Here is a 115,343-nt window from a genome sequence, read left to right as displayed (position 1 = left end):
CAGTTTCCAAGCTGACTCAAACATGAGCTATGGAGCAGCCGAAGAAATTACTTTAGTGAAATCAGCACAAACGACCGTACAAAAAGGCTTCCGCTTTTTTAAAGTACAAAATGACCCAAGTAATCAAAGCCAAAAACCACCTCGTCAGGCTGTGGTTTATCCAGCTGCACCGAGTTTTTATCCGTATGGTTATGGGCGTCGTTATCCGGGTTTCTGGCATGATCCGTTCTATGATTTCCCACAAGTGGTCAATATCGACCCTGTTCAAGTGTCGTATACTATTGAATGTTATCGGGATCAAAAGCAGGCCCCTCAAGACGCTTTTGATGCAACGTTAATTCTCAAATCCATCGGACAAAAATATGGCTTAAGTCCGACAGGAGAGTTGTTGCCACCGCCTGAACCGCCAGTAAAACAAAAATGAATAGGATGACTGTATGAATATGGCAGAAGAAGTACACCATGCACCCAATCTGAAGCGCAGCAAATATTTCGCTACTATGGCGCTTGTTATTGTAGTAGTGCTGTGGATTGGGTTATTGATTGCCAATCGCTTTCTGCCTGAGTATACAAACTTAATTCATATTTTGATGTTAGGTGCGGAAGCTGGCGTAGTGGGTGGACTAGCAGATTGGTATGCGATTACCGTTTTGTTTCGAAACCCATTTGGTAAGCTTCCTATCCCTAAATTTTTGCGGGATCATACCGAAATTATTCCGCGCAATAAGGCCCGTATTGCAGAGTCAATGGGCCGCTTTGTGCAGGAAAACTTTCTGTCACCTCAAGTGGTAGAGCGAAGCTTAGAAAAAACTGACCTAAGCCTCGCCATTGGACAATGGCTAGCCAGTCCACAAAACAATACGCAAGTGGTACAGCTTATTCAGCAAACTGTACCTAAAGTTTTTGAATTTGTGAGCCAAGAACAAATTGCCAATTTCGTGCAAAACAACAGCGTGCAATGGGTGCGTAACACTCAAGTCAATAAACTTGCGAGTGAAATGCTGCGTGCAGTCTTGGAAAATGATTTCCATCAAGATGTATTGCAGCGTGGTCTCGATATCGCGCATGAGTGGGTGGTACAAAACCCAGATAAAACTCGTGAATTAACCCGAAAAATGTTTAAAGCACTGGGTGTCTGGTCACTTGCAAAAGGTGCAAGCTGGATTGGTATTGATGTTCAGCAACGTACTATTGACTCACTGGTTGAAAAAGTAGAATCCATGCTGGCCGACCACGAGCACCCATGGCGACAGGAAATTGAAACTGTTGCTCACTCGCTTATGCTGGAGCTAGCAAATCCTGACAGTGTTGCCAGTCAACGTTTAAATAGCGGTAAAGATGCGCTACTAGATAGCCCTCAAGTTCTAAATTTCATTAGTGGTGCTGTCACTATTTTGTGTGATGCCATTAAAGAAGATTTAATGAAAGAAGACTCGGGTATTGCAATGAACCTCAGAGCTGCCATTCAGCAGTTGGGTGAAAACCTTGTCCAAAATGTAAAAGTTCGTGAAGTTCTCAACAAAGAAATGACAGGACTTGCCATGAACTTTACGGACCAATATAGCCATAAAATCATACGCTATGTGAGTGAGCGCATTCATGAATGGGACTCACGTGAAATGATTGGAAAAATTGAAAACGAAGTCGGTGGTGACTTACACATGATTCGTGTCAATGGTGTTGTGGTTGGTGCATTTATCGGTTTAACTCTAGGTGTAATTCGCGCAGCGATTGAATCGATTTTATAACGTTAATAATTATCTTAAGAGAATAACATGCTACAGCTTCAGTCAAAATTGCCCGCACAAGGGGTAACTATTTTTAGTACCATGACGGCAATGGCACAGCGCTTGGGTGCACTTAACCTTTCACAAGGTTTCCCGGACTTTCCTGCACCGCCTGCTTTGCTCGAAGCTCTAGCTCAGGCAACTTTGGCTGGACATAATCAGTACCCACCTGGTGATGGCATTCTCACGCTACGTGAACAGCTCGCTTTACAGTTTCAGCAGCGTGATCAAATTCAACTTGACCCTATCACAGAAATCACAATTACCCCTGGCGCGACCATAGCAATTTTCTGTGCCATACAAGCCTGCATCAATGCAGGTGATGAAGTCATTATTTTTGATCCGAGTTATGACAGCTATGGACCTTCTGTCGAGTTAGCAGGCGGTAAAGCTGTTCGTATTGCTCTACAAGCACCTGACTTTAAAGTGAACTGGCAACAAGTTAAAGATTTGATTAACGATAAAACCCGTATGATTGTGGTGAATACACCCCACAATCCAACTGGTACCATCTGGGAAAAACAGGACTGGTTAGAACTCATTGAACTGATTCAAGATAAAAATATTTTGGTTTTATCCGACGAAGTCTATGAGCACTTAGTTTTTGATGGTCAACAGCACTTTAGCGCATTGCATTTTCCAGAGCTTAGAGAACGTAGTTTTGTGATTGGCTCTTTTGGAAAAACCTTTCATGTGACAGGCTGGAAAACTGGTTACTGTGTTGCTGCACCTGAATTAATGCGTCTATTCCGGCAAATTTATCAATATGCAAATTTCTGTGGTACGACCCCTTGTCAGATTGCGCTTGCGCAATATATGCAGCAACATCCAGAACATATTCAGGAACTTTCACAGTTTTATCAGACTAAACGAGATCGTTTTAATCAGGCAATTCACAATAGTCGTTTTTTATTTAAACCATCTCAAGGGACTTATTTCCAAAACCTTGATTACAGTCAGATTAGACCCGACTTAAACGATGTTGAAATGTGCCAGTTTCTTGCTGAGCAACATAAAATTGTGGCTATTCCTGTTTCAGTGTTTTACCAACAAGCACCTGAGTCTTTACGCCTGATTCGTTTCTGCTTTGCTAAAAATGATGAAACATTGCAAAAAGCAGGAGAAATCTTGAATGAATGTTAATAAATTTAGAAACTTAGCATAGTAAAACACTACAAGAAATTTCAACTAAATATGCTAAGTTGAATGTCCGCCCCGCTCATCAAAGAGATGGGCGATGGAGAACACATGCCACCAAGACAGTCTTTAATACATCAGCAAAATCTATGGAAAACATTTTTTGTTTTCTTATTGCCGCTCATTGCTACCAATATCTTGCAAAATTTATCTGGCACCATTAATACCATCTTCGTTGGACAAATGATGGGTGTCGATGCAATTGCCGCAGTCTCTGTTTTTTTCCCTATTTTATTCTTGCTGCTCGCTTTTATTATCGGAATTTCGACAGGTACCACCGTGTTAGTAGGGCAAGCATGGGGTGCTCAAAATATTGAAAAAGTTCAAAGTGTGGTGGGTTCTACTCTTTTTATGACCATCATTGGTGGAATCATTACAGCGATTATTGGTGTATTTTTTGCCCATGATATTTTAGAGCTTTTAGGCACTGATCCAAAGGTAATGCATCTGTCTTTACCTTATGTGCAATGGATGCTCGCAGGTAGCCCACTTCTATTTGTTTATATTATCTATACCTCAATTTTACGTGGTGTAGGTGACAGCACTACCCCTTTACTGGCGCTGGCTTTAACCAGTGTAATTGGTTTAGTGATTACACCGATCTTACTTAAAGGTTATTTTGGTTTACCCGCTCTAGGGATTATTGCTCCAGCAATCGCAACAATTACGGGTTATGTAGCTATCTTAATTTTTCTTGCGATTTATCTAAATAAGAAAAAGCACCCACTTCGACCGAACCGCCAACTTTTGCAGCATATCCGCCACAACCCAGAATTGAGCAAAATTATTTTACGTCTGGGTGTGCCAACTGGTATTCAAATGATTACCACCTCTATGGCGGGACTCGTGATTGTAGGTTTAGTTAACCGCTTTGGCGCTCATGCCACAGCTGCCTACGGTGCCGTCAACCAAGTACTCAATTATATTCAGTTCCCTGCTTTGTCTATCTCAATTGCAGCTTCAATTTTTGCAGCTCAAGCAATTGGTGCGGGTAAGTCAGACTTACTCGCACGTGTCACCCGCACAGCTTTAGGCATGAACTTTTTATTCACAGGTGTGTTAATTGCACTTGGCTATCTATTTTCAAAATATTTGATGGCCTTATTCATTACCGACCCAACTGTGGTGGTATTAGGACAGCAGCTCTTATTTATTGTACTTTGGGCAATTTTATTTTTTGGTGCAGGTGCTATTTTTGCATCAATCATGCGGGCCAGCGGTACAGTTACCGTCCCAATGCTGTTAAATATCTCGGCTATTTTGTTAATTGAAATCCCATGCGCTTACTGGTTTAGCTCAATGTGGGGGCTTAAAGGAATCTGGATTGCTTATGCCTTGGCATTTGTGAGCCTTTGTATCGTTCAAGGCTTGTATTACCAGTTTATCTGGAAGAAAAAGAAGATCAAAGTTCTTATTTAAAACAGCTTAAGCCTTATAAAAAAGCCATCAATTGATGGCTTTTTTAATTTAAATCTTATTTCATCCATTTGGTTACAACGGTTGAAGCACGTTGATATCCAGTTGGGAACAAACGCTGAAGTGCATCAAGAAATTTTGCATCACTACCAATCAATAAACGGCGTTTATTTTTCAAAACGGCATCTAGAATTTGACGAGCTGCTTCTTCTGGTGGAGTACGTAGGAATTTATCAAAGTTTTGAATAGATTTAGCTGGGTCCATACCCAAACTACTCAAACTGTCATTCATTTTTGCAGCTTTAGCAATATTGGTGCGAATGCCGCCAGGATGTACACATAGCGAACTTACGCCACATTTTTCAATGTCTAACTCTTGGCGTAACGATTCGGTAAATCCACGCACCGCAAATTTGGTTGCATTATAGCCAGACTGAGTTGGCTGAGCTGTTAAACCAAATAAGCTCGAAATGTTAATAATGTGCCCATCTTGAGTTTGCTTAATGAACGGTAAAAATTCTTTGGTACCGTAAACCACGCCCCAAAAATTAATTCCAACAATCCACTCTAAATCTTCGTAGCTTGCGCCTTCTACAGTTGAACCTAAAGCTACACCAGCATTGTTAAAAATTAGATTAACAGAGCCATGATCTTGAACGGTTTCCTGTGCCCACTGCTTTACCGCTTCACGATCAGAAACATCCAACTTTTTAGTCGTTACAGTAATATTACTGTACGGTTTTAATAGCTCAACAGTTTTCTCTAAACCCTTTTCATTAATATCACTTAATGAAAGATGGCAGCCTTGTTTCGCCAACAGAATTGCTAATTGTTGCCCAATGCCAGAACCTGCACCTGTGATTGCAGCGACTTTGTTTTTAAAATTTTTCATTGTCCATCCTTTGTTTTTCGATTTGCACAACCGGTTCATTGCATGTGCACTTTAGACTCTTTTAATATAATTTTGACAATATTCATTGTCAATATAGTACACTGTAATTTCAGATAGATTGGCACAATTCTGCTGACGGCTTTATCATAAGCCTCATACTTACTGAAAAACCGATAAATCAGGAAACCATTTATTTATGGCGACAAACGACTCAACCAATAAAAAGAAAACAAAAACTGCGGGTAAAGAACGCCAGTTCAAAGGATTATCTCTTTCTGAGCGTAAAGAGGCACGCCGCGAAAAACTCATTGAAGCCGGTATTGCGACTTATGGAACCCTTGGCTTTTTTTCAGTGACGGTAAAAGATGTCTGCCAAGAAGCAAAACTCACTGAACGTTATTTTTATGAATCATTTAAAAAGAGTGAGGATTTATTCCAAACTATCTTTTTAAAAATGATTGAAGAATTACAGCAAAACTTAATGCAAGCTGTGATTAAGGCTGCACCCGATCCAGAAAAAATGGTCGATGCAGGGTTAAGAGCGCTACTGACGACCTTAAAAGATGACCCTCGTTTAGCTCGTATTGTCTATGTGGATGCCGTTTTGGTTCAGGAATTACATAATCAGGCAACGATTCAAGAAACCCTTGCCCAGTTTGACCGTATGATTCAAGCGTTCGTTATGCTGACCATGCCACAAATACAGCACAAGGAAAATGAACTCTCTTTAATTGCAACGGGCTTAAACGGATATGTGACTCAAATCGCAATTCGATGGGTCATGGGTGGCTTTGAGCAGTCTCTTGAACAAGTTTTAACAGCCTGCCGTATTGTTTTCTTGTCTTTGTTGGCACAAGTTTCAAAATAATATTAAAGTTTTTTGACACTGCTTTAAGGCTAAAAACCTAGCTGGAAGCAAACTGTTAACATATTGAATGGCTTTAAGAAAATTTATGCATCCCTGTCATCATTCGGTCATGTGCTTGCCGTATTTTTGTCACAAATTATTGCTAAATTCGATTTTATAGACTTTTCTGCAATGAAATTGTCATAATTAATCTTTGTAATAAGCCTGTCATAACTACAAAACGGTTCACCGTTAAAATCTACAAGGTATTACGCTGTGAAAGATGACTATATTTTAATTGTCGATGATGAGCTTCCTATTCGTGAAATGATCCATACTTCTTTAGATATGGCAGGCTTTCAATGTTTACAGGCTGAAGATGCCAAACAGGCCCATCAAATTATCGTCGACCAACGTCCAGCACTTATCTTGCTTGATTGGATGTTACCTGGAGGCGTAAGTGGTGTGGATTTATGCCGCCGCTTAAAACGCGATGAAAACCTAGCAGAAATTCCAGTCATTATGCTGACTGCACGCGGTGAGGAAGACCATAAGGTACAAGGTCTAGATGCCGGTGCAGACGATTATATGACTAAGCCATTTTCAACACGTGAACTGGTTTCTCGTATTAAAGCTGTTTTACGCCGTGCGAATGCGCTAAGCGGTGAAAAAACAATTGATGCCAATGGTTTAATTCTTGATCCTGTAAGCCAACGCGTAAGCTTTGGTAACAGCATTTTAGATATGGGACCAACAGAATATCGCTTGCTTGCATTTTTTATGACCCATCCAGAACGTGCATATACACGTGCCCAGTTGCTCGATCAGGTGTGGGGCGGTAATGTATACATCGAAGACCGTACCATCGATGTACATATCCGTCGTTTGCGTAAAGTGTTAGAACCTTTTGGTGTTGACCGATTTGTTCAAACCGTACGTGGTACAGGTTATCGTTTCTCTACACGTGCAGATTTAGCCGCAGGTTAACCAAAATTTATGTATGAACCCTACCCCGTCCCTGAACAGGTACGTGAACAAAAGCTTTCCCGTTACAGTAGTTTGTGGACGTTTGCTAAACAAGATTTACGACTTTTATTATTTTTCCTGATTATTGCAGGGTTAGTCGGTTTAGGGGTTGGGTATTTCTGGAGCTGTATTTTTATCGCCTTCGTGGTGTTTTTTGCGCTCCAGTTACGTTCTTTATATTTGGTGAATGACTGGATTGCCAACAATCCTTACGATGTTCCTCCCAACCTAAGTGGTATTTGGGGGGCATTATTATTTAATGTGTATCGTGCTCAGCGTCAGGAACGAATTGTCCAGGCCGAAATGGTTGGGCTAATTGACCGTGCCCAATCTTCTTTAGTTGCCCTAGCTGAGGCAGTTGTTTTAATTGATGATCAACATCAAATCGAATGGTGGAACCCAGCCGCAGAGCGTTTACTGGGAATTAGTCCACTTGACCGTGGTCGCAACTTATTAACTATTTTGCGTCAGCCTACTTTTATTGAATATTTTAACAATATTGATCAAGCGCCCGATGGGATTAAACTCCATTCGAATCTTGATGATGACCGTTATGTGCAAGTCAAACTCACACGGTTTGGTGGTGAAAGCCGCTTACTTGTCGCTTATGACGTGACTCGTATGCATAACCTTGAGCAAATGCGTAAAGACTTCGTCGACAATATTTCGCATGAACTACGTACCCCCTTAACTGTACTGAGCGGCTACATCGAAACATTTACCGACCAAGAAGATATTAGCCCACGCTGGAAACGTGCATTTGACCAAATGCAATCACAAACAAAACGTATGAATGCGTTAGTGAATGATTTATTGCTGTTATCAAATTTAGAAAACAACAAAAAAATTGCAAAAAATCAGATTATTGAAATGCCGAGCTTAATGAATCAACTGTTTGATGATGCTCAGGCCTACAATGCCGATTATGGACACACACTCAATTTACATATTGATAGCCACTGTGACCTGATTGGTTCCGACATGGAAATTGCCAGCGCATTTAGTAACTTAATTACCAATGCCATTAAATACACACCCAAAGGTGGAACCATTACCATTGGCTGGCATGATGACGGTGAACATGCTTACTTTAGCGTACAAGATACCGGTATCGGGATTAACCCGAAACATTTACCACGTCTGACCGAACGCTTTTATCGCGTAGATAGTGACCGTAGTCGCCAAACAGGTGGAACGGGTTTAGGCCTTGCGATTGTAAAACATGTACTGATGCAGCACGGTGCTTATTTAGATGTGCAATCTAAAGAAAATGAAGGGTCAACCTTTACCGCAGTTTTTCCAAAAGAAAGACTATATAACATGACTTAAAGTTGCCTTCTCATATATAAAAAGCCGACTCTTGAAAAGTCGGCTTTTTTGTCACATTTCAAACTATTTATTTAAAATTAGAGCAATAAGATTTAGTCTGATTTTTTTCTATAATATTTAAAAAGTTGGTGGCAAAAGTACTACTCTGACGCAGTGCATCGCGATGATCTCCACCATCAATTGTTTGATAAATAGTTGGCTTTTTTGATTTGCATAGCTGTTGGTAATAAGCATATGTCCCTCTCGGGTCAACCAAATGATCTTTAGAACCTTGTACGATCATTAATGGTACGGTAGGCACCATATTTTCAATGGACTGTTGCTTCAGATAAGTCAAAAGAGGGCTTAAATCTGCATTAGCTTTAAATATACTCGAAGGTGATTTCTTCAAGTCAGATTGAAGTTCAGATAAACAGCGGCTACGTGCTTGCGTTAGCACAGTATTCATTTCGGGACTAATTAAATTTTCAGGGACAATGCTTGGTTCTGCTGCTTGTGCTCCCAATAACACAATCGGGAAGAAAGCTGCCACGCTAGGTTCTGGGTTTGGATTAGTTTTTACATACTCTGCAATGCCTTCATATTGATAGCCACCTGGCGCAAGCGCAATCGCTCCTTTTAAATCTAATTCAGGTGCATCTTTTTGCCCATAAGCCGCCACGGCAATAGCAGCAGCTCCGCCTTGGCTATGGCCCATCACTAGCCATTGTTTATTAAAATCTTTTGGCTTAACTGCATGTAACGCTCGTACGGCATCTACCACCGTGTGCAGTTGGCTCTTGGCATTCATATAAGGATGTGCACCTAGCGTACCTAATCCCTGATAATCGGGTGCAACGACCGCATAGCCGCGTGCAAGCCAAGAATCTAAAGCATTGGAAGCAACTTCTTGATAAGAATGAACAGGACCACCTACATAGTCACCAGAAGGTGCACAGGTGTCAGCAACTCCGGTCGTGCCATGCGCCCAAGCCAGTATAGGCCAGCCATTTTTTGGAGGCGTTCCTTTTGGTAATAAAATAAATGCTGAAGCAACGATAGGTTCACCATTCACACCTCGACTACGATAATTGACCAGCAAACGTTGATCTGCATGAGGAAATAAACTCGTCACATCTTGTTGTTCTATGGACAGTATAGAACCCGGTTTTTCACTCACTATTTGCTTACTCAAGTCTGTCATTGGAGTAGCCATAGCAGAACCGGATGCCAAACAAATACTGCTCAATAAAAATTTTAATAAAGAATTACTTTTTCTAATCAAGGGATTACTCCTCTACTTTCTAATCATCATTTCAAATTGAACTTATAAAAAATATGCCCCTATTGCATATAACGAACCCAACAAGAGGCAAATGAAAGAACTCACATACCAAAATAGATCACTATTTCCACTAAATCTAGCCTTTAACCATGGAAATGCCAAACCACGCAAAATAAATGGAATGGCAACTAGAGAAATAATCATTTTTTCAAATGGTAAATTCATAAAACGAGTTGCTGCGCAAAAAGCGTAAAAAGAAAAAATACAAAGAATAAAACCTACAGCTATAGCCATAAAATTCGGGTACCAATGCCCTTTTTCGACCATCTGAACAATACTTTTCCCAGCCCCTAAAAACCGAAAACCATTTGCTCCCCAAAACACACAAATAAAATGAAGTAACGCGGCCACAAAAGTCAAAACCGAAGCAAAATATAGGCTAATGATAGGAGTTGGGGACATTTTATTCTCTTAGTAAGTATTTATAATGAGTTGAAAGTTTATTTACTGATAAACATTATATTTAAAAATAGAGTTAATTATAAAAATGTGAATAAAAAAAGAGAGCAAATGCTCTCTTTTTTAATATTATTTATGGGTTAAATCGTGTGGCCCATACGTTCGCCCATGACAACAACTGACTCGGCTTTAAAACGTTTTTCCCACTCGATTTTATCTTTTTCAAATAAAATAATAGCAGTAGAACCTAAATAAAAACGACCAAGCTCCGCACCTTTCTCTAGCTTCAACTGATGATGTTGTAATTCGATACGACCCGATGGTTTTACTTTACCTGTTGCCACAGTTTCAATACCTGCAACAATCATAGCGCCTACTAAAACAACGGCCATACGACCAAGCTCAGTATCAAACAAGCAAACCATACGCTCATTACGGGCAAATAAACCCGGTACATTTTCAGCAGTCACCTGATTTACTGAAAATAACTCACCCGGTACATATAAAGTTTCAGTTAATGTGCCTGAAAATGGCATATGAACACGGTGATAATCGCGTGGAGACAAATAAACCGTTGCAAACTCGCCTTCTTGAAAAGGTTGAGCAAGTTGTGGGTCACCAATTAATTTTTCTACAGAGAAACTTTGGCCTTTTGCTTGAAATACCTCACCCGCAGTGATTTTACCAATTTGTGAAATAGCGCCATCTGCTGGTGAAACAATACTATCTGGGTTTTCATCAACCAGTCGTACGCCATCTTTCAATGCCCGAGTAAAGAAATCATTAAAAGATTTATATTTGAGTGCATTGCCTTGCTCTGCAATCGACAAGTCAATGCCGTATTTGGTTTTAAATGCATGAATAACCGCAGCTTTTAATACTGGATTTTCACTTCCAGCAACTTTACCCACCACACGGCTTAACTGATGCTGAGGAACAAGATTTTGTGCCTTAATAAATAATTCTTTTTTTAAGCGAGATGTAAAACTCAAGACGGCGATTCTCCAGTAATGATAGGACTATCGAGGCGATTGCCCCATTCACTCCACGCACCATCATAGGCTTTTGCTTCCCAACCTAAAAGTCTAGCCAAAATATAGGCCAAACCAGAACGGTGATGTGACTGGCAGTATACGACTACAGGTTGTTTTAAATCGAACCCAAGTTGTTCAAGACGCTGCCGCGTGCGTTCAAGCGGATGCAATTTTAGATGATTTTGTCGATTAAGTGCAGTACTCCATTCAAAATGGAGTGCATTTGGGATGTGACCACCGCGTCGCGCTGCTAAACGAACACCGCTGTACTCATCAATCGTTCTGCAATCCCACAATTGAATGCTTTCTTGTTCAACCTGTTTACGTAATTCTTCATAGTTCACTCGGAACTGTGCAGCATGTGATAAATCAATCTGGATTAAATCATCAACTCGAGGCAGTTCTTCAACCTCAGCTGTAGTCGGTAAACCTGCCCCAAGCCATGCATGAATACCGCCATTAATTAAACTCGTACGTGTAAATCCTAAGCAATGCAAATTCCAGATTAAACGTCCTGCCCATGCTCCACCTTCATCATCGTAGACCACTACATGGTGATTTGGTGAAATATTCAATTTTTCAATGAGCGCTTGTAAACCTGCTTCATCTGGCAAAATACCAGTGGCTTCTTCATGCTGAGCGACCAACCATTTAGGCTGTAAATGAATTGCATGTGGAATATGGAGCTGCTCATAAACTGATGCACGACTCAAATCTACAATACGGATATATTCATTGCCTAAATAAGGCACTAACTCTTCTGCTTCTATTAATAAATCGAGTTTAAAATCAGGGAGTATCATCGTCATGGTTACTTTTTATACCAGCTTAATTTCATCTTAGCATAAGCTTATATCTATCAAACTCTGATTTTCTGCTACCGTTTAGCAGAAAATCAGATATAAACATTCTCAAGCGTTAAGTAGCTGCCAAACTGTCAGACTACATTGTGATTAAACAGCTTCATCAAGTTCTTCAATTTGGAAAACCTGGCGTAAATAAGCCAAGAACGTATCGTTATCAGTCATGGTTTTGCCAGGGCTATCCGAAATTTTGGCAACCGATTGACCATTACACTCAACCAGTTTCAATACAATATTGAGCGGTGTTTGGCCCATGTCATTGGTCAAATTAGTACCAATACCGAAACTCACCTGAAAACGGTCTTTGAAATATTGATGTAGCTCCCAAGCCTTTGGCAAATTAAGGCCATCACTAAAGGTCAACATTTTGGTTTTAGTGTCAATTTTTAATTTACGGTAGTGCGCATAAGCCTTATCACCCCATTCATATGGGTCACCACTATCATGACGTAAGCCATCAAATAGTTTGGCAAAATACAGGTCAAAATCTCTTAAGAAAGCGTCCATACCAACAACGTCAGTCAAAGCAATTCCCAAGTCTCCACGATATTCTTGAACCCATGTTTCTAAAGCAGCTTTTTGAAAATCACGTAAACGGACATCAAGCGCCTGAAACGCCTGCAAGAATTCATGTGCCATGGTTCCAATTGGCGTGATATTTAATTCTTTAGCCAGCAAAACATTACTTGTTCCACGAAATACATTTGGCACAGTTTTATGAAATGCAGCAACTACATGTTTTTGCCATTCAAAACTATAGCGACGGCGTGTACCAAAATCAGAAACTAAAAATGGAGGGTCATTCGGCTGTTGAGATTTTTCGTACTGCTGAATCAATTCAAGCTTTGCTTGTAAACGTCGTTCGCCTTCCGCCCAAACTTCGTCTGTTTTAATGCGGCTAAAATATAATTCATTTACAATCGCTAGGACAAAAATCTCGAACATCATGGCCTGAACCATTGGCCCTTCAATCCGAATATCTAGTCGACCTTCATTATCAATACTGGCCTGAATAAAACGTCGTTTAAGTTGGAATAATTCTAAATAATCGACAAAGTCGCTTTTAATAAAACGTAATTTTCTTAAATATTGTAGTTCGTCTTCTTTATATTTGAGATTACATAAATGGTCGAGTTGCTCGTTTAAGTCATCCAAAATATCCACTAATGGATAAACAGTATCTTCTAAATTTCTGCAACGAAAATGGTAGACACTATGTGTTTGCGGGAATTTATGCAAAACCACTTGTAGCATCGTAAATTTGTACAAGTCTGTATCAAGTAAAGAATGGATAATTGGAGACATAGTCAATGATTATTCGCTTGCTTCTTAGCATTAAAGCATATTTTTATAGATGAATTATGAGCTTTTATACCATTGTTGCAACTCCATGAAATTTCCTTTTAAAAATCATTTAAATTAATTTCTGCTAAACTGCATCAATTCAAATAATTGTAGAAACTCTCTCTAACAATGCGCGCTTTAATACAACGAGTTCTTGAAGCTAAAGTGGTGGTAGACGGTGAAACGACCGGTGAAATCCAGAATGGCTTATTGGTTTTTTTAGGAATTGGCCGAGACGATACTTTAGCCATAGGTCAGAAGCTTATCGATAAGATTTTGAAATATCGTATTTTTGATGATGAGCAAGGCAAAATGGGCTGGAATGTATCTCAAGCAAATGGCGGAGTCCTGCTTGTATCTCAGTTCACGCTCATGGCACAAACCCAAAAAGGCTTACGTCCAGACTTTGGTCCAGCCATGCCACCGAGCGACGCAAAAGCGCTCTATGAACAGTTGGTTGAATATACCCGTTCACAGTTTGAAAATGTTCAAACAGGTATTTTTGCTGCTGATATGAAAGTACACCTCATTAATGATGGGCCAGTCACTTTCAATTTAGAAGTTGAAGCATAGATATAAAAAAAACTCCCGATCGGGAGTTTTTTATTAGGTCTTAACGACCAGTCTTTTCTTTAATAAAGGCACGTGCCTGACGTACTTTATCTTTTACTGGTTTAGGTAATTTTGGTGGAATCAATTTAGCTGCCTGATTAAACCAAACAAGTAGGCTGAAATCACCTTCCATTTTGATACTACCCTCTTGCATACCCGTCATAAATGCAGTTGGGTCGCCTTTGAGTAAGGTTTTTACACCTTGTTCACTATCTGCAAACTGCAAAATAAAGTCAGCTTTTTCAGGTGAACCAGCGACTGTATCGATATGGCCATGGTTAATAATAATTTGGCGAGCCACACCTAAATCAGTACCAATTTGAATGCGGAATGCGCGGTCATGCACTAGCTCAATAAACTTAGGACTTGTACGTGCCAACTGTTTCATACGCAGTGCCAAACCTGCTACCAATAAATCTAACGGGTCTGTACTGACATCAACAAGTGGTAACTTGACTACAGGTATAGAAGAAAGTTTCATGAACATTCACGCCTATTGTATTTTTATGAAAACCTTGGGGCAAAACTCAGCAAGGGCTCCCCATTGCCTGTTTTGTGCATCGACTGATGATATTCTAATTGGCAACGCAATCTATATATGAAACGTCAACAGACCAGCCTATCGTAGCATAACTGGCTATTTTTTAATAAATGCTTTGTATAATAAAAATCATGTTTTCGTAAATAAAAAAGGCATGCTGTGCATACCTTTTTACCGTTAGATAACAATTTAATTATCGGCTAGAACATTGCTGCTGATCATCTTCATATACTGGCGTATGTTCTATATATTGGCGATTTGCCAAAGCCTTCTGTGCCTGTTTATCCTCACGTAATAAAATAAATGTGACCATTACCATCGCTAGACTTAGTGCAGTTAAATAACTATATGTGACTGGCATTTCAAAAGTGACTTGAACTCCAAAACGGACCACTTCCAATAGCCCCCAAAAAAACATCCCTGCAAGCATAAAACCAAGCCAACGACGGTAAGGAGAAAAGAACACAGCAACAAGCGCGACAGCAATTAAGCTGAGTCCGGCGATAGCGGCAAAATTCGCTGTTACCATAGAAACCTCCGTCTTAATGAAAACGTCTAAAAACATTCGGTCTGAACACCAGACCTCATTCCAAAAACAACTTTAATTCATGATTTGTGTTGAAGCTTAGAAAGCATTATGGATGTTTTTTTTTAGAAAAAAAGACCTGTTATTTGTCGAAGCGACATACTTTGTCGCAACATTCTTTTGTCATTACATTTTTGCAAATTTAAAAAAGTTCTACTTCCTATATGGCGTCAATTCTGGCGTGTCATTACAAAAAACTATGCTGTTTTTTTGCCTCAAAATAAGTTTTTTTCAGTTTTTTTTATTGCCTTTTTTCTGTGCATCATTTTGTCATAACTTGCTTGTTTTTATGACTATTCTGCATAAAAAAAGCGCTACTCTTGAGCAGCGCTTAATGATTGTTCAGTATTATTTAAGCACGGCTTAAATCTTTGTCATGCATACCGAGTAAATACAAGACACCATCTAATCCAACGCTTGAAATCGCCTGATTGGCATTTTGACGAACAAGCGGTTTAGCACGATATGCGACGCCAAGACCCGCAATCGCAAGCATCGGTAAATCATTTGCGCCATCGCCGACAGCCATTGCCTGTTCTAGTGAAATACCAAGTTTGTTGGCAAGCTCACGCAGCAACTCTGCTTTACGCGCACCATCAACAATTACACCTTTTACTTCACCTGTTACAACGCCATCTTGTACATCTAAAACGTTGGCATGAACTTCATCAATACCTAATTTAGCTTGTAAATATTCAGCAAAATACTGGAAACCACCAGATAAAATTGCCGTTTTATATCCAAGTGCTTTTAAAGTCGAAATAAGGCGTTCCGCACCTTCAGTAATGGTCAAACGCTCAGCGATTTTAGGTAAAACAGATGCATCAAGACCTTTTAATAATGCAACACGTGCACGGAAACTTTGTTGGAAGTCCAACTCACCTTGCATTGCTCTTTCAGTAATTTCAGCTACTTGCGCGCCTACCCCTGCTTCAAGCGCCAATTCATCAATCACTTCTTGTTCAATTAAAGTTGAATCCATATCGAAACACACTAAACGGCGATTACGTCGATAAGCGTTGTCTTCTTGAACAGCGACATCAATATTTAATTCGCTTGAAAGAAGTAAACAAGCAGCACGCATCGCTTGTGCATCTAAAGTTGGACCACTACTTAAACCAAACTGAACACAGGCACGACGAGGCAAGGTACTGTCTTTTTCAAGGTCTACACGGCCAGATAAACGGGTGACAGTTTCAATGTTAAAGCCTTGTGTAGACACAATTTGTGTAACTGCTTGTAAATGTGCAGCAGTCAGTTCTGGCGCTAAAGCAGTGACGATATAACGGGTTCGTCCACCTTCGCTTACCCATTGATCGTATTCTGTGCCCGAGATTGGTTTAAAGCGCACTGTTAAGCCAATATCATGTGCTAAAATCAAAATCTCTTTCATTGCCAACGCTGTCGCAGTTTCATTTTCAGAGGCGACCACGATGCCCAATGTCAGTTGATTATGAATAACGGCCTGACCTACATCCAGTATTTGCAATGAATGTACGGATAGTACTTGCATTAATCGGGTAAACTGGTTTGGTTGGTCCGGTCCTAAAAAGGATATAAGAATGATTTCTCGCATGAATTGACTCTAGTCTGAGTGACAACTATTGTAAGAATCATAATCGAATTTCAATATAATTGCCTTGGAAGTTTAACTTGATTGCGCCTAGACAAGGGCTATTTGCTAGCCTACTGATCATTAGTTTTGCATTGCATACCTTTTTATTGGTGATTGCAACGACACACCAGCTCAATGAAAACCGTGCGAGTCAAGGTCAGCTCATGACCAGTCAACTCGTAGCAGACAGCTTATCTGAGCTTGAGCCTGCCAATACGGTATCTTTGGCGCTTATTGCCAATCGCTATGCGACCAATCCAAGTGTGGCATCTATCCGTATTCTTGATGCCAATAAACAAGTTTTGGCAACAAGCGGCATGTCAAAAACTCGCGAAGGTGAAATTTTTGTTCGTGATGCTCTTCAAAACGAGAAGAAAGTCGGTTCTATTGAAATTACGCTTATTCAACCAAGTATTGGGGAAATTCTTCGTACCCAATGGCTTGCGATTTTAGCTTCACTGTTCCTACATATTTTATTATGGCTTGCTTACCGTGCTATCGCTCGTCCAACCCGTAGCGAATACTTGGCCCGTATTAACGAAGAAAATCGTTTAAAACATGAGATTCAAGAGTTAACTCAAGCACTCGCACTAGAAAAGCAAAATACAGTGACCTTGGTCGCACAAGCTCAGCAGCAAGCTAAAGCTAAACCACTGGTTCGTACACAACCAGAAAAAAGCGCTGAGTCTCCAGATCAAGATACCTTAGCACTTAATATTCAGTTTTATGACCCTAAACAGTTGTTAAGTAGCGTTAACCAGTCTGTTTCTGTTCCTTACTTTAAACTTTGTCAGCTCTTTTTAAATAAAAGTATTGAGCTATGCACGAAGCATTATCATTTAAAGTCTACAGATATTGAGGTAGTAGATGAGTTCCATGCCGAAGGCGCAACACTCGCAATCTCAACTTCACATGCACACGCTGTAGAGTGCCTACTTATGGTAGGTACAGTGTTCCAATTACTGTCAGACGTTTTATATAAGCGTTACCGTGAAGATAAACGCTTTGCACTGCAAACCCGTAGTGCCGTGTGTCATGCTGTAGAAGCAATGCAAATTGACGCCAAAGAAGCTGCTCAGCGTTTAGCACAACATCTTCACGCGAAAGAATCTGCACTTTATCTTGATAATGATCAGCTTAAAGCGATTCAAGACAGCTATCAGCTTGTTGCTATGCCAAACCCAAGTAATGTTATGACTCGCCATGCATTTATGATTAACGGCATGAATGCTGAATGTGCAGAGCTTGCGCAAAATATTCGAACTGAAATTTTGATGGGCAAAAAATCAATTCCACAAAATGATAGCCCAAGTAGTGCAGCTTCTTAAAAGTCTTTGTGCGCATTTAAACCTAGCCTTTTGGCTAGGTTTTTTTTATTTAAATTCATGGTATTTAGTTTAAATAATTTTATTCTCTTATGATTTATTCAGATAAATAAATCCAGATCTATTATGTCTCGTTATAAATTTGGATAAATCAGAATCATAGGCAAAATTCTATAAACAGCGTAAACTATGCGAAATTTATTCAATAGAAATTGTCTTACGACAAAAAAAGGTGAAAGCGAATGCCGCTGAGTCGTGTTGAAGATCTTGTCGCCGATATTCGTGCAGGCAAAATGGTTATTTTGATGGATGACGAAGATCGCGAAAATGAAGGTGATCTTGTCATGGCAGCAACGCATGTTCGTCCTGAAGATATTAACTTCATGATTACACATGCACGTGGTCTAGTTTGCCTAACGTTAAGCCGTGAGCGCTGTAAACAGTTAAATCTTCCTTTGATGGTTGATCAGAATGGTGCTCAGCATAGTACAAACTTTACGTTATCGATCGAAGCAGCTGAAGGTATTACAACGGGTATTTCAGCAGCAGAGCGTGCACATACAATTCAAACGGCTGTCGCAGCGCATGCAAAACCAAGCGATATCGTACAACCGGGCCACATTTTCCCACTCATGGCTCAGCCAGGTGGTGTTTTACACCGTGCAGGTCATACCGAAGCAGGCTGTGATTTAACACGTCTAGCGGGCTTTGAACCTGCATCTGTGATTTGTGAAATCATCAATGAAGATGGCACAATGGCACGCCGTGCAGATTTAGAAATTTTTGCCGAGAAGCATGGCCTAAAAATTGGTACAATTGCCGACTTAATTCACTACCGTATGACGAATGAGCAAACTGTAGAACGTCTGGATCAAAAAACGATTCAAACAGAATACGGATCATTTGAGCTCTATCGCTATCGCGAGATCGGTAACCCGGACATTCATTTGGCTTTAGTTAAAGGCGAGCCAAAAGAAGGGGTTACAACGGTACGTGTACACGGTTTCAGCCCAATTCGTGATTTGCTTAAGCTGAATAAGGCTGACGGCGAACCTGCTTGGAATCTTGACCGTGCACTACAGACGATCGCAGCAAGTGACCGCGGCGTTTTAGTCTGGATCGGGCAAGATCATTTGCAAGACTTGGGACCAGCGTTGGATGATTTAAACAAGCCAAAACCGGTGAAATCCAATGCAGCACTTTCACATCAATATCAAACGATTGGTGTAGGTGCTCAAATTTTGCGTGATTTAGGTGTTGAAAAAATGAAGCTTCTTAGCTCACCATTACGTTTCAATGCCTTATCTGGCTTTAATTTAGAAGTAGTGGAATATGTCACTGCTGATCAAATCACAACGAAATAATCGAGGTTGCTATGGCAATTCGCCGTATTGAAGGTTTATTACATCTCGCAAGCGAAGGTCGTTATGCGATTTTAGTGGGTCGTTTCAACAGCTTTGTTGTTGAACACTTATTGGAAGGCGCGATCGACACATTAAAACGTCACGGCGTAAATGAAGATAACATTACTGTTATTCACGCTCCTGGCGCTTGGGAACTCCCGATCGTTGCTAAAAAATTAGCTACATCAAACCAGTTTGACGCCATCATTGCTCTTGGTGCAGTGATTCGCGGTAGCACGCCTCACTTTGACTTTGTTGCTGGTGAATGTGCAAAAGGTTTAGGTGTAGTTGCGTTAGAAAGCAGCTTGCCTGTTATCAATGGTGTATTAACTACTGACAGCATCGAGCAAGCAATCGAACGCTCAGGTACAAAAGCAGGAAACAAAGGTAGCGAAGCTGCTTTAACTGCAATTGAAATGGTTAATTTATTAAAGGCAATTTAAAGCATGTCTCAAACACTGCAAGCCGCTTATGCAGCAAAACGCAAAGCACGTCGTTTTGCTGTACAAGGTATTTATGAATGGCAAATGAGTCACAACCCTGTACACGAAATTGAAGCACGTACCCGTGCTGAAAATGCAATGCACAAGGTCGACTTAAGCTATTATCACGAACTACTTACTCAAGTCATCGCTCAACACGAAGACCTTGATGCGTTACTTATTCCGGTACTTGACCGTGAAATTGACGCACTTGATGGTGTAGAGCTTGCGACTTTACGTTTAGGTGCTTACGAGTTACGTGATCATTTAGAAATTCCATATCGTGTGGTACTTGATGAAGCAATCGAACTCGCTAAACATTTTGGCGGAGCAGACAGTCATAAATACATCAATGGTGTATTAGACCGCCTAAGTTCGACACTGCGTAGCGCAGAAAAACAACAAGCAAACTAATAGGCTTGGTGTTCTATGGCTGAGTTTTCAATTATTGACCAGTACTTTAATCGGCAGTCAAACTCCGATGTCGCGCTTGGTATTGGTGATGACTCAGCCTTAATTACTCCCCCTCCAAATCAACAACTGGTGATCTGTGCAGATACACTTGTTGCTGGACGTCATTTCCCTCTTGAAACCTCACCTCATGCGATTGGCTGGAAAAGTGTTGCTGTAAATCTTTCAGATATTGCCGCAATGGGTGCCAAACCGCACAGTATTTTACTAGCAATCAGCTTGCCTCAAGTTGACCATGAGTGGCTTAAAGGGTTTAGTCAGGGAATCTATGACTGTTGTAATCAATTTGGTGTTGCCTTAATTGGTGGAGATACCACTCAAGGCCCACATCTCACCATTACCGTTACCGCAATGGGCTGGATTGAAACCGGAAAAGCCGTGTTACGTTCAGGCGCAAAAGTTGGTGATTATGTATGTGTGAGCGGACAGGTAGGTGATGCAGCCTACGGTTTACAGCACTTGGGCCATCCTCTACAGCAAAGACTCGACTATCCGACACCACGCTGTCAGCTTGGACAAGAGCTAAAAGGCCTTGCCTCTAGCATGATTGATGTGTCAGATGGCTTAGCGCAAGATTTAGGACATATTTTAAAAGCATCCAAGGTTGGAGCCCGACTCGTCTTGGAAGAATTACCTGTTGACCCTGTATTGCAACAACTAAAAGAACAACAACGTTGGCAATATGCGCTTGCAGGTGGTGATGACTACGAATTATGTTTTACAATAACACCGCAAAATTATGAAAAACTTTTGCAAAAACAACTGGACGTTAAGATTACAATGATCGGACAGATCGTTGAGCAAACAAAACTAACTTTTGAGCATTTGGGTTCAGATTACCCATTGCAAATTCATGGATACCAACACTTTGCATAAACCGCCGATTCATTTTAAGAACATGTCTTGGTTCAACCGCTGCATCGTTTTCTGTGGGGTTGGTTTTGGATCTGGTCTCGCTCCTAAAGCACCCGGTACTTTTGGTTCTGCTTTTGCCTTACTTTTCATTCCTATCTGGTTATCTCTCGGATTTACCTTAAGTTTAATCGCTATTCTCATCATGTCCTTGGTGGGAATTTATATTTGTGGTCAAACGGCAAAAGTCCTTGATGTTCATGATGATGGGCGAATTGTTTGGGATGAATTTGCAGGACAATCAATTACTCTTCTGCCTTTAATATTTTTTAATATAATGTCGTTACAATGGGCACTAATTGGTTTTTGCTTATTCCGCCTGTTTGATGTTTGGAAACCTTGGCCAATCCGTGTTGCCGACCAGAAAGTTGCTGGCGGTTTCGGAATTATGCTGGACGACATCATTGCAGGGCTTTGGGCGGCACTCTGTATCATCATATTTATTACTTTCTGGGGCGTAACGCCATTTAAGTAGGTTTACTCATGTCAACTACCGTCATTATCCTAGCTGCAGGCAAAGGAACGCGAATGCGTTCACAACTACCTAAAGTATTGCAACCTTTAGCTGGTCGCCCACTCCTAGGACATGTTATTAAGACAGCAAAACAACTATTAGCAGAAAATATCATTACCATTTATGGACATGGCGGCGATCACGTAAAACAGACGTTTGCACAAGAAAACATTCAATGGGTTGAACAAGCAGAACAATTAGGTACAGGTCATGCTGTACAAATGACTTTACCGGTACTTCCTAAAGACGGTATTTCATTAATTTTATACGGTGATGTTCCTTTAGTCCGTCAAACAACGCTAGAGCAACTTGTTGAAGTATCAAGTAAAACCGGTATTGGGATGATTACTTTACATGTCGACAACCCAACAGGTTATGGCCGTATTGTTCGCCAAGACGGAAAAATTCAAGCGATTGTTGAACATAAAGATGCAACTGATGCTCAGCGCCAAATTCAAGAAATCAACACAGGTATTTACTGTGTAAGCAATGCAAAACTTCATGAATGGTTACCTAAGCTTTCTAATGAAAACGCACAAGGCGAATACTATTTAACTGATATCGTTGCGATGGCGGTTGCAGATGGCTTAGAAATTGCCTCTATTCAGCCAGAACTTGCTTTTGAAGTTGAAGGGGTTAATGACCGCTTACAACTTGCGGCACTTGAGCGCGATTTTCAGCAACAGCAAGCAAAAGAACTTATGCAACAAGGCGTAACTTTTGCCGACCCTGCTCGTTTCGATTTACGTGGTTCTATAAAAGTTGGACACGATGTCCGTATTGACGTAAATGTCATTATTGAAGGTGACTGTGAACTCGGTGACTTTGTAGAAATCGGTGCTGGTTGTATTTTGAAAAATACAAAAATTGCAGCGGGAACCAAAGTTCAGCCTTATAGTGTTTTTGATGGTGCAATTGTTGGTGAAAACACCCAAATTGGTCCATTTGCACGCTTACGCCCAGGCGCTAAATTGGCAAACGAAGTCCACATTGGTAACTTCGTTGAAGTCAAAAACACAACCATTGGTCTTGGCAGTAAAGCCAATCATTTCACCTACTTAGGTGATGCCGAGATCGGTGCCGATTCAAATATTGGGGCAGGTACAATTACCTGCAATTATGATGGTGCAAATAAACACAAAACCACTATTGGCGATGCAGTCTTTATCGGTTCTAATAGCTCGCTGGTTGCGCCTGTGACTATTGGAAATGGAGCAACAGTCGGTGCGGGTTCTGTGATTACGAAAGATGTGGCTGAACAAAGTCTCTCCTTTGAACGTGCTCAACAAATTTCTAAAGCAAATTATCAACGTCCCCAAAAGGTTAAAAAATAAGAGGATTGAATTATGTGTGGTATCGTCGGAGGCGTTGCAGAACGTTGTGTAACCGAAATTTTAATTGAAGGTTTAAAACGTCTTGAATATCGCGGTTATGATTCAGCAGGCGTTGCTGTACTGAATAATGAAGAAGTTTTACGTGAGCGTCGTGTAGGTAAGGTGATTAATCTTGCCGATGCAGTTGCTGATCAGCAGCTCACTGGGGTAGTTGGTATTGCTCATACACGTTGGGCAACACATGGTAAACCAACTGAAAATAATGCTCACCCTCACATGTCGGGTAAAGTGGCAGTCGTACACAACGGTATTATCGAAAACTATCAAGAGCTTAAAGATAACCTTCAAGCTTTAGGATATGTATTTACCTCTCAAACAGATACAGAAGTTGTCGCTCACTTAGTTGCAGAAGCACTAAAAAGCACTGACAGCTTACTTGAAGCAGTACAATCAGTTGTTCCTCAGCTTAAAGGTGCATATGCACTGGGTATTATTCATAGCGATTACCCAGATGAGTTAATCACTGTACGCGAAGGTTCACCACTTGTGATTGGTGTAGGTATTGGTGAGAACTTTATTAGTTCAGACCAACTTGCGCTTTTACCTGTAACTAACCGTTTTATGTATTTAGAAGAAGGTGATATTGCTCGCCTGACTCGTACTTCAATTGAAGTATTTGCAAACGGTGAACTTGTTGAACGTCCAGTGAAAGAGCTTGACGCAACGGTAAGCAATGCTTCAAAAGGTGAATACAAGCACTACATGCTCAAAGAGATCTATGAGCAACCAGAAGCAATTAAACAAACGATTTCTCAAGCGCTTGATGGCAACAGCTTACGCGAAGACTTCTTGCAAAATGCTGAAGCAGACTTTAGTAAAGTTCAAAGCGTACAGATTATTGCATGTGGTACAAGTTATCACTCAGGCATGATTGCAAAATATTGGTTTGAACAACTGATTGGCGTGCCTTGCCAAGTTGAAATCGCAAGTGAATTCCGCTATCGCACACCTGTGATTGTTGAAAATACGCTCTATATCTGTATTTCTCAATCAGGTGAAACAGCCGATACTTTAGCTGCATTACGTGAAACTCAAAAACGTGCCAAAGCAAACAATATCGATATTCAAACTTTGACTATCTGTAACGTTGCGACGTCTTCAATGGTACGTGAAACTGATCACCACTTATTGACTCTTGCTGGTCCTGAAATTGGTGTTGCATCAACTAAAGCGTTCACGACTCAGCTTGCTGCACTTATGCTACTCGTCTTAAAAATTGGACAAGTAAAACAGCGTATTAGCAATGTCATGATTGAAGAGATTGCTCGCGAATTGTGGCACAGCCCGAAAGTAATTCTTGATACGCTTAAGAATGATGCTGAAATTTTACGTTTATCAGAATTGTTTGTTGAAAAACAACACTGTTTATTCTTAGGCCGCGGCACACATTATCCAATCGCTTTGGAAGGTGCGTTAAAGCTTAAAGAAATTTCATATATTCACGCAGAAGGTTATGCGGCTGGTGAGTTAAAACATGGGCCATTGGCACTTGTTGATACTGAAATGCCAATCGTGATTCTTGCGCCAAATGACGAAATGCTTGATAAGCTTAAGTCGAATATGGAAGAAGTTCAGGCGCGTGGCGGTGAATTATTCGTATTCGCTGATGAAAATAGCGGCGTAGTTGAAAAAGATCGTCAACACGTTGTACAAATTCCGGCAGTAAACGAATGGCTTGCTCCAATCATTTATAGCGTACCAGTTCAGTTATTATCTTATCACGTTGCTGTATTACGTGGTACAGATGTTGACCAGCCACGTAACTTGGCGAAGTCAGTAACTGTAGAGTAATTCAAAAGTATAGTGTTATCAAAGCTGTATGAGAGCAATAAAGTTTAATACTGAATTGCTCAAAAAATCCACATAAGATATGCTCTAGAAAAGTATGGCTGTGTGGATTTTTTAATCCCTGATTCAAAGAATTTATATAAAATAAATTTAAAAATAAAAAATGGAAGATCCTATATAAGGCTCTATTATTGATATGACTACTAGTCTAAAGAGTCGTTATAACATAAGATTACTACCACCTGTTAAGCCCCCACTGAGTCAATGAAACAAGATACTGTCATTCAAAAAATATGGAGTTTATGTAACATACTAAGAGGTGATGGTATTACCTACTATCAGTATGTGTCAGAACTTAGCTACTTATTGTTTCTTAAGATTGCTCAGGAAAATGGCTCAGAAGTACTTATCCCTGAAGGCTATCGATGGGTTGATCTAGAATCCCATGAAGAGGAAGGATTATTGGGATTCTATCAAGAGATGCTTACTCATTTAGGTGCAAATGTTGAAAATGACGTTATAAGAGATATTTATGCATTCCCTACTACAGTTTTTTCCCATTCTGAAAATCTAAAAGCTGTTATAGATGGTATTTCCAAAATTGAATGGCATCAAGTAGGAAAAGATGGATTTGGTGATCTCTACAGTGGTTTAATTGATAAGAGTGCTCAGGATACTCGTTCGGGGGCTGGACAGTACTTCACTCCACGCTCTCTAGTTAATAGTATAATAAGATTAGTACAGCCAAACCTTGGCAACTTAATTCAAGACCCTGCGACCGGAAGTGGTGGTTTCTTAGTTTCTGCTGATAGCTATATTCGAACCAAATATTCACAAGAAGAATATCAAACTACTCCCCCTAAATATCAAGGTGTAGAAATAGAAAAAAATACTCGTCGAATTTGCTTGATGAATACCTTTTTACATAATTTAGATGCAAACATTATTTATGGTGATGCGCTAACTGATGACGTAGCAGAGTTGGATGTACCTGATATAATTTTGGCCAATCCTCCCTTTGGCACTAAGGCGGGTGGACAACGTCCTTTACGTAAGGATATTCCATTCCCTAATACAAATAAGCAATTCGCTTTTTTACAGCATATTTATTTGGGACTTAAACCTGGTGGTCGTGCGGCTGTAGTGTTACCTGATAATGTATTGTTTGAAACAGGTGTCGGGACCGAGATACGCCGCGACTTAATGAATAAATGTAATCTGCATACTATATTACGGCTGCCCACGGGGATCTTTTACGCTCAAGGCGTTAAAACTAACGTTTTATTCTTTACTAAGGGTTCTACTAAAGACAAATATCAACAAGAGAACTGCACTGAAAACGTGTGGGTATATGACCTGCGTACTAATATGCCTAGCTTTGGCAAACGTACACCCTTTGGTAATGCTGATATTGGCTTTCTTCCAGAAGACTTTGGTACAGATCCCCATCTTGGCGCATTTGAGAGGGTATTTGGTGACAACCCTAACGGTAATAGTAAGCGTACTGAAGGTGAATACAGCTTTGATGCATTAGAGGCTGAAGTAGATAAAGAGGCTTTAAAAGAAAATCAGAATATTGATGAACAGCTCAACCATTCTCGCTGGCGTTGCTTTAATCGAGAGTGGATTGCCAATATCAAAGGAGACTCACTGGATATTTCATGGCTAATAGATAAAAATAGAGTTGATGCTGCTGGTTTGCCAGCGCCAGACGTCCTAGCTCAGGAGGCAAAAGAGGAGTTGCGAGCGGCTCTTAATGAACTAGATGGATTATTGGCTGCTTTAGAAGGGGCGAATTGATGGGTGAGAGTAATCTTCCCAAGGGCTGGATAATAACAAAATTGGAATTGCTCACAACAGATATATCTTATGGTTATACCGCTTCTTCTAATGCAAATGAAGTTGGCCCCAAATTGTTACGTATTAGTGATATACAAGACAACTCTGTTGTATGGTCAGAAGTACCTTATTGCGAAATTGAAGAAGAAAAGCTCGAAAAATATCTTCTTAAAAAAAATGATCTTGTTTTTGCCAGAACGGGAGCAACCGTTGGTAAAAGTTTCTTAATTAAAACTGAACCACCGAAAGCGGTTTATGCTTCTTATCTAATCCGAGTAAGAACAGCTTCTGAAGACCTTATTTCGATGTTAAGTTACTTCTTTAATTCACAGCAGTATTGGGAGCAAATCACAGAGTTTAGTTCAGGAATTGGGCAGCCTAATGTAAATGGAACAAAACTTAAAGAGTTGATTATTCCTCTCCCCCCACTAGCCGAACAGAAAGTTATAGCCGATAAACTCGATACCCTACTGGCACAAGTGGAAGCTATCAAAGCCCGTCTCGAACGTATCCCAGAGATCATCAAACTTTTCCGTCAATCCGTACTTAGTGCTGCAGTGAGTGGTAATTTGACAAAGACGTGGCGGAAAGATAAAGAAATTGTATGGCAATCATTGGTCATAGATGATATTGGTGAGGTAAAAGGTGGAAAAAGATTGCCAAAAGGTGACGAACTGGTGGAGATGAATACAGGTTTTCCATATATTAGGGCTGGTCAGCTAAAGCATGGTACAGTTATTAATACGGATGATGCCCGTTCTAAACAACTATTTCTTACTCCAGAAACCCAAAGAAAAATAAGTCGTTACACTGTTAACAGTGGAGACTTGTATATTACTATAGTTGGAGCTTCAATTGGCGATGCTGGAGTTATTCCTGAGCATTATTCTGGAGCCAATTTGACCGAAAATGCAGCAAAAATAACAGAGTTCAAGAAGCCCCTTGAAAGTGAGTTTTTATCGTATTGGCTTCGCTCCCCTGAGCTGCAAGATATAATAAGGCTAGAAATAAAGTCTGGAGCGCAAGGTAAATTGGCTCTTCAACGAATAAAAAAGCTTCCCGTTCCATATACAGATATTAGTGAACAAACTGAAATCATTCGTCGAGTTGAAGAGCTGCTCTCTTTGGCAGACAGCATCGAACAAAAAGCTAATGCTGCTTTAGCGCGGGTCAATAACCTGACTCAATCCGTCTTAGTTAAAGCTTTTACTGGAGAACTCACAGCCGATTGGCGGGCTGCTAACCCTGAGTTAATCAATGGTGATAACAGCGCTGAAGCCTTGCTAAAAAAAATTAAGATAGATCGTGAAGCCATCGAAAGACAACCTAAGCCAAAACGCTCCACTATAAAAGAGAAGACAGATAACTGTATGAGCAAACAGATCATCAAGGTGGCTGAAGCCCTAAAACAAGCTGGAAAGCCTCTAAGCGGTCAGCAATTGTTAGCAGCAGCAGGTTATCCTAGCGACAGTGATACAGAACAACTGGAACAATTTTTCTTGGACATTCGTAATGCTCTTGCTATTGAAAAGTCTATTGTAAAACTTGAGCGTGATTTCGATAGTCAAGATTGGTTTACTTTAGCCAAAGACAGCAAGAATAAATAAGGAATTAAGGGTGCCCTATGAAAGTCGATAAATTGCATATTCGCTCACGCTTTAAAAATCTTGAAAATGTGAAAGTAGACTTTGATGAAAATCATCTAATGACTGTGGTTGTAGGGCGTAATGGCTCAGGTAAATCCAACGTACTTGAAGCCTTAGTAGCTATATTTCGGAATCTTGATTTAGGCGAAGCACCACCATTTTCTTATCAATTGAACTTTCAACTTGGCGAAGAAGGCGGTATTAAGTGGTATGACATAAAAGTGGATGCAGATCCAAGCCGCGGAGCACTATCAAAGCAATATCAAGTTTCTGTCAAAGACAAACACAATAGTGAAGCTGGTTTCACATCTATACCCTTTTCTAAAGTCAAACGTGATAAAAAAACCAAGCAAGCTGAGTACCTTCCTAATTTTCTATTTGCCTACTACTCAGGACCATCAGATAGATTAGAAAAATACTTTCGAAAGCATCGTGATAATTATTACCGAGATCTACTCTACAATAAGGTCGACTTAAAAGCAGATATTCGATCACTATTTTATGCCAAACCGTACTACAGCCAATTTGTACTCATGGCTTTTTTTCTATCAGAAGAAAATAGCCCTCAGCGTAAATTTATCAAGGAGCATTTAGGTATAGAAGGTTTGGATAGCATCCATTTTGTGATGCGCCAACCTGAGTGGGCTACACAGAAAGGTGAACTATTTTGGGGAGCACGAGGCGTAGTTCGTCGCTTTTTGGATGAATTAATACAATATACCCTATCACCTATAAAAGTTACCCGCCAAGAAGATACATCATTAACAGGGAGTAATATTCGTAATGAGTTCTTTCACCTATTCTTACCTGACTTAAAAGCCCTACACGAATTTGCAAAAGATCTAAGCGCCGATGAGCTGTTTAAAATGCTTGAAAGTACTTTACTTTCAGAAATTATCTCGAAAGTTAGTATCAGAGTGAAGGTATCTACTAGCAAAGAACCTCTCACTTTTAGTGAGCTCAGTGAAGGTGAACAACAACTATTAACAGTGTTAGGTCTACTCAAATTTACTGGTGGTAAAGACTCCTTATTTTTGCTTGATGAACCAGATACTCACCTTAACCCATCATGGGCAGTAAAATACCTTAAATTTCTACATGAATTTGTACCTAACCACGAAACGAGTCACTTGCTGATGGTAACACATCATCCTCTGGCTATAGCAGAACTCGAGAAAGAGCAAGTTCAGGTTATGAAACGTGATGATAAAAATCAAATATCCGCCACAATGCCTGATGAAAATCCTCGAGGAATGGGGATCAATTTAATTTTACGCAGTGATATGTTTGGTCTCAAAACAACGCTCGACGATGACACTAATCAAAGACTAATTAAGAGAAATGCACTTGCTGCAAAGGAAACATTATCTAAAGACAAAATAGTTCGCGAACATGGATTTCCGGCTGAAGATGAAGAACAATACTTCGCTAGACTCAATTCTGAGCTTGAAGATTTAGGTTTTAATCTGGCAACGGATGATCCTGATTACCTTGATTTCCTTCGAAATAAATATCACGCTAGACATGAGGAAAATCATTAATGCGTTGGATTTGCAAAGACGAAATCGAGGAATGCTTAACTCAGGTATGGAGAGATCTAGCTGAACAAGCAAAAGCTGAGTTAATGGCTGCTCCAGATGAAGCAGCAAGAAAAGTGATATTAAAAAGAGTCACCTCGTCAAATGTTTGGCGTGATTTTTATGATTTATTACCTGAACCTTTAAAACGAAAATGTTGGTATTGCGAGGCTGAGGAAATCCGCTCAGATATGCCTGTTGACCATTTTAGACCAAAAAACAAAGTCGAAGATGATAAGCAACATGATGGTTACTGGTGGTTAGCATTCGATTGGACAAACTATCGATGTGCTTGCACATTTTGTAATAGCCGTAGAGTTTTTGATGAAACTGAGGGGGGTAAAGCATGTCGTTTTCCACTTGAGAATCCTGACGAAAGAGCCTTTACACCTGCAGATCAAATCAAGCTAGATAATGAGCGACCATACTTTCTAGATCCTTTCAATCCTGATGATGAAAAACTACTTTGGTTTGATCCAGATGGGAAGCCAACATATAACCCTCTAGCAACAACTGAACAGCAAATAAAGGTTCAAAATTCTATTGAAATATTTCATCTTGATCAAATCAAGATAGTTAGAGCTAGAAATAAAATACGCCTAGAGGTGGAAAGACAAGTTAGTAAAATAAAGAATAATGAGGATGTACAAACAGCTAAAGCTAGGTTAAGACGCATGGTAAGAGATACTGAAATGCTATCACGTGCTGCAATAGTTTACTTGCGCATGCACAGAGATATACCAGAGGTAAAAAACATATTAAATTTAGATTAGTTACACAAATTTTTTAAGTAAACAGTAAAGATTAGTATAAGTTAGTTTAGAACTTTATTGTTCAAGGACAGACATAACCTGCTCTAATAACTGATTGATTAAGCCCGATATGTATAACTGCATATCGGGCTTTTTTATTACGTTCATACCAGAACATAAAGAACTCTCCCCTAGGCCCCCATGCCACAACAGACTTTTACTTTTGCGCTGATTTAAAGTTTGAGAGATCATTGCGACACAGAGATAAAGGAGCTAAGCGAACTTAGCCCATTTCAGTTTCGTTGCAGTGTTGAATGCTGCTAAATAAGTTAGGGGCAAAGTCCTGTGGGAGAACAAGACTTTGCAAACTGGTGTGTTTTAAACGTTGCACGGTTTGAGGTGAATACACCTGTGCAAGCTGCTGGCAAACACAATTACAACTGGCTTGCATGTGTTTACCTGACAAACAAATTCTTTTAAATTCCTGCTGAGCATTGGCATCATCATTTGTAATACTGTAAGCACCGAACACAAGGTTTAAAAACAATATAAATTTATGAAGTTTCATATTATTCTCATGATTATTTATATCTTTAAATAAAATAAAAATATTATTCGATTAAATATTAAAATATTTTTTTAAATAAAAGTTAATCCTCCCATAAATACAGGAAAATAAAATAATTAAAATTTTAAAATAGAAATAATTTATAAATTTAAAAAATCAGGTCGCAGAAAACCCAAATTTTAAATAAATAAAATAGTTAACTAAAAGAGAAAACGAGTTTAAATAATGGCATGGCCAACTCCTTAAAAAATGGAGTCCTACCACCAAATCACCGTCAATTGATTAGGGTGGTAGAACGAAAGAGGGTTGACAGACTAGACTTAGCGACCAGCACGCGCGAACGCGTCCCCCTTCCGCCCTACCATAGAGAAAAAGGGGGCACAAAGGTTCCACATGGGAAATACTGAGGAAGTATAACCCATTTGCTAAGTACGGTCTGTCAAAACCGTCTGGCAATGTAGGCCAGCAACGAGATAATAATTGGTGATTTTAATTACGTCAATTTATTTTAATAAAAAAGTTTAAATATAATCATTTTATTTATATTTAAATAATATTATTCTTGTTATTTATTTACAGTTTTTAATTAAATTTAAAATATAAAATTGAGTTATATATATTTAGCTAATGAAATAGATTAATATTTAATTTCAATTTAACAATCTATATAAAAATATAAGATGATAAGCAAACACCTCTTATCATCTTTTCTAGAGTTTAATTTTCTATAGCTTTTACGGGTAATTTTTATCTAAGAAAGCAAAAGACCATCAGTACGTTATATAGATTTAAAAGTATATTGGGCTTTTTAGTGTGCTCATAAAGCTCTAAAACACAGTCTCAGCCATTTATTAAGATATTCTAATAAATACATTTAAATCAATATGTTATATACAAAAACCAACAAAAATGCTTGGATTTATATGTGAAAAATTATGATATAAATCACGCTTCGAAATTTGCCTAATAACTATAAATTTCGACTATTACAAAACTTTCTAATTATAAGGAGCGACTGATCATGGCTAATGGATTTCCAGGTGGAAACTTTAGAATCGTTAACAAAGAAACAGGTGCGTGTATCGCAAGCGCATACGGTGGACAAACCCATGGCTTACAAGATGCTGTAAGTTCACTTGGAGAAACGGGTAAGATAGCTTACTCGCATACAAATGATCGACTATTTACAGTACATGACAAGGTTAAAAACATAGACGAAGAACTTTGGTATTTTGACAGCCGCGACTATCGCAGTGGGCGAGAGAATAAGCTATACAACAAAGTTAAAGATATTCGTTCTAGTTGGGTACTCGGTGCTTATGTTAAGACAGATGCGATTGCATATAAATTATTAGATAAGGACTTAGAGCATTTCCTTACTCTTTTACCAAAGCAAGATGAAGAAACACTCGCCCACTTAAAAACCAGTGATTGTCTTGATATCGTTAGTCTATTAGATACCTTTATTGATAGTAACGGCGAAGAAACGATTAAATCGGAGCTTGTTGGTAAACTTGATGAGACTAAGCTGAATGACTTTTTAGATGCAGTACTCGCTCATGAGTCAATTCGTCGCATCGAACAAAAGTTCCATGAATATGCTTCCTCTCCTTTGCTATTTTTAGATATTCCTGAACTTAAAGATTTGCCTGTGAATCCTTTCGCTCAGCATAATGAACAAATCTATAAGATCATTCTTGCCTCTGTGCAATTAGATGTCTTGGATCAAAAAGATTGGACTACAAGGTCAGAGTTCCGATTGCATTTACGCCATGACAATATCGATGCTCTACTAAAAAATATGAAGAAAGAGAGCATGGCGGAACTTCATGTAAAAGCATATAAAGAATATGAAAATACTCAAGACCTCAAAAAAGAAGCCGTAAAAGTCCTTCTAGAGCTTAGAAAAACTCTAGATTTACATACCAATGAAAAAAATATGGATACGGTCAAAAAGATTTTAAAAGTCAGCTTAAAATCAAATGAATCTTTTGAACAACTGCAAACAGCATTGAACAGTACCAATGGTAAAGAAATAAAACCAGTTAATTGGCATAGTGGCGATGTTTTCTTACAAGGCGCGGGTCGCCAGTACCAAACTAATTGGGCATTTGAAGATGGTTATATCTTTGTAGAAGGCCAACCAGATGCTGTACTGACACATATCTGGGGTTCATCTGTAGGTATTAGTCAACGATCTGATGACCCAAAACAGCGCTGGGAACTTAAAAGTGCTTAATAGGCAGTGACTCCAAAAGCTAAATAGGCTTATTTTCAATCATCCAAAGAATTTAAATCATTCTTTGGATGATTTTGAGTTTTATAGAAGTAAATCTGATTATAAAATTGAAATACTTATAAATTTCTTATACTTTAAATTGTTTAAAATTCATTCAAAAACAGCAACAATAAGATAGGTAAAACATGATTTCTTTAGAGTTATTCATTACATTTTTAATTACTACAATTATTTTTGCTTATATTCCGGGTCCAGCAATGCTGTATACCGCTGCACAGACGCTTTCCCGCGGTAGAAAATCTGGTTTAATGGCTGCATTTGGAATTTTCTTAGGAGGCTGTTTTCATATCATAGCGGCGTCTTTGGGCCTAACCACCATCTTTCAAATTATTCCAAAACTCTATGATATTATTAAAATTTTAGGTGCATTGTATTTAGTTTGGTTAGGCATTAAATTAATTAGATCTGCCTCGTCCCCTACTATTCAGCAAAATGTTGAAAATGGTCAGTTATCTTTGAAGCAGAGCATTCTGGTCGAAGTTTTAAACCCTAAAACCGCTATTTTTTATATCGCATTTTTACCTCAATTTATTAATACCTCATTAGATTTTCCAGTTTGGTCTCAATTCATCATTTTAGGAATGATTGTAAATCTAATCTTCGTTTCTGCTGATGTGGTTTGTGTGTTTTTAGCCAATTACATTAGTCAGAAATTAACTAAATCAAAGAAGCCCCAAAAATCTATGTCAGTGATGGGTGGTCTCATTTTTATGGGGCTAGGCGTTTTTCTTGGTTTTAAAAACCAGTAGTTTCTACGGGTAATCGCGTACCTAACAAAGAAAAAGTAACGTCCGCAACTTCCAACGGGTCTGAACTGGTCCAAATAATATGGTTCCCTTCATTTGGACTTTCAGAACTTAAATGATACTGATTGAGCTGCCGTATTAATTGGGCTGTTACAGCTTCGGAAGGCTCAATAATTTGAATATCACGCCCTACAATTTCCTGAATCGTGTCTGAAACAAACGGATAATGTGTGCATCCTAAAATAATCGTATCGACTTTTTGCTCGACCAACGGTGCCAAAATATTTTTTAAATAATCCTTAACCTCCGCTGTATGTGCTTTGCCCGTTTCAATTTTTTCAGCCAAACCAATACACGGCACCAAAGATACTTTAATATCTTGCGCATACGTTTCAATTAAACTTTTTAAGTTTTTGCCCTTCACCGTGGTTGCCGTTGCCAAAACAGCAATATGCTTGCTCATGGTCATGGCCACAGCAGGTTTTACCGCTGGTTCTATCGCAATAAGTGGGACATTAATTTGCGCTCTAATAGTTTCAACCGCTACAGCTGTCATAGTATTACAAGCAATCACGATCGCTTTGCACTTACCTTGAGCAACTAGGTTTGAAATTAAATGCGTGGTTCGTGAAACAATCCAGTCGCTTTCTCTGTCTCCATAAGGGACATATCTCGAGTCGGCGAAATAGATAATGTCTTCATTCGGAAGAGCCTGCCGAATATGCTTAAAGAGAGACAACCCACCTAAACCAGAGTCAATCATTCCAATCGGGTTGTTATTGTTATTCATGGTTTGTCCTGCATTTCATATATTTAGAAAAATTCTTTCATGGTTGCCAAGTCTGTTAGCACGACTTTGGGCTGAATGGTTTTTAATTTTTCGGCCGATGTATAACCCCAACCTACCGCAGCAAAATCAATACCTGCTTTATGTGCAGCTTCGCCATCGGTGGTTTGGTCGCCGACATAAATGGCATGGTTTTTACTTACATCCAAAATGTTGAGAACACGCGTTATCCGCTTCGCTTTGCCAAATATAGACGAGCCGCCATCAATATGACTAAAAAGCTCACAGAGTTCTTTACCGAGTACATTTTGACAGTTTTCTTTAGAGTTTGAAGTAATAATTGCGAGCGTATATCCACGCTTATGCAGTTCAATTAAGTGGTCCCGCATACCTTCAAACAAATGAATTTCTTCATCTCTTTCTTTCATTAACTGAATAAAATCTTTCGCAATCCAAGGCAGTTTCCACCTAGAAACATTCATCTCTTTCATAATTTCTCTAGGCGTAAGTTGTTTGTAGTACTCGACTTCGTGAAGGCTTACCGATTTAAACTTATACTTTGCGGAAAGTTGATTTAAAACGCTTAGAAAAAAATGAAAGGAGTCGGCTAAAGTGCCATCTAAATCAAAAATAATAGCCTGATATTGTTTTAGGTTTTTTTCCATTTCTAGTTTCGAAAATATATTTTTTATTATTATATTCTGTTTTCTATTGGTTTTTAAATCAGGCCCAACGAGGACCTGACCTAAATTTCAAATTTTATTTTAAGCTGCCGCTTTTTGTTCCTTTATCCAATTTTTAATACGGGCATCGAGTATATTTAAAGGCAATGTTCCTGCATTTAAAACCATGTCATGGAACGCTTTGATATCAAAACGGTCTCCAAGCTCATGTTTGGCGAGTTCCCGTAACTCTAAAATTTTGAGTTGGCCCATCTTGTATGCTAATGCTTGTGCAGGAATAGCAATATAGCGGTCGGCCTCTGCCTGAATATCTGGTTCATCTAAAGCTGAGTGTTCTCGCATAAAATCAATCATTTGCTGACGGGTCCATTTTTTATAATGCACACCAGTGTCAACCACTAAACGACAAGCACGGAACAACTCACTCGATAGTCTTCCATAGTCTGAAAGCGGGTCTTTATAAAAACCAACATCTTTACCCAATTGTTCGGCATAAAGTGCCCATCCTTCTATATAAGCAGTGTGGTTAGGTTGCTTTCGAAACATCGGCAAGTTTGGCAGATTTTGGGCAATATCAATCTGCATATGGTGGCCGGGAATTGCCTCATGGTAAGCAGTTGCTTCCATGGATATTTTGGAACGTTCAGAGAAGTCGCCAGTATTCACATATACCTGTCCGGGCCGTGAACCATCAGGCGTGCCTTGGTGGTACTCCGCACCTGCCGCTTCTTTTTCTCGATATTGCTCTACAGGTAAAACTTCGACTTTATTTTTGGGTAATAAACCAAATAGCTTTGGCAACTCCGGTTGCATTTGGGCAATATACCCGCGATAAATCTCTAAAATTTCTTCACGAGATTTTGGGAAAACCGCAGGATTTGTTTTTAAGGATTGTTGGAAACTTTTTAAGTCATTAAAACCTTGTGTTTTAGCAATTTTCAGCATTTCCGCTTCTATACGAGCAACTTCTTTTAACCCGAGCTGATGAATAGTTTCAGGGCTTTCAGAGGTTGTCGTATTGTTTTCTACATAAAAACGATAAAGCTCATCACCATTTGGCAAGCTCCATATACCCTCATGTTGTCGTCCATGGGGTAAGTAATCTTTCTGAATAAATGTTCCAAGTTTTTGATAAGCAGGCCGAACATTCTGATCTATGGCCTGTAGTATTTCACGGCTTAAACGTTCTTGTTCTGCTTTCGAAATGTTATTTGGAAATTGCTTTAATGGAGAAGCAAATACACTGTCTTTCCCTGCTGGAGCTGCAATACTATCAATCTGCTTTGCCACCTTTTCAATTAAATACTTGGGTGGCATCAAACCATCTTTTTGTCCTTGTTTTGCTAACTGAATACCTTGATCAAGAATAAGAGGAATTTGTTTTAAACGAGCAATATAGTCTTGATATTGCTTAGCATTGTTAAATGGAATCGAACTAATAAATCCCGGAAATTGTAAATGTAGCCCCCACATTTGATTGAAAGGCATCTCATACAATTTCAAATCATAATTTTTAAGTGTCTCTTTCAACTGATAAATCATTAAATCTTTATTTAATTGATCAGTTGCTGAAAACCCTGTGCTATCAATCGCTTCAAAACGTTTTAAAAAATTTTGAGTAGTTTTTTTATCTTTCTCGATCTGATTTTTTGAAAATTCGGTCCATCGATCGTTGTAGCGTAAATCGCCTAAAGTCGTTGCAGTTTCAGGATTATTTTTCAAAGTATATTCCCATTGTTCTTGTAAAAGCTGATTTAAAGCTTTCACCCGAACAGAGACATTAGTGTTTTGCTTAGATTGTGATTTTTCGATGGTATTTGTATTTATTTCGGGGGTTGTAGCATTAGACGAATGAGACATCCAAAATAAAACACTGATACAAGCAAAATGTAAGGTTCTGTTTTTCATTTAATTATCCAAACATATTTAACGAAGTTTAAAATATAGACAAAACAAATTACGTGCCAAGCAGCCTATAAAATAGTGTAAAAATCGAGTATTTTTTTAACTCAATGATTTTATAAATTAATTTTCTTTTTAATTAAATTATTTATAGTTGCTATCTATATTCCCTATTTGACTTTAATTTACCAGAAAGTCAAAAAAAGCGCACATGAGCGATCTCAGTGCACTTTTTCATTTTTTACATTAAAAATTGTTTCTTAAGAAAATAAATATTGATAAACAATATACGCAGCCAGTTTTGCTGTTCGATTGTCCAAATCAAATTTTGGATTGCACTCAGCAATATCTAGAAGTTTGATTTTGCCAGTCTCTTGAATATGCTTAAAAATTGCTTCAAAAGTAGCTAAATCAATTCCTTTTACGGCTGGCGCACTGACCCCCGGTGCAACCGCAGCCGCGAAGACATCTAAATCAATCGTAACGTACAAACAGTCTACTTTTTCAATAAAAGCATCAACCGCTGCAAGCACATTTGGTAGGTTAAAAATATTAACCTCATGATCGCGTAAATATGAACAATTTAGCGCATCAGCAGTATCAAATAAAATTTTAGTATTAGCATGGTTGGCAACCCCAATACATAAATAATTAAATTGTTTTTGATGCTGTTCTGAAAGACGAGCTGCTTGTAAAAAAGGTGTTCCAGAGGTGGCATGCTCTGCTTCACGCAAATCAAAATGGGCATCAAAATTAATAATGCCGATTTTTTTATCTGGCGCGTTGGCTTGTACATATTGGAATAAACCGCTAAAGCTACCAAAAGCAACTTCATGTCCACCGCCCAATACAACAGGTTTTAAGCCGTGTTCTAGGCTATTTGCGACTTGTTCAGCTAATTCGCTTTGTGCTTGCTCTAAATTGCCGTATTCACAAGTCACCGTACCCAAATCGACAATACTGACTGGGCGATGAATCGGTAAGTTAGCAAGTTGCGTGCGGATTGCATCTGGTGCATCGGCAGCACCGACGCGGCCTTTGTTACGTTTCACGCCTTCATCAGAGCTAAAACCAATCAGGGCAAATTCGGCATGTTGGGTGGTGTTCACAATATGGTGAATACGTTGATGTGCTTCACCCTCGCCATCATGTCGGCCTTGCCATTTAAATGTGTGATTCATGTGACACCGTTTAAAAAATAACTTCTTGTCCATGCTGAACAACTCGCTTAGGCAAATCTCCGCCAAGCCAGTAAACAATTTCAGATGGATGCTCAATATCCCAAGCTACAAAGTCAGCGACTTTACCCTGCTCCAAACTGCCGTGTGTTTGCTCTAAACCGAGCGCTTGTGCAGCATGAATGGTGACACCCGCTAAAGCTTGCTCAGGTGTTAAACGGAATAACGTACTGCCCATATTCAGCATTAAACGTACAGAAAGTGCTGGAGATGTACCCGGATTTAAATCACTCGACAGCGCAATACGCACGCCATGCTTAATCAGACTTTCAATTGGTGGGTATTGTGTTTCACGCAATAAATAAAAGGCACCCGGCAATAACACAGCAACCGTACCCGACTCTGCCATTGCTTTGACATCATCTTCGGTCATGTACTCTAAATGGTCAGCCGACAAAGCATGATAACGTGCTGCTAAGCTTGAGCCACCGAGCGATGAAAGCTGTTCAGCATGAAGTTTAACGGGTAGCCCCAATGATTGTGCCGTTTTAAAAACACGTTCAACCTGAGCAGGTGAAAAGGCTAAATGCTCGCAGAATGCGTCTACAGCATCGACTAAACCTTCAGCATGTAGTTTAGGCAACATTTCTGTACAGATATGCTCGATATAAGCATCGCTTTGGTCTTTATACTCTGGCGGTAACGCATGGGCAGCCAAACAGGTACTTTTGACCGTCATCGGTAATTTTTCACCAATTTGACGGATTACACGCAGCATTTTGCGCTCGTTTTCGTAATTGAGTCCGTAGCCAGACTTAATTTCAATGGTGGTGACACCGTCTTGCTGCATACAGCGAATACGTTTCAGTGCTGAGTTTAAGAGTTGTTCTTCACTGGCTTCTCGGGTTGCACGAACAGTACTGGCAATACCACCACCGCTTGCAGCAATTTCAGCATAACTTACGCCTTGTAAGCGCTTTTCAAACTCAACACTACGGTTGCCACCAAATACGCTATGCGTATGACAGTCGATGAACCCTGGAGTTACCCAAGCACCATTTAAGTCAACTGTTTCGGAATAAGTGTCGGCAGGAAGTTGTTGTTGTTTTCCAATCCAGTGGATGAGATGCCCTTCTGTGACAATTGCAGCATCTTCGATATAAGAATATTGCCCATTTTGCATGGTCGCAATATGGCAGTTTTGCCAAAGTTTTTTCATTAGCCTATCCTCGAAACTGCCCAACAGTAAAACTATTGGGCAGTTGATTTGTTAGCTTTCCATTTCTATGTTTTGCTGGACAGGCTCACTTTCCTTTCCCAAGCTTTGCTCTGGTTTTACCCAAATACGATAAGCAATGGTTAAGAGAGCAAGCCAAGTGATTCCTACATAAATTGCAGGGCGCGAGTCTGGGAAGTAACCCATCATGACTAAAATGAACACCATAAAACCGATTGCAAAAGCAGGAGCATATGGCCAGCCGAATACAGGGAAATCTAGTGCCTTAATTTCAGCAGTAGATAATTTACGGCGCATCGCCACTTGCGAAAGCAAGATCATGAGCCATACCCAAACGGTTGCAAACGTTGCAATTGATGCGATGATGACAAATACATTTTCAGGAATCAGGTAGTTCAGCACCACACCAATTAACAGCACGCCAGCCATAACCACAACAGTCATCCAAGGCACGCCATTACGTGAAAGTTTCTTGAACACTTGCGGTGCCTGACCACGATTTGCCATACCGTACAACATACGGCCTGCACCAAATACATCACTATTAATTGCTGAAATTGCTGCTGTCACCACCACAATATTTAAAATATTTGCAGCAGATTTAATGCCTAAGTTTTCAAAAATTTGTACAAAGGGGCTGCCTTGGCTACCAATCTGGTTCCATGGAAAAATCGACATAAGTACAAAAATAGTGAGTACATAGAACAGTAAGATACGGACTGGAACGGCATTAATTGCTTTTGGTAGAGTAGTTTTCGGGTCTTGTGACTCACCTGCGGTTAAACCAATAATTTCGATCCCGCCAAAAGCGAATACCACTACAGATAAACATGCCACTAAACCTGCAATACCATGTGGCATGAAGCCATCATAAATCCATAGGTTTTGAAGCCCCGGTACAACATTGCTGTGGTCAACATGGAAACCGTAGAACATTAAACCCAAGCCACCTAAAATCATGGCAACAATGGCACTGACTTTAACAATAGAAAGCCAAAATTCGAGTTCACCAAAGACTTTTACATGAATAAGGTTAATTGCACCTAAGAACATGATGAGAGACAAAATCCAGATCCACCGCGGTACATCGGGATACCAGAACCCCATATAAATACCAAATGCAGTGACATCGGCAATTGCAACAATCACCATCTCAAAAACATAGGTCCAACCTGTGGTAAAACCCGCCAATGGACCAATGTACTGAGATGCATAGTGGCTGAATGAGCCAGAGACAGGGTTATGGACAGCCATCTCACCCAGTGCGCGCATAACGATATAAATTGCAATCCCTGCAACGATATACGCGAGTAATACTGAAGGCCCTGCCATTTTGATGGCAGTCGCCGAACCATAGAAAAGCCCAGTTCCAATTGCTGAGCCCAATGCCAAGAAACGAATATGGCGGGTGTTTAAACCCCGCTGTAGTGTGGAGTTTTGTGACATTATAATCTCCAATCCTTGAGGAAATTTAGTTGGATTCGGCCACTCCATGTGACCGTTTTATCAATCACACTTCAGATAAACTAGGGAGTAGTTTTGGAATGAGTAACTTGTTTAGGCAACCACTCGCAAGCAATTCACTAGCCTGTTCGATATCCGGAGCAAAGAAACGATCTTCGCTGTAGTAAGGAACTTGATCGCGCAAGATTTTACGAGCTTGTTCAAGTTTAGGCGAGCTTTTTAAACCTTCACGGAAGTCTAAACCCTGACAAGCGCCTAACCATTCAACAGCTAAAATGCCACGAACGTTGTCAGCCATGTACCAAAGACGCTTACCGGCATTCGGAGCCATCGATACGTGGTCTTCCTGATTGGCAGACGTTGGTAAACTATCAACACTTGCAGGATGTGCAAGTGCTTTATTATCGCTCGCAAGTGCAGCAGCTGTCACTTGTGCAATCATAAAGCCTGAGTTAACACCGCCATTTGCAACCAAGAATGGTGGGAGTTGTGACATGTGGCGGTCCATCATCATCGAAATACGACGTTCAGACAGTGAACCAATTTCAGCAATCGCCAATGCTAAATTATCTGCCGCCATTGCAACAGGCTCTGCATGGAAGTTACCACCAGAAATCACGTCACCTTGCTCAGCAAAAACAAGCGGGTTATCTGATACAGCATTTGCTTCAATTTCTAATACTTCAGCAGCCTGACGGATTTGGGTTAAACATGCACCCATGACCTGTGGCTGGCAACGTAAAGAGTATGGGTCTTGAACTTTGCTACAGTCTTCATGTGAATGTGCAATTTCACTTGAGTCAGTTAATAGGTCACGATAAGCCGCAGCTACATCAATTTGACCACGTTGCCCACGTACTTCGTGAATACGAGCATCGAATGGGGCACGTGAACCCAACATCGCTTCAACGCTTAAGCCACCACAAACCGTTGCAGCAGCAAACAAGTCTTCAGCTTCAAACAAGCCACGTAACGCATAAGCAGTTGACACTTGTGTACCGTTTAAAAGTGCCAAACCTTCTTTAGCAGCTAAAGAAATCGGCTCTAAACCTGCAACTTTTAAAGCTTCAACAGCTGGTAACCATTCACCCTTATAACGTGCCTTACCTTCGCCCAGTAAAACTAAAGACATGTGTGCAAGTGGTGCCAAGTCACCTGAAGCACCTACAGAACCTTTCAATGGAATGTGTGGATAAACTTCGGCATTAATTAAAGCCAACAAAGCATCAATTACTTTACGACGGATACCCGAGAAACCACGCGCCAAGCTATTTGCTTTTAACAGAATAATTAAACGAACCATTGCATCATCAAGTGCTTCACCTACACCTGCTGCATGTGACAGAACCAATGAACGTTGTAACTTTTCTAAATCTTCAGGAGCAATTTTGGTTGACGCGAGTAAGCCAAAGCCTGTGTTAATACCGTAAGCTGTACGCCCTTCATTTACAATTTTCTCAACGCAAGCCACACTTGCATCAATTGCAGATGAGGCATTTTCATCCAATTTAACTTTGATCGGGTTGAGGTACGCTTGACGTAAATCGGCTAAGGTCAGTTTTCCCGGTTGGATAAGTAATTCCATGTTGGCTTCCTAATTTTTTGCACTATATTCTGCTGAGACGGTGCTTTTCACAATTGCAAAAAGCACCGCTAGTTCTTCCATGTATTTTTATTGCGTGATCATTGGCAAGTGTAAGCCTTGCTCTTTGGCACAGTTAATCGCAATTTCATAACCTGCATCGGCATGACGCATAACACCTGTTGCAGGGTCATTGGTCAATACGCGAGCAATACGTGCAGCAGCTTCATCTGTACCATCACACACAATCACAACGCCTGAGTGTTGAGAGAAGCCCATACCTACACCACCACCGTGATGTAAAGACACCCAAGTTGCGCCGCCTGCTGTATTGAGCAACGCGTTTAATAAAGGCCAGTCTGATACTGCGTCTGAACCGTCTTGCATTGCTTCAGTTTCACGGTTAGGACTTGCAACCGAACCTGAGTCCAAGTGGTCACGACCAATCACAACTGGTGCAGACAATTCACCGCTACGAACCATTTCGTTAAATGCCAAACCAAGTTTTGCACGTAAGCCCAAACCTACCCAGCAAATACGCGCTGGTAAGCCTTGGAAGCTAATGCGTTCACGAGCCATGTCTAACCAGTGATGTAAATGTTCATCATCAGGAATTAACTCTTTAACTTTGGCATCTGTTTTATAAATGTCTTCTGGGTCACCAGAAAGCGCAGCCCAACGGAATGGACCAATACCACGGCAGAACAATGGACGGATGTAAGCAGGTACGAAGCCTGGGAAATCAAAAGCGTTTGCTACGCCTTCATCTTTCGCCATTTGACGGATGTTGTTGCCATAGTCAAATGTTGGAACACCCATTTTTTGGAAATCAAGCATGGCTTGTACATGCTTCGCCATCGACTGTTTTGCAGCTTTTACAACAGCTTCCGGTTCAGTTTTCGCACGTTCACGGTATTCATCCCAAGTCCAACCTACTGGTAAGTAGCCATTAAGTGGATCGTGTGCACTTGTTTGGTCAGTCACCATGTCTGGACGTACACCACGGCGAACAAGCTCAGGTAAAATTTCAGCAGCGTTACCATGAAGCGCAATTGAAATTGCTTTGCCTTCTTTTGTATAGCGGTCAATACGCGCTAAAGCGTCGTCTAAGTCAGTTGCTTGTTCGTCTACATAACGAGTACGTAAACGGAAATCGATACTTGCTTGTTGGCATTCAATGTTTAAAGAACATGCACCTGCAAGTGTTGCAGCTAGAGGCTGAGCACCACCCATACCACCTAAACCAGCAGTAAGAACCCAACGACCTTTTAAGTCACCGTTGTAGTGTTGGCGGCCTGCCTCAACGAAAGTTTCATATGTACCTTGTACAATGCCTTGGCTACCAATATAGATCCATGAACCTGCTGTCATTTGACCGTACATTGCAAGTGCTTTTGCGTCTAACTCGTTGAAGTGTTCCCAGTTTGCCCAGTGTGGTACAAGGTTTGAGTTTGCAATTAAAACGCGTGGTGCATCTTTATGAGTTTTAAATACACCTACTGGTTTGCCTGATTGAACTAATAAAGTTTCATCAGTTTCAAGATTTTTTAACGTATCTACAATTTTGTCGAAACATTCCCAGTTTCGTGCTGCACGACCAATACCACCGTATACAACTAACTCTTTCGGGTTTTCTGCAACGTCCGGATCAAGGTTATTCATCAACATACGTAATGGGGCTTCAGTTAACCAACTCTTAGCCGTTAATTCAGTGCCGCGTGGTGCACGAATTTCTACATCACGAAATTTTGTTGTCGTTGTTGTCACAGTCGGACTCCTTCCTTTGAGCTTACATCAGCAGAACATCACTTGTCTCTGCATTTGTATAGTAATGTATTAACTTGTATATACATCCATATACTACACAAATATTTTTCGGCGTGAAGAGGGTGACTCATATTTTTTTAATAAAATTGAATAAGCTTATGAATTAAATTAATTTATTTTTATATCTAGCATAAAAAAAGCACATATCCTCTAATAAGACATGTGCTTTTTAAGACGTCAATGATGTCTTTTTATCGTTGAATTAACTCAATGACATAGCAGCTTTTAAGTTGTTTTTTGGGAAAATTGATTGATGTGACACCAGATTTTTTTTCAATTTTTAGTGTCTCATGAGCAGCAATCTGAACGGAATGATCATCCACATTTACTTGTGTTTCACTACCCTGATTAAAAATGAAAATCAGATCTGCCGAACTTATAAATGCCTGCTCCGCTGCATCATTCAACCACTGAAAACGGGCATGAAACTTTGCAGGATTATAAATTAAATTTAAATCTCGAACTGCCCCATTTACAAGTTCACTTTGAACCTGACTCTCACCATGAAAAGCAAAAATATCGCCTTGGTTTAGCGTTTTGGCAGGAAGCTCATCGACATGCAGTACTATGCCCTGTCCATCGAGTACGCTAATAATGCGCTGCTTGTTGGGAAATAACGAAAATGGTCCGGAAGTGGTCACATCTGCCATCGAAATGCGCCAATCGAAATCGGCTTCACCTTGACTTCTGGCAATTTCTAAAGTGAAACCCGCACCGTTTTTCCAAAGCATTTTTGTATATTGATCGGCCCTGATCAATTCAATCATGGATTAAATTTCCCTTCGAGATAATAACGACTACCCGGATAAATCAGACGTGCACTTGAAATGAGCTGTTTGTTTGACCATGTACGGCGACGGATCAGTAAACACGGTTCAGCTTTAGTAATCTTCAACCATTTACACTCTTGAGCAGATGCTAAAACTGCCTCAACAATATGTTCACCTTCCGTCACTGGCGCTTTCGCCATGAGATAAGCATTCGGCGTAATGGTTTTAAAATCTTGTTCTAAATAATCTGGAATCAGCGCTGCATCGACTAAACGATCTTCGACCTGAACAGGTACATCATTTTCATAATGCACAATAATCGAGTGAAATAATCTTTGACCTTCGCGAGTTTGCATTAACACGCTTTGCTCTGCATTTGCATAAATTTGTTCTAAGACTAAAACTTCAGCGTGGTGCTTATGGTTTCGTGCAATAATCTCATCGGCGATATTATTAATTTGAAAAAGTGCAGTTCTGCCTTGCCCTTCAGCAACGAAAGAACCAACGCCCTGAATTCGAACGAGCAAACCCTCAGTCGTTAATTCACGTAGCGCACGGTTTACCGTCATACGGCTACAACCGAGTTGATTAACCAGTTCACTTTCCGAAGGAATTTTTTTATTTACAGCCCAAGTACCTTCATAAATCTTTTGTGAAATCAGCTGTTTTACGCGTTGATATAAAGGAACTGGACTATCAGCTTCAATCGAAAGCTCAGTATGTTCTTGTTTTGATGTTCTGGGCATAACAAATACTCAAAAAGGCAGCAGGCAAAAAGGTATTTTAGTTGACATGCTATGTATATACAACCACATACAACATGTTAATTTATGAATTAAATATATTTTAATAAGTCTAAAAAACAAACATAGTTCGGTAAAAGCTAATTTAAAGTTTTATGTAGAAAAATTCAAATATATAAATGCTTTATAAATATTTATTTAATAATTATTTCTGTTATGCCTTAGCTCAATTCAAAGAAGCAAAAATGTAGTCTTTTTTAGTTTACGAAATGATGCGTAAAATTTTTATTTAAAATAACTGATCAATAGTATTCTGCTGCCACACAGTATATTAATAAAGCTGGAAGCACATCGAATGCGTAATTATAAAATAGATATTCTTCGAGGAATGTCTATCCTTTTGGTTCTTTTACATCATTTTAATATTCCCTATAAACTCAAAGATACATGGTTAGGTTTTGATTTTTTAGGTGAAGCATTTAGCACAGTCATCGCAAGAAATGGAAATTATGGTGTCACCATGTTTTTTGTGATTTCGGGTTTTTTAATTACCCATCACACTTTGAAACGAGACAAACAATTTTCCGCAATTAACCTCAAGCATTTTTATATCCGACGGGCAGCGCGTATCTTGCCGTGTTTGGTATTACTCATTTTAGGGGTAAGCATACTTGGTTCATTTGACTTAAAACCCTTTATGAACCAAGCTCCGAATGGCATTGAGGTTTCCTATTCCTTAACCATATTTGCAGCTTTAACCTTCTGGATGAATATCCTGATTATTAAATTCGGTTGGGTAAACTACGCCTTGGGCGTGTTGTGGTCACTCTCTGTGGAAGAAGTTTTCTATTTTGTTTTTCCATTATTGTGCTTGCTTACGCGTAGTAATAAGGTCTTTGTTGCTGTACTGATTGGGGTAATTATTTACGGGCCTTATTTTAGGTCCCTGCATTTTGGAGAAGAAAGCGGGGCTTATTTATATCATTATTTTTCAAGTTTTGATGGCATAGCGGTGGGCTGTTTAACTGCCATTTTTTCTCATAAATATCAGCCAAATTGGCACTATAAAAAACTTCTTTCATGGCTAATTATTTTAAGTATGGCCGCTCTATATTTATATGCGCCAATTAAAGAAGTGAGTACTTGGGGTATTAGCCTATTTGCTTTTGCCACAGGCTTACTGATTTTGTGTTTTCAACATCCTTCCGAAATGCAAGCGCATAATCTATTGACCAAAGTGATGGTCTGGTTGGGGCAACGAAGTTACGAAACTTATCTGTTCCATCTGGTAGTACTAGGTCTTATGAAAGTTGCTTTTGTTCCGGCTCAAACCGACGCTAGCATCAAAATTATGCTTTTAATTGGCTATCTGATTCTGACCTTTATTATCAGCGCAGCGATTGAAAAATATTATTCGACACCGCTTAACAGCTACATTCGAAAGATTTTCATTAAAGATAAATCATAAAAATAAGCCCCTTTAAAATAGGGGCTTTATTTTATTAAGCAATCAACATGGTTTCATCATCTTGCTTAAAAGGGTTCGACCAGTTCTGCCAAGCTTGTGGTCCTAAAGCCATTTCTTCATCACTTAATAAACAACCATCTAAGCGTTCTATTAAAGCTTGCTCATCCATTTGCATACCAATTAAAACCAATTCCTGACGCGCATCACCTGTGCGAGCGTCCCAGTTTTTCTTAATTTGTTCAATACTGGCGAGGTCACTCGGCCAGTCTTCTTCCGCAACCGCTGCCCACCAATAACCTGCTAAACCGTGTCGAGCCATTGCACCCGCTTGTGACCATGAATAAGCCAAGGTAGGGTCAGCAGCCAACCAGAAAAAGCCTTTTGAACGCACGACTCCCGGCCATTCAGCCTGCACCAAATCATAAAAACGCTCTGGATGGAAAGGTCGACGCGCACGATAAACAAAGCTACTGATTCCGTACTCTTCAGTTTCAGGTGTATGCTCGCCGCGTAACTCTTTTAACCAGCCCGGTGCTTGCGCGGCTTCATCAAAATCAAATAGCTGTGTATTTAAGATTTTATCTAAGGCAATTTTTCCAAATTGAGCAATTTCAATTCGAGCACGCGGGTTTAGAGTTTTTAAAATGGCGATAAGCTGGTCTTGCTGCGCCTGATCAATCAAATCAACTTTATTCAGCACAATCACATCACAAAACTCAATCTGGTCGATAAGAAGGTCAACCACAGTTCTCTCATCTTGCTCGCCTAATGACTCACCACGTTGTTGCAGTGAATCAACTGAACTGTAATCTTTAAGAAAGTTAAAAGCATCGACTACCGTGACCATAGTGTCGAGTCGAGCAAACTCATTGAGAGAGTTTCCATCTTCATCTTCAAAGGTAAAAGTTTCTGCTACTGGTAATGGTTCTGAAATACCCGTTGACTCAATCACCAATTGGTCAAAGCGCCCTTCATCGGCTAAGCGTCTCACCTCAACCAGTAAATCTTCTCGTAGCGTGCAACAGATACAACCGTTACTCATTTCAACCAGTTTTTCATCTGTTCTTGAAAGCTCTGCCCCACCTTCACGTACTAATGCTGCATCAATATTTACCTCAGACATATCATTAACAATCACGGCAATACGGCGGCCTTCACGATTATTTAAAATATGGTTGAGTAATGTGGTCTTTCCTGCACCCAAAAAGCCAGATAAAACGGTAACAGGAAGCTTGGCAAATGAGTTGGCGATTGCAGTGTGCATGGCTTGATCTCTTTGAATAATATTTAAACTGATCATGGCTGGCCAATTAAATATGGCCAGATCACAGGCGTAACCTATTTCTAAACCCTATTAATGTTATGTTATAACATAACAATTGATCAAGTTTTTATTCCAGTTTTATCTAAGCCAATTTACTTAGTCTTTGAAAAAATTGCTTTTATAGTCACTGACAAATCGAGGTTCTATAGTGATGGTCAGGTCCCCATGAACGGAATCCTTGGCTATCAATATGAATTTGTCCCGAGGCATAAACACCAAGACCCATGTTAAGTGCTTGTCCTTTGGTTTCCCAGAACTGACAAAGTTTAGTTTTGGTTTGTTGAATATTGAACTGGTCTAAGTCGCTAGGCTGTTCTGGTCCAATTCGAAAATCAAGCGCTGCATTAAAGACATGTCGGGAAGCATCCGCCCCACCTGCACAGCGGTTTAAAGATAAAGCTCGGTAGGCCGATGTCACTTCAAAATCGTTAATTACACCATCGTCAACCAATGCTTTTAAGATACTGAGCGTTGGTACAATATTGGACCAAATCTCGCGTGGTGGCACGGCATAAGGCTCCACTCCACATTTTTGCCAGTCACGAGCTGAACGCAATAACTCATAATCTGGAACTAAATTGGCAAGCCCTTTTTGCTTAAGAAATTGCTTATAAGCTTGTACAGACTGCGCATGATCTGCGGTTGCAATCCAGGCAATATAATCTTCGGGTTGTTGTTTTATTCTTACTACCGTTTTAGATGGTTGAGGCAAAGAGTGAGGATGTTTAGAAACGGTTGGCTTAGGTGTTTGAGTGGTACACGCAGTCAGAGAAAGTAAGATTAAACCTAAATAGGAATATTTCATAAATATGTTGTTCCTCCCTCAACATCGGGAAGCCTTAGTTATTCATTCAACAGATGTTATAATATAACAATTATAAAGTCCTTTAATTTCTGTTGTAAATTTTAAAAATAAAAAAGGACGTATGCGATACGTCCCTTTTCGTTCCTAATTAAGGTCTAATTACACATCTGCTTCTAAAGCATGTACAGGCTGCTCAGCTTTTAACTTACGGCGTTTAAACTGATAAGCCACCATCAAACACAAAATCCATCCCGGAATCATCATAACCGCCACACGCATATCTGGTGTTAGCGACATGACAACTAAAATTCCAAGCATAAACGCCATGCAAAGGTAGTTGCTAAATGGATACATAAAGCTTGGGAATTTAGTGGTTTGACCTTGGCGCGTCATGAATTTACGGAATTTTAAATGTGTCCATGAAATTACGACCCAGTTAATCACAATCGCTGCTACAACAAGCATCATGAGTAAGCCAAACGCTTTTTCTGGGAAAATGTAATTTAACAATACACATAAAATAGTGACTGCCGCAGAAAGGATCACTGCATTGGTTGGAATACCGCGTTTATTAATACGAGCAAATACTTTTGGTGCATTTCCTTGCTGAGCAAGGCCGAGCAACATACGGCTACTGCAATAACTTGTGCCGTTATAGACCGAAACCGCAGCAGTCAAAATCACGAAGTTGAGTAAAGTTGCAACACCTTGGCTGTCTAAAGAAGCAAACACCATTACAAAAGGACTGCCACCTTGTGCCATTTGATTCCAAGGAAATAATGAGAATAAAACAAGAAGCGTCGCAATATAGAAAATCAAAATACGATAGATAATCTGGTTTACCGCTTTAGGTAAAGTTTTATCTGGGTCTCGTGCTTCTGCCGCAGTAATACCAAAAAGCTCGATACCACCAAAAGCAAAAATAATGACCGCCATTGCCATGACCAAACCTTTAATGCCAAATGGGAAGAAGCCACCCAATGCCCAAAGGTTTGAAATACTGGCCTGTGGCCCTGCTGTACCGGTTGCAAGTAAATACGAGCCGAAACCGATCATGGCTAAAATAGCTAAGATTTTGACAATGGAAAACCAAAACTCCATTTCGCCAAAAAACTTAACATGCAGCAAATTAATACCATTAATGAGAATAAAGAACGTTAGAGCGGATGCCCACGTTGGGATTTGCGGCCACCAATATTGAATATAAAGACCAATTGCACTTAACTCTGCCATACATACCAGTACGTTGAGTACCCAGTAGTTCCATCCTGACATGAAGCCTGCAAAAGGTCCCCAATATTTATAAGCAAAATGACTAAAAGAACCACTTACTGGCTCTTCGACCACCATTTCACCGAGCTGGCGCATCATTAAAAAAGCAATAAATCCGGCAATCGCATAACCCAAGATTACCGATGGACCTGCCAATTTAATCGATTGTGATATACCAAGAAACAGCCCTGTACCAATCGCTCCACCCAATGCAATCAGCTGGATGTGACGATTACTCAAACCGTGTTTCAGGTTTCCTTGCTCTTGTGTTGACATATGATTATTCTCATCCTTGTCACGTAATTTTTTTCCAATAAATTACGTATATCATAAATTGATCAGATTTTCATAGGGATTGATGAAAAAATAATTGCGTTACTTTTCTCACAACCGCGCATGAAAACAGAAAATGCAAGAAATAACAATTATTATGCAATGTGTAATCAAATTATGTATTGCGTAATTTTATGAATTCAGTATTATAAGAACCATGAAGTAATTGGTTGTTCTCGGTCTCTATCAAACTCATAAGTAAAAAATGACCTGAATAAAGGTTAAAACTTACTGAGTAGCTCAGTCCCTAGACCGAACTTTTATTTGTATAAGACGCGAGATGAAGACAAGGAAGCGAAAATGGAACAAAAACTAAACTCTTTTATTGAAGTTTCACCTCAATCTGATTTCACTATTCATAATTTGCCTTATGGTATTTTTAGTAGAACAGCCGAAGGCGAGCGTCAGGTCGGTGTAGCTATCGGTGACTGGGTAATTGATCTCGCTGCTCTTGAAAAGCATGGTCTTTTAAAACTTTCAGATCAAGACACATACTTTAATCAATCTACACTCAATAAATTTATTGAATCTGGCAAAGCCAACTGGTCTAAAGTTCGTAAAACGCTACAGTCTCTTCTTTCAGTTGAAAACTCAACGCTTCAAGAAAATGAAGCATTACGTCAGGAAGTTTTAGTTAAGCAAGACAGCGTGACTTTACATTTGCCTGTCCAAGTTCCTGGCTATACCGATTTTTATTCTTCTAAAGAACATGCAACTAATGTGGGCTGTATGTTCCGTGACCCTAAAAATGCTTTGCTTCCAAACTGGAGCGAGTTGCCTGTTGGTTATAACGGCCGTGCTAGCTCTGTTGTGGTCAGCGGAACTCACGTCGTACGCCCTTCTGGTCAGATTAAGCTTCCAAATGAAGAACGTCCGGTTTTCTCAGCAACTCGCAAACTCGATTTTGAACTTGAGACTGCATTTATTGTGGGCAAACCAACCCAATTAGGCCAGCCAATCGCAATTGAAGATGCATGGGATCATATTTTTGGCATGGTTCTGCTAAATGACTGGTCAGCACGCGATATCCAGCAATGGGAATATGTTCCACTTGGACCTTTCAACGCTAAAACATTTGCAAGCTCGATTTCACCTTGGGTGGTTACACTTGAAGCACTTGAGCCATTTAAAGTTGAAGGACCAAAACAAGAACCGAAGCCTCTCGCTTACTTACAAGAAAATATAGCGAATAGTTACGACATTAATTTGAGTGTTGAAATTCAAAGCCCAAATTCAGCACAAACTGATGTGATCTGTAAAACCAATTTCAAATATATGTATTGGTCTATGGCTCAGCAGCTGACTCACCACACGATTGCTGGTTGTAACGTTCAGGTCGGCGATTTAATGGGTTCAGGTACTATTTCAGGTTCTACACCTGACTCTTATGGTAGCTTGCTTGAGCTGACGTGGAACACCACCAAACCGTTAACACTTGCGAATGGTGAAACTCGTGGTTTCTTACAAGATGGGGATACGCTCATTATGAAAGGACACTGTGAGAAAAATGGTATTCGCGTTGGCTTTGGTGAAGTTCGAAATACGGTACTTCCTGCATTAAATTTCGATTTTGCAGAAACTTCGGAGCCAGACTATGAAGCTGTATAGTTACTTTCGTAGCTCTGCAGCTTACAGAGTACGGATTGGCCTCAACCTTAAAAATCTCGCTTATGAAACTGCACCAGTTCATTTGGTTAAAAACGAGCAGCAAAGTGAAGACTATTTAAAGTTAAATCGCAGTGCTTTAGTGCCAACTTTAGTAGATGGCGATTTAACTTTGTCACAGTCATTAAGTATTTTGGAATATCTAGATGAACAATATCCGGAAACCAAATTACTCCCAAATGATGTGAAAGAGAGAGCTAAAATCCGTGCTTTTGCACAGGCAATCGCTTGTGATATTCATCCGTTAAATAACTTACGTGTGCTGAAATATTTAAAAAATGACTTAAATGTTTCGGATGAACAAAAAAATTACTGGTATCAGCACTGGATTCTTGAAGGTTTTCAAACGCTCGAACAGCAACTTCAAGATTCAAATGGACAATTTTGCTTTGGACATGAAGCAACGATTGCCGACTGCTGCCTCATTCCACAGGTCTATAACGCGAAACGCTTCAAGATAGATTTGTCTGCGTTTCCAAAAATTGAATCAATTTATCAACATTGTTTGTCTATCCCAGCCTTCTATAAAGCGGCGCCAGAACAACAACCAGATTGGGAATAGTAAAAGGAGTTTCAACATGACATTTGCCATTAAAAAAATACATCACGTTGCATATCGCTGTAAGGATGCGAAAGAAACTGTTGAGTGGTATAAAAAAATGCTCAACATGGACTTTATCTTAGCTTTTGCTGAAGACCATGTACCTTCAACGAAAGCCTTCGACCCTTATATGCATTTATTCCTAGATGCTGGTCAGGGCAACGTTTTGGCATTTTTTGAATTACCAACCCAACCAGAAATGGGCCGAGATGAAAACACGCCTCAATGGGTACAACATATTGCCTTTGAAGTTGAAGATTTAAATGCCCTTTTAGCTGCCAAAAAACATTTGGAAGACAACGGCGTTAAAGTGCTAGGTATTACCAACCATGGTATCTTCCATTCAATTTATTTCTTTGACCCAAATGGCCATCGTTTAGAACTGACTTATAACGATGTACATGCTGAAGAGAAAATTGCAAAAATTACTGAAGAAATGAAAACTGAAATGTTAGATGAATGGAGCAAAACCAAACGTGCGCCACACCATACTCATTTCTTGCATGAAGAAGAATTAGGCGCATAATTCTTTCAAAGCAATCGTTTTAAAAGTCGGCATTGGTGGGAATAGTTTGAATGAACTGTTCTATATCAATGCCGATTTATATTGTTTAAATCTACTAAACTTCTATCAATTTACGCTATAAATGAAAGATGAAGTTGTTTGTAAGAATTGTTGATTATTAAACATGTGAATTTCGCTAATAGAAAAAGGTGATTTCTATTTTTCTATAGGCTCAGGCATGATGTAAATCGCATCAATTCCAATTTATGTTTATACGTAACTGTTTAACTGCTGAAGTAAATCAATTAAGGGTATTTAAATGATTGAAGAAAAAATATCTGGGGGGGTTCAATCACTTGAAGTTGGCTTATCCGTACTAAATGCCCTTTTAGAGCACAATCAACCGATTATTCTCAAAGACTTATCGAGTAAGCTTGAGATGCATCCTGCCAAAGTACACCGTTACTTGGTGAGCCTAATTCGCATGGATTACGCCAAACAGCTTGAAGATGGCCAATATGCCTTAGGTGATCAAGCATGGCGTTTAGGCTTAAACTGCATTCAGCACAGTGACACTTTACAGTTGGTACAACATCTAATTTACGACCTACAAAGCAAAATTGGCTGTGGCATTCAAATTAGTAAGTGGTCGCCAAAAGGCCCTGTGGTGGTTCAATCTATTGAATCTAATCACCCTATTTCGATTGTGACCAAAGTCGGTTCAATTATGCCTTTAGTCAATTCTGCTGCAGGACGTTTATTTGCTTCTTACCTTCCGGAGCATTTTATTCGTCCATTGCTAGAAACTGAATGGCAAAAACATCAAGAACTTGGGCTAAACATTGCACCACATAATTGGGAAGAGTTTTTAGAACTTAAAGAGACGATTCGCCAGCAACAAATGTCTGCGGCTAAAGGTGATTTACTTACGGGTATTAACGCTGTAGGTCTGCCGGTATTTAACTCAAACCAAGGGATTGAGTTTTGTATTGTGGCGCTTGATAGCGAAATGTTTTTACCCGTTGACCCACAAAGTAAAATTATTGAAACACTTAAAAATGAGATTAATTCGATTAATCAATACATTAAAAGCCGCTAAATCAATAGCTATAAAAAAACCAAGAGCATTGCTCTTGGTTTTTTTAGATTAGAGACAAAGCAAAACTTATTTTGCTTCGAGAACACCACGGCGAATTTGGTCACGTTCAATCGATTCAAACAATGCCTTGAAGTTACCTTCACCAAAACCATCGTCATCTTTACGTTGAATAAATTCGAAGAAAACTGGCCCAATCATATTTTGAGAGAAGATTTGCAATAAAAGCTTCTTCTGACCATCTTTAGTATTACCATCAAGCAAAATACCGCGCTGTTTTAATTCATCAGTCGGTTCGCCATGCTCAGGTAAGCGATCTTCCAACATTTCATAATACGTGTTTGGCGGTGGAGTCATAAATTGCAGACCCAAGCCTTTTAACTTATCCCAAGTCGAAATTAAGTCATCACAAATAAATGCAATATGCTGAATACCTTCGCCATTAAAATCAGCTAAGAATTCTGCAATTTGGCCGTTACCTTTGTCTGAATCTTCATTTAAAGGAATACGGATCATGCCATCTGGAGCAGTTAATGCTTTAGATGTTAAACCTGTATATTCACCTTTAATGTCGAAGTAACGAATTTCTTGGAAGTTAAAAATCTTCTCGTAGAAGTTCGCCCAGTACTCCATACGGCCTTTGTAGACGTTATGAGTTAAGTGGTCAATTTCTTTTAAGCCCGCACCTTCAGGGTTACGCTGGGTATCATCAAAGAAAATAAAGTCATTTTCATAAATGTCGCGGTCAACTAAGAAGATTGGCATGCCACCAATACCTTTAATTGCCGGAATGTTAAGCTCCATTGGCCCAACATTCGAATACATTGGTTCTGCACCAAGTTCAACAGCCTTTTTAAAAGCTTTTGCCGCATCACGAGTTTTGAATCCCATTGCGCAAGCAGATGGACCATGCTCATTAAAAAAGAATGAAGCATAAGATTCTGGCTGATAATTCAGGATAATATTGATATTTCCTTGACGCCATAAGTACGCTTTTTTCGATTTATGCTTGGCTACTTTTGAAAAGCCGATTGTTTCAAAAATTGGATCTAATTCATTTTCTTTTGAAACAAACTCAATAAATGCAAAACCGCATAATTCTAATGGGTTCTCTAAAATATCCATCTAGTTTCCCTCTGGTAATTACCTGATCCGTTTACTTCTCATGCTGATCTGGTCAGCTCCTTTCTCTATAGAATACGTATTTGCTGGGAGAGTGTTTGAACCGTCAAAATGCCTTAGCCCAACGCATCCTATGAGAAAAAAACCAATAACTAAAACGAAGATTGAATGAGCGCAAAGCCGATGATTAATTTCCCTTCTATATGGTCTTTGTTTTCCATACACACTGTCCTTTCTTATCTAAAAGTACGATTGAGATTTTTCAATAATCCTTTAAAAATCGTCTTTTCCTAAAGTCATTCCTAGATTTATGGAGGCCAACATCCTTGTTGGTCCTCCAATGGCCATTTACCTTAAAACAGATGCTACTAAAAACAATTAAATTATGCAATACATAATTTAATTATGAATTGTGTAATTTATTAATCAAATTACGCCATTTGTTTGTACTTGTTTTAGATTTCATATTTTATAAATCATTGGGTACACTCACATGGCTTTTAAAGTTCTAATGACGGAAAACCCATGCTTTTAATCAGTGCCTGTTTAATTGGGGAGCCTGTACGCTACGATGGGCGCTCTTGCTTGCACACTACGCTTCAGCAGTTATTTTTAAATAAAAAAGCCCATGCACTTTGCCCAGAGTTATTAGGTGGATTTAGCACCCCTCGTCTACCCGCAGAAATTGTGGGAGGAACAGGTCAAGATGTACTTGATGGCAAGGCAAAAATCGCGGATTCATCTAGTTTAGATGTAACTGAGCTATATTTAAAAGGCGCCTACCGTACTTTAGAAATTGCACGGCAAATACAAGCAACTTGCGTGGTTTTAAAAGAAAATAGTCCGTCTTGCGGTAGCCAAAAAATTTATAACGGTACTTTTCAAGGTGAGAGAATTACAGGTGTAGGGATTACCACAGCACTGTTACAGCGCCATGGCTTTGAAGTAATTTCTGAAAATGAGATTGAAGAATGGTTAGCAACACATCCTCTTTAAGGTTGTGTTGATTTACCTAATCAAAAACCTCTTAATTGCTTTCTAAAACGGAAACAGAAAGCACTCAATACACAAGCTACTAAATAGCTTATGACTGCCATACTCCAAAAACCATAAATTCCCATAGCAGAAATCGAGTGACTTCCCCAGTGCAGCCCTTTATAAGCCATCCACCAACCACCACCCAATCCGAAACATAGCACCACGACTAAAAAAATCAGCATGGGTAAAATCGACACATCCCAACAACGCAGCAAAGAGGTTAGTAAAGACATTAAGCCATCTAGAAAATGAGACATGCAGACAATCAACAGCAGTGATGCTGCCAAAATCTGTACAGCCAAATCATCTGAATAGAACGTGACAATTAAGTCCCGCTCCAACCATAAACACAGGGACAGACTGCCACTCACTGCCATAATTACCCATATACTTTGTCTGGCAATTTTGTTTGCTTCGTCCATGTTCCCGCTGCCCATAGACCTCGACACCAAAATGCTATAAGCCGAGGCAATTGAGGAAGGAAAAATAAACATGAAGCCGCCCGTACTCGCGACAATTTGATGGGCTGCAGACACCACACTCCCGAAAGGCAAAATTAAAATAGCAACAGAACAAAATGCAACAACATCCATCAACGCCATGATCGCGGTAGGTATCCCTATTTTTAAAATCATACGCAGACTTTGTCGGCTATCTTCAACTGACCGCTCTGGATGTTCAATAAAGATGTATCCTTTCTCCAAGAAAAACAGGTAATAAACAGCCAACATACACCACCGAACAATAATAGTGGCTAATAAAGCTCCTATCGCACCGAGTGGCGGAATTGAAAATGAAGCAACACCATAAATCAAAAGATAGGACAAAATAATTTTAAGAATGAAGAAAAGACTATCTGATAATAAAACCTTGTGTGCATTTTCAGTGACCTGAGACAAAGCTGTAAATAAACGCATCAGTAAATGCGCAGGTAAAATAAATACCAAAGCCCAAATACAGTTTTTAGTAATTGAAACGACATGTTCAGATGCACCAAATAATTTTGGTAAATCACGGAATACGTAAAGCAGGCCAATACTGATTAATGCCGAACATAACATTAGCCAAATGCCTTGAATAAAAATCTGACGTATACGCGGTAAATCATGGCAACCATATGCTTCTGAAAGCTTGAGTATCACACCTTGCAGAATCCCCATCCCAATGACATAAATCACTGTATATAAAGATAAGGTTACCGATAATGCGGCGACATGATCATTGCTAAAATGCCCTACATACGCAATATCAACCAATCCACTTAAAACTACAATTAAATTGCTAGAAAGCATGGGTATAAATAATTTAAAAATCTGGTTCATCAAAAAAAGCCTTATCTTTTTCTTTGCGATTTATGTTGATATTCACGTTATTTTTAATGCATCAATTCAAAGCAAAAGACATACCAGTTCTAAATTCAGCTCTCCCTAAAATGTTCTTTAAATAAAAAAGCCAAACTATTCGTTTGGCCTTTTTTTAATGTGTGTTGTATACAGTTATTCCTGTTTGTGTTTACTTGCCCAATAAGTTGCAAGCGCCGGGCCCGAAATATTATGCCAAAGACTGAAAATAGCACTCGGTACTGCTGTAATCGGAGAAGCAGCAAAATGTACTGCTGCAAGTGCCACACCTAAACCTGAGTTTTGCATACCGACTTCTACCGCAATTGCTTTACTGTCTGCATAAGGCAATTTAAAGAAACGAGCTGCGGTAAAACCTAATAAATAACCAAACCCATTATGCAATATCACTACCGCCAAAATGAGCAAACCCGATTGAAAAATAGCTGCTTTACTGCCGCCAATAATGGCTGCCACAATCGCAACAATTGCAATCACTGAAACTAAAGGCATGACTTGAATATACGATTCGACCTGACGTTTAAACCAAGTTCGCAAAATCAGACCAATCACAATGGGCAGTAGCACCACCTGCAAAATTGAAATAAACATCGAAGCTGCATCAATCTTTAACCATTGACTGGCAAGCAGGTAGAAAATTGCAGGAGTTAGCACAGGAGCCAAGAGTGTTGATACCGATGTACAAGCGACCGATAAAGCCACATTGCCTTTGGCCATATAGGTAATGACGTTTGAAGCTGTTCCCCCTGGGCAACAACCTACCAAAATAACGCCGACTGCAATTTCAGAAGGCAAATTAAATAATTTACACAGAACAAATGCCAAACCGGGCATCACCACAAACTGTGCTACTACCCCAATTAACACCGCTTTAGGGCTTTGTAATACCCCTTTAAAGTCATCAACGGTCATGGTCATTCCCATGCCGAGCATAATAATGCCCAAGATCCATGGAATATAAGCTTTAAGCCAGACAAAAAACTCAGGTTGCCAGAGTGCCAATGCCGCAAAAACGATGACCCATAAAGCAAACGTTTTCTGAACAAAGTGAGTAAAACGTAATAATGCAGACATGCTGTTCATCCATATCAAATTGCAATTAAAGCCCAAACAACATGGGCACTATCTCTAGCATTCACTCAACAAATCAGTTGATTGAATACGGACAACGCCTTGCTGCTGCATGGCTTGCCATGCCTGCTCTAAAGAGCCATTGAGATTAATGCCTTTACAGGCATCTTCAATCACTAAAGTTTTAAAGCCTTGCTTAACCGCATCTAAAGCAGTCCATGCGACACAAAAGTCCGTAGCTATACCAACCACATAAACCGTATCAATGCTGCGCTCTTTTAAGTAACCCGTTAAACCCGTCATTGTTGAGTGGTCAGCTTCCATAAAAGCCGAGTAACTATCAATATAAGCATGAAAACCTTTTCGGATAATCAGTTGAGCTGACGGGATATTTAAATCCGGATGAAACTCGGCATCATACGTGCCTTGTACACAATGCTTAGGCCAAAGCACTTGTGGTCCATAGTCAAGTTCAATAGTTTCAAATGGCTGCTTACCCGAGTGGTTAGCTGCAAAAGAAATATGATTATCTGGATGCCAGTCTTGTGTAAGAATTACATTTTCAAAACAACCCGCCAATTGGTTAATAGTTGGAATAATTGTATCGGCGTCGGCAACTGCTAAGTTCCCACCTGGCGTAAAACCATTTTGTACATCAACTACGACTAAAGCCGCATTTTGTGGTTGTTTATTCATTTTCATGCCATCTTAAGTCCCATTCGGGAGAAATATGCATTTTATCTTGCCATAAAAAAGACAGTGTTAAGTAGAAACTGGAAGAATTGCACCATATTGTCATCTTTACTGTCTTTTATTTGAAATGATCAAATTGGCATTCTATGTTTCGCTCAAGTTTACATAGGGTTTATCAGTTAAGCATATTGTTCTTATGCGTCTGATCAGTCATAATTTGCATAATTGTCATTCAACAATCTGTTATTGTTAGAACTGGACAATCAAAATACTGCAACCATCCCACATTTTGTTTTTCTTACCTCAGATTCGGATGGATAAATAGGATATTTTTTAAAATGACTCAGCAAGCACAGACCATTCAAGGCTCAATCGTCGCAATTGTCACTCCCATGTTGAAAGATGGCGGTGTAGATTGGAAGGGTCTTGAGAAGCTGGTTGAGTGGCACATAGAACAAGGTACAAACAGTATTGTAGCCGTCGGTACAACCGGCGAAGCCTCAACATTGAGCATGGAAGAGCACACACAGGTTATTAAAGAAATTATTCGTGTAGCCAATAAACGTATTCCAATTATTGCCGGTACTGGTGCAAACTCAACCCGTGAAGCAATCGAATTAACTAAAGCTGCTAAAGACCTCGGTGCTGATGCAGCTTTACTTGTAACGCCATACTATAACAAACCAACCCAAGAAGGCCTTTACCAGCACTACAAGGCAGTTGCTGAAGCTGTTGAATTACCTCTTATTCTCTATAACGTACCTGGTCGTACAGGCGTAGACTTGTCAAACGATACAGCAGTACGTTTAGCAGAGATTCCTAACATTGTGGGTATTAAAGACGCTACAGGTGACGTACCTCGTGGTAAAGCCTTAATTGAAGCTTTAAACGGCAAAATGGCTGTTTACTCAGGTGACGATGAAACTGCATGGGAACTTATGCTTCTTGGCGCAGACGGTAATATCTCGGTTACTGCAAATATTGCACCTAAGGCAATGAGCGAAGTATGCGCGGTTGCAATTGCTAAAGATGAGCCACAAGCGAAGACGCTTAACAATAAGATTGCAAATTTACACAATATTCTATTTTGCGAATCAAACCCAATTCCTGTGAAATGGGCACTACATGAGATGGGACTGATTGATACTGGTATTCGTTTACCACTCACTCCTCTCGCTGAGCAATATCGCGAACCTCTCCGCAATGCCCTAAAAGATGCGGGAATTATTTAATAAGAGCAATTTATGATGCAATTACGTCTTGGTTTAGTCCTTGCAGTTTCAGCCTTAAGTTTAGCTGGCTGTGGTCGCTTCGCACTCAATAATCACTCTTTAGATTATAAAAAAGCAAAGCAACTCGCCCCGCTTGAGTACCCTGCCGATGCAACTGTACGACCAGCGACTCCTTTGTATCCTGCACCAACAGTAGACCAGCTCGCTATCGATCATGCGCCGAAGTTTGAAAACAAGCGTGGCAACCGTTTTGCATTGCCACGTCCTGAACAAACCCAAGCTGATACAGCAGACACATCTGCTCAATCAGGTAGCGCGCTTAGTCGCCCTCAACTTGTAACAGATGGTAATAAGAATCCACTGTTAAAAATTGATGGAAGTACTGCCGAGATTTGGCAATACACCAAAGCAACCTTGAGCACGTTAAATTACAATGTTATCGCTCAAGGCAGTAATCAAGCGACGATTAAAGTAAATGACAAAACTTATGTGCTTAAACTGACTGGTGTTGGCTCTAGTCATAGCCTTGCTCTCTTTAATCCAGACAACACTTTTGCAAGCCCTGATGTTGCTGCGGAAGTGTTAAACCAGATTTACCAAAATTGGCCAGCCTAGTCGTTTACTAGGCATTTTTTTTTAAAAGGTTCCCTCATGTTAAAACAAACCTTGCTCTATACTGGTAAAGCAAAATCTGTATATGAAACAGACAATGCCGACCATCTGATTTTAGTCTTTCGTGATGATGCCTCTGCGTTCAATGGCGAAAAAATCGAACAACTAGATCGTAAAGGCAAGGTGAACAACCGTTTTAACGCCTTCATCATGGAAAAGCTTGCTGAAGCAGGTATCGAAACGCATTTTGAAAAATTGCTTTCTCCAACTGAAGTTCTTGTTAAAAAACTTCAAATGATTCCTGTTGAATGTGTAATCCGTAACTACGCAGCTGGTTCTTTATGCCGTCGTTTAGGTGTAGAAGAAGGTAAAGAGCTTACTCCTCCTACATTTGAATTGTTCTACAAAGATGATGGCCTAGGCGATCCAATGGTTAACGAATCTCAAGCGATTGCTTTAGGTTGGGCGACTGCTGAACAGTTAGAACAAATGAAAGTGTTAACTTATAAAGTAAATGATGTATTAAAAGCATTATTTGCTGAAGGCAACATGATTTTGGTGGACTTCAAACTTGAATTTGGTGTTTTCCATGACCGTATCGTACTTGGTGATGAATTCTCTCCAGACGGTTGCCGTTTATGGGATAAAGACACTAAGAAGAAACTCGACAAAGACCGTTTCCGTCAAGGTTTAGGCGGTGTTGTTGAAGCTTATGAAGAAGTTGCTGCTCGTTTAGGCGTAGATTTATCTGACATCTAATTCGTCAGCTTCATTAAAAAAACCGGGCATTTCAGCTCGGTTTTTTTATTTCCAGCACCCAAGAATTTAAGGAAAGTAGACAGATTTGTATATTTAATTAAATTATGACTTGCACAATCTAAAAACAAAGCACTAAAATCTAAAAAAACATTAATTGCATCACAATAATTAAATTTAAAGTATGGTGAATCCAATGAAACTATTTAAGCCTGAAAAGAAATTAATGAATCACTCGATACATTTTGGTGAAAACCCATTAGTGATTTTATCTAATTTTAGCGACTCTGCTTTGAAACAAGGTTGGAGCCAAGCTGAAGTAGAAACGGTTATTTCTGAAGCTTCTCAAGGTGACTATATGAAACTTATACGTACATTGAGAACATATACATTACTTTAATTCTCTGCGTTGCTGTAAGCGCTCAATCTCAAACCTAACTAGTTTATAGAGATCGCTCGCCTTTCACTCAGGCGGTAAATAGTCTTGCCATACGATACTCTTAATCTCTTTTTATACTTAATGGTCTTATCTGGTTAATTACGTTCATCCGTATATTATTTTGCTTACTGCCGTACTCTTCAATTTATAAAAAGACACATAAAGCTGGTAGGAATAAACTGGATTTATCCCGAATGCTGCCTTAACAATGAATAAAAATAATAAGTAAAAAATATTTATTCAGTGAGGAGCAAATCTGATGGATCATGAAATAGAGGAAAAAAAGGTCGAGCAAACCTTAAGCTGGCGTGAAAAAATGGCAGTAGAAGAACACGAGAAACTGTCCCCCCGTTTAGTCTATGAAATTATCCGCCGTGATGGTGCGGAAGAACTGGATCGCCCAACAGCTGCACTGATCTTTTCAGGAATTGCTGCTGGTTTGGTCATTAGCTTCTCATTTGTATTTAAAGCGATTATTGCTTCTTATATCCCAACTGATGCCATCTGGACCGATTTAATCACCAATTTTGGTTATACCATTGGGTTCCTGATTGCTATTTTGGGCCACATGCAACTTTTTACCGAAAATACCATTACTACAGTTGTGCCCTTATTTAAGCCTTTTAGTTTGGACAAATTACGAGCTGTGGGGCGTTTATGGGGAATTGTGATTCTATGCAATATCATTGGTACAGCTTTGGCGAGTTTATTTTTCCTGACCACAGACCTGTTTACTCCAGACATTGATAAAGCACTAGATGAGCTGGCGCATCATGTTGCATCTTTTTCTGCAATCCAGAACCTGCTTAAAGGGGTTATGTCGGGACTTTTAATTGCCGCATTGGTGTGGATGCTGCCTTCGGTCAGCAATAAATTCCTAGTCATCTTTTTCATGACTTATCTGATAGGACTAGGCGACTTTACCCACGTTGTGGTTGGTTCTACCGAAATGTCCTATCTGGTCTGGCAAGGAGAGGCTTCTATTGGCGAATATCTATTTAATTTTCTAATTCCAACTACCATTGGAAACATTATTGGTGGTACAGGTGTGTTTACCCTACTGATTTACGGTCAGGTCACTGAAGAATTGGAATAGCAAGAAGCAATAGAGAACTATTGCTCCTGCTGCCATCGGCGTTGCTGGAGGCGCTCACCTTCAACTTCACGCTTGTTTCTCGCCGACTCATAAAGTTTAGTTCCCTTCAACTCAGGTGGTAAGTAGTCTTGCAGCACAAAGTGCTCTGGGTAGTCATGAGGATAGAGATAATTAATTCCATAACCTTGCTGTTTCATCAGTTTGGTCGGTGCATTTCTCAAGTGTAAAGGCACTGGTAAATTTGCCGTTTTCTCAGCAAGTTCTAAGGCCTTATTAATCGCGAGGTAAGTACTATTACTTTTTGCGCTGGTTGCTAGGTAAACCGCAGTTTGACCCAAAATAATTCGCGCCTCAGGCATACCCACCGCCTGTACAGAACGGAAACATTCACCTGCAAGCAATAGTGCATTTGGATTCGAGTTCCCAATATCTTCTGAGGCAGCAATCAACATACGTCTTGCAATAAAAACCGGATCTTCCCCGCCTTTAAGCATACGAGCCATCCAGTACAGAGCAGCATCTGGATCACTACCACGAATCGATTTAATAAAAGCAGAAACGAGGTCGTAATGCTGTTCACCCGATTTGTCATAACGCGCAATATTTTGCTGAGCGACTTTTACAACCACTGCATTGGTAATGGTATTTTCAACTTCTGGCTCAAATGTACTTGCAATTAAGTCTAGTAAATTAAGTGCTTTACGGGCATCACCTGCCGCAAACTGTAAAAGAGCATCGTACTCTTCAATGTGAATATAGCGTTCTTTTAAGAATTTATCTGCTTGAAGTGCGTTGTTGAGTAAGGTCTGAATTGCTTCACTGTCTAAACTGTTTAAAGTATAAACCTGACAGCGCGATAAAAGCGCACTATTGACTTCAAAAGACGGGTTTTCAGTGGTCGCACCTATTAAGGTGATTTTACCTTTTTCTACGGCACCTAATAATGCATCTTGCTGTGATTTATTAAAGCGATGGATTTCGTCAATAAAAACTACAGGTGTTAGTAAATCACCACTTTCTGCAATCACTTCACGTAATTCTTTTACGCCCGTATTCAGCGCAGATAAGCTTACAAATGGACGATCTATCGCCTGAGCCAAAAGCAAAGCAATTGTCGTTTTACCGACGCCTGGAGGCCCCCAAAAAATAATAGAAGGCAAATGTCCCTGATCAATCATTTGACGTAAGGGTGCATGTTCACCTAACAAATGATCTTGCCCAATAATTTCAGACAAGTCTCTCGGGCGCAGGCGTTCAGGAAGTGGAATATGGGTGTCTGACATCTCAAATAGCTTTATCGTCTTTTCACTATAGTCTATTGTGTCTCACAGAAATCTACAATTTGAATCTATGAGACCCATCCTTTATTTATAGGCTAACTCAAGGCCTTAAGAGAGTTTCTTACTCAGCTTGAGTAAGCGAGCATTGGGGCCATCTTCAATTATCCAAATTGAACCGTCTTGTGCTTCATGTAACCCACGAATACGTTGCTTCATCTCTAATCTTTGCACTTCTTTTACGGGCTTATGCTCTAAATCTACAACTACAATGGCTTGTGAAGACAACCCACCAATTAAGGCTTTATTTTGCCATGCCGGAAATTGTTGCCCGCGATAAATAATTAAGCTCGACGGTGAGATTACAGGAGTCCAGTCTATCTCGGGTGCTTTAAACTCTGGGCGAGTGTTATGATCTGGAATAGGCTGACCTGAATAATGGTCGCCATTTGAAACAACCGGATACCCATAGTTTTCGCCTTTAACGATGATATTAAGCTCATCACCACCTTTAGGCCCCATCTCAACCACCCATAGCTGTCCTTGGCGGTCAAAGGCCATGCCTAAGGGATTACGGTGTCCAAGTGACCATATTTCAGCAGTAACACCGCCTTGCTTATAAAAAGGGTTACCTACAGCTGCTGAACCGTCATCATTTAAACGTAGAATTTTACCCAAATTACTTTTCATGTCTTGGGCAGGGTCAAACTTTTGGCGCTCACCTGAACTGACCCAAAGCTTTCCATCTGCGCCAAAAAGCATACGATGCCCATAATGGCCCTGTCCTGAAACTTTAGGTACTTGCTGCCAAATCTGTTTTATATGGTTAAGTTTTGGCTGATTAGGGTTAGATAAATCTAATTTTGCACGTGAAATCACCGCACCAGATCCACCCTGCCCTTTGGCCGCATAACTGAGATATATCCAGTGATTTTTGGCAAAATCTGGATGCAAAGCGACATCTCCTAAACCACCTTGGCCACCATAGTTCACCACTGGAACACCTTGAACATCTTGTACTTGTTTATTTTGGGGATTAAAAATTTTTAATTTACCTTGCCGTTCAGTGACTAATAAACGTTGGTCCGGCAAAGTGGTAATTGCCCAAGGCTCATTAAAATGTGCGACTGCCTCGACCTGATAAACTTGTTTGGCAATACTGGTCTGGTCTGTTTTTGCAGTTGTATTTTGTTCAGGACTTTTTGAATTAGTATTGTTAGAACCACAAGCCATTAACAAGAAAAAGCTACTACATAATAAGGGGGCTGCTAGTCGTTTCATCATTTTTATCTCCTTCTCTTTTATTTTTTATATAACGGAGATAGTTAAAAAATTTACGATAAAAATGTTACTTTATTATACGCTGTAATTAAAAATGCCCATCGGGAGCGTATTAACGCACCCAACGCACCACATAATCTTCTAAGTCATCTTCATGTACATCAGTTTCAGGAATACATCGTCCTGCAACAGACTTTTTCGCCTTAACCACGCTTTGTCTCGTACCCGTATTTAAATAGTGCCAAGAAGGTAAATTCTTGCCTTCATTCAACCGTTTATAGGCACAGCTCGATGGTAACCAGTGTATGGTTTTTAAGCTTTCCGGCGTCAACTGTAAACAGTCAGGAACTTGCTGCTGACGATTTGAATAGTCTGAACAACGTCCGGTAGAACAATCAAGCAATTTACACGCTACCTTGGTGTAAGCTACTTCATGGGTATCTTCATCTTCTAGCTTGACCAGACAACATAAACCACACCCATCACACAAAGCTTCCCACTCAGGCGGTGTAAGCTGCTCAAGCGTATAATTTTTCCAAAACAATGGACGAAGTGAGGTCTCGGTAGACATAGGTTTTAACAGCTATATACATAAAGCAAACTCAGATTATAGCATTGAAGTAATCTCTGCTTAAGGAAAGAAACCGTATTTTTAGCATCACAAAATGATTGTTTAATATACATTTCAACCACATAAACGACACATTCCGTGTAAAAAACACGCTATATAGTAAAAACACAATGAAAAATAAGGAGGACAGCATATGTTCCGTTGGGCAATAATTTTTGCAGTGATTGCACTCATTGCCAGTCTATTAGGGTTTGGTGGTGTTGCAGGGTTATCTAAAGACTTTGCCGTGATTTTATTAGTTGTGGCTGTAATTCTCGCTGTTATTGGTTTTATTTCGCGAGGCCGAACCTAATTTAATTATGACCATATAAAAAAGAAGGAACCTGTTCCTTCTTTTTTATTGCCCAAATGTTTCTATGTTTTTCTTTTGATGTAGATTTTTACATAGTTATTTATATAGCTTTTATTTTTTATGCTTTAATCAAGTGTATTTAAACCAAGTTAAATTTCAGGATTAATGTCATGAGTACAGCAATTAAAACCCGTGAAATTCAATACACTGCACCAGATGGCAGCCATTTAATTGGTTACTTTGCAGCTCCAGAAAGTGAGACCCCTGTACCCGGTGTCATTATTGGTCCTGAGTGGTGGGGACGTAACGAATACACTGAACAACGTGCGCGTGAACTTGCTGAACACGGCTATGCTGCACTTGCAATTGATATGTATGGCGATAAAAAAGTGACGACGACTGCTGCTCAAGCTTACGAATGGATGATGCAGACATTTGAAGAGTTAGACACAGTGACTGATCGTGCTAGTGCTGGGCTTCAAACTTTGGCTGCTCAACCAGAAGTAAATAGTGAAAAACTTGCAGCAGTAGGTTTTTGCTATGGCGGCAAAGTGGTACTCGATTTAGCTCGCTCAGGTGCTCCCCTCAAAGCAACAGCGACATTCCATGGTACATTAACTCCTAAGGCACCTGCTCAAAAAGGCAACATTCAAGGTGAAGTTTTGGTTCTACATGGTGAACTAGACAGCATGGTCACCTTAGAAGATGTTGCTAATTTTGAAAAAGAGATGCAAGCTGCTGAGGTTAAACATGAGGTAGTGGTTTTAAAAGATGCTAAACATGGCTTTAGTAACCCGCTTGCAGATGAAAGAGCTAAAGCGAACGGCGTAGATCTTGGCTACAACAGCGAAGCGGAAAAACAAGGCCTTGCTAAAATGTACGCTTTATTAGAACGTACTTTAAAATAAAAGAAGCAAATTTGGAGCAAATGGTTCTTTTTTCGCATTTGCTCCCTTAAATCTTTATGACTTTGCAATATTTTTCCTGTATTTTTTAAACCATACTTCAATAACTATACTCCCGTTGAGCTAGAGCAAAGCCTAGTCTTATTTCCCGCACTCGGGGTTTAATGGAATAACATGAGAGGATACAACAATGACTGACAAGAAATGTCCGTATTGCAATTTTGATGAATATGACATCATTGATAAGAATGAATTTGCTGTAATTTTACCTGACCCAAATCCGTTGTCTAAAGGCCACTGTGTAGTGACTCCACTGCGCCATGTAAGTTCGTTTTTTGACATTACCTCTAAAGAGCATGAAAGCTTACTGACACTTCTTGAAATTGCCCGTCATGAAACACAGCTTCGTCATCAACCAGCTGGTTTCCATATTGGCTTTAATGATGGTGAAGTGTTTGGACAAACTTCTGACCATTTCCATATTCATGTCATTCCTTACTATAAAAACCAACCGTTGAAACTTGATCAACGTTGGGGCGTAAAAGAGGATTAATCCTTTTTTATGCTTGAAGCAGAGACTACTCGTTTTAAAGTAGTCTCTGTTTTAACAGGCTCGTTCTGATTGCTTGCTTTAAACAAAACTTAACCCAAATTTCAGCTATAATTTAACCCTTACTTTTCTTCTATAGCTGTTCATGCCTGAATTTTCTTTTTCTGATGCCCTCTTAAACTGGTTCGATCAACATGGTCGTCATGATTTGCCTTGGCAAGTCGCAGATGATCCATACAAAGTCTGGGTTTCTGAAATTATGTTACAGCAAACTCAGGTAAAAACAGTTCTTCAATATTTTGACCGTTTTATGGAGCGCTTCCCAACTGTAGAAGCTTTAGGCCATGCAACTTGGGATGAAGTAGCCCCTTATTGGGCAGGTCTTGGCTATTACGCTCGTGCACGCAATTTGCATAAAGCTGCTGGCCTTGTAGCACAGCAAGGTAAATTTCCAGAAACCTTAGAAGAATGGATTGCGCTACCTGGCATTGGTCGCTCGACCGCAGGCGCGCTTATGTCTTTAGGTTTACGTCAGTACGGCGTAATTATGGACGGCAACGTGAAGCGCGTTTTAGCTCGTTTCTTTGCCATTGAGGATGACTTAAGCAAGCCACAACACGAACGTGAAATGTGGAAACTCGCTGAAGAGCTATGCCCAACCCAACGCAACCATGACTACACTCAAGCGATTATGGACTTGGGTGCAACCATCTGTACACCTAAAAAGCCTCTTTGTTTATATTGCCCAATGCAATCTCATTGTCAGGCTTATCAGCAAGGTTTAGAACAAGAATTACCTTTTAAAAAACCGAAAAAAACACCGCCTGTTAAAACGGCAGATGTTCTTATTATTCAGTGCGAAGATGAATGGTTCTGGCAGCAACGCCAAGCTCATGGACTATGGGGCGGTTTATTTTGTTTACCTATTTTAGAAAATGAGCGTCTGAGCCTAAGCCAGCAATTTAAACTACAACCTCAAGCACAAACCTTTCAGATTAGTCATAGCTTTACCCACTTCACATGGTTACTTAATGCTCATGTGTTCCACGTGGAACCTGATCAAAAAGAACATCTGGCGATTGAACTTGAAGGCCAATGGCTAAGTCCGGAACAAGCTGTCGCTAAAGGTGTTCCAACCGCTATGAAAAAATTGATCTCGACAAGCCGTTCATGACATAGTGGGCAAAATAATTTTGATATGGCTATGACAGGGAGTATTTTGTGCGACGTTTAGTTTCCCATCTCTCACTTGGTTTTCTCATTATTCTCTTAGCAGCCTGTGCCAGTGCACCTAAAAAGCCTGCTCCGCTTTCACCAACTCAAGTCAGCAAACTCAAGAGTATGCAGCTTCCAAGTCGACTTCCCGTTCCGGTAAAAGGAGTCGATCGAGATGAGTTAAAAGACACATGGGGCGCTGCTCGGAGTCAGGGTCGTAGCCACGAAGGAATTGATATTTTGGCTCCACGTGGAACCAAAGTGTACAGTACAACCGAAGGGCTAGTGGCTGATCTTCGTAATAATAACCTCGGTGGCAAAGTCATCTGGATTTTAGGCCCGGCAGGAACATGGCATTATTATGCTCATCTTGATGGGCATAAACGTGGCTTAAACGTGGGTGACTATGTCAAAAAAGGCGATCTGATTGGCTATGTCGGCAATACGGGAAATGCACGTTATACTTCACCTCATCTTCATTATGGTCTTTACTTAGATGGTAAAGGTCGTGGTGCTGTTAATCCTTATTCATATTTACGCTAGGAACATTTTATGTCGGAAGCGCTGATCAATCGCTTAGTAGAGTTTGCCGAGTCTGGCAACCAGCAAAAGATCATTCTAAATGGCAATAGCTATCAAGGCTGGATCATGGAAATCAGCGATGATGCCCTACTGATCAGTACCGGTTTTTCAGATAAAGTCGGCAAAGATTTTTGGCTAAAGTTTGAAGACTTAACCCAAGCCGAACTATATTATTGGGATACTCGCCCAAATGAATGGGTACCATTCAAACTCTAAAACACCAAGATAAATATAAGGAGCATCATCATGAAAATTCAACGCTGCGGATGGTGTTCCAACGATCCACTCTATATTGCTTACCATGATGAAGAATGGGGCAAACCAGAACACAACGAAGCCCGATTATTTGAAATGCTCTGTCTTGAAGGGCAACAAGCAGGTCTATCTTGGATTACCGTACTCAAAAAAAGAGAAAGCTACCGCCAGCACTTTTTTAATCATCCTATTGCTGACATTGCCGCATTTACGGATGACTTTTTAGAAAAAAAACTATCCGATGCAGGCTTAATTCGTCACTTAGGCAAACTCAAAGCCATTCGCGATAATGCGATTGCTTGGCAAGCCCTTAAAGCCCAAGTTGGTGATGTTCCTGCATGGCTTTGGCAGTTTGTAGATGCCACTCCTCAGCACAATGATGTTATAGATTATCGTAAGGCCCCTGCTCAAACTGAGCTCAGTGTAAAGCTATCTAAAACGCTTAAAAAAAATGGTTTCAAATTTGTTGGTCCAACCACCTGCTATGCGTTTATGCAGGCAGTAGGTATGGTCAATGATCATGAAAACGATTGTCAATTTAAAGCTTCATAACCCACCAGAACGGTTCAAATCCGCTTAAGGAGTTTCCGATGAGCAATAATACGATTCAGGCTTATGCAGCAATGCAGGCAGGTGAAAAACTGGTTCCTTACCAATTTGATGCAGGTGAATTACAACCACATCAGGTTGAAGTAAAAGTTGAATACTGTGGTTTGTGTCATTCTGATATTTCAGTTCTGAACAATGAGTGGCACTCAACCGTCTACCCCGTAGTTGCAGGCCATGAAATTATTGGAAGAATTGTAGCTTTGGGTTCAGAAGCCAAAGGTCTACAAACTGGGCAACGTGTTGGTATTGGCTGGACTGCTGAAAGTTGCCAAGCGTGTGATGAATGTATTGGTGGTCAGCAAGTACTTTGTACGGGTGAAAATGTCGCAACAATCGTGGGACATGCGGGTGGCTTTGCCGATAAAGTTCGTGCAGGCTGGCAATGGGCCATTCCCCTTCCCGATGATTTAGACGCTGAAAGTGCAGGTCCCCTACTTTGCGGCGGAATTACCGTTTTTGATCCACTCCTCAAACACAAAATACAGGCAACGCATCATGTGGGTGTGATTGGTATTGGCGGTTTAGGTCATATCGCCATTAAGCTACTCAAAGCTTGGGGCTGTGAAATCACTGCTTTTAGTTCTAACCCAGATAAAACTGAAGAACTCAAAGCAATGGGAGCCGACCATGTAGTAAATAGCCGCGATACAGAAGCGGTAAAAGCTCAAAAAGGTAAATTTGATTTATTGCTGAGTACCGTAAATGTGACTTTAAATTGGCGAGCTTTTATTTCTACGTTAGCACCAAACGGTTCGTTGCACTTCTTAGGGCTGACTTTAGAACCTGTTCCTGTTTCTGTCGGCTCACTTATTGATGGTGCCAAATCAGTAACAGGCTCACCTACTGGTTCACCTGCTGCTCTACGCCAACTTTTAAAGTTTGCCGCACGCAAAAAAATTGCCCCTCAAATTGAGTTATTTCCAATGTCACAGCTCAATGAAGCAATTGAACGTCTACACTCAGGTCAGGCACGCTACCGCATTGTGCTTAAAGCAGACTTTGCAGAATAAAACTAACTCACTGTTTTCATCTGTTGTCGCGACCAGTCTGCCAAGCTCATAATTGCTTGGCGGACATCGGCAGTTAACTCATGGCCTGCGTTTAAACGAATGAAATGTCGATAGCGTTCATCCTCACCAAAAACATGACCCGGTACCACCGTAATTCCCTGAGCTTGAGCAGTGTAATAGAGCGCTAAACTATCTACACTCTTAGGTAACTGTATCCATAATGCATATCCGCCTTCGGGCTGGCTCAATGCAATTGGTATACCTTCAAAAGCTTTTAAAATACAGCTACGGTATTCTTCGACTTGTCGCATCAAGTTGGGTCTTAACTGCTCTAAATGCTCTCGATAACCACGACTATAAATAAAATCAGCTAGACCTAACTGCAAGGGTGTATTCACGCCAATATTACTTACCAGCAGTTCAAGTTTTAAATGTTCTAGCTTTGTTGTTAAACAAAACCACCCTACTCGATACGCACTCGACAAAGACTTAGACACTGAACCACACCAAATGACATAACCTTCGCGGTCCCAATATCGAATGGGTAATGGCCGTTCACTACTGTAGCCACACTCACCAAAAATATCGTCTTCAATAATAAAACACTGATACTTTGCAGCTAACTCAGCAATCTTCTGTTTCTCTGCATTACTAAAACAATATCCCAAAGGATTTTGATAGTTGGCTGTCATTAAGCAAACCTTCACCAAACCTTGCTGCATTAAAGACTCTAAGCGCTCAAGATCAATTCCGCGATGATCTGCCGGAATCTCAACAATTTGTCGTTTTAAACTTGCTAATAACTGTAAATGACCATTGTAGGTGGGTGTAGGAATAAGAATACTATCGCCCACTTCAGTGAGTTTCTGAATTACTAAAGACAAAGCCGGCATACAGCCATTGGTAATAAAAATATCTTCTGGAGCGATATAAATACCATCTTCACGCCAATGATCAGATAGCGCTTTTCTTAATTGTTCATGGCCTTGTTTATTACAATAAAGAAAATCTTGAGGCTGACAATTTTTTAAAGCACGTTGAATAGAACGACGTAAACCCTCTACAGGAATAAAGTGCGGCGTTAACTGAATCGATCCTAAAGGTACAAGATGGCTTTGTAAGGCAGCTTCCTGAATTTGGTTATGCAATTCCAGATTTGAGACATGCCGAGGTAAAGATAAGAAATCCGGACTATCCGGAATAGGGCTAGATGGGGTGCGAGCAACCACAAAATAACCTGACTTCGGCTTTACATAAATAAGCCCCCTCGCCTCAAGCAATTCATAGCAACTTTTTGCGGTACTTAAGCTAATACCATGTTGACGGGCAAAATCTCGTAAGGAAATAAGCTTCTGATGAGGTTTCAGTTCATCTTGATAAATACGGTGTGCTAATTGGTTAGCAAGAACCTGATATTGGAAAGTCATTCTGTGCTGCTTTTTTAAAAATTTCTGTATCTGTACTGGTTTATAGAACACCTTTAGGCTATGGAAATCAACTCAAAGAGTAACAACCTAATGAAATTAAAAGCTATATTGTTATTTACTATTGTTTTAGCAGGTTGCCAACCACAGCCCAAAAATGAGCAGCACAGACACACGATTTGCCAAAGTTTGATTGAAGGTTATTTAAAAATGACCAACCAACAAGACTACAAAATGGAACAGCGAACTGATGACGAGACCAGTGCGATTTCTCATTATCAATATAAACGAAATAGCTCAAATGAAGTTGTCATGGTGAATTCAGTTTATTCAAACTTATATTTTAGCTGCCGAGACCAGCAAAAAAGCTATTTTCTTTTCCAACATTCAGCAGAAGGACAAACAATACCCATTTTAGAAGTTCACTTTCCAAGTGATATCTATGGAACTTTTAGAGACAGGTTTTAAAACCATCTTTTAACTGTTCTACCAAAAACTCAATAAATAAGCGTATTCGTCTTGGTAGATGCTCTTGTTGATAATACACAGCATGGATGCTTTGATATTGATGTTCAATTTGATCTTCAAATAATGCAATCAATCTCCCTTCTTCCATATCTTTCCAAATTTCAAATTCAGATAGCCGTGCAATACCATGTCCTCTAATCGTCAGCTGGCGTACAGTCTCACCACTAGAAGCTTTAATGTTTGCTTGTGCGAAAAAATATTCGTCACCAATTTTAATTGGCCAGCTATTGATATAAGTAGGTCTAGTAAAGCCAATTAAATCATGCCGTTTAAGTTCTTCAGGTTGTGTTGGTGTTCCCTTAAGAGCTAGATAGTCAGGACTTGCCACAATATATAAACGGCTCTTACATACCAATTTGGCGTGCAGACTAGAGTCATTAAGCTCCCCAAATCGAAATGCGACATCGGTTTTATGCTGAAGTAAGTCAATCACCTGATCATTACTATTTAACTCGATTTCAATATCGGGGTAATACTCACGGAACTTATGCATTAATGGTGCAATCACGTGCAAAACAAACGGTGTGGCGGAATCAACACGAATAAGGCCAGCAGTCCCCTGATCAGACTTTTGTAGTTCTTCTTCGGCCGCATTCAGTTCATTTAAAATTTTTCGAGCCTTCGTAAGGAACTGTTGCCCTTCTTGAGTGAGTTTTAGTTTACGCGTTGTTCGTTCTAACAACGTCACATCTAACTTCGCTTCCAAACGTGTTAAAGATCGACTCACCCCTGAAGGTGTTTGCTTTAAATGTTCTGCTGCCGCCACAAATGAACCTGTATCAACAATTGTGATAAAGGCAATAAGTTCTTCAATTGTTGATTTCATGGTTTATTCTATTATTGACTAAACTTCAAAGATATTTTGCTTATTCATCTATTTTTTCGCAACAATAAAAAAAGCAAAATGCACCTCAAGTTAAACAATTATTTAATTTCAGGTGAATACATGAATATCCCACGTTTTGGTCTAGGAACTTTCCGCCTTAAAGAACAAGCTGTGATTGATTCTGTTAAAAATGCGCTAGATGTCGGTTATCGTGCAATTGATACTGCTCAAATTTATGAAAATGAAGCAGCAATTGGTCAAGCGATTGCTGAAAGTGGCGTATCACGTCAGGACTTATTTTTAACTACAAAAATCTGGGTAGATAATTTTGCCCAAGAGAAGTTTATTCCAAGCTTAAAAGAGAGCTTACAAAAGCTTCGTACTGAACATGTCGATTTAACTTTGATTCACTGGCCAGCACCGGACTTAGGTGTTTCGATTCCTGAAATCATGCAGCTTTTACTTGAAGCAAAACAACAAGGCTTAACCAAACAAATTGGTATTTCGAACTTCAATATTGCACTTACCCAACAAGCAATTGACACAATTGGTGTAGAGCATATTACAACGAACCAGATTGAGCTGAGCCCTTATCTTCAAAACCATAAACTTGTAAATTTCTTACAAGAGAAGAATATTGATGTCACTTCATACATGACGCTTGCATATGGCAAAGTGCTTCAAGATCCTGTTTTAGCTGAAATTGCGGCAGCAAATAAAGCGTCAACAGCACAAATTGCACTGGCATGGGCATTGCAACGTGGTTTTGCAGTTATTCCATCTTCGACTAAACGTGAAAACCTGATTAGCAACCTAAAAGCACAGGATATCGAGTTAACTTCAGCTGAAATGCAAATGATTGCTGAGCTCGACCGTAATGGCCGTGAAGTTAGCCCAGAGCCATGGGCACCTGTTTGGGACTAAACTCATGAACACTCAATCAAATACAGCGTTCTCGTTATTGGCCTTGGCAATTGGTGCCTTTGCTATTGGTACCACGGAATTTTCTCCAATGGGATTGCTACCGAATATCGCTCATGATTTAGGTATTTCAATTCCAACAGCCGGAATGTTAATTACAGGCTATGCACTTGGCGTAATGCTCGGTGCCCCCTTCATGACCCTATGGTTTGGTGGTTTTGCACGACGTAATGCGCTTATTTTTTTGATGGCGATCTTTACGGTGGGTAACCTGATTGCAGCGTTTTCACCAAGCTATATGAGCTTATTAGGTGCACGTCTCATTACAAGCCTGAACCACGGTGCCTTTTTCGGGATTGGCTCTGTTGTGGCAGCGAGTATTGTACCTGCGCACAAACAAGCCAGTGCTGTAGCAACCATGTTTATGGGTTTAACCATTGCCAATATTGGTGGTGTACCTTTGGCAACATGGGTTGGGCAAAATATTGGCTGGCGTATGTCTTTCCTTGCAATCTCCGTGCTCGGCGTTATTACTATGCTCGCTTTATGGAAAGCACTACCGCAAGGTATGGTTGCCCAAAAACCTAATGTAAAGGCCGAGTTGAAGGTATTAACGCGTACTCCTGTGGTGCTTGCATTACTCACAACCGTACTTGGTGCAGGAGCAATGTTTACGCTCTATACCTATATTGCGCCAAGTTTGACTGAGTTTACCCATGCTTCACCGACCTTCATTACGTTCATGTTGGTGTTGATTGGTGTCGGTTTCTCAATTGGTAACCATTTAGGCGGTCGTTTTGCAGACTTATCTATCAACAAAACCCTAATTGGTTTCCTGATACTGTTGATTGTGATGATGGTGACTTTCCCTATTCTTGCCCAAAGCCAGATTGGAGCAGCCATTGCGTTAGTGATTTGGGGTGCAGCAACCTTTGCTTTGGTACCGCCATTACAAATGCGGGTAATGTCAGTGGCTTACGAAGCTCCAGGGCTTGCCTCTTCAGTAAATATCGGTGCGTTTAACCTAGGTAACGCAGTCGGTGCAGCAGCAGGTGCGTTAGTACTCGATTTAGGTTGGGGTTATAGCGCAGTATCATTTGCTGGTGCATTATTGGCAGGGTTAGGTTTGTTATTGGTTCTATTCCAAATCAAACGTGAAAGCAGCCCGACACAAGCTTTGCAACAGTGTTCAGATTAATAAAAAAAGCGCCTGAGATCAGGCGCTTTTTTTCACTTACTTATTTTAAAATATCGGGTAATTTAGGTTGCTCATAAATCGGGTTCATTACTTCCCGCTTCATTTTAAGCAGCATCTGATACGGTTGCTGCTGAACAAACATATTTACAAAGCTTAAAGGAATTGAACCAGCTGGGTCAGCGTAGCCACTCGTGGTTACTTTAACTTTGTTATTCGCTAATTTCTGGAACGTCCATTCACCTTCATAACGGGTTAAACGAACCACATCGGGTTGAGTCGGATAATTACTATTAATCGCTGTGTTCTTAATCGTAATAACACCATTAGCGGCTTTACTCATTTTTCCTTTAACAACTACATCGCGATCTTTTAGGGGAAAAGGAAAATCTAATACCATATATAAAGTAAATTCACCCTTCTTCTCATCTTGAGAGAGCATTTCAACTTTACCCATATAAGGAACCCATTGCGCTGCGCGATTTACATCTAAAATTACTGCAACAGCACGCTCAATGGGTACATCAAAGGTTGTTTCAGCTTTGTATTGAAAGACTGGATTATCGGCCTTTTGATAGGTCCAGACTTTAATATGATTACGGTCTAGACTGAGTTTAGCCTTGTCTGTAGAGGCAGCCCCTGCACAGAGGCTGCTTAAGCAAAGAAGAGTGGTTAAAGCAATTTGTTTTTTATTCATGTTCTGCTCTATCTTGTTTTTCTCGCCACATATAGGACGTGTACAGATGGTTTACACCTGTACGTCGTTCAACCCTAACACATCTTTCATATCGTATTTGTGCGCTTCACGACCTACAACCCATGCAGCAGCACGTACTGCACCAGCAGCAAAGTTCATACGGTTAGTCGCTTTATGAGTCACTTCAACGCGCTCACCCTCACCAATAAACATGACAGTATGTTCACCAACAATATCGCCACCACGGATGGTCTCAAAACCAATGGTTTGGCGATCACGTGGACCGGTATGCCCTTCACGACCATAAACAGCAACTTCTTTTAAGTTACGGCCTAAAGTATCAGCAATCGCTTCACCCATCATGAGTGCTGTACCAGATGGTGCATCTACTTTATGACGGTGATGAGCCTCAATCACTTCAATATCTACTGTATCGCCAAATACTTTTGCTGCAAGCTCAAGTAACTTGATTGATACATTTACGCCGACAGAATAGTTTGCCGCATATACAACAGGTATGTGTTTTGCCGTTTCATCAAGCTCAGCTTTTTGTTCATCGGACATACCCGTTGTTCCAATCACTATAGCTACCCCAGCTTCACGACATAACTTTAGATGCTCAGATGTCGCAGCAGGAGTCGAAAAGTCAATTACAACGTCACAGTCTTTAAGAACCTCAGCCAAGCTTCCGGTAAGCTTCACTCCAATTGAACCAATTCCTGCAAGTTCACCAGCATCAGCACCGATTAAAGTACTTTCTGGGCGTACAACAGCAGCTCCCAATTGATAACCTGCTTGTTGAACTGCCTGAATAAGTATACGACCCATACGGCCGCCTGCACCCAAAATACCAATGCGTGGAGCTGCTGACATAATCCTTCCCAATCTTGTGTTTTACGTAATTGGCTTACTATATCAAAACTCTTTGCTCACAATAAAAAGTAAAAAATATTTTTTAAGATGAACCGAAATTTAAACAGTTTTCACAAAAGTTAAAGAATTGATCTGCACACTACTGAGCCACGAATGAAAAAAGATGACTATAAGGAGTTCAGCATGCATTCGAAAATTATGGGCTTAATAGCCGTTATGGGGATGATGAGTTCAATGGCATTTGCAGAGCCTGCAATCCAACCTGGGGACACACTAGAAAGCTTATCTAAAGCACGCATTACCACGAATGTAAATTCTCAGGCAGCAACACCTACACCTCAAACAAGTCTGGCAAGCAATACTAATGCTGAAGTTAAAGTTGAAGATATCGACCCGATCATTGAAGAAAAAGCCGCAGAAGTAGAAACAGTAAAAGTAGCTGTACAACCAGTGACTCAAGCTACTGTCGAGGCTGTAGTAGCTCCAGTTGCATCAAACGAACTTATTGTAAGTGTTGACGATATTGATGTCGCTCATCCTACAGAGTAATCGCTAGTCATTTTCTTTTAAGCAGAATAACAATAATAAGATAAATCAGCGCAATAAAAAGGCGGATATTTTTGAATATCCGCCTTCTTTTTAATTTCTGATCTAATCAATCATTAATCGAATAAGCGATCAAAGAATGATTTTTTCTTTGGTGAAGAGGCACTGTCTTCGCCATCGAAAGATGCTTGTAATTCTTTAAGCAATTCACGTTGACGAGAGGTTAAGTTGACTGGTGTTTCTACCACGATACGGCAAAGTAAATCACCCACCATACTGCTACGTACAGGGCGCACACCTTTACCACGTAAACGGAATAATTTACCTGTTTGAGTTCCCTCAGGAATCTTCAAGCTAACGCGACCTTCCAACGTTGGAATTTCAATTTCTTTACCAAGTGCAGCATCCGCAATGCTTACTGGTACGTCCATATATAAATCGGCGCCATCACGTTGGAAAATTTCGTGTTCACGAACCACCACTTCAACGTATAAGTCACCAGCTTGACCATCACGGATCGCCTCGCCTTTACCACTTAAACGAACGCGGTCACCGTTGTCGACACCCGCTGGAATAGTGACTTCTAATGTTTGCTGACGATCAGCTACACCTGAACCATGACATGCATGGCATGGGTTCTTAATAATTTTGCCTTGGCCACGACATGTGCCACAAGTTTGTTGTACAGAGAAGAAACCTTGCTGCATACGCACTTGTCCTGAACCATGACAAGTTTTACAAGTTTCTACATCTTTTGGATTTTTAGAGCCTTTACCATCACACACGTCACATGGTGCCGGAGCAGTAAAGGTAATTGTTTTCTTAACCCCTTTTACAGCTTCCTCAAGGGTAAGTTCCATTACATAGCGTAAATCTGAACCGCGACGTTGGCGTTGCTGACGTCCACCGCCACCAAACGCTCCACCAAAGATATCACCGAACTGGCTAAAAATATCTTCTGCACTGAAACCGCCAAAGCCACCACCAGCGCCACCAAAGCCACCTTCAAACGCATTATGTCCCATACGGTCATACATGCTGCGTTTTTCGCTGTCCGATAAAATCTCATAAGCTTCTGAAGCTTCTTTAAATTTTTCTTCAGCCTCGGCATTGTCAGGGTTTCTGTCAGGATGATATTTCATCGCCAATTTACGATAGGCTTTTTTGATCTCATCATCACTTGCGGTTTTTGAAACGCCTAAAACCTCATAATAATCACGTTTAGCCATGTTTGGCGGTGCTCCTCACGGAAATTTTATCAATACTCTATTGCCGACTAAATGGGGGACTTTAGCCGAATTTACAAGGGGAAAACTTTCAAAAAACAGATATATTAAAAAACTGCCTTATTTTTTAAATATTTAGACAAGCCTTTTAACCATGCATTTAATAAAAATAACCAAGCAATAGCGCTAAAAACAACACCAGCAACTGTTGATGCCGTTACCCAAAGGTTACTGTTCCATGCAAAAAAGAAAAGAGGAATAAACCAAACAACAGCAAAAACTGACATGAAGAGGAATAGAATACCATTGCGCATAATCCAGAGCGCATGAGCATGAATCCAAACTTCCGCATCATCCACAACAGCTACTTTACGAGCGACCAGATAAGCAAAGGCCGCAAAAATAACCGTAAACAATGCAAGAAACATGAACGCATAAGAAATCACAATATAACGGCGATGCTGTTCGATATGGTCTTGCCCCATCTGTATTTCACCTCAATTCACTGCACTGTGCCTATTTTTTATGCAGTGAAATAATCCTGTATTTTTTGTGTAAAGACAGGTGCTACTATATTGGAGTTTTCAATATTTCGCACCTTTATTCACAAAAAATTTATGTATTTTATGCTGTTTTTTTCACCTTAAACCACGCAGCATACAATGCAGGCAGGAAAAATAATGTCAGCAAGGTGGCTACAATCAGTCCACCCATAATTGCAACGGCCATTGGACCGAAGAAAATACTTCGTGAAAGTGGGATCATTGCTAATACCGCTGCCAAGGCTGTCAGAATAATTGGACGGAAACGGCGTACGGTTGCGTCAATAATCGCTTCCCATGTTGGATGCCCTGCTTGCCGGTCTTGTTCAATCTGATCAATCAAAATGAGCGAGTTACGCATAATCATTCCGGATAAAGCAATGGTTCCCAGCATAGCCACAAAGCCAAATGGCTTATTAAATAAAAGTAAGAACAGAACTACTCCTATTAAGCCTAATGGTGCAGTCAAAAATACAATAGTTGCTCTCGATAGACTCTTAAGCTGAATCATGAGTAATGTCATGACCACTGCCAAAAATAGTGGCATACCAGCATTGACCGAACTTTGTCCTCGTGCTGACTCTTCGACAGTTCCCCCCACTTCAATGAGGTAACCACTTGGTAACTCAGCACGTAACTTATCCATTGATTCGGCTAACTCGCCAACAACAGTCGCTGGCTGCAATTTGGTACGAATATCTGCACGTACGGTAATTGTTGGTAAACGGTTACGATGCCAGATCAGGCCATCTTCAAATTTATATTCAATTTTAGCAATCTGGGCTAAAGGCACTGTCGTACCATTTGCAGTTGGGACTGCTAAACTTGCAAGAGAAGCGACTTCAACACGCTCAGCTTGATCACCACGTAAACGGATTTCGATCAGCTCACGCTTTTCACGATACTGTTCAATCGCACTACCTGTAATTGAAGCATTCAGGAAGTTTGCCAAATCCACACTTGAGACACCCATTTGTCGAGCACGATCTTGATCAATCTGAATCGCAATGATTTTGCTCGGCTCACCCCAGTCCAAATGTACATTGGTAGTATTTGGGTTTTCACCAATCACCTTCGCAACCTGCTGTGCTTCTTTACGTACCAGATTGAGATCTTCACCTGATACACGATACTGCAATGGATAACCTACAGGCGGACCATTTTCCAGTAATGACACTCGGGTACGAACTTGTGGGAGCAACTGTTTAATTTGAGTTTCTAGCGAGCGACGAATTTCATCACGGTCATCAAGTGAGGTCGCTAAAACAACAAACTGTGCAAAGCTCGCTTGTGGTAATTGCTGGTCTAACGGTAAATAAAAACGTGGTGAGCCTGTACCCACATAGGCCACATAGTTATCAATACCTTTTTGTTTAGACAGGAACTGTTCAACCTTTTTCACCGCTTGTTCTGTAGCAGTTAAAGAAGCGCCTTCTTCAAGTTTTAGATCAACTAAAATTTCGGTACGGTTTGATGGCGGGAAAAACTGCTGAGGAACCATTTTAAACATCAGTACAGACAGCACGAAAATCCCGACCGTCGTTGCAATTACAGTCTTACGATAGGTCACACAAAACTCAACCATTTTCCTAAAACGTAAATAGAAACTAGATTGATAAGGATCGTAATGATGGTCCTGTGAAATCTCGATCGTTTGTGGTTGTGGTTTTTTCGTTAATCTTGCCCATAAACGAACATACCAAGGTGCTTGGTGCCCAGTCTTGGTAAAATCAGGCAGTAGTTTTTCACCCAAATAAGGCACAAATAAAACTGCGGCAACCCAAGACACCAATAAGGCAATGGTCACCACCTGAAAGATTGAACGTGTATATTCACCCGTACTGGACTGTGCCGTAGCGATAGGTAAAAAACCTGCCGCGGTAATCAATGTTCCTGTCAGCATTGGAAAGGCCGTTGTTTTCCATGCAAATCCAGCAGCCTTAATTCGGCTATAGCCCTGTTCCATCTTAATTGCCATCATCTCGACTGCAATAATGGCGTCATCAACCAGTAGACCTAAAGCTAAAATCAGAGCACCCAGAGAAATTTTATGTAACCCGACATCGAATACATTCATGCCGGCAAACGTCATTGCTAAAACTAAAGGAATGGAAAAAGCGACCACCAATCCGGTACGGAAACCTAAAGAGAAAAAGCTTACTAACAAGACAATAATGATTGCTTCAGCGAGTACTTTTACAAATTCATGAATACTACGTTGTACTGCTACAGGTTGATCAGATACCTTCTGTAGTTTCATGCCTAAAGGTAAGGTTTTTTGGAGCTGGGCAAATTCGGACTCTAGATTTTTGCCCAAGGCAATAATATCCCCGCCTTTACGCATAGACACGGCGAGACCAATACCATTTTCCCCCATAAAACGCATACGTGGCTGAGCCGGTTGACTAAAACCACGGTAGACATCAGCAACATCACCAAGCTGGATGGTTTTATTGCCGACTAATAAAGGAATTTTTTTAATTTCATCAACGCTGTTTAAATGCCCACTTACACGTATTTGAATACGGTCTGTACCGGTTTCAAAGAAACCTGCGCTTGCCATACTATTTTGCTTTTGTAAGGCTTCTTGAATTGCAGAAAGAGGAATACCGAGTTGGACTGCTTTTGTATTTGAAATCTCAATCCAGATTTTTTGATCTTGTAAGCCAATCAATTCAACTTTACTAACATCCTTGACTCTTTGTAGTTGTAATTGCAAACGATCTGCATATTCTTTGAGAAGTGCATAGTCAAAGTCTTTGCCTGTCAGTACATAAATATTACCGAAAGTATCCCCGAACTCATCATTGAAAAAAGGACCTTGTACACCACTTGGCAGTTCAGTACGAATGTCATTAACCTTTTTACGAACGTTGTACCAAACATCAGGAATTTGTGCAGAAGTGAGCGAGTCCTTAGCAACAAATGTAACCATCGACTCACCTGGACGGGAGTAGGCCATAATCTTTTCATACTGCCCAGTTGTCATCAGTTCCTTTTCAATACGATCAGTCACTAACGTTGAAACTTCTTTGGCAGTCGCTCCAGGCCAGAATGTTTTGACAACCATCACTTTAAAGGTAAATGGCGGATCTTCACTTTGAGATAATTTGGAATAGGAAATTGCACCGATAATGGCAAGCAACAACATAAAATAAAGGACGATACCTTTATTGTTCAGTGCCCATTCCGAGAGATTGAATTTCATGGCTTTGTTGCCCCCTGAATTTTCACCGCGCGGTTTTCACGGTCAATCGGATGGATCTTCTGCTTATCACGTAGTAAATGGACACCACCAATCACAACCCAATCATTTGGTGTTAACCCCGTTAATATAGGCACACTGTCTCGGCCATAAGCTCCCACGGTTACAGGTACTTTGCGTAAAGTTTGATTTGCATTTACGACCCATACATAGGGCTGATTATCTGTGGCAGAAACACTCGAAAGTGGCACACTCATGACATTGGTTTGAGTCGAGCTAAAAAATACCCGAGCACTTTGTCCAAGTTGAATAGCAGATTGGCCTTCTTTGAGTGCTACTTTGACTGTAAAAGTACGAGACTGGTCAGCCGCTGGAGAAACTTCACGTACATATCCGGCAAATTTTTCATTCGGTTTAGACCACAAGGTAATCCAAGCTGCTTGACCAACCTTGATCTCGGTAACTGCTTGTTCTGGTACGCCTATAACTACTTCACGTTCACCATCAATAGCCAATTGATAAGCTGCTTGTCCAGCTGAAACGACTTGTCCAATTTCAATATTACGCGCGGTAATTACCCCGTTTTTATTAGAAATAAGTTGGTTATAACCAGTTTGATTTGCAGAAACTTCATAGTTAGAGCGGGCTTGTTGTAACGCTGCTTGCGCTGCGTCGTATTGATTTTTTACCGTATCAAATTGTGAACGGCTAACAGCATTTACAGGTAATAATTGTTGGAAACGTTTAAGTTCATCTGATGCTGTTTTCGCTGCTGCCTGTGCATTTTGTAATTGAGCTTTGGCCGCATTTAATTGTAACTGTGCATCTGCTACATCGAGTTTCGCTAATACTTGTCCAACTTTAACTCGGTCACCTACATCGACATAGCGAGCCGTAACTTGTCCACCTACTCGAAATGCCAAGGCAGTTTGTTGTCGAGCCTGTACATCTCCAGCATAGCTTTTTAATTCGTTTAGTGTGGTCGAAGGCTGCGTTACCATCACGTAGGGTATTTCTTCTGTTTTGGGTGTCTCTTTACTACACCCCATTAATGTGACCGTGCAAACAATCACCATACTCATGATGAGAGGTTTTAACAGATTCATATCTTATCGCTCTTATTCAAACTGATTTTTTAAGGCACAATATGCTTGCATCATAGTTTGTTTGTTTTTTAATTAATATACCCATGGGTACATTAATTGGAAAAACTTATAAATATTTATTTTTTTAATCTTTTATTAGAGGGTTTTGTGCAAACAGTTAATCAAAGTGGTCGCCCCAAAGATCTAGAAAAGCGTGCTCGTATCCTACAAGCCGCTAAAGCTATTTTTTTAAAATCTGGTTATCACGGTACCAGCATGAACCAGATTGCGCAGGAAGCAGGCGTTACCAAACTTACGGTTTATAACCACTTTCAAGACAAAGCCAATCTATTTATCTGTGCGATTACAGAAACATGTGAAGAGACACTCGGCACTAAACAATTTGAATTAGATGCATCCGTAGACTTTTATCAAGCACTGTTTATTGTGTGTTCACGCGCCTTACAAATTATTTATTCACCTGAGGCACTAAAACTTGAACATGTATTATTTGAACTCGCAGCGGAACAAAGCCCATTAGCTGAACAATTTTTTACGGCATCTCATACTCGACTGCAAAATGAGTTAGCTGCGTTCTTCCAAAAGGCAGCCGAATTAGGCTTTATTCAATCCGATGATCCGATTTATCAAACAGAACTTCTTTTAACTTTATTGCTTGGTGTACGCCACCATAAGGTTTTACTTGGAATTATTACTGTACCCAATGCTCAAGAACTAAATCAGATTATTCGAGATGCTCTTGACTTATTTTTCCTCAAATATCGGAATTAAACCAAAGTCCGATTGCCAAAATTTGCATCAGGTGCATGCCATCTTTTGAAGTGTTATAAGCGATTTAAATGTTATTTTTTAAGCAAAAATTCACATTTTCTTACGCTCAAAGCTTGGAATGTTCGTTAATCGCGCTATATTCGATAAGAATAAGAACAGGAGAAAATAGCATGGTTCAGCAAATCGATGCGCCACTGCGTGAGGATGTCCGCTTACTTGGCAATTTGTTAGGTGAAACCCTAAAACAACATGCAGGACAAGAACTGTTTAATCAGATCGAGCAAATCCGTGCTCTTGCCAAAGGTGCACGTGATGGTCAAGCTGAAGCCGAAAAGCAATTAGAACAATTATTTTTAGAACTGCCCGATGAAGAGCTATTACCTCTTACCCGCGCTTTCTCTCATTTTCTGAATTTTGCCAATATTGCCGAGCAATATCATGTGGTACGTAGCCGCAGACAGGCAGAGTTTGATTCGGAGGCTAATTCTCCAAATCCACTTGTTCACTTATTTCAAAAGTTTAAAGATAAAAGTATTTCGACAGAAAAACTATTCCAGCAAATTTGTGATCTTAAGATCGAATTGGTACTTACAGCACACCCAACCGAAGTAAGCCGGCGTACCCTCATTCAAAAATATGACGATATTAATGCTTGTCTTTCACAACTCGATCAGCAAAAACTTACTCCACGCGAACGTCAAAATGCTCTTGCCAACTTAAAACAACAAATTAGTTCAGCTTGGCAGACAGATGAAATCAGACAGCACCGCCCGACTCCTGTCGATGAAGCAAAATGGGGCTTTGCAACCATTGAGCAAACGCTTTGGAATGCCGTACCTAAGTTTATTCGTGAATTAAATGAGTTAGTTCAAGACAATTGCCAACAAAACTTACCACTCAATATTGCACCAGTCCGCTTCGCATCTTGGATGGGCGGCGACCGTGATGGTAACCCGAACGTTACTCATCAAATCACTCAAGAAGTATTATGGTTATCACGCTGGCAAGCTGCCGACCTTTACCTAAGAGATATTGAGAATTTACGTTGGGAGCTTTCAATTCAGGCTTGTTCTGAAGAGATGATCCAAGCGATTGGTAGTCCACACCCAGAACCTTATCGCGAGTATTTACGTGCAACACGAGAGCGTTTAAAAGCAACTCGTCATTGGTTAGCCCAGCGCCTACAAGGTTTAGAAGCAGACGATAGCAATGTCATTAAAAGTAAAGATGAGCTATTACAACCATTATTACTGTGCTATCGCTCTTTAATTGATAGTAATCTGCCTGAAATCGCAAATGGTCAACTTCTCGACTTTATCTACCGTGTGAACTGTTTTGGTATTGAACTACTTAAACTTGATATTCGCCAAGAATCGGGCCGTCATCGCCAAGCCATTTCAGCCATTACCGAATACTTAGGTTTGGGTAATTTTGAGTCATGGACTGAACAAGCCCGTCAAAACTTCCTGATTCAGGAGCTCCAAAGCAAACGTCCGTTGCTACCGAAATATATTAATGAGCCTGAAGGTAGTTTGATTGGTCACCCAGATGTACAGGAAGTATTTGCAACTATGCGTACTTTGGCAGACCAACCACCAGAGTCGTTAGGGGCTTATATTATTTCGATGGCTGAATATCCGAGTGATGTTTTAGCTGTGTTGTTATTGCAAAAAGAAGCAGGTATTCAGCACCCTTTACGTGTGGTGCCTCTATTTGAAACTTTAAAAGATTTAGATGGCGCTGCAACTACCATGAATACGCTGTTCAATATGCATTGGTATAAGCAGCACATTCAGGGCAAACACGAAGTTATGATCGGTTACTCTGACTCAGCAAAAGATGCTGGCTTCATGTCTGCTAACTGGGCCCAATATCGTGCTCAAGAAGAGCTGACTGCAATTGCTCGTAAACACGGCGTACAGTTGACTCTGTTCCACGGTCGTGGCGGCTCAATTAGCCGTGGTGGTGCTCCAACCCAACAGGCACTCTTTTCGCAACCACCGGGTTCGATCTCTGGTGCAATTCGTGTAACAGAACAAGGTGAAATGATCCGCTTCAAATTCGGTCTAGAAGGTATTGCCATGCAAAACCTTGAAATCTATACCGCAGCAACACTTGAAGCGACCTTGTTACCGCCGCCAGAGCCTAAGGCCGAATGGCGTGAACTCATGAACCGTATGACAGATCATTCCGTGAAGGTTTATCGTCAAACAGTGCGTGAAAACCCACATTTTGTGAAGTATTTACGTACCGTCACGCCTGAGCTTGAGTTACAAATGTTGCCACTAGGCTCGCGTCCGGCAAAACGTAAAGTGAGTGGTGGCATCGAATCTTTACGTGCTATTCCATGGGTATTTGCTTGGACACAAATTCGTTTAATGTTGCCTGCATGGTTAGGTACAGGCGCAGCCATTAATGAAGTGATTGCCGATCAGCAAAAAGCAACGCTTGATGAAATGCTTCAGCAATGGCCTTATTTCCAAACGCTCATTGATATGTTGGAAATGGTATTGTCTAAAGCCGATGCCAACATTGCACTCTACTACGAGTCTCATTTAACTGAAGATGAAGATTTAAAAGTGCTCGGTAACCAATTACGTCAGCGCTTAAAAGATGCTGTTGAAACGTTACTTAAATTAAAAGATGAATCAAAGCTTCTTAGCAATAACGAGGTTCTGGATCAATCTATGCAGGTCCGTAAACCATATTTACTTCCTTTGCATCTTTTACAAGCTGAACTCATGAAACGCCGCCGTGATTATCTCGCGGAGCGTCAGGCAGAACATACCCCTGTTGACCATGCACTGATGGTGAGTATTGCAGGTATTGCTGCTGGTTTACGTAATACGGGCTAAGCTGTTTTTACCAATTATTTGACAAAGCAGTACATCGGTGATGTGCTGCTTTTTACTTGCAAAGTTCCCCATTTTTTATAAATTTTCCACGATTTTTTATTTTTTTAAATATTTTTTAAAAATCATAAAATTAATTTTTATAATAAAAAAATAACTAATTCCTTATATTTAGAATTCTTTAAATTATACCAATCGTTAAAAAATAATTACTTTTCACTCACATACTGCTCTCTAGAGATTAAATGCATTCCCAAGAAAGAGTATCATTGCACCAATTAAAGAATAACGAGCTCATTTTATGTCCAACTGGTTTCCAAAATGGCAGCCTTACCAAGGTGATGTTGACCATCGACCGGTCTCTACCAATGAATATCTCCCCCCAGTTCAAAGTGCCATTTTAGGCATCCAACATGCATTTGCCATGTTCGGAGCCACCGTTTTAGCACCATTACTCATGGGCTTTAATCCTAATCTTGCTATTTTAATGTCTGGTATCTGTACCATCCTGTTCTTCTTAATTACAGGTGGACGTGTTCCAAGTTATTTAGGATCAAGTTTTGCCTTTATTGGTGTTGTTGCAGCAGCTACGGGACATATCACAGGTTCAGGGGCCAATCCAAATCTTTCAATTGCGTTAGGCGGAATCGTAGCCTGCGGTATCTTTTACGCACTCATCGGTTTTATTGTGATGCTTACTGGTACACGCTGGATTGAAAAACTTATGCCACCTGTGGTGACTGGCGCAATCGTGATGATTATTGGTCTAAACCTTGCGCCTGTCACCATTAAAGGTGTTGCAGGCCAACCCTTTGAAATGTGGATGGCTTTAATTACCGTACTTTGTATGGGCAGTATTGCGGTCTTTACGCGTGGTTTATTACAACGTTTACTTCTATTAGTTGGTTTGATTTTGGCTTATGCAATTTATGCCATTACGACTAATGGGTTAGGTTTAGGTAAACCAATCGATTTTAGCCAGATCTCACAAGCTTCGTGGTTCGGTATTCCAAGCTTTTCACATCCTAATTTTGATACCAAGGCTATTTTAATTATTGCACCAGTTGCACTGATTTTAGTGGCAGAAAACTTAGGCCATATCAAAGCAGTAGGCGCTATGACAGGTGAAAACCTGACGCCACAATTAGGCAAAGCATTTGTTGCAGATGGTTTAGCGACTACACTTTCTGGTAGTGTTGGCGCACCTGGCATGACCACTTACGGTGAAAACATTGGTGTGATGGCGGTTACTCGTGTGTACTCAACGATTGTATTTGTGATTGCAGGTATCTTCGCTATTTTCTTAGGGCTATCCCCAAAATTTGGTGCTGTCATTAGCACTATTCCAAGTGCAGTCCTCACAGGTGCATCTATTGTGGTATTTGGTTTAATTACTATTGCTGGTGCAAAAATCTGGATCGAAAACAAAGTTGATTTTTCTAACAATAAAAACCTGATTGTTGCTTCTGTGACGATTATTTTAGGTGCTGGTAACTTTGAATTATTGTTCGGTAATTTCAATTTAGGCGGTATCGGTACCGCAACTTTTGCAGCCATTATTTTAAACTGGTTGTTTAGTTTAAAAGATAAAACTTAAATTCAAAAAGGCAGCGTAAGCTGCCTTTTTTCATTCCGATTTAGTATGATGAATTTTTGCGTTTCAATACGTTCCTATCATGCGTTTTGATTTTTTTGATTTACAGCTAGTTCTTCATATTGTCTCGACTGGTAGTCTAACCAAAGGTGCTGACCGTTCTGCAATTTCACTTCAAGCAGCGAGTGAGCGTATAAAAAAACTCGAACAGTATTTTGAAACACCCTTATTTATTCGCCAAACCACAGGCGTAGAACTCACCACAGCTGGACATGCATTTGTAGAGCATGCTCGTCAGCTTTTAGCTCAAAAAGATCAACTCGAACAAGAAATGCAGCGCTTTAAGTCTTCTACAACTCAAGCATTAACACTTTGGTGTAACTCTTCTGCTCAAAGCGAATATTTGCCTCCTTTATTACCGCAATATCTGGTGCTTCATCCCGAAATGAGTATCGATTTGCACGAAGCAGAAAGTTCAGAAATTGTAGATGCATTAACCCAAGGAATTGCGAGCCTTGGTTTGGTCTCAAGCTTTTTTGATACTCGACATTTGCAAACGAAAGAATTTGCAAGTGATCCTTTAGTTTTGATTTGTCCTGCTACACATGAGTTAGCTCAATATCAAAAGCTAAATTTGGTAGAGGCTTTAAGCTATGGTTTTATTGGCCTTAAAGCCCATCACTCTTTGCAACAGTCCATTGAAACTCAAGCGAAATTATTAGGCTTTAACATACAGTATCGTTTGCGCCTACCTAACTTTAGTGTAATTGCTGAGGTTGTTGCCAAAGGCGTGGGTATTGCGATTATGCCTGCCCGTGCGGCGCAGCGCTTGCAATCGGACTATGATTTTCATTCCATCCAATTACTCGGCGCATGGGCAAACCGAAAACTACTTTTGGCAACACAAAATTTCAGCCAACTGTCTAGTAGTTATAAGCAATTTGCAGATTTCCTATTAGAGCATCGCCCTTAGAAATTTGGCTTAGTGCAAAATCATATAAAGCCCTAATGACACTAAACCTATAAAAAAGATACGGCGAAATAACTGCTCATTGAGTCGATAACGAATTCTTTTACCGATCCACATTCCAACGAGTGCCGCCAACAAAGCAGCAAAAGATAAACGATAGTCCAGTGTTACCCCCGACATCGGGTTATGATGTAAAAACACTGCAAGGCAAATGGTAGAGACGGTAAATGTTAATCCCAAGGCTTGTACCAGTTCGTCACGTTTTAAATGTAAAGACTGCAAATATGGCACGATAGGAATAATAATAACGCCTGTTGCTACTGTAACTGCCCCACCAATATATCCAATAATCGGCGATAACCAGCGCTCATGTTTACCTAAGTGTGGAAGTTTCTTGATGCATAATCCATAAATCCCATATAAGGCCAACATACTTCCTAATAAAATCTCACTACTGTGCCCATGGCTTTGACTTAAAGTCGGCAAAAAGCTCCATATTGAACCAGCAACAATGCCTATAAGCAAAGTCCAGAAACGGCGAATAAAAGACCAAACATGCCCCTCAGCAAAAAGCTGCCAGACATTGGTGACCATTGAAGGAACAATGAGTAGGGATGCTGCCTGAAAAGGACTCATTGCGATGGTAAGTAAGCCCATTGAGACCGCGGGCAATCCTAAGCCGATCATGCCTTTAATCATGCCTGCAAAGACAAATACCATCATAATAATAGCTAGAAATGTCACTGTTTATCTCCGATTCCCTACATGGTTATGCTACGGAAAAAACAGGTTTTGCCCTATTCTTGTTTTTGGGAGTAGGCCTCAATTAGAAGTTGAGGCTGTTTTATATTTTTCTTCTAAAACATTGCTAAAAATGCTTTCAATCATCCAAACCCGATACAAGCTATTAAATACATAACTTTGCCCATCAATACGCAACTCTAAAACTGGTAAATCAGGCTGATGTTTATTCTTGCAAAGCGCATCATTTTGCTCCAAAACAGACGGTACATCCTGTTCGGTTAAATGCTCAATGCCAAGTTGTTGCTGTAACTGCTGGAAATGCTTCTGGAAAGAGGGATCTTTTCCTTTAGTCCAAACGGCCTGCAAAATAGTAAAAATTGTATCAATTTGCTGATTTTCCGGCACACTATAGAAAAGTTTTGCCATCCCAAGCGTACTTTCTTCTGTAGGTCTACAAAAAGGAGTAAAAGCAACCTCAGTACGTTTAGACACACGTGTTGCCAAGCTCCAGTCAAACCAGTCTCGGCCCCGATAACTCAAAGGATAAACTTTTAGCTGAATATCATAATAGTCTGCGAGCTCTTCTTTAATATAAGCAAGCAGCAACCAGCTCATCGGGTCTTCTAAAGCAATAAATACATCAAGCTCAGGATGAAGAGCCTGAATTTCATTGAGTGCTTCAGCATCATTAATCAAATGTTCACGCCATTCGATATGATTAATTAAAAAAATTGGAATACCTGTCAGTAACTTTTGTTGTTTTAAACGACGAGTTAGACGTAATAAATCATCCACTGCGTGATATTTACGTCCACCAAACTCAAAATATGCCGCTCGAACAGGTTCATCTGTGAAAATACGTTCTGGAAAATGCTGTGGAACCTGATGCTTCACCGCCATGGCATGTAAAGTACGCAACTTTCCATATTGTTGCTGCCAAAGCATGTGAAAGATATCTTCAAGTAAATGTAAAAAGTTCTGACCTTGTAATGGAGTTCTTTTTAATATGACAGTGGCTTGTTTTAAAGATTCTGGGCTTGGAATTTCTGGAAACTCATCAAAAGCAAACCGGTGCTGATTTGCTAAAATCTTGGCATCATTTAAACAATAATGCTGCCACTCCTCTTGCGTCATGCTATTTGGAGGTTCAGAAGCTGTATGAGAAATAATGATTTTTAAAGGTTTAAGCTCATCACTTAAAATTTCATCTAGCTGAGACAATTGCTGAACAGCCAGATAGCTATACACATCATCAAGTCGTAAATAAATACTTAAACCATTTTCCGTGGGTAACACCGCTTGACGAGAAGGCTTTTGGTAAAACCAGCTCGATCGGATAGGGTCAAACCAACGGCGTAGCAATGACATGAGTAGTGCCTCTAAAAATAAATCCTAAGCGAGATCAAAAGTTATTTTGATCATAGTGCAAGGTGAAACAGTAGTCGAGATGGAAAAATGACTACCTAAGTTCGCGCAGAAAATATGTCATGTTATTTCGCGAGTTTCTGCGTAGGTGAAGATTTTATCACCATTTTATGGCAAACCCATAGAATGATCTGAAAACACCTTTTCCTACAAGCGGATTTTTTTTACCAGACATAAAAAATGCACCCATAACATGATATCAATTCATCGTGTTTATGGGTGCATGTTTCCTATTCAATTATTAAAATTGAATATTTTATAGAACGCGTACAGCTCCTTTTGCCGCACTTGTAGTATGCATTGCATAAACTTTTAACGCTTTTGATACTTTACGTTTACGTTCTTCTTTCGGATGCCAGCCTTTCGCTTCTTGAACTGTACGACGGTGCGCCATAGTCGCATCATCAATATTCAAGTGAATGGTACGGTTTGGAATATCAATTTCGATGGTATCGCCATCTTCAACTAAACCAATTGCACCGCCTTCAGCAGCTTCTGGCGAAACGTGACCAATTGAAAGACCTGATGAACCACCAGAGAAACGACCGTCTGTAACCAAGGCACAGTCTTTTCCTAAACCTTTCGATTTAAGATAGCTGGTTGGGTAAAGCATTTCTTGCATGCCCGGACCACCACGTGGACCCTCGTAGCGAATAACAACAACATCGCCAGCTTTAATCTCATTGCCTAAAATTGCTTCTACAGCTGCATCTTGACTCTCAAAAACGCGTGCTGTACCAGTGAATTTTAAAATAGATTCATCTACACCCGCAGTTTTTACGATACAACCATCAAGTGCGATGTTGCCGTATAAAACAGCTAAACCACCATCTTTAGAAAATGCATGTTCTGCATTACGAATTACGCCCTTTTCACGGTCGCCATCTAAAGTTGAGTAGTAACGGTTTTGTGAGAATGCAACTTGAGTCGGAACACCACCCGGAGATGAACGATAGAACTCATAAACCTCTGCATTTTCAGTACGGATAATATCCCACTTATCTAAAGCATCTTTTAAAGTTTTTTCATGTACTGTCGGTACAGATACATCCAATAAATTGGCACGATCAAGCTCGCCTAAAATGGCCATGATACCGCCTGCACGATGTACATCTTCCATATGTACGTCTTGTTTTGCTGGCGCTACTTTTGAAAGCACTGGTACTCGACGTGACAACTCATCAATGTCGTCCATTGTAAAATCAACTTCAGCTTCATTTGCCGCAGCTAACAAGTGGAGAACTGTATTGGTTGAACCGCCCATTGCAATATCAAGTGTCATCGCATTTTTAAAGGCAGCTTTAGTGGCAATTGAACGAGGCAAAATACTTGCATCTTCTTGTTCGTAATAGCGCTTAGCCAATTCAACAATAAGCTGACCTGCTTTTAAGAATAATTTTTTACGGTTTGCATGCGTTGCAACGATAGAACCATTGCCCGGTAAAGATAAACCTAAAGCTTCGGTTAAACAGTTCATTGAGTTTGCAGTAAACATACCTGAACATGAACCACAAGTTGGACATGCTGAACGTTCAAACTCTGCAACTTCTTCGTCGGTGTAACTATCATCAGCAGCAACAACCATCGCATCTACAAGGTCAATGGCCTTTTCATCACCACGGAATTTAACCTTACCTGCTTCCATTGGTCCGCCAGACACAAACACCACAGGAATATTTAGACGCATAGCAGCCATCAACATTCCCGGAGTAATTTTGTCACAGTTCGAAATACATACCATCGCATCGGCGCAGTGAGCATTCACCATATATTCAACTGAATCCGCAATTAAATCACGTGATGGTAATGAATAAAGCATGCCGTCATGCCCCATCGCGATACCATCATCCACCGCAATTGTATTGAACTCTTTAGCAACACCACCTGCTGCCTGAATTTCTGCTGCGACAAGCTGCCCTAAATCTTTTAGATGGACATGGCCCGGAACAAATTGAGTAAATGAATTGACCACAGCAATAATTGGTTTGCCGAAATCTTCATCTTTCATTCCTGTTGCACGCCATAAGCCACGTGCGCCAGCCATATTTCTTCCGTGTGTCGATGTTTTTGAACGATAGTCAGGCATTTGTATTTCCAACAAGTTGTGCTTGAGTGAAATGACTTCCACTCTGGCTGAATGATACTGATATAGCGTTAGATCAGTCGGAATATTGACTCATCATCATAATTTGATCATTCTCCATTCTATAGAAGCAAATAATATAGGGAAAGCCAAGAACGATAATACTCAGTCAATATTTAGCAAAACTTACATGAATAATTTTTTATTTTTTTATAACCTTTTTTTATCAATAAAATTTTTTCAATAATTTTTTGTTCACTATTTAAAAACTAAAATGCTCAATCACCATGAGTTTAGGGCTTCAATCGTTTTTCACGTATACTACGTATAAACTCTTTTTGGATTGCATTTGTGAAAATTATTTTTGCTGGCACCCCCGAATTTGCTGCAACAGCATTGGCGGCTTTATTAAAAACTTCCCATGAAATTATCGCGGTTTATACTCAACCAGACCGTAAAGCAGGCCGTGGACAAAAACTAACACCGTCTCCTGTAAAACAGCTTGCACTGGAACATAATATTCCTGTTTATCAACCGCTTCACTTCAAAGCTTCAACTGAAGAAGGCTTGGCTGCTCAACAAGAACTGGCTGCTTTAGGCGCTGATGTCATGGTGGTTGCAGCATATGGTTTAATTCTTCCACAAGCTGTGCTCGATACACCTAAATATGGCTGTTTAAATATTCACGGCTCACTATTACCACGTTGGCGTGGTGCAGCGCCAATTCAACGCGCGATTGCAACAGGCGATGAAGAAACCGGCATTACCATCATGCAAATGGCGGCAGGTTTAGATACAGGCGATATGATGTATAAAACCTATTGCCCAATCACTTCCGAAGATACATCAGCGACTTTACATGACAAGTTGGCAGCACAAGGAGCAACAGCAATTTGTGCTGTACTCGAGTCAGAAGAAACTCTGCAAAAATATTTGGCAGAACGCGAAGTCCAAGACGAAAGCTTAACGGTCTATGCTCATAAACTCGTAAAGTCAGAAGCTCGTATTGATTGGTCTATAAATGCAGTTCAAGTAGACCGCAATATCCGTGCATTCAACCCTTGGCCAGTCGCTTTTGTTCAACTTGATGAAAATAATGCACTGCGTGTTTGGAATTCTCTAGTTTCTAGCCAAAGCAAAGCACATGCTCAAGCTGGTGAAATTATTGCAATTGATAAACAAGGCGTACATGTTGCTTGTGGTGAAAATACATTTATTTGTCTAACGAGTGTACAGTGGCCAGGTGGTAAAGCATTAAATGCTCAACAAATTGCACAAACTCAAAAACTTCATGTAGGACAGATTCTGCCATGAGTCAGGTTACTTCAAACTCATCACGTTTTAACCTGCGCGCTCAAGTCGTCCAAACGTTACTCAAAGTTCAGCAGGGCCAATCATTGGCTAGTATTTTAAATACACAGCTGAATCAAGTCGCAGAGCGTGATCGTGCGTTATTTCATGAACTTGTTCTAGGTACTTTACGCCAATGGTTCGCACTTAAGTCAATTAGTCTGCCTTTGCTCAGCAAACCTTTAAACAATGAGACAGTAGAAACCTGTCTATACGTTGGTCTTTATCAAGTTTTATGCACGCGTATTGCAGCGCACGCTGCCATCTCAGAAACAGTAGATGCGACTAAACAACTTGGTTTCCCTGCACTCAGCGGTATTGTGAATGCAATTTTGCGCCGAGCAACTCGCGAAACTGAGGACTTTCAACAAGGTTTACAGCAAGCCCATGGCTTACCAAGTTGGCTTTTTAAGCGTTTAAAAAAGGATTGGGGAGAACAAACAGAAGCTCTCTGCCAATCGTTAAAGCAAACCGCACCTTTAACTTTACGAGTAAACCAACGCCATATTGGTCGCGATGCTTATTTAGCAAAACTACAAAGTTTAGATATTCAGGCACGTGCGTGTACTCTATCTGGCGCGGGTATTATTCTTGAACAATCTGTACAAATTACACAGTTACCGGGTTTTGAACAGGGCTGGTTTTCTGTACAAGATGAACATGCACAGCTATGTGCAACCTTATTGCCTGATTTAAACAATAAAACAGTTATTGATGCGTGTGCGGCTCCAGGTGGAAAAACGGCTCATTTGCTTGAAAAATTTAAACCAGCCCAGTTAATCGCCATTGATCAGGATCCAAGTCGTTTAGTCCGTGTAACTGAAAACCTAAACCGACTAGCACTAGATCAAAGCCATACTGAAATTCTGGCAGCAGATGCAACCAAGTGGACTCCAGCCCAACCTGTAGATTGTATCGTGCTCGATGCACCTTGTTCTGCGACAGGTGTAATTCGACGTCATCCTGACATACGTCTATTGCGCCAATCTAGTGACATAGCCCAAACCATTGAGCTACAAAAGCAGATCTTAGAGCACATGTGGCAGCAACTTAAAGTTGGAGGCACCCTGCTTTACATCACCTGTTCAATTTTAAAAGCTGAAAATGAACAGCAGATGATTAGCTTCTTTGCAGAGCATACCGATGCAAAAGAAGTAAAAATTGAAGCAGATTGGGGAATTGAACAAGCTCATGGCAGACAACTGTTGCCAGAAGCACAATCTGGTGATGGATTTTATTATTGTAAAATTCAAAAAATTGCATAAAAAAAGCAGGCTTTTAAGCCTGCTTTTTTACTAGATCAGTATTAAAGAGTGTGCTGGTCTTTGACTTCTTCTAAGACTTCATCTAACTCTTCAGGATGTCTTGATAAATGTAAGATGGATAAAGCTAGTCCACCCCATACAAATACCATTGAAATTATCATCATCACGATTGCCGAAGTATTCATTATTTTATCCTCCTAGCGATCTTTCATTTTACTTAACACGATAGCAACGACTGCACAGAAAATCACACTGCCCCAGCCAAATACACCTTGTAAGCTCATACTATAAGTATCATAGCCATTTTTGATCAAATTAAAAACAGTCATAGTGAGTGTTGTTAATAGGATAAAAGTAGTGATCACGGTTAAGGTGAAATCCCATCCCTTACCCAATTGAATGGTTGAGATACGATTGACATGATCACGAAGCTCTCTAAGAGCTGAGCGCTTAAACCAAGCTACGCTAATAATTGATATCAATGCTCCCCCAATAATGCCAATGTTATTGATAAAATGGTCGACAATATCAACGAGCTTAATTGCATTTACACTTGAGAATAAAATAATTGAGACTAGAGCACTACCACCACCAATAATGGTTACCGCTTTCTTACGACTCCACTTCAACTTATCTTGCATCGCTGCAATAGGTACTTCCAAAATACTAACCATTGAAGAAATACCAGCTACAAATAATGAAGAGAAGAATAAAAGGCCGAATAGATCAGCACCAGAACCTAAACTTGAAATAATTTTAGGGAAGGCAATAAATGCAAGACCAATACCACCACTCACCACATCTTTAACTTCAGTACCTGCAGCATGTGCCATAAAGCCAAGCGCTGCAAAAATACCGATACCCGCTAAAATCTCTGTCGATGCATTCGCGAAACCAACGATAAGACCTGAGCCAGTTAAATTGGTTTTTGGTTTTAAGTAAGATGCATAGGTCACCATAATCCCGAAACCAACAGAGAGTGAGAAGAACGTATGACCATAGGCCGCTAACCAAACTTTATAGTCCATCATGGCAGACCAGTTTGGAGTAAAGAAAGCATTTAAACCTTGTACTGCACCCGGTAAACGTAATGACTGAATCACTAAAATCGTAAATAAGATGAATAATAAAGGCATAAAAATCTTATTAGATAATTCAACACCTTTTTTCACTCCACCATATAAAATGATTAAAGTCAGTGCCCAAATTCCAACAATTGGCCAGAATAAATGGCCTACAAACTGCAAATCAAAGCCAGTCGCTTTTGTGGTTTGTAAATAGGTATTGAAGAAGAAGCCTTCCGGGTCACTTCCCCACATTTGGCCAATAGAAAAATAAATGTAGCTACCAGCCCAAGTCAGAACACTTGCGTAATACAAACCAATAATGATACAGACGCAAACCTGCCACCATCCTAGAGTTTCTCCGCCTTTAAACAAAGCTCTATACGCTTTAGGAGGCGATCCTGTACTACGATGGCCTACTGCATAATCTAAAAATAGTAATGGTAAACCTGCCGTAATAAGTGCAAGTAAGTAAGGAATAAGGAACGCACCACCACCATTTTCATAAGCAACGTAGGGGAAACGCCAAATATTACCTAAACCAACAGCCGAACCAACGGCTGCGATAATAAAACCAGATCGTGACGTCCAGTTTTCACGAGAATCTGTCATAGAACACCTAATGTTAAAAGATTACTTATTTTTACTGCTTTTGTTGATTGTTATTCCGCACGCAAAAAAAGAACCAAAGAATACTTTTGTGTTTGATAGAGAATAAAAGGCACCTTTTGAGTATTTTTATTTTCATGTCAAACAAGCAAAAATAGAAAATTCTTCCTTAAAGATTTTTGTCCATTTTTTGCCCCTATATAGTTGAACAATACCCGTTTTTATTTATTTTTACTGTAATTTCCGTCTGAAATTTTACGTTTTTTAGAGATTTTGATTTAGATTGGTTATTTTTTAGCTAATATTCATGTTCTAAAACATATTATTAGAGAATATAAGCAATGATATTTTCTACCATTTAAATTATTTTCTACTTTATAAAGTAGATATATCAACCAATTTTAGATGAGTAAAATCACAGAATCTTACCGATGTATTACACAAAATTTATACTAAAATTTTTCCTAACAAGCTCCACTTAAAATCTATATTTTAATAATAAAATCAAAAACATAAATTAATAAAAATAATTATAATTCTAAAAGTTTTATATTCACCATTTTTCATCAATGCATAACTTCTCAGATGTCTATATCATGCGCTCAAAGATTTCTTTTCTTAGGATATGATGATGAAGATATTAAAAATGTCTTTTTTGACACTCGGGATGAGTCTTAGCGGATTTGCTCAAGCGGATTTTATAGGAGTTAAAGGGGACGTGGGCTATTGGTTTTACGATGGTAAAGCAAACATGTCTACACAATTGCCAGATGACCAAGACTTAGATCGAAAAGGCAGTGCACAACTTTCATTAGCATTCGAGCACCCAATCCCATTTATTCCAAATGCAAAAATTCGTTACGTTAATCTAGATACTCAAACTAAATCAGAGACCTTAGGTCAAGCTAACTATAAGATTAATTTAGATCATAGTGATTTTATTCTTTATTATGAATTACTAGATAATATTGTGAGTGTGGATGCGGGTCTAGGTGCAACCGTATTAAATGGTGATATCACCGCCTATACAGGTAAACGTGTAGATATTGATAAAACATATCCTATTGCTTATTTGTCGGGAGAAGTAAAACTTCCATTTACAGGTCTAAGTGCTAAAGGTGAAGCAACTTATACAAACTTTAATGATGCAAAAATCACAGATGCATTAGCAGAAGTAAAGTATAAATTTGTCGATAATTTAGTAGTCGATTTAGGCCTTAAAGCAGGCTATCGTGTACTCAATATTGACTTAGATGATTATGATAACAATGACCTTAAATTTGAGTTTAAAGGACCATATGTAGGCTTAGAAGCACATTTTTAGACTCAACGAGGGTGAGAGAAATATTCTTTCACCCTATTTTTTTATAATTAGAAATTACCGTCTCAATTCGACTTAAAATTTGTGGCCAACCTTTTCTCATACCCATAAAAGCTTGTTGTCCCAAAGAAGAATTCTCATTAAATCCCGAATGTTTAAGCTGCAAAAGTGTGCCCTCTCCTTGAGGAATTAATTGCCATCTTAGAGTTGTATCAAGTACACCAATTGCAAAGTCATATTCAAATAAAATTTCTTTATCAGCCACCTTAACTAGGCAATGTTGTACTCCAAAACTACCCATATCTAAAGTAAATTGATGACCAGCTTTAGGCTGAATATCTCCTTTAGCCCACCATTGTTGAATGAGTTCAGGTGTGGTCAATGCTTCCCATACTTTCTTAGGTGGATAGGGAATATATTGAGATAACTCAATTGCCTTCATCATTTTGTATTTTTCCATATTTTATCGAATTTATATTATTCTTGAAGTAATCATCTGACAAATAAAAAAACACCCCCACTCTTTAGAATGGGGGTGTTTGGAATAATGAGCTGGCGATGACTTACTCTCACATGGGTAACCCCACACTACCATCAGCGCTAAGAGGTTTCACTTCTGAGTTCGGGAAGGGATCAGGTGGTTCACTCTTGCTATGGTCGCCAGCACAACTGTTTATGGATACTTGCTTTGGTCTTATTAACTGCCGAAGCGTTTTCCAAATCTTTACAGACTGGGCTGATTGAATCTGACTGTGTTCATTTTAGCTAAGCGTTTAACTAAATCAAGTTGCTTTGTAGATTTATGAATCGATTGATGCTTTATATACAACTGCTTGGGTGTTGTATAGTCAAGCCTCACGAGCAATTAGTATTGGTCAGCTTCACATATCACTATGCTTCCACATCCAACCTATCAACGTCCTAGTCTCGAACGGCTCTTTAGAGGAATAAATTCCTAGGGAAATCTTATCTTGAGGTAGGCTTCCCGCTTAGATGCTTTCAGCGGTTATCCCTTCCGAACATAGCTACCCGGCGATGCGACTGGCGTCACAACCGGTACACCAGAGGTTCGTCCACTCTGGTCCTCTCGTACTAGGAGCAGATCCTCTCAAATTTCCAGCGCCCACGGTAGATAGGGACCGAACTGTCTCACGACGTTCTAAACCCAGCTCGCGTACCTCTTTAAATGGCGAACAGCCATACCCTTGGGACCTGCTTCAGCCCCAGGATGAGATGAGCCGACATCGAGGTGCCAAACACCGCCGTCGATATGAACTCTTGGGCGGTATCAGCCTGTTATCCCCAGAGTACCTTTTATCCGTTGAGCGATGGCCCTTCCATACAGAACCACCGGATCACTAAGACCTACTTTCGTACCTGCTCGACTTGTGGGTCTCGCAGTTAAGCGCGCTTTTGCCTTTATACTCTACGCGTGATTTCCGACCACGCTGAGCGCACCTTCGTACTCCTCCGTTACTCTTTAGGAGGAGACCGCCCCAGTCAAACTACCCACCAGACACGGTCCTCGTCCCGGATAACGGGACAGAGTTAGAACCTCAACATTACCAGGGTGGTATTTCAAGGACGGCTCCATTGGAACTAGCGTTCCAACTTCAAAGCCTCCCACCTATCCTACACAAGTAAGGTCAAAGTTCAGTGTCAAGCTGCAGTAAAGGTTCACGGGGTCTTTCCGTCTAGCCGCGGGTACACTGCATCTTCACAGCGATTTCGATTTCACTGAGCCTCTGCTGGAGACAGCGCCGCCATCATTATGCCATTCGTGCAGGTCGGAACTTACCCGACAAGGAATTTCGCTACCTTAGGACCGTTATAGTTACGGCCGCCGTTTACTGGGGCTTCGATCAAGAGCTTCGCTTACGCTAACCCCATCAATTAACCTTCCAGCACCGGGCAGGCATCACACCCTATACGTCCACTTTCGTGTTTGCAGAGTGCTATGTTTTTAATAAACAGTTGCAGCGGCCTGGTTTCTGCGGCTGTCATCAGCTCAGGAAGCAAGTTCCATCACCAACAACAGCGTACCTTCTCCCGAAGTTACGGTACCATTTTGCCTAGTTCCTTCAGCAGAGTTCTCTCAAGCGCCTTGGTCTACTCGACCTGACCACCTGTGTCGGTTTCGGGTACGATTCCTGTGTAACTGAAGCTTAGAGACTTTTCCTGGAAGCATGGTATCAGCCACTTCGCTGTACAAGTACAGCTTGCTATCGGATCTCAGTATAGAGTACCCCGGATTTGCCTAAGATACATACCTACATCCTTCCACCTGGACAACCAACGCCAGGCTGACTTAACCTTCTCCGTCCTCTCATCGCATTACACAGAAGTATTGGAATATTAACCAATTTCCCATCGACTACGCCTTTCGGCCTCGCCTTAGGGGTCGACTCACCCAGCCCCGATTAACGTTGGACTGGAACCCTTGGTCTTTCGGCGAACGGGTTTTTCACCCGTTTTGTCGTTACTCACGTCAGCATTCGCACTTCTGATACCTCCAGCATACTTCTCAATACACCTTCATCGGCTTACAGAACGCTCCCCTACCACTTGACTAATGTCAAATCCGCAGCTTCGGCACATAGTTTTAGCCCCGTTACATCTTCCGCGCAGGCCGACTCGACTAGTGAGCTATTACGCTTTCTTTAAAGGGTGGCTGCTTCTAAGCCAACCTCCTAGCTGTCTATGCCTTCCCACATCGTTTCCCACTTAACTATGATTTTGGGGCCTTAGCTGGCGGTCTGGATTGTTTTCCTCTTGACTACGGACGTTAGCACCCGCAGTCTGTCTCCCGGATAGTACTCATAGGTATTCGGAGTTTGCATCGGTTTGGTAAGTCGGGATGACCCCCTAGCCGAAACAGTGCTCTACCCCCTATGGTATTCGTCCGAGGCGCTACCTAAATAGCTTTCGGGGAGAACCAGCTATCACCAGGCTTGATTAGCCTTTCACCCCTATCCACAAGTCATCCCCTGGCTTTTCAACGACAGTGGGTTCGGTCCTCCAGTTAGTGTTACCCAACCTTCAACCTGCTCATGGATAGATCGCCTGGTTTCGGGTCTATACCCAGCAACTAAACGCCCTATTAAGACTCGATTTCTCTACGGCTCCCCTATACGGTTAACCTCGCTACTGAATATAAGTCGCTGACCCATTATACAAAAGGTACGCAGTCACACCACGAAGGTGCTCCCACTGCTTGTATGCATGCGGTTTCAGGATCTATTTCACTCCCCTCACAGGGGTTCTTTTCGCCTTTCCCTCACGGTACTGGTTCACTATCGGTCAGTCAGGAGTATTTAGCCTTGGAGGATGGTCCCCCCATATTCAGACAAGGTTTCACGTGCCTCGCCCTACTCGTCATCATTATGTGTGCCCTTTCGTGTACGGGAATATCACCCTCTACGTTCGCACTTCCCAGAGCGTTCCACTAAAACACACATAACTTAATGGGCTGATCCCCGTTCGCTCGCCGCTACTGAGGGAATCTCAATTGATTTCTTTTCCTAAGGGTACTGAGATGTTTCACTTCCCCTCGTTCGCCTTGCAACACTATGTATTCATGTTGCAATACCTACCTTAAAGTAGGTGGGTTCCCCCATTCAGACATCTCCGGATCAAAGGATATTTGCCGCCTCCCCGGAGCTTTTCGCAGGCTATCACGTCTTTCATCGCCTCTGACTGCCAAGGCATCCACCACATGCACTTAATTACTTGACTATACAACCCCAAACAGTCGATGTTACCTACAAGTTAGTAACTTCAACATTTCAGTTTAGAGCACTGTGTATTTAAACACTGTACAGCTTCAATCTAAATTCATATACCAAAACGCTTGATTCAGTTAATTTGCTAGTTCTCAATTAACTCCAAGATCAGAATTACTTCATCTCTCTTTGTTATTGAGTGAACAATTTATTTCAGACTCAATTTTGCCAATCTGTTAATGAATAAACATGCCTTCATCAGGTCATGCTTAATACTGTGATACTTAAATCACAGAAGTTAATAAATCAAGACCGAAATCTCTATTTACTAATTTCTGTAATCCGAACTTATCTTAAGTTCTGGTGGAGACTAGGAGAGTCGAACTCCTGACCTCCTGCGTGCAAAGCAGGCGCTCTACCAACTAAGCTAAGTCCCCAGCTTACATCATCAGTCATGTATCTTTTATCTATAACTTTAACCAGTCAAAGTCATGGTGGGTCTGACAAGACTTGAACTTGTGACCCCACGCTTATCAAGCGTGTGCTCTAACCAACTGAGCTACAGACCCTCAGATACATCTATGAAGAACAACTTGTTGTGGATTCTTACCAATCGTCAATCTTTCGTTAAGGAGGTGATCCAGCCGCAGGTTCCCCTACGGCTACCTTGTTACGACTTCACCCCAGTCATCGGCCACACCGTGGTAACCGCCCTCTTTGCAGTTAGGCTAGCTACTTCTGGTGCAACAAACTCCCATGGTGTGACGGGCGGTGTGTACAAGGCCCGGGAACGTATTCACCGCGGCATTCTGATCCGCGATTACTAGCGATTCCGACTTCATGGAGTCGAGTTGCAGACTCCAATCCGGACTACGATCGGCTTTTTGAGATTAGCATCACATCGCTGTGTAGCAACCCTTTGTACCGACCATTGTAGCACGTGTGTAGCCCTGGCCGTAAGGGCCATGATGACTTGACGTCGTCCCCGCCTTCCTCCAGTTTGTCACTGGCAGTATCCTTAAAGTTCCCGACATTACTCGCTGGCAAATAAGGAAAAGGGTTGCGCTCGTTGCGGGACTTAACCCAACATCTCACGACACGAGCTGACGACAGCCATGCAGCACCTGTATGTAAGTTCCCGAAGGCACCAATCCATCTCTGGAAAGTTCTTACTATGTCAAGGCCAGGTAAGGTTCTTCGCGTTGCATCGAATTAAACCACATGCTCCACCGCTTGTGCGGGCCCCCGTCAATTCATTTGAGTTTTAGTCTTGCGACCGTACTCCCCAGGCGGTCTACTTATCGCGTTAGCTGCGCCACTAAAGCCTCAAAGGCCCCAACGGCTAGTAGACATCGTTTACGGCATGGACTACCAGGGTATCTAATCCTGTTTGCTCCCCATGCTTTCGCACCTCAGCGTCAGTGTTAGGCCAGATGGCTGCCTTCGCCATCGGTATTCCTCCAGATCTCTACGCATTTCACCGCTACACCTGGAATTCTACCATCCTCTCCCACACTCTAGCTAACCAGTATCGAATGCAATTCCCAAGTTAAGCTCGGGGATTTCACATTTGACTTAATTAGCCGCCTACGCGCGCTTTACGCCCAGTAAATCCGATTAACGCTTGCACCCTCTGTATTACCGCGGCTGCTGGCACAGAGTTAGCCGGTGCTTATTCTGCGAGTAACGTCCACTATCTCTAGGTATTATCTAAAGTAGCCTCCTCCTCGCTTAAAGTGCTTTACAACCATAAGGCCTTCTTCACACACGCGGCATGGCTGGATCAGGCTTGCGCCCATTGTCCAATATTCCCCACTGCTGCCTCCCGTAGGAGTCTGGGCCGTGTCTCAGTCCCAGTGTGGCGGATCATCCTCTCAGACCCGCTACAGATCGTCGCCTTGGTAGGCCTTTACCCCACCAACTAGCTAATCCGACTTAGGCTCATCTATTAGCGCAAGGTCCGAAGATCCCCTGCTTTCTCCCGTAGGACGTATGCGGTATTAGCATCCCTTTCGAGATGTTGTCCCCCACTAATAGGCAGATTCCTAAGCATTACTCACCCGTCCGCCGCTAGGTCCAGTAGCAAGCTACCTTCCCCCGCTCGACTTGCATGTGTTAAGCCTGCCGCCAGCGTTCAATCTGAGCCATGATCAAACTCTTCAGTTAAAATCATTTTGCACCTTATTTATAGACAAGGTGCCAATTCTGGCTCATCAATTACTGACTTAAATTTCGCTCAAATAAACTTCGAGTAATTTAAACCAATCAATCAATGAAAATTATTTCGATTAATCAATCAGTAAAAATCCACACAAGTTGTTCTTCAATTCTCTTAATGATCTTCTTCCTGGTTCGTCACCAGCAAGCTAGGTCGGCTATATTACTCTTAATCTCTTAAAAGTCAACAGGTAATTTCGATATTTTTAAAACTTACTTCTCAAACCAACTTAACATCAAATTCATCACTTAAAGTAACCAATCTAATCTCAAGTAACTGTTTTTCAACAAGTTTCTATCTGCATCACCGCCGATGGATGTGCATTATAGACCATCCAAATCCCTTTGCAAGGGGTATTTCAGCCTTTTTCTCTTGAGTGCCGTTTTTTTCTACTATTTTGCGAAAAAAGTGATATATATGGCTTTTTTTTAGGCATTTTCACTACTTTTATTCATTTTTATTTTAGGAAAATTCAGTTCACCTTAGATTTTTGATTTCTTCTTATAGAGGTTATAGGCATATATAGCATTTTCTATTCCAAAGATTCCAAAGATAAACTAGAGTAAATACTCTATTTATTGATTCATACTTTCTTTTTTTTTCTTATTCTATTTTTCTACTTATTAAGTTAATTACAAATTGTTCCACGTGGAACCCTTAATTAATTTTGAGTTCCAGAAATAAAAAAAGCAGGATTACTCCTGCTTTTCACTATATAACTTTCTTAATCAGTGAAAGTTACACGTGCAATTGCCTTTTTACCTGACTGAATAATGAAAGTGCCATTTTCTTTTACAGAGAAACCTGCATCTACTACATTCCAGTCAACTTTTACTGCACCACGTGCTACAGCATCTTTTGCAGCTGCTGCATTCGGGTTTAGGCCTGCTACACGTAAAATCGTAGCAATAAAGATTTCACCTCCAAACTCACCACGTGAAATAGTCACTTCAGGTGTATCTTCTGGCACCTCACCTTCTGTAATACGGTTACCTGCACTCTTATGAGCATTGGCAGCTGCTTCAGCATCATGGAAGCGTTCAACCAACTCGAGTGCAAGAATACGTTTTACTTCTTGTGGATTACGACCAGCCGCGATTTCATCTAATAAAGCTTTGATCTCATCTAGAGATTTAAAACTTAATAAATCGAAATAACGTTCGATTAAAGAGTCAGGCATTGATAATACTTTTTGGTACATAGCACCTGGCGCATCAAAAACACCGATATAGTTACCTAAAGATTTAGACATTTTATTTACGCCATCTAAACCTTCTAGAATCGGCACAGTGATACACACTTGTGATTCTTGGCCATAACGGCTTTGTAAAGTACGACCCATAAGTAAGTTAAAGGTTTGGTCTGTACCACCTAACTCAACGTCAGCTTCAAGCGCAATTGAGTCATAGCCTTGAACTAAAGGATATAAGAACTCATGAATCGCAATTGGCTGATGGTTGCTATAACGCTTAGTAAAGTCATCACGCTCTAACATGCGCGATACGGTTTGTTGACTCGCTAACTGGATAAGGTCAGCAGCAGACTTTTGGTTAAACCATTCTGAGTTAAAACGTACTTTTGTTTTATTCGGGTCTAAGATTTTAAAAACTTGTTCTTGATAAGTTTTAGCATTGGCTTCAACTTGTTCACGTGACAACGGCGGACGAGTTGCACTTTTACCAGTTGGGTCACCAATCATCGCTGTATAGTCACCAATCAAGAAGGTAACTTCATGGCCCAAGTCTTGGAACGTTTTTAGTTTGTTAATAAGAACCGTATGTCCTAAATGTAAATCTGGTGCTGTAGGGTCAAAACCAGCTTTAATTTTAAGAGGACGATTCTCTTTAAGCTTTTTCAGTAAATCTTCTTCTGAAATAATTTCGTGCGTGCCTCGTTGGATGAGGGCAAGCTGTTCTTCGGCGGGCAAGAAATTTGACATCACAAAACCTAAACACATCAGTTATTCAATTTGTGCGATATACTAACATTTTTTCAGCGTCTTGCAGGGGAAGTTGCATATGAGCGCAATCTATATCGGCGTAATGACTGGCACTAGTATGGATGGTGTAGATATTGTTGCGGCTTCATTTGAGCCACTACAGCTTCATGCCACTCTTACAGTTCCTTTCGAACCCGAGTTACGTGATGAGCTTATGGCATTAACTTTACCCGATGACAATGAAATTGACCGTATGGGTAAAGCTGATGTTGCTCTAGCCAAAATGATTGGTCATGGGATTAATAGCTTAATTGAAAAGCATCAATTAGACCGTAGCCAAATTAAAGCGATCGGTTCGCATGGGCAAACTATTCGTCATCGTCCAGAGCATGGCTTTACGTTACAAATTGGCGACCCAAACATTATTACTGAAATCACTCAAATCCCGGTTGTTTCAGATTTCCGTCGTAGAGATATGGCTGCAGGCGGACAAGGTGCTCCATTAGTCCCAGCTTTTCATCAAGCATTATTTCAACATCCAAGCATTCATCGTGTGATTTTGAATTTAGGCGGCATTGCCAATGTAAGTATGTTGCCTGCCAATAATCCTGACGGCGTATTTGGTTTTGATACGGGGCCTGCGAATATTTTGATGGATGCATGGTGTCATCGCCATACGGGTCATCCATATGATGAAAATGGTGATTGGGCTGCTTATGGGCATCCTATTCGCTCTTTACTCGACCGCCTTCATGCGCATGAATATTTTTCTAAAGAGCCCCCTAAAAGTACGGGACGTGAAGATTTCAATATTGACTGGCTAGATGATCAGTTAATCGATTGGCGTAATGATTTAACTTACGATGAGTTAGAAGATACACCAGAAAATATTCAAGCAACCTTATTAAAACTTACTGTGCGTGCTATTCAAAAAGCGATTTATCGTTCTGATATGGAAACTGGCGAAGTATATGTATGTGGTGGTGGGGCTTATAACTCTTATTTGTTAGAACAATTACGCTGGCGTTTACGTAAGCACAATTGGTCAGTTCAAACCACAGATGTTTTAGGACTCTCCCCTACCTGGGTCGAGGCTACAGCATTTGCATGGTTAGCAATGCGTTTTGTGAATAGTTTAAGTGGTAATTTACCAGCAGTAACTGGTGCGTCTGATTTTAGAATTTTAGGAACAATCACGGCGGTATAAGATTTTTTATAAGTTCTTTTACCTAGATTCGACCTCATAGCACATTTACTGACCCGAAATGCTGTTATTTAAATGTGCATAAAAACTCATGATAAATGCCAACAAAAATAAGTAAGGCATGTTGTTATGGATTTGACCAAACGTATTCATCAATATATTCGTGGGGCTTGGACATTCGATGTGATTGATTCAGGCCCTTTAGATGGTCCACTTGTTGTTTTATTGCATGGTTTTCCAGAAACTGCCCATAGTTGGGAGCAAACCTCTGAACTATTGCATCAGCATGGGTTTAGAACACTTGCGATTCATCAACGTGGTTATAGTCTAAATGCTAGACCACAAAGCCGCTTTCATTACGCTTTAAGTGAACTAACTGAAGATGTCGCAGTTTTTATTAAGGGGCTTGGTCAACCAGTTTATTTAATTGGGCACGATTGGGGTTCTGTAATTGCGTCTAGTGTAACCATGAAGTATCCACAATATATTCAACATCTCACTTTAGTTTCTGTACCTCATCAAGCTGCTTTTTTAAAAGCTTGTTTAAGCAGCAGACAACTTTTTAAATCTTATTATTTTGCAATTTTTCAGCTCCCGATTCTGCCCGAACTTTTATTTAAAAAGATGCCTAAATTAGGCCGTAACTTTCTTAAGTCATCTGGCATGACCGAGCAGCAAATTGAAATATTCGAGACGGAGTTTATAAAAGAAAATAGGCTAACTACGGCGTTGAATTGGTATCGTGGATTTTTCTGGGATAAACCTCAGAATCCTTTTAAATTAATAGATGTGCCAACTCTGTTTATTTGGGGTAAAGATGATATTGCCGTTACTGAAAAAAGCGCCGAGCTAAACTCACGTTATTTTAAAAATAGTTATAAAGCTATTTTCATGAACGCTTCTCATTGGATTCCTTATCAGAATGCACCTGAACTGGTTCAATACTTTTTAGAATCTATCAGTGAAAAATAATGATTTGACTAATAAAAAAACCTCTCAAAATAGAGAGGCTTTTTTATTTAAAATTCTTTTTAAATCGAGAACGAAGAACCACAACCACAAGTTGTTGTCGCATTTGGGTTCTGCACAATAAAGCGTGAACCTTCAAGGCCTTCAACGTAATCAACCACTGAGCCAACTAAATATTGATAACTGAGTGAGTCAACCAGCATCTTTACATCGCCATTTACAAATTCAGCATCATCTTCATTTACGCTTTCAGCGAAATTGAAGCCGTATGAAAACCCTGAACACCCGCCTCCGGTTACATATACACGTAACATGAGATCGTCATTCCCTTCACTATCACGGAGTTGGCGTACCTTATTGGCAGCATTATCTGTCAAAACTAGAGCTTGGGCATTCATGATGATTGTTCCTCGGATTTTGCTGTGCCTTTCAAAATAAAAAAGACCCTATATTGAGTATAGCATAATCAATATAGGGTCTGTCTTCGAAGTTTAAAGCGAATCTTGAGTATTTTTATCAAGATTATTTGTAATTCTCATCTTGTAAGCCACATTCGAAGTTTTTCGCATCTTGCTTACAACGGAATTGCCATAATAATTTCATCATCCGTTTATCATAAACACCGCGTTTTGTAAGATTAATTCGTGATTCACGCATAAGCTTTTGATAGCCCGGTTTATCGGCAGCAGGTACATCCATCCAGTATTTTTGCGGAATATCAGCTTTCATTTTTCCTAAGATAGTAAAGGCACGTGGTAACTGGCCTGCCACCCATTCTCTAGATTTCTGACCAAATCCAGCTGGGAATTTATCTGGACGAATAATAATATTTCCAGTCACCTGTAAGATTGGATAGTTAACGATTGCTCCTTTCGTACCTAAGCCTTTTTGTAGTTCTAAAGGTTTAAACGCTGCTGCTGGTGCACCAATAATATCAACCTGATGATTATTAAATTTAGCTCCAAAGTTAGTCACATCAGCACTCACAGCCTGTGCCCCTACCTGCTGAACCATAATTTTTTGCGCTTCATCGTAATCTAGAACAGCAATTTTTTTACCCGCAGCTTTCGCCACTGTATTAATACTACGGTCGTTTACTAAAAGGTAAGCGTCCCCTACCGGAATAACACCGACGACTTCATAGCGCCCATTCACCATATATTTACTAAAGGTTGGACTCGCTAAACCTTGCATGACTTTAACAGCAAGTTTGAGATCGGGAATCGCACCAATAGCATCTAATGAACCTGTAAATGAGTTGAATTGACGTCCACGCATACCCGATACGCTAATGCCGTCACATTTACCAGCTTTAAAATCTTCAGCAATCACTGCTTCGTTTTGATTTACTTTGAGTTCGATATCAGCTCCCCAGTTTTTCGCTGCAAGCTGATAATCTTTCATGAGTGCATAGACGTCACCATTTTTACCAACGAAGTCAAAAACACAAATAGTTTGTTTGGCTTCGGCTGCAAATGAAATTATTGTGAGTCCCATCGCAAGTAAAAGCGTTTTGGAAAATCGCATATTCTTTTCCTTTCCTTGTAGATTTTTTGTTTTTAGCATCAAGAAATTTCACGCTGGTCGGCATGATTCTCATGAGATATGCTTCATCTAAAATTTGCGATTAAGATATTTTTACGAGCAATTCTGTTTATATGAGCTCAATTAAAGAAAAATAGATATTTAAATATCGATAGTACTTCTTTGATCACTCACATCCTTGTTCAGTTTTTATACCTTCATATATCCAGATGAAGTTTTATCTTCAAATTAGATTAGCGACTTTTCAATTCACCACAATGGCTGAATTGACAGCCTATATAAAGCAAAAAAGCCTAGAACTAAGTCTAGGCTTTTAAGATCAATATGAATTATTCACCAGGCATTGAACATTCAAAGTTAGCTTTGTCTACAGAACAACGTGCTTTTTTCAATACAGACATCATACCAGCATCGTAAATACCACGTTTAGTTAAGTCCATACGGCCATCACGTAACATTTTTTGATACTTAAGTTTGTCTTCAGCACTTAGGTTCATTTTATATTTACCTGGAATTTGCGCTTCTAAACGGTTAATCATTGCAAAGTTTTTAGGTAATTGTTTCACGAACCAGTCACGAGACTTTTGGCCAAAGCCAGCAGGGAATTTATCAGCACGTAATACTAGGTCAGCAGTTACATGCAATACTGGGAAGTTCCACATTACACCATTTGCACCCAAACCTTTGTTTAATTCTAATGGTTTGTATGCATAAGCAGGCGCACCTACCATATCTACCTGACCATTGTTAAATTTAGCAGCAAAGTTTGAAATATCAGAAAGAACCGCCTGAGCACCTACACGCTGCACCAT

The 115,343-nt window shown here is 40.3% G+C and carries 101 protein-coding genes, 2 tRNA genes, 3 rRNA genes and 1 pseudogene (2 of these 107 cut by a window edge); 54 read left to right on the top strand and 53 right to left on the bottom strand.

The genetic code is table 11. The features are described from left to right. The 4 genes from F984_RS18915 to F984_RS18900 form a co-directional block, all read left to right on the top strand. A protein-coding gene (locus tag F984_RS18915; RefSeq protein WP_004711428.1) for a CC0125/CC1285 family lipoprotein crosses the window boundary here: on the top strand, positions 1 to 424 show its 3' portion. Its footprint begins 140 nt before the window's first position; the window shows 424 of its 564 coding nt (coding positions 141-564); the start codon falls outside the window, past its left edge; its stop codon occupies positions 422 to 424. A 13-nt stretch (positions 425 to 437) separates the two neighbouring features. Next, complete coding sequence (locus tag F984_RS18910; protein ID WP_004711426.1) at positions 438 to 1,748, top strand: DUF445 domain-containing protein; 1,311 nt, start codon at positions 438 to 440, stop codon at positions 1,746 to 1,748. A gap of 27 nt (positions 1,749 to 1,775) precedes the next feature. Then, positions 1,776 to 2,930: a pyridoxal phosphate-dependent aminotransferase gene (locus F984_RS18905; RefSeq protein WP_004711424.1), complete on the top strand. Its 1,155-nt coding sequence runs from the start codon at positions 1,776 to 1,778 to the stop codon at positions 2,928 to 2,930. A 105-nt stretch (positions 2,931 to 3,035) separates the two neighbouring features. Continuing rightward, complete coding sequence (locus F984_RS18900; protein ID WP_004711422.1) at positions 3,036 to 4,403, top strand: MATE family efflux transporter; 1,368 nt, start codon at positions 3,036 to 3,038, stop codon at positions 4,401 to 4,403. A 55-nt stretch (positions 4,404 to 4,458) separates the two neighbouring features. Here the strand turns inward: F984_RS18900 and F984_RS18895 are convergent, their stop codons facing one another. Further along, positions 4,459 to 5,292: an SDR family NAD(P)-dependent oxidoreductase gene (locus F984_RS18895; protein ID WP_002053911.1), complete on the bottom strand. Its 834-nt coding sequence runs from the start codon at positions 5,290 to 5,292 to the stop codon at positions 4,459 to 4,461. A gap of 196 nt (positions 5,293 to 5,488) precedes the next feature. Here F984_RS18895 and F984_RS18890 point away from each other — a divergent pair, with 196 nt between their 5' ends. The 3 genes from F984_RS18890 (at position 5,489) to phoR (ending at position 8,494) form a co-directional block, all read left to right on the top strand. Continuing rightward, complete coding sequence (locus F984_RS18890; protein ID WP_002053829.1) at positions 5,489 to 6,160, top strand: TetR/AcrR family transcriptional regulator; 672 nt, start codon at positions 5,489 to 5,491, stop codon at positions 6,158 to 6,160. Between the two features lie 255 nt (positions 6,161 to 6,415). Continuing rightward, positions 6,416 to 7,126, top strand: a complete 711-nt coding sequence (phoB, locus tag F984_RS18885) for a phosphate regulon transcriptional regulator PhoB (RefSeq protein ID WP_000650776.1) — start codon at positions 6,416 to 6,418, stop codon at positions 7,124 to 7,126. Positions 7,127 to 7,135: 9 nt separating this feature from the next. Continuing rightward, on the top strand, positions 7,136 to 8,494 hold the full coding sequence (gene phoR / locus F984_RS18880; RefSeq protein ID WP_002053999.1) for a phosphate regulon sensor histidine kinase PhoR: 1,359 nt from the start codon (positions 7,136 to 7,138) through the stop codon (positions 8,492 to 8,494). A gap of 67 nt (positions 8,495 to 8,561) precedes the next feature. Here the strand turns inward: phoR and F984_RS18875 are convergent, their stop codons facing one another. The 5 genes from F984_RS18875 to pncB all read right to left on the bottom strand — a co-directional run bounded on the left by F984_RS18875 (position 8,562) and on the right by pncB (position 13,419). Beyond that, positions 8,562 to 9,758: an alpha/beta fold hydrolase gene (locus tag F984_RS18875; protein ID WP_004711419.1), complete on the bottom strand. Its 1,197-nt coding sequence runs from the start codon at positions 9,756 to 9,758 to the stop codon at positions 8,562 to 8,564. 42 nt (positions 9,759 to 9,800) lie between these two features. Continuing rightward, positions 9,801 to 10,220, bottom strand: coding sequence for a hypothetical protein (locus tag F984_RS18870; protein ID WP_004711417.1), 420 nt, complete (start codon positions 10,218 to 10,220; stop codon positions 9,801 to 9,803). Positions 10,221 to 10,357: 137 nt separating this feature from the next. Continuing rightward, complete coding sequence (gene asd, locus F984_RS18865; protein WP_004711415.1) at positions 10,358 to 11,209, bottom strand: archaetidylserine decarboxylase; 852 nt, start codon at positions 11,207 to 11,209, stop codon at positions 10,358 to 10,360. Then, a complete protein-coding gene (locus F984_RS18860) occupies positions 11,206 to 12,054 on the bottom strand; it encodes a sulfurtransferase (RefSeq protein WP_025469365.1) in 849 nt (282 codons plus the stop codon). Before F984_RS18860 ends, asd begins: the two co-directional genes overlap by 4 nt. Positions 12,055 to 12,204: 150 nt before the next feature. Beyond that, positions 12,205 to 13,419, bottom strand: coding sequence for a nicotinate phosphoribosyltransferase (pncB, locus tag F984_RS18855; protein ID WP_004711411.1), 1,215 nt, complete (start codon positions 13,417 to 13,419; stop codon positions 12,205 to 12,207). 168 nt (positions 13,420 to 13,587) lie between these two features. Between pncB and dtd the strand changes: the two genes are divergently transcribed. Next, on the top strand, positions 13,588 to 14,031 hold the full coding sequence (dtd, locus tag F984_RS18850; RefSeq protein WP_001202028.1) for a D-aminoacyl-tRNA deacylase: 444 nt from the start codon (positions 13,588 to 13,590) through the stop codon (positions 14,029 to 14,031). 40 nt (positions 14,032 to 14,071) lie between these two features. On the opposite strand, the gene F984_RS18845 is transcribed toward dtd, so the two are convergent. The 3 genes from F984_RS18845 to serB form a co-directional block, all read right to left on the bottom strand. Continuing rightward, positions 14,072 to 14,551, bottom strand: a complete 480-nt coding sequence (locus tag F984_RS18845; RefSeq protein WP_002053983.1) for a hypothetical protein — start codon at positions 14,549 to 14,551, stop codon at positions 14,072 to 14,074. A 253-nt stretch (positions 14,552 to 14,804) separates the two neighbouring features. Then, positions 14,805 to 15,140, bottom strand: coding sequence for a ciprofloxacin tolerance protein AciT (aciT, locus tag F984_RS18840; protein ID WP_002054010.1), 336 nt, complete (start codon positions 15,138 to 15,140; stop codon positions 14,805 to 14,807). 409 nt (positions 15,141 to 15,549) lie between these two features. Then, on the bottom strand, positions 15,550 to 16,773 hold the full coding sequence (serB, locus tag F984_RS18835) for a phosphoserine phosphatase SerB (RefSeq protein WP_004711408.1): 1,224 nt from the start codon (positions 16,771 to 16,773) through the stop codon (positions 15,550 to 15,552). Between the two features lie 59 nt (positions 16,774 to 16,832). Between serB and F984_RS18830 the strand changes: the two genes are divergently transcribed. The 12 genes from F984_RS18830 (at position 16,833) to F984_RS18775 (ending at position 30,936) form a co-directional block, all read left to right on the top strand. Further along, on the top strand, positions 16,833 to 18,140 hold the full coding sequence (locus F984_RS18830; protein ID WP_079377159.1) for a hypothetical protein: 1,308 nt from the start codon (positions 16,833 to 16,835) through the stop codon (positions 18,138 to 18,140). A gap of 239 nt (positions 18,141 to 18,379) precedes the next feature. Beyond that, complete coding sequence (gene ribBA / locus F984_RS18825) at positions 18,380 to 19,501, top strand: bifunctional 3,4-dihydroxy-2-butanone-4-phosphate synthase/GTP cyclohydrolase II (RefSeq protein ID WP_002053756.1); 1,122 nt, start codon at positions 18,380 to 18,382, stop codon at positions 19,499 to 19,501. Positions 19,502 to 19,512: 11 nt separating this feature from the next. Next, positions 19,513 to 19,983 (top strand): 6,7-dimethyl-8-ribityllumazine synthase, encoded by a 471-nt coding sequence (gene ribH, locus F984_RS18820; RefSeq protein WP_001007829.1) that lies wholly within the window; start codon positions 19,513 to 19,515, stop codon positions 19,981 to 19,983. Between the two features lie 3 nt (positions 19,984 to 19,986). Further along, positions 19,987 to 20,436: a transcription antitermination factor NusB gene (gene nusB / locus F984_RS18815; RefSeq protein ID WP_002053850.1), complete on the top strand. Its 450-nt coding sequence runs from the start codon at positions 19,987 to 19,989 to the stop codon at positions 20,434 to 20,436. A gap of 15 nt (positions 20,437 to 20,451) precedes the next feature. After that, positions 20,452 to 21,369 carry a thiamine-phosphate kinase gene (thiL, locus tag F984_RS18810; protein WP_004711406.1) on the top strand — a complete coding sequence of 306 codons (918 nt, stop codon included), beginning with the start codon at positions 20,452 to 20,454 and terminating at the stop codon, positions 21,367 to 21,369. Then, positions 21,347 to 21,880 (top strand): phosphatidylglycerophosphatase A family protein, encoded by a 534-nt coding sequence (locus tag F984_RS18805; RefSeq protein ID WP_004711405.1) that lies wholly within the window; start codon positions 21,347 to 21,349, stop codon positions 21,878 to 21,880. Before thiL ends, F984_RS18805 begins: the two co-directional genes overlap by 23 nt. An 8-nt stretch (positions 21,881 to 21,888) precedes the next feature. Next, positions 21,889 to 23,253 (top strand): bifunctional UDP-N-acetylglucosamine diphosphorylase/glucosamine-1-phosphate N-acetyltransferase GlmU, encoded by a 1,365-nt coding sequence (gene glmU / locus F984_RS18800; protein WP_004711404.1) that lies wholly within the window; start codon positions 21,889 to 21,891, stop codon positions 23,251 to 23,253. Positions 23,254 to 23,265: 12 nt separating this feature from the next. Beyond that, the gene (gene glmS / locus F984_RS18795; RefSeq protein ID WP_004711403.1) at positions 23,266 to 25,104 is read left to right on the top strand and encodes a glutamine--fructose-6-phosphate transaminase (isomerizing); all 1,839 of its coding nucleotides are present in this window, start codon (positions 23,266 to 23,268) and stop codon (positions 25,102 to 25,104) included. Positions 25,105 to 25,365: 261 nt separating this feature from the next. Beyond that, entirely contained in the window at positions 25,366 to 26,901 is a 1,536-nt protein-coding gene (locus tag F984_RS18790) for a class I SAM-dependent DNA methyltransferase (protein ID WP_004711402.1), read from the top strand. Further along, on the top strand, positions 26,901 to 28,547 hold the full coding sequence (locus F984_RS18785; protein WP_004711399.1) for a restriction endonuclease subunit S: 1,647 nt from the start codon (positions 26,901 to 26,903) through the stop codon (positions 28,545 to 28,547). Before F984_RS18790 ends, F984_RS18785 begins: the two co-directional genes overlap by 1 nt. Positions 28,548 to 28,564: 17 nt before the next feature. Then, entirely contained in the window at positions 28,565 to 30,127 is a 1,563-nt protein-coding gene (locus F984_RS18780; protein WP_004711397.1) for an AAA family ATPase, read from the top strand. Further along, positions 30,127 to 30,936, top strand: coding sequence for an HNH endonuclease family protein (locus F984_RS18775; RefSeq protein ID WP_004711394.1), 810 nt, complete (start codon positions 30,127 to 30,129; stop codon positions 30,934 to 30,936). The genes F984_RS18780 and F984_RS18775 overlap by 1 nt, the downstream gene beginning before the upstream one ends. A gap of 252 nt (positions 30,937 to 31,188) precedes the next feature. Here the strand turns inward: F984_RS18775 and F984_RS18770 are convergent. Then, positions 31,189 to 31,483 (bottom strand): annotated as a pseudogene (locus tag F984_RS18770) (hypothetical protein). A 1,021-nt stretch (positions 31,484 to 32,504) separates the two neighbouring features. Here F984_RS18770 and F984_RS18765 point away from each other — a divergent pair. Further along, positions 32,505 to 33,722 (top strand): hypothetical protein, encoded by a 1,218-nt coding sequence (locus tag F984_RS18765; RefSeq protein ID WP_004711391.1) that lies wholly within the window; start codon positions 32,505 to 32,507, stop codon positions 33,720 to 33,722. A gap of 185 nt (positions 33,723 to 33,907) precedes the next feature. Then, on the top strand, positions 33,908 to 34,531 hold the full coding sequence (locus tag F984_RS18760; RefSeq protein ID WP_004711389.1) for a LysE family translocator: 624 nt from the start codon (positions 33,908 to 33,910) through the stop codon (positions 34,529 to 34,531). Here F984_RS18760 and murI read toward each other — a convergent pair. The 10 genes from murI to hutC form a co-directional block, all read right to left on the bottom strand. After that, positions 34,518 to 35,318, bottom strand: coding sequence for a glutamate racemase (gene murI / locus F984_RS18755; RefSeq protein WP_004711387.1), 801 nt, complete (start codon positions 35,316 to 35,318; stop codon positions 34,518 to 34,520). The two genes, F984_RS18760 and murI, sit on opposite strands and share 14 nt — an antisense overlap. 23 nt (positions 35,319 to 35,341) lie before the next feature. Next, on the bottom strand, positions 35,342 to 35,980 hold the full coding sequence (locus F984_RS18750) for an HAD family hydrolase (protein ID WP_004711385.1): 639 nt from the start codon (positions 35,978 to 35,980) through the stop codon (positions 35,342 to 35,344). 99 nt (positions 35,981 to 36,079) lie between these two features. Further along, positions 36,080 to 37,906, bottom strand: coding sequence for a DUF885 domain-containing protein (locus tag F984_RS18745; RefSeq protein ID WP_004711384.1), 1,827 nt, complete (start codon positions 37,904 to 37,906; stop codon positions 36,080 to 36,082). A 254-nt stretch (positions 37,907 to 38,160) separates the two neighbouring features. Then, positions 38,161 to 39,081, bottom strand: a complete 921-nt coding sequence (gene hutG, locus F984_RS18740) for a formimidoylglutamase (protein WP_025469364.1) — start codon at positions 39,079 to 39,081, stop codon at positions 38,161 to 38,163. Positions 39,082 to 39,091: 10 nt separating this feature from the next. Continuing rightward, the gene (gene hutI / locus F984_RS18735; protein WP_004711377.1) at positions 39,092 to 40,297 is read right to left on the bottom strand and encodes an imidazolonepropionase; all 1,206 of its coding nucleotides are present in this window, start codon (positions 40,295 to 40,297) and stop codon (positions 39,092 to 39,094) included. A gap of 51 nt (positions 40,298 to 40,348) precedes the next feature. Next, a complete protein-coding gene (locus tag F984_RS18730; RefSeq protein ID WP_004711375.1) occupies positions 40,349 to 41,761 on the bottom strand; it encodes an amino acid permease in 1,413 nt (470 codons plus the stop codon). A gap of 64 nt (positions 41,762 to 41,825) precedes the next feature. Beyond that, positions 41,826 to 43,364 (bottom strand): histidine ammonia-lyase, encoded by a 1,539-nt coding sequence (gene hutH / locus F984_RS18725; protein WP_004711374.1) that lies wholly within the window; start codon positions 43,362 to 43,364, stop codon positions 41,826 to 41,828. A gap of 87 nt (positions 43,365 to 43,451) precedes the next feature. Continuing rightward, a complete protein-coding gene (gene hutU / locus F984_RS18720) occupies positions 43,452 to 45,128 on the bottom strand; it encodes a urocanate hydratase (RefSeq protein WP_002054061.1) in 1,677 nt (558 codons plus the stop codon). A 251-nt stretch (positions 45,129 to 45,379) separates the two neighbouring features. Next, positions 45,380 to 45,955, bottom strand: coding sequence for a HutD/Ves family protein (locus F984_RS18715; RefSeq protein WP_004711372.1), 576 nt, complete (start codon positions 45,953 to 45,955; stop codon positions 45,380 to 45,382). Continuing rightward, a complete protein-coding gene (gene hutC, locus F984_RS18710; protein WP_002132315.1) occupies positions 45,952 to 46,704 on the bottom strand; it encodes a histidine utilization repressor in 753 nt (250 codons plus the stop codon). Before hutC ends, F984_RS18715 begins: the two co-directional genes overlap by 4 nt. Before the next feature lie 352 nt (positions 46,705 to 47,056). Between hutC and F984_RS18705 the strand changes: the two genes are divergently transcribed. Further along, on the top strand, positions 47,057 to 48,169 hold the full coding sequence (locus F984_RS18705) for an acyltransferase family protein (protein WP_004711369.1): 1,113 nt from the start codon (positions 47,057 to 47,059) through the stop codon (positions 48,167 to 48,169). 34 nt (positions 48,170 to 48,203) lie between these two features. Here F984_RS18705 and zigA read toward each other — a convergent pair whose 3' ends face one another. The 3 genes from zigA to F984_RS18690 form a co-directional block, all read right to left on the bottom strand. Continuing rightward, positions 48,204 to 49,469, bottom strand: a complete 1,266-nt coding sequence (gene zigA, locus F984_RS18700) for a zinc metallochaperone GTPase ZigA (RefSeq protein WP_004711367.1) — start codon at positions 49,467 to 49,469, stop codon at positions 48,204 to 48,206. Between the two features lie 148 nt (positions 49,470 to 49,617). After that, entirely contained in the window at positions 49,618 to 50,298 is a 681-nt protein-coding gene (gene zrlA, locus F984_RS18695; RefSeq protein ID WP_004711365.1) for a D-Ala-D-Ala carboxypeptidase ZrlA, read from the bottom strand. Positions 50,299 to 50,457: 159 nt separating this feature from the next. Next, positions 50,458 to 51,846 (bottom strand): amino acid permease, encoded by a 1,389-nt coding sequence (locus tag F984_RS18690; protein ID WP_002053770.1) that lies wholly within the window; start codon positions 51,844 to 51,846, stop codon positions 50,458 to 50,460. Between the two features lie 357 nt (positions 51,847 to 52,203). Between F984_RS18690 and fahA the strand changes: the two genes are divergently transcribed. The 4 genes from fahA (at position 52,204) to F984_RS18670 (ending at position 55,773) form a co-directional block, all read left to right on the top strand. Further along, positions 52,204 to 53,511 (top strand): fumarylacetoacetase, encoded by a 1,308-nt coding sequence (gene fahA / locus F984_RS18685; RefSeq protein ID WP_004711362.1) that lies wholly within the window; start codon positions 52,204 to 52,206, stop codon positions 53,509 to 53,511. Further along, a complete protein-coding gene (gene maiA / locus F984_RS18680) occupies positions 53,498 to 54,130 on the top strand; it encodes a maleylacetoacetate isomerase (RefSeq protein WP_004711361.1) in 633 nt (210 codons plus the stop codon). The genes fahA and maiA overlap by 14 nt, the downstream gene beginning before the upstream one ends. A gap of 16 nt (positions 54,131 to 54,146) precedes the next feature. After that, entirely contained in the window at positions 54,147 to 54,695 is a 549-nt protein-coding gene (locus tag F984_RS18675; RefSeq protein WP_004711359.1) for a VOC family protein, read from the top strand. Between the two features lie 298 nt (positions 54,696 to 54,993). Further along, positions 54,994 to 55,773, top strand: coding sequence for an IclR family transcriptional regulator (locus F984_RS18670; protein WP_004711357.1), 780 nt, complete (start codon positions 54,994 to 54,996; stop codon positions 55,771 to 55,773). A 66-nt stretch (positions 55,774 to 55,839) separates the two neighbouring features. Here F984_RS18670 and hppD read toward each other — a convergent pair whose 3' ends face one another. Next, positions 55,840 to 56,895 carry a 4-hydroxyphenylpyruvate dioxygenase gene (hppD, locus tag F984_RS18665; RefSeq protein ID WP_002053927.1) on the bottom strand — a complete coding sequence of 352 codons (1,056 nt, stop codon included), beginning with the start codon at positions 56,893 to 56,895 and terminating at the stop codon, positions 55,840 to 55,842. A 522-nt stretch (positions 56,896 to 57,417) separates the two neighbouring features. On the opposite strand from hppD, the gene F984_RS18660 reads away from it, so the two are divergent. Continuing rightward, positions 57,418 to 57,888 (top strand): 2-thiouracil desulfurase family protein, encoded by a 471-nt coding sequence (locus F984_RS18660; protein ID WP_004711354.1) that lies wholly within the window; start codon positions 57,418 to 57,420, stop codon positions 57,886 to 57,888. A 20-nt stretch (positions 57,889 to 57,908) separates the two neighbouring features. Here F984_RS18660 and F984_RS18655 read toward each other — a convergent pair whose 3' ends face one another. The 3 genes from F984_RS18655 to pncA form a co-directional block, all read right to left on the bottom strand. Beyond that, positions 57,909 to 59,252, bottom strand: a complete 1,344-nt coding sequence (locus F984_RS18655) for an MATE family efflux transporter (RefSeq protein WP_004711352.1) — start codon at positions 59,250 to 59,252, stop codon at positions 57,909 to 57,911. A gap of 174 nt (positions 59,253 to 59,426) precedes the next feature. Then, positions 59,427 to 60,365 carry a bile acid:sodium symporter family protein gene (locus tag F984_RS18650; RefSeq protein WP_004711350.1) on the bottom strand — a complete coding sequence of 313 codons (939 nt, stop codon included), beginning with the start codon at positions 60,363 to 60,365 and terminating at the stop codon, positions 59,427 to 59,429. Between the two features lie 54 nt (positions 60,366 to 60,419). After that, the gene (pncA, locus tag F984_RS18645; RefSeq protein WP_004711347.1) at positions 60,420 to 61,064 is read right to left on the bottom strand and encodes a bifunctional nicotinamidase/pyrazinamidase; all 645 of its coding nucleotides are present in this window, start codon (positions 61,062 to 61,064) and stop codon (positions 60,420 to 60,422) included. Positions 61,065 to 61,393: 329 nt separating this feature from the next. On the opposite strand from pncA, the gene dapA reads away from it, so the two are divergent. From dapA to F984_RS18620, 5 genes are all read left to right on the top strand, one after another. Continuing rightward, positions 61,394 to 62,287, top strand: a complete 894-nt coding sequence (gene dapA, locus F984_RS18640) for a 4-hydroxy-tetrahydrodipicolinate synthase (RefSeq protein WP_002054045.1) — start codon at positions 61,394 to 61,396, stop codon at positions 62,285 to 62,287. 15 nt (positions 62,288 to 62,302) lie between these two features. After that, positions 62,303 to 62,902: a hypothetical protein gene (locus F984_RS18635; RefSeq protein ID WP_002053789.1), complete on the top strand. Its 600-nt coding sequence runs from the start codon at positions 62,303 to 62,305 to the stop codon at positions 62,900 to 62,902. Between the two features lie 36 nt (positions 62,903 to 62,938). Beyond that, positions 62,939 to 63,658 (top strand): phosphoribosylaminoimidazolesuccinocarboxamide synthase, encoded by a 720-nt coding sequence (purC, locus tag F984_RS18630; RefSeq protein ID WP_000917863.1) that lies wholly within the window; start codon positions 62,939 to 62,941, stop codon positions 63,656 to 63,658. A gap of 193 nt (positions 63,659 to 63,851) precedes the next feature. Beyond that, entirely contained in the window at positions 63,852 to 64,055 is a 204-nt protein-coding gene (locus F984_RS18625; RefSeq protein WP_002053827.1) for a hypothetical protein, read from the top strand. Between the two features lie 298 nt (positions 64,056 to 64,353). Further along, complete coding sequence (locus F984_RS18620; protein ID WP_004711340.1) at positions 64,354 to 65,190, top strand: formate/nitrite transporter family protein; 837 nt, start codon at positions 64,354 to 64,356, stop codon at positions 65,188 to 65,190. 17 nt (positions 65,191 to 65,207) lie between these two features. Here F984_RS18620 and F984_RS18615 read toward each other — a convergent pair whose 3' ends face one another. From F984_RS18615 to F984_RS18605, 3 genes are all read right to left on the bottom strand, one after another. Beyond that, complete coding sequence (locus tag F984_RS18615) at positions 65,208 to 66,473, bottom strand: replication-associated recombination protein A (protein WP_004711339.1); 1,266 nt, start codon at positions 66,471 to 66,473, stop codon at positions 65,208 to 65,210. Positions 66,474 to 66,578: 105 nt separating this feature from the next. Then, a complete protein-coding gene (locus F984_RS18610; RefSeq protein ID WP_004711337.1) occupies positions 66,579 to 67,751 on the bottom strand; it encodes a PQQ-dependent sugar dehydrogenase in 1,173 nt (390 codons plus the stop codon). A 109-nt stretch (positions 67,752 to 67,860) separates the two neighbouring features. Further along, positions 67,861 to 68,319: a YcgN family cysteine cluster protein gene (locus F984_RS18605; RefSeq protein WP_004711336.1), complete on the bottom strand. Its 459-nt coding sequence runs from the start codon at positions 68,317 to 68,319 to the stop codon at positions 67,861 to 67,863. Positions 68,320 to 68,512: 193 nt separating this feature from the next. Between F984_RS18605 and F984_RS18600 the strand changes: the two genes are divergently transcribed. The 8 genes from F984_RS18600 to ahr all read left to right on the top strand — a co-directional run bounded on the left by F984_RS18600 (position 68,513) and on the right by ahr (position 73,797). Next, on the top strand, positions 68,513 to 68,671 hold the full coding sequence (locus F984_RS18600; RefSeq protein WP_002053759.1) for a DUF1328 domain-containing protein: 159 nt from the start codon (positions 68,513 to 68,515) through the stop codon (positions 68,669 to 68,671). 170 nt (positions 68,672 to 68,841) lie between these two features. After that, positions 68,842 to 69,579, top strand: coding sequence for a dienelactone hydrolase family protein (locus tag F984_RS18595; RefSeq protein WP_002053958.1), 738 nt, complete (start codon positions 68,842 to 68,844; stop codon positions 69,577 to 69,579). A 187-nt stretch (positions 69,580 to 69,766) separates the two neighbouring features. Beyond that, entirely contained in the window at positions 69,767 to 70,129 is a 363-nt protein-coding gene (locus tag F984_RS18590; protein WP_002053765.1) for an HIT family protein, read from the top strand. A gap of 142 nt (positions 70,130 to 70,271) precedes the next feature. Continuing rightward, on the top strand, positions 70,272 to 71,300 hold the full coding sequence (gene mutY, locus F984_RS18585; RefSeq protein ID WP_004711331.1) for an A/G-specific adenine glycosylase: 1,029 nt from the start codon (positions 70,272 to 70,274) through the stop codon (positions 71,298 to 71,300). A 47-nt stretch (positions 71,301 to 71,347) separates the two neighbouring features. Next, positions 71,348 to 71,884, top strand: a complete 537-nt coding sequence (locus F984_RS18580) for a M23 family metallopeptidase (protein WP_004711329.1) — start codon at positions 71,348 to 71,350, stop codon at positions 71,882 to 71,884. 9 nt (positions 71,885 to 71,893) lie between these two features. Beyond that, positions 71,894 to 72,139: a hypothetical protein gene (locus F984_RS18575; protein ID WP_001287365.1), complete on the top strand. Its 246-nt coding sequence runs from the start codon at positions 71,894 to 71,896 to the stop codon at positions 72,137 to 72,139. Between the two features lie 30 nt (positions 72,140 to 72,169). Next, positions 72,170 to 72,730: a DNA-3-methyladenine glycosylase I gene (locus F984_RS18570; protein ID WP_004711326.1), complete on the top strand. Its 561-nt coding sequence runs from the start codon at positions 72,170 to 72,172 to the stop codon at positions 72,728 to 72,730. Between the two features lie 38 nt (positions 72,731 to 72,768). Next, positions 72,769 to 73,797, top strand: coding sequence for an NADPH-dependent aldehyde reductase Ahr (gene ahr, locus F984_RS18565; protein ID WP_004711325.1), 1,029 nt, complete (start codon positions 72,769 to 72,771; stop codon positions 73,795 to 73,797). 2 nt (positions 73,798 to 73,799) lie between these two features. On the opposite strand, the gene F984_RS18560 is transcribed toward ahr, so the two are convergent. Then, complete coding sequence (locus F984_RS18560) at positions 73,800 to 75,224, bottom strand: aminotransferase-like domain-containing protein (protein WP_004711323.1); 1,425 nt, start codon at positions 75,222 to 75,224, stop codon at positions 73,800 to 73,802. A gap of 90 nt (positions 75,225 to 75,314) precedes the next feature. Between F984_RS18560 and F984_RS18555 the strand changes: the two genes are divergently transcribed. Further along, positions 75,315 to 75,689 (top strand): hypothetical protein, encoded by a 375-nt coding sequence (locus tag F984_RS18555; protein ID WP_004711322.1) that lies wholly within the window; start codon positions 75,315 to 75,317, stop codon positions 75,687 to 75,689. On the opposite strand, the gene F984_RS18550 is transcribed toward F984_RS18555, so the two are convergent. Then, on the bottom strand, positions 75,673 to 76,575 hold the full coding sequence (locus tag F984_RS18550) for a LysR family transcriptional regulator (RefSeq protein WP_004711319.1): 903 nt from the start codon (positions 76,573 to 76,575) through the stop codon (positions 75,673 to 75,675). The two genes, F984_RS18555 and F984_RS18550, sit on opposite strands and share 17 nt — an antisense overlap. Positions 76,576 to 76,695: 120 nt before the next feature. On the opposite strand from F984_RS18550, the gene dkgB reads away from it, so the two are divergent. Then, on the top strand, positions 76,696 to 77,499 hold the full coding sequence (gene dkgB, locus F984_RS18545) for a 2,5-didehydrogluconate reductase DkgB (protein ID WP_004711317.1): 804 nt from the start codon (positions 76,696 to 76,698) through the stop codon (positions 77,497 to 77,499). A gap of 4 nt (positions 77,500 to 77,503) precedes the next feature. Continuing rightward, positions 77,504 to 78,694 (top strand): MFS transporter, encoded by a 1,191-nt coding sequence (locus F984_RS18540; RefSeq protein ID WP_025469361.1) that lies wholly within the window; start codon positions 77,504 to 77,506, stop codon positions 78,692 to 78,694. A gap of 40 nt (positions 78,695 to 78,734) precedes the next feature. On the opposite strand, the gene F984_RS18535 is transcribed toward F984_RS18540, so the two are convergent. Together F984_RS18535 and dapB are read right to left on the bottom strand one after the other, a co-directional pair. After that, entirely contained in the window at positions 78,735 to 79,388 is a 654-nt protein-coding gene (locus tag F984_RS18535; protein WP_002054056.1) for an START domain-containing protein, read from the bottom strand. Between the two features lie 51 nt (positions 79,389 to 79,439). Continuing rightward, complete coding sequence (gene dapB / locus F984_RS18530; protein WP_002053870.1) at positions 79,440 to 80,261, bottom strand: 4-hydroxy-tetrahydrodipicolinate reductase; 822 nt, start codon at positions 80,259 to 80,261, stop codon at positions 79,440 to 79,442. 183 nt (positions 80,262 to 80,444) lie between these two features. On the opposite strand from dapB, the gene F984_RS18525 reads away from it, so the two are divergent. Then, positions 80,445 to 80,810 (top strand): hypothetical protein, encoded by a 366-nt coding sequence (locus tag F984_RS18525; RefSeq protein WP_004711311.1) that lies wholly within the window; start codon positions 80,445 to 80,447, stop codon positions 80,808 to 80,810. A 113-nt stretch (positions 80,811 to 80,923) separates the two neighbouring features. Here F984_RS18525 and dnaJ read toward each other — a convergent pair whose 3' ends face one another. The 4 genes from dnaJ to F984_RS18505 form a co-directional block, all read right to left on the bottom strand. Further along, positions 80,924 to 82,036, bottom strand: a complete 1,113-nt coding sequence (dnaJ, locus tag F984_RS18520) for a molecular chaperone DnaJ (RefSeq protein WP_001119029.1) — start codon at positions 82,034 to 82,036, stop codon at positions 80,924 to 80,926. 104 nt (positions 82,037 to 82,140) lie between these two features. Continuing rightward, the gene (locus tag F984_RS18515) at positions 82,141 to 82,518 is read right to left on the bottom strand and encodes a hypothetical protein (RefSeq protein ID WP_002053984.1); all 378 of its coding nucleotides are present in this window, start codon (positions 82,516 to 82,518) and stop codon (positions 82,141 to 82,143) included. A 139-nt stretch (positions 82,519 to 82,657) separates the two neighbouring features. After that, a complete protein-coding gene (locus F984_RS18510; RefSeq protein ID WP_004711308.1) occupies positions 82,658 to 85,783 on the bottom strand; it encodes an efflux RND transporter permease subunit in 3,126 nt (1,041 codons plus the stop codon). After that, on the bottom strand, positions 85,780 to 86,886 hold the full coding sequence (locus F984_RS18505; protein WP_004711307.1) for an efflux RND transporter periplasmic adaptor subunit: 1,107 nt from the start codon (positions 86,884 to 86,886) through the stop codon (positions 85,780 to 85,782). The genes F984_RS18510 and F984_RS18505 overlap by 4 nt, the downstream gene beginning before the upstream one ends. Positions 86,887 to 87,033: 147 nt before the next feature. On the opposite strand from F984_RS18505, the gene F984_RS18500 reads away from it, so the two are divergent. The 4 genes from F984_RS18500 (at position 87,034) to F984_RS18485 (ending at position 93,076) form a co-directional block, all read left to right on the top strand. Further along, positions 87,034 to 87,657, top strand: a complete 624-nt coding sequence (locus F984_RS18500; RefSeq protein WP_004711305.1) for a TetR/AcrR family transcriptional regulator — start codon at positions 87,034 to 87,036, stop codon at positions 87,655 to 87,657. Between the two features lie 170 nt (positions 87,658 to 87,827). After that, positions 87,828 to 90,512 carry a phosphoenolpyruvate carboxylase gene (gene ppc, locus F984_RS18495; RefSeq protein WP_002054002.1) on the top strand — a complete coding sequence of 895 codons (2,685 nt, stop codon included), beginning with the start codon at positions 87,828 to 87,830 and terminating at the stop codon, positions 90,510 to 90,512. Positions 90,513 to 90,810: 298 nt separating this feature from the next. Next, positions 90,811 to 92,106 (top strand): solute carrier family 23 protein, encoded by a 1,296-nt coding sequence (locus F984_RS18490; RefSeq protein ID WP_002054015.1) that lies wholly within the window; start codon positions 90,811 to 90,813, stop codon positions 92,104 to 92,106. 79 nt (positions 92,107 to 92,185) lie between these two features. Beyond that, a complete protein-coding gene (locus F984_RS18485; protein WP_004711300.1) occupies positions 92,186 to 93,076 on the top strand; it encodes a LysR family transcriptional regulator in 891 nt (296 codons plus the stop codon). A gap of 9 nt (positions 93,077 to 93,085) precedes the next feature. Here the strand turns inward: F984_RS18485 and F984_RS18480 are convergent, their stop codons facing one another. From F984_RS18480 to ilvD, 3 genes are all read right to left on the bottom strand, one after another. Next, the gene (locus F984_RS18480) at positions 93,086 to 93,817 is read right to left on the bottom strand and encodes a sulfite exporter TauE/SafE family protein (RefSeq protein ID WP_004711298.1); all 732 of its coding nucleotides are present in this window, start codon (positions 93,815 to 93,817) and stop codon (positions 93,086 to 93,088) included. A gap of 78 nt (positions 93,818 to 93,895) precedes the next feature. Next, a complete protein-coding gene (locus tag F984_RS18475) occupies positions 93,896 to 95,185 on the bottom strand; it encodes a hypothetical protein (protein ID WP_004711297.1) in 1,290 nt (429 codons plus the stop codon). Positions 95,186 to 95,498: 313 nt separating this feature from the next. After that, the gene (gene ilvD, locus F984_RS18470; protein ID WP_004711295.1) at positions 95,499 to 97,328 is read right to left on the bottom strand and encodes a dihydroxy-acid dehydratase; all 1,830 of its coding nucleotides are present in this window, start codon (positions 97,326 to 97,328) and stop codon (positions 95,499 to 95,501) included. 348 nt (positions 97,329 to 97,676) lie between these two features. Here ilvD and fmt point away from each other — a divergent pair, with 348 nt between their 5' ends. Together fmt and rsmB are read left to right on the top strand one after the other, a co-directional pair. After that, positions 97,677 to 98,639: a methionyl-tRNA formyltransferase gene (gene fmt, locus F984_RS18465; RefSeq protein WP_004711293.1), complete on the top strand. Its 963-nt coding sequence runs from the start codon at positions 97,677 to 97,679 to the stop codon at positions 98,637 to 98,639. Continuing rightward, on the top strand, positions 98,636 to 99,940 hold the full coding sequence (rsmB, locus tag F984_RS18460; RefSeq protein ID WP_004711291.1) for a 16S rRNA (cytosine(967)-C(5))-methyltransferase RsmB: 1,305 nt from the start codon (positions 98,636 to 98,638) through the stop codon (positions 99,938 to 99,940). Before fmt ends, rsmB begins: the two co-directional genes overlap by 4 nt. A 41-nt stretch (positions 99,941 to 99,981) precedes the next feature. On the opposite strand, the gene F984_RS18455 is transcribed toward rsmB, so the two are convergent. Together F984_RS18455 and F984_RS18450 are read right to left on the bottom strand one after the other, a co-directional pair. Continuing rightward, complete coding sequence (locus F984_RS18455) at positions 99,982 to 100,125, bottom strand: methionine/alanine import family NSS transporter small subunit (RefSeq protein WP_002053803.1); 144 nt, start codon at positions 100,123 to 100,125, stop codon at positions 99,982 to 99,984. A 12-nt stretch (positions 100,126 to 100,137) separates the two neighbouring features. Beyond that, entirely contained in the window at positions 100,138 to 101,616 is a 1,479-nt protein-coding gene (locus F984_RS18450; RefSeq protein WP_002053942.1) for a sodium-dependent transporter, read from the bottom strand. A 628-nt stretch (positions 101,617 to 102,244) separates the two neighbouring features. Between F984_RS18450 and F984_RS18445 the strand changes: the two genes are divergently transcribed. Continuing rightward, positions 102,245 to 102,937: a TIGR04219 family outer membrane beta-barrel protein gene (locus F984_RS18445; RefSeq protein WP_004711287.1), complete on the top strand. Its 693-nt coding sequence runs from the start codon at positions 102,245 to 102,247 to the stop codon at positions 102,935 to 102,937. A gap of 28 nt (positions 102,938 to 102,965) precedes the next feature. Here F984_RS18445 and F984_RS18440 read toward each other — a convergent pair whose 3' ends face one another. From F984_RS18440 to tyrS, 7 genes are all read right to left on the bottom strand, one after another. Continuing rightward, positions 102,966 to 103,379: an SRPBCC family protein gene (locus F984_RS18440; protein ID WP_004711284.1), complete on the bottom strand. Its 414-nt coding sequence runs from the start codon at positions 103,377 to 103,379 to the stop codon at positions 102,966 to 102,968. A 105-nt stretch (positions 103,380 to 103,484) separates the two neighbouring features. After that, a 5S ribosomal RNA gene (rrf, locus tag F984_RS18435) occupies positions 103,485 to 103,599 on the bottom strand. Positions 103,600 to 103,778: 179 nt separating this feature from the next. Next, a 23S ribosomal RNA gene (locus F984_RS18430) occupies positions 103,779 to 106,669 on the bottom strand. Positions 106,670 to 107,017: 348 nt separating this feature from the next. Beyond that, positions 107,018 to 107,093: transfer RNA gene (locus tag F984_RS18425), tRNA-Ala, on the bottom strand. A gap of 55 nt (positions 107,094 to 107,148) precedes the next feature. Further along, positions 107,149 to 107,225: transfer RNA gene (locus tag F984_RS18420), tRNA-Ile, on the bottom strand. A 59-nt stretch (positions 107,226 to 107,284) separates the two neighbouring features. Then, positions 107,285 to 108,822: ribosomal RNA gene (locus F984_RS18415) — 16S ribosomal RNA — on the bottom strand. The 16S, 23S and 5S rRNA genes sit together here with 2 tRNA genes alongside, the layout of an rRNA operon. A 776-nt stretch (positions 108,823 to 109,598) precedes the next feature. Next, entirely contained in the window at positions 109,599 to 110,831 is a 1,233-nt protein-coding gene (tyrS, locus tag F984_RS18410) for a tyrosine--tRNA ligase (RefSeq protein WP_006581460.1), read from the bottom strand. Between the two features lie 61 nt (positions 110,832 to 110,892). On the opposite strand from tyrS, the gene F984_RS18405 reads away from it, so the two are divergent. Both F984_RS18405 and F984_RS18400 read left to right on the top strand, forming a co-directional pair. Then, positions 110,893 to 112,020, top strand: coding sequence for an anhydro-N-acetylmuramic acid kinase (locus tag F984_RS18405; protein ID WP_004711281.1), 1,128 nt, complete (start codon positions 110,893 to 110,895; stop codon positions 112,018 to 112,020). Positions 112,021 to 112,146: 126 nt separating this feature from the next. After that, positions 112,147 to 112,989 (top strand): alpha/beta fold hydrolase, encoded by an 843-nt coding sequence (locus F984_RS18400; RefSeq protein ID WP_004711278.1) that lies wholly within the window; start codon positions 112,147 to 112,149, stop codon positions 112,987 to 112,989. A 59-nt stretch (positions 112,990 to 113,048) separates the two neighbouring features. Here the strand turns inward: F984_RS18400 and erpA are convergent, their stop codons facing one another. From erpA to F984_RS18385, 3 genes are all read right to left on the bottom strand, one after another. After that, positions 113,049 to 113,384: an iron-sulfur cluster insertion protein ErpA gene (gene erpA, locus F984_RS18395; protein ID WP_000993572.1), complete on the bottom strand. Its 336-nt coding sequence runs from the start codon at positions 113,382 to 113,384 to the stop codon at positions 113,049 to 113,051. 124 nt (positions 113,385 to 113,508) lie between these two features. After that, positions 113,509 to 114,513, bottom strand: coding sequence for a putative solute-binding protein (locus tag F984_RS18390; protein ID WP_004711277.1), 1,005 nt, complete (start codon positions 114,511 to 114,513; stop codon positions 113,509 to 113,511). 347 nt (positions 114,514 to 114,860) lie between these two features. After that, positions 114,861 to 115,343: the 3' end of a putative solute-binding protein gene (locus F984_RS18385; protein ID WP_002051905.1), read on the bottom strand. The gene runs 525 nt beyond the window's last position; only the last 483 of its 1,008 coding nucleotides appear in the window; its start codon lies off the right edge, out of view; it ends in the stop codon at positions 114,861 to 114,863.

This window comes from Acinetobacter nosocomialis NIPH 2119, assembly GCF_000368085.1.
Classification (GTDB): domain Bacteria; phylum Pseudomonadota; class Gammaproteobacteria; order Pseudomonadales; family Moraxellaceae; genus Acinetobacter; species Acinetobacter nosocomialis.
The sequence above is the reverse complement of the archived record's forward strand: the minus strand, read 5'-3'. Positions and strand labels throughout refer to the sequence as shown.

Excerpts from the sequence above, each read along its gene's own strand:
- F984_RS18890 (WP_002053829.1), top strand. The coding sequence starts at position 5,489 with ATGGCGACAAACGACTCAACCAATAAAAAGAAAACAAAAACTGCGGGT.
- F984_RS18660 (WP_004711354.1), top strand. The coding sequence starts at position 57,418 with ATGCTTTTAATCAGTGCCTGTTTAATTGGGGAGCCTGTACGCTACGAT.
- F984_RS18790 (WP_004711402.1), top strand. The coding sequence starts at position 25,366 with ATGAAACAAGATACTGTCATTCAAAAAATATGGAGTTTATGTAACATA.
- hutH (WP_004711374.1), bottom strand. The coding sequence starts at position 43,364 with ATGGAATTACTTATCCAACCGGGAAAACTGACCTTAGCCGATTTACGT.
- dapA (WP_002054045.1), top strand. The coding sequence starts at position 61,394 with ATGACTCAGCAAGCACAGACCATTCAAGGCTCAATCGTCGCAATTGTC.
- ahr (WP_004711325.1), top strand. The coding sequence starts at position 72,769 with ATGAGCAATAATACGATTCAGGCTTATGCAGCAATGCAGGCAGGTGAA.
- F984_RS18560 (WP_004711323.1), bottom strand. The coding sequence starts at position 75,224 with ATGACTTTCCAATATCAGGTTCTTGCTAACCAATTAGCACACCGTATT.
- hutG (WP_025469364.1), bottom strand. The coding sequence starts at position 39,081 with ATGAATCACACATTTAAATGGCAAGGCCGACATGATGGCGAGGGTGAA.
- F984_RS18845 (WP_002053983.1), bottom strand. The coding sequence starts at position 14,551 with ATGAAACTTTCTTCTATACCTGTAGTCAAGTTACCACTTGTTGATGTC.
- F984_RS18775 (WP_004711394.1), top strand. The coding sequence starts at position 30,127 with ATGCGTTGGATTTGCAAAGACGAAATCGAGGAATGCTTAACTCAGGTA.
- murI (WP_004711387.1), bottom strand. The coding sequence starts at position 35,318 with ATGAATAACAATAACAACCCGATTGGAATGATTGACTCTGGTTTAGGT.
- F984_RS18570 (WP_004711326.1), top strand. The coding sequence starts at position 72,170 with ATGAAAATTCAACGCTGCGGATGGTGTTCCAACGATCCACTCTATATT.
- dapB (WP_002053870.1), bottom strand. The coding sequence starts at position 80,261 with ATGTCAGCAGCTCCACGCATTGGTATTTTGGGTGCAGGCGGCCGTATG.
- ppc (WP_002054002.1), top strand. The coding sequence starts at position 87,828 with ATGGTTCAGCAAATCGATGCGCCACTGCGTGAGGATGTCCGCTTACTT.
- F984_RS18610 (WP_004711337.1), bottom strand. The coding sequence starts at position 67,751 with ATGATGAAACGACTAGCAGCCCCCTTATTATGTAGTAGCTTTTTCTTG.
- F984_RS18900 (WP_004711422.1), top strand. The coding sequence starts at position 3,036 with ATGCCACCAAGACAGTCTTTAATACATCAGCAAAATCTATGGAAAACA.
- dtd (WP_001202028.1), top strand. The coding sequence starts at position 13,588 with ATGCGCGCTTTAATACAACGAGTTCTTGAAGCTAAAGTGGTGGTAGAC.
- F984_RS18475 (WP_004711297.1), bottom strand. The coding sequence starts at position 95,185 with ATGTCATTGCTACGCCGTTGGTTTGACCCTATCCGATCGAGCTGGTTT.
- F984_RS18895 (WP_002053911.1), bottom strand. The coding sequence starts at position 5,292 with ATGAAAAATTTTAAAAACAAAGTCGCTGCAATCACAGGTGCAGGTTCT.
- F984_RS18675 (WP_004711359.1), top strand. The coding sequence starts at position 54,147 with ATGACATTTGCCATTAAAAAAATACATCACGTTGCATATCGCTGTAAG.
- F984_RS18780 (WP_004711397.1), top strand. The coding sequence starts at position 28,565 with ATGAAAGTCGATAAATTGCATATTCGCTCACGCTTTAAAAATCTTGAA.
- erpA (WP_000993572.1), bottom strand. The coding sequence starts at position 113,384 with ATGAATGCCCAAGCTCTAGTTTTGACAGATAATGCTGCCAATAAGGTA.
- F984_RS18555 (WP_004711322.1), top strand. The coding sequence starts at position 75,315 with ATGAAATTAAAAGCTATATTGTTATTTACTATTGTTTTAGCAGGTTGC.
- F984_RS18870 (WP_004711417.1), bottom strand. The coding sequence starts at position 10,220 with ATGTCCCCAACTCCTATCATTAGCCTATATTTTGCTTCGGTTTTGACT.
- glmS (WP_004711403.1), top strand. The coding sequence starts at position 23,266 with ATGTGTGGTATCGTCGGAGGCGTTGCAGAACGTTGTGTAACCGAAATT.
- phoR (WP_002053999.1), top strand. The coding sequence starts at position 7,136 with ATGTATGAACCCTACCCCGTCCCTGAACAGGTACGTGAACAAAAGCTT.
- F984_RS18765 (WP_004711391.1), top strand. The coding sequence starts at position 32,505 with ATGGCTAATGGATTTCCAGGTGGAAACTTTAGAATCGTTAACAAAGAA.
- F984_RS18505 (WP_004711307.1), bottom strand. The coding sequence starts at position 86,886 with ATGAATCTGTTAAAACCTCTCATCATGAGTATGGTGATTGTTTGCACG.
- F984_RS18860 (WP_025469365.1), bottom strand. The coding sequence starts at position 12,054 with ATGATACTCCCTGATTTTAAACTCGATTTATTAATAGAAGCAGAAGAG.
- F984_RS18540 (WP_025469361.1), top strand. The coding sequence starts at position 77,504 with ATGAACACTCAATCAAATACAGCGTTCTCGTTATTGGCCTTGGCAATT.
- ribBA (WP_002053756.1), top strand. The coding sequence starts at position 18,380 with ATGCCGCTGAGTCGTGTTGAAGATCTTGTCGCCGATATTCGTGCAGGC.
- mutY (WP_004711331.1), top strand. The coding sequence starts at position 70,272 with ATGCCTGAATTTTCTTTTTCTGATGCCCTCTTAAACTGGTTCGATCAA.
- ilvD (WP_004711295.1), bottom strand. The coding sequence starts at position 97,328 with ATGCCTGACTATCGTTCAAAAACATCGACACACGGAAGAAATATGGCT.
- fahA (WP_004711362.1), top strand. The coding sequence starts at position 52,204 with ATGGAACAAAAACTAAACTCTTTTATTGAAGTTTCACCTCAATCTGAT.
- F984_RS18525 (WP_004711311.1), top strand. The coding sequence starts at position 80,445 with ATGCATTCGAAAATTATGGGCTTAATAGCCGTTATGGGGATGATGAGT.
- F984_RS18670 (WP_004711357.1), top strand. The coding sequence starts at position 54,994 with ATGATTGAAGAAAAAATATCTGGGGGGGTTCAATCACTTGAAGTTGGC.
- serB (WP_004711408.1), bottom strand. The coding sequence starts at position 16,773 with ATGCGAGAAATCATTCTTATATCCTTTTTAGGACCGGACCAACCAAAC.
- F984_RS18575 (WP_001287365.1), top strand. The coding sequence starts at position 71,894 with ATGTCGGAAGCGCTGATCAATCGCTTAGTAGAGTTTGCCGAGTCTGGC.
- F984_RS18750 (WP_004711385.1), bottom strand. The coding sequence starts at position 35,980 with ATGGAAAAAAACCTAAAACAATATCAGGCTATTATTTTTGATTTAGAT.
- zrlA (WP_004711365.1), bottom strand. The coding sequence starts at position 50,298 with ATGAAATATTCCTATTTAGGTTTAATCTTACTTTCTCTGACTGCGTGT.
- F984_RS18785 (WP_004711399.1), top strand. The coding sequence starts at position 26,901 with ATGGGTGAGAGTAATCTTCCCAAGGGCTGGATAATAACAAAATTGGAA.
- F984_RS18655 (WP_004711352.1), bottom strand. The coding sequence starts at position 59,252 with ATGAACCAGATTTTTAAATTATTTATACCCATGCTTTCTAGCAATTTA.
- F984_RS18595 (WP_002053958.1), top strand. The coding sequence starts at position 68,842 with ATGAGTACAGCAATTAAAACCCGTGAAATTCAATACACTGCACCAGAT.
- F984_RS18515 (WP_002053984.1), bottom strand. The coding sequence starts at position 82,518 with ATGGGGCAAGACCATATCGAACAGCATCGCCGTTATATTGTGATTTCT.
- F984_RS18730 (WP_004711375.1), bottom strand. The coding sequence starts at position 41,761 with ATGTCACAAAACTCCACACTACAGCGGGGTTTAAACACCCGCCATATT.
- F984_RS18390 (WP_004711277.1), bottom strand. The coding sequence starts at position 114,513 with ATGCGATTTTCCAAAACGCTTTTACTTGCGATGGGACTCACAATAATT.
- nusB (WP_002053850.1), top strand. The coding sequence starts at position 19,987 with ATGTCTCAAACACTGCAAGCCGCTTATGCAGCAAAACGCAAAGCACGT.
- hutC (WP_002132315.1), bottom strand. The coding sequence starts at position 46,704 with ATGCCCAGAACATCAAAACAAGAACATACTGAGCTTTCGATTGAAGCT.
- purC (WP_000917863.1), top strand. The coding sequence starts at position 62,939 with ATGTTAAAACAAACCTTGCTCTATACTGGTAAAGCAAAATCTGTATAT.
- F984_RS18650 (WP_004711350.1), bottom strand. The coding sequence starts at position 60,365 with ATGTCTGCATTATTACGTTTTACTCACTTTGTTCAGAAAACGTTTGCT.
- hutI (WP_004711377.1), bottom strand. The coding sequence starts at position 40,297 with ATGAAAAAACTTTGGCAAAACTGCCATATTGCGACCATGCAAAATGGG.
- F984_RS18905 (WP_004711424.1), top strand. The coding sequence starts at position 1,776 with ATGCTACAGCTTCAGTCAAAATTGCCCGCACAAGGGGTAACTATTTTT.
- aciT (WP_002054010.1), bottom strand. The coding sequence starts at position 15,140 with ATGGTAACAGCGAATTTTGCCGCTATCGCCGGACTCAGCTTAATTGCT.
- F984_RS18715 (WP_004711372.1), bottom strand. The coding sequence starts at position 45,955 with ATGATTGAATTGATCAGGGCCGATCAATATACAAAAATGCTTTGGAAA.
- F984_RS18625 (WP_002053827.1), top strand. The coding sequence starts at position 63,852 with ATGAAACTATTTAAGCCTGAAAAGAAATTAATGAATCACTCGATACAT.
- maiA (WP_004711361.1), top strand. The coding sequence starts at position 53,498 with ATGAAGCTGTATAGTTACTTTCGTAGCTCTGCAGCTTACAGAGTACGG.
- pncA (WP_004711347.1), bottom strand. The coding sequence starts at position 61,064 with ATGAAAATGAATAAACAACCACAAAATGCGGCTTTAGTCGTAGTTGAT.
- zigA (WP_004711367.1), bottom strand. The coding sequence starts at position 49,469 with ATGATCAGTTTAAATATTATTCAAAGAGATCAAGCCATGCACACTGCA.
- F984_RS18690 (WP_002053770.1), bottom strand. The coding sequence starts at position 51,846 with ATGTCAACACAAGAGCAAGGAAACCTGAAACACGGTTTGAGTAATCGT.
- F984_RS18620 (WP_004711340.1), top strand. The coding sequence starts at position 64,354 with ATGGATCATGAAATAGAGGAAAAAAAGGTCGAGCAAACCTTAAGCTGG.
- F984_RS18440 (WP_004711284.1), bottom strand. The coding sequence starts at position 103,379 with ATGATGAAGGCAATTGAGTTATCTCAATATATTCCCTATCCACCTAAG.
- F984_RS18450 (WP_002053942.1), bottom strand. The coding sequence starts at position 101,616 with ATGACAGATTCTCGTGAAAACTGGACGTCACGATCTGGTTTTATTATC.
- F984_RS18605 (WP_004711336.1), bottom strand. The coding sequence starts at position 68,319 with ATGTCTACCGAGACCTCACTTCGTCCATTGTTTTGGAAAAATTATACG.
- F984_RS18490 (WP_002054015.1), top strand. The coding sequence starts at position 90,811 with ATGTCCAACTGGTTTCCAAAATGGCAGCCTTACCAAGGTGATGTTGAC.
- glmU (WP_004711404.1), top strand. The coding sequence starts at position 21,889 with ATGTCAACTACCGTCATTATCCTAGCTGCAGGCAAAGGAACGCGAATG.
- F984_RS18635 (WP_002053789.1), top strand. The coding sequence starts at position 62,303 with ATGCAATTACGTCTTGGTTTAGTCCTTGCAGTTTCAGCCTTAAGTTTA.
- F984_RS18550 (WP_004711319.1), bottom strand. The coding sequence starts at position 76,575 with ATGAAATCAACAATTGAAGAACTTATTGCCTTTATCACAATTGTTGAT.
- F984_RS18400 (WP_004711278.1), top strand. The coding sequence starts at position 112,147 with ATGGATTTGACCAAACGTATTCATCAATATATTCGTGGGGCTTGGACA.
- F984_RS18705 (WP_004711369.1), top strand. The coding sequence starts at position 47,057 with ATGCGTAATTATAAAATAGATATTCTTCGAGGAATGTCTATCCTTTTG.
- F984_RS18455 (WP_002053803.1), bottom strand. The coding sequence starts at position 100,125 with ATGAATACTTCGGCAATCGTGATGATGATAATTTCAATGGTATTTGTA.
- F984_RS18445 (WP_004711287.1), top strand. The coding sequence starts at position 102,245 with ATGAAGATATTAAAAATGTCTTTTTTGACACTCGGGATGAGTCTTAGC.
- F984_RS18485 (WP_004711300.1), top strand. The coding sequence starts at position 92,186 with ATGCGTTTTGATTTTTTTGATTTACAGCTAGTTCTTCATATTGTCTCG.
- ribH (WP_001007829.1), top strand. The coding sequence starts at position 19,513 with ATGGCAATTCGCCGTATTGAAGGTTTATTACATCTCGCAAGCGAAGGT.
- F984_RS18910 (WP_004711426.1), top strand. The coding sequence starts at position 438 with ATGAATATGGCAGAAGAAGTACACCATGCACCCAATCTGAAGCGCAGC.
- F984_RS18405 (WP_004711281.1), top strand. The coding sequence starts at position 110,893 with ATGAGCGCAATCTATATCGGCGTAATGACTGGCACTAGTATGGATGGT.
- F984_RS18745 (WP_004711384.1), bottom strand. The coding sequence starts at position 37,906 with ATGAAAAACAGAACCTTACATTTTGCTTGTATCAGTGTTTTATTTTGG.
- F984_RS18510 (WP_004711308.1), bottom strand. The coding sequence starts at position 85,783 with ATGAAATTCAATCTCTCGGAATGGGCACTGAACAATAAAGGTATCGTC.
- rsmB (WP_004711291.1), top strand. The coding sequence starts at position 98,636 with ATGAGTCAGGTTACTTCAAACTCATCACGTTTTAACCTGCGCGCTCAA.
- F984_RS18535 (WP_002054056.1), bottom strand. The coding sequence starts at position 79,388 with ATGAATAAAAAACAAATTGCTTTAACCACTCTTCTTTGCTTAAGCAGC.
- F984_RS18805 (WP_004711405.1), top strand. The coding sequence starts at position 21,347 with ATGGATACCAACACTTTGCATAAACCGCCGATTCATTTTAAGAACATG.
- pncB (WP_004711411.1), bottom strand. The coding sequence starts at position 13,419 with ATGTCTCCAATTATCCATTCTTTACTTGATACAGACTTGTACAAATTT.
- F984_RS18760 (WP_004711389.1), top strand. The coding sequence starts at position 33,908 with ATGATTTCTTTAGAGTTATTCATTACATTTTTAATTACTACAATTATT.
- hppD (WP_002053927.1), bottom strand. The coding sequence starts at position 56,895 with ATGGATATTTTAGAGAACCCATTAGAATTATGCGGTTTTGCATTTATT.
- F984_RS18615 (WP_004711339.1), bottom strand. The coding sequence starts at position 66,473 with ATGTCAGACACCCATATTCCACTTCCTGAACGCCTGCGCCCGAGAGAC.
- thiL (WP_004711406.1), top strand. The coding sequence starts at position 20,452 with ATGGCTGAGTTTTCAATTATTGACCAGTACTTTAATCGGCAGTCAAAC.
- tyrS (WP_006581460.1), bottom strand. The coding sequence starts at position 110,831 with ATGTGTTTAGGTTTTGTGATGTCAAATTTCTTGCCCGCCGAAGAACAG.
- dnaJ (WP_001119029.1), bottom strand. The coding sequence starts at position 82,036 with ATGGCTAAACGTGATTATTATGAGGTTTTAGGCGTTTCAAAAACCGCA.
- F984_RS18600 (WP_002053759.1), top strand. The coding sequence starts at position 68,513 with ATGTTCCGTTGGGCAATAATTTTTGCAGTGATTGCACTCATTGCCAGT.
- dkgB (WP_004711317.1), top strand. The coding sequence starts at position 76,696 with ATGAATATCCCACGTTTTGGTCTAGGAACTTTCCGCCTTAAAGAACAA.
- F984_RS18590 (WP_002053765.1), top strand. The coding sequence starts at position 69,767 with ATGACTGACAAGAAATGTCCGTATTGCAATTTTGATGAATATGACATC.